Genomic DNA, 114,383 nt, shown 5'->3' on the forward strand with positions numbered 1-114,383 from the left:
GCGCGTTTTTCGGGTGAATTGCCGCGAAGCGGCAAGAGGGGGCTTTTTGCAAGTGAAAAAGCCCCCTTGCACCAATAAAATGCCGAACAGGTTCTTAGGCACCGGGGGAAAGGTAGCGGTCCTCTGCAACCGTCCCGTCGATCATCCGGACCAGATGCTGTGCGGTGTGGGCGATCCGGTCATCGTGCGTGATCAGGATGATCGTCCGCCCGTCGGCGTGCAGCGCCCGCAGGATTCCCATGACTTCTGCGCCCGAAGCAGAATCGAGGTTCCCGGTGGGCTCATCGGCAAGCAGGATGGGTGGACGTGCGGCGATGGCGCGGGCAATCGCGACCCGCTGCTGTTGGCCACCCGAAAGCTGGCCGGGCCGATGCCTGATGCGGTGGCCGATGCCGACCTGTTCCAATGCAGAACGGGCAAGCTCCCGCCTTTGCCGCGCAGGTATGCCGCGGTAGATCAGAGGAAGCTCGACATTTTCCAGCGCATTCAGGCTGGGGATCAGGTTAAAGCCCTGAAAGATAAAGCCAATCCGGCGGTTGCGAATCCGGGCGAGGGCGGTTTCCGGGATATGGGAGACGTCCTCACCGTCCAGCAGGTATTCCCCGCTGTCGGGAAGGTCGAGGCAGCCGAGCATATTCATCAGGGTGGACTTCCCAGAGCCGGACTGCCCAACGATAGCGACAAATTCGCCCGCTTCAACCCGGAGGGAAACACCCCCGAGCGCGTGGACCTCTTCGGCCCCGGTGCGGTAGACTTTAGACAGGTTACGAATATCGACCAAAGGCATAAACATCCCTCCAGGAATAGTTTGCGCAGAAAAAGCGGGAGGATGCATGGGGCCGGGAAGGGCATATAAAAAAGCAACATCGGCGCCGATTCCACGCAGGATAGGCACCGATGTTTTTGGAAAAAGGCCAGGATTTCAATCAAGATACCCGGCAAAATTTTAAAGGTCAGGGGGGCAGGATTCGCTGACAAGGATGACATAGCCGTAAGGGGCGAGCAGATTGCCATCAAGGCCGCCGAACAGGACTCGTGCAGAACGCTCGAACTCTCCCGGCAGAGGGATTGCAACCGGGCGATGGGTGCGGTTCACCGCAACATAGAACGAGCAGTCCTCGCAGTCCCGGACAAAGGAAACAGCATCCTGCGTGAACGAAACGGCCCGGTAACCGCCGGACGAAAGCGCCGGATATTCGGTCCGGATTTTCCCCAGCGTGCGGAAGGTTTCGATCAGCTCCTTGTCCTCCCGCCCCCAAGGATAACAGGTGCGGTTGAACGGATCTTTATAACCATAAAGCCCTGCCTCATCCCCGTAATAGAGGCAGGGGATTCCCGGCAGCATATACTGGATGATCGAAGCGAGCCGGAATAGTTTTTTGCCAAGGTCGTACTGCCACTCGTTCAGCGTGTTGTTGTGCCCCTGCCAGATGCGGTCGTTGCGTCCGATCGGTTCCCCGCCGAGCACAGTGATCGCCCGTTCGACGTCATGGGTCGAAAGCGAGGTCATTAACACATCAAGTACCGGCTTGGGGTAGTGCTCAAGGATACTCAGGATCGTATGATGGAGGTGGTTGCTGTCGCCGTTGCGGATATAATTGAGGATTGCGTCCCGGAACGGGTAGTTCATGACCGAGTCGAGCTGATGGCCGAGCAGATACCGCCGGCGCACGCCGTACGCCGACTTGTTGCTTGCATCCTCCCAGACTTCCCCGATGACAGCGGCCTCCGGGTCAAATCCCTTGATGCTGGCGCAGATTTTATCCAGGAATTCGTCCGGCAGCTCATCCGCAACATCCAGGCGGTAGCCGGAAATCCCCAGATTCAGCCATCTGCGAAGGACGCCATTTTCCCCGCAGATAAACTCGCTGTAGGAGGGGTCCCGCTCGTTTAGGTTGGGCAGCGTTTCAAATCCCCACCAGGAGTTGTACTGGGGCCACTGGGTAAACTCATACCAGCTGTGGTAGGGGCTGTTGTAATCGTTGTATGCGCCCCCATCCCCATAGCGGCGGTTGCGGTTGAAATAGATGCTGTCGCTGCCGGTGTGGTTGAACACACCGTCGATGATGACCGCAATTCCCATCTTTTTGGCCTGGGCACAGAGGGCCTGCAGGTCCTCCTCATCCCCTAGGAGCGGGTCGATCTTCTCGAAATCGGCGGTGTTGTACCGATGGTTGGAGTGGGCTTCAAAGATGGGGTTGAGGTAGAGACAGGTCACGCCGAGCGAGCGCAGATAGGGGAGTTTTTCGGCAATTCCCGCGAGGTCGCCGCCAAAATAGTCCGAATTGGTGACCTCTCCATTCTGATTCGGGAGGTATTCGGGCAGTTCGTACCAGTTCTGGTGTATCCAGCGGTCGGAAGGCACATTTTGTTTCTCCTTGGCGGATTTACAGAACCGGTCAGGGAAAATCTGGTACATCACCCCGGATTTCAGGAAATCGGGGGTTTTGAGGTTCCGGTCGTAGACGGTGAGCTGCCACATGTCATCCCCATGTAGGGCAAGTCGGCCAAAACCGTCAGGGTCCCGGACGATCCGCGCCTGCCCATTTATGCCGGAGACTTCAAACCGATAGAAATAGAGCTGCGGATTCGAGGATTTGAAGTCGCAGCGGTAGGTGTTGACCACACCGTCGCTTCCCGAAAAAACCATCGGGACCCGCTCGGGGCAATCCCACTGGTCGGCTTTGAACATCAGCAGGCAGGGAGCATCCAGCTGGGAGGAGATGGGCAGAAAAACGCGGAAGGTGACGATCTCGTCAGTTGGGACCGCGCCAAACGGGGTTTTACATCTGGGGTCGCGGCTGTCAAACATGGATGGAAGCAAATTATCAGCTCCTTTTTAGAGAAAGAGCGCCCACCCGTAAGGGAGGGCGTGGGGAAACCGGCGGCAGGCCAACCCTGCCGCCGGATATTTTTACAGATGCCAGATTTCACGCATATAGTCCTGAATCGCGCGGTCGGCACAGAAGAACCCGGAGTTCGCAATGTTATAAAGCGACATCCGCTGCCACGCCTGCGTGTCGGTATAGATGGCGGAGGCGCGCTCCTGAATGTTGCGGTAGGAATCAAAGTCGGCCAAAACCATGTAGGGGTCATCGTACCGCAGGGAGTTTGCGATATTGGGGAACTGCTGCCCGTTAAATCCGCTCATGAGCATGTCGATCGCCCGGCGGATGTCATAGTTATTCTGATAGTAGATATTCGGGCTGTAGCCATTCTGTTTCATACGGGCGGCTTCGGACGTGGTCAGGCCGAAGATCAGGATATTGTCCTTGCCCACGCAGTCGCCGATTTCGACGTTTGCGCCGTCATAGGTGCCGATGGTGATTGCGCCGTTGAGCATTAGCTTCATATTGCCGGTACCACTCGCCTCGGTGCCTGCCAGCGAGATCTGTTCCGAAATTTCGGATGCAGGCATCAGCAGCTCCGAGATGGTGACACAATAGTTCTCGAGGAATACGATCCGCAGCTTGTCGCGCACCGCCGCATCCGCCTCGATGACATCGCGCAGGGTACAGATGAATTTGATGATCTGTTTGGCCAGGAAGTAGCCCGGGGCGGCCTTCGCACCAAAGATGTAGGTTTTGGGCACAAAGTCGGCGTTCGGATGGTCCTTCAGCCAGAGGTACTGATGGAGGATATGCAGCGCATTGAGGTGCTGGCGTTTATATTCATGCAGCCGCTTGACCTGTACATCAAAGATCGAATCGGTGTTCAGAGCGATCCCGGTGGTATCCAGCACATGTTTGGCCAGCCGCTGTTTGTTTTCGAGCTTGATGGCGGCGAGCTTCTCGAGCACCGATTTATCGGAGGCATACCGTTCGAACTCCTTGAGCTGGGACATATCCCGCAGCCAGCCTTTGCCGATCGTCTCATAGAGCAGGTTGGTCAGGCCGGGGTTGGATTGGTAGAGCCACCGGCGGGAGGAGATGCCGTTGGTAACGTTCTTGAATTTGTAAGGGGTGAGCTGATAGTAATCCTGGAACACACTGTCCTTGATGATCTGCGAATGCAGCTTGGATACGCCGTTGACGCTGTGGGACGCGATCACCGAAAGGTTGGCCATCCGCACCTGGAAATCGTAAACAATACGCATCCGGTCGATGTCATACTGATCGTAGGATTTCTGGCGCAGGTCCTCGCAGAACCGGCGGTCGATCTCACAGACAATCTGGTAGATTCTGGGCAGCAGGTTGCGGAAGATGTCCTCGTTCCACTTCTCAAGCGCCTCGGGCATGACCGTGTGGTTGGTATAGGCAAAGGTGCGGGTAACAACATCCCACGCCTCGTCCCAGCTGAACCCGCAGTCGTCGAGCAGCACCCGCATCAGCTCGGGGACTGCAAGCGCGGGATGGGTGTCGTTGATCTGGATGGCGTTCTTTGCGCCAAGGTTGTCAAGGGTGCCATAGAGGGTGATGTGCCGGCGGATGATATCTGAAATCGAGGCCGCAACCAGGAAATACTGCTGTTTCAGGCGCAGCATCTTGCCTTCCATGTGGTTGTCGTTCGGGTAGAGCACCTTGGAGATCGCCTCAGCCGCGGAAGCCGCACCCATCGCGTTGATATAGTCGCCCCGGTTGAACGACTCCATGTCGAACCCCGGGCTTTGGGCCTTCCAAAGACGCAGAATCGCCACGCCCTCGCCCTGGAAGCCGGGGACGTACATATCATACGGAACCGCGTAGATCGTCTGGTAATCCACATGGTTGATCGTGTGGTGGCCGTCCTGCCAGCCCTCCTCGATCCGGCCCCCGAAATGTACCGGGACCGTACGGTCGGGTTTGCTGGTCAGCCAGACCGAACCGCCCGGCAGCCAATAGTCCGGGGTTTCGGTCTGCCAGCCGTCGATGATCCGCTGCTTGAAGATGCCGAATTCGTAGAGGAGCGAATACCCCATTGCCGAGAGGTTCTCGGTGGCCATCGAGTCGAGGTAGCAGGCTGCAAGCCGCCCCAGGCCGCCGTTGCCAAGGCCGGCGTCCGGCTCCAGCTCGAAGATCTGCGCGATGTCCACGTCGAGCTGCTTGAGCGCTTCGGACATTTCATCCTGAATGCCGAGGTTGTAAAGGCTGTTTTTGAGCGAACGTCCCATCAGGAACTCCATGCTCATATAATAGACCTTCTTGGTGGCGACAGAGTTGGCGTGCGCGTTAAATACCTTATACCGTTCGGTGAGAATCCGACGGATCACCCGGCAGACCGCTTCATAGTAGGCGTCATCAGAAGCGAGCTCCGGTTCAATGAGCATTTCATTCTTGATCGTGTCAAGAATCAGCTTTTTCAGAGTGGAAGCGCTGTACTGGTCTTTCGTTTCCATTTTGGTAGCCTCCTGTCAGTTCGAGGATTTCGTTTGCATAAAATCAGACAATAGCTATATTATACTGCAAAAACGCAGATCTTGCAAGTATAGATCTGGTAAAAAACGGGCGTTTTTCTCTGATTTACAGGTTGTTTTCGGAAGGACAAGCCCCAAAGAAAGATGAAAATTTTAAGAAGCCCTCTTTTTTCACACAGAAAAATGTATTATAATGGGGGAAAAGGGGGAGGACGCAACTTCCCAGTGCGGACAGGGCCTGTTATCATCGTCATCAGGTATGTAGTGCGTGCGGACGGATTTGGCCTGCCACTAAAAAACAACCGATTGTTTTTCAGTGTTTTGGTTTTAGAGATAACAAAGGGGTTGGCGGATTTTTCGCAGAACGATGGAAGGCTGCGAAGAGAAATACCGGGATACCGGATGGGCTCCGGGCAGTTCGCCGCCGCGCCAGAAGCCGCCTTGTGCAGAAAAGGCGGTGGTTCCGGCTTTTCAGGCAGCCCCTTCTGCAAAAAGAGCAATGGAGGAGCAAACAGGATGAATGGGATCAACAGCGTAAGAATCACCGTCAACGGGGTGAACTATACGATCAATACCGTAGAGCCGGAGGAGTATGTACAAAAGCTGGCGGATGAGCTGAACGGGGCGGTTAGCGAGATACGCGATAAAAACAGCACGATCTCGTTCAACGACATCATGGTGCTCTGCGCGATCAACTATATCGACGCCTACAAACGCAGCGAGGAAAACGCCGACCGGATGCGCACGCAGATTTCGGAGTATCTCGAAGATGCGGCCAAGGCGCGGATCGAGCTGGACGAAGTCAGGCGGGAAAATGCCCACCTGCGCCGCCAGCTCAGCGGCAAGGAAACCAAAGGCCAGATCAAGGACCCAAAAGCATGAGCCGGATCGAGATACTTGCCCCGGCCGGGAGTCCGGAGAGCCTGCGCGCGGCGGCGGCCTGCGGTGCGGACGCGGTCTATCTCGGGATTGATGTGCTCAACGCCCGCCGCAATGCGGCAAATTTTACGCGGGAGAACCTTGCGGAAACGGTCCAATACTGCCATATCCGGGGTCTGAAGGTCTATCTGACGCTGAATATCATCCTGTTGGAGCAGGAGCTCCCCATGCTGGTGGAGGTCGCCCGCGCCGCCTGCGAGGCGGGCGTGGATGCGGCGATCGTACAAGACCTGGGCGCTGCCGCTCTGCTGCGGCGCTGCTGTCCCGGCCTGCGGCTGAATGCGTCCACCCAGATGGCGGTCCACAACCCCGAGGGTGCCCGCCGGTTGGAACAGCTCGGCTTCTCGCGGGTGGTGCTCGCCCGCGAGTGCTCCAGACAGGAGATCGAACAGATTGTCCGCGCAACCTCTCTCGAGGTCGAGGTGTTTGTTCACGGGGCGCTCTGTATGTGCGTTTCGGGGCAGTGCTACCTTTCCTCGGTGCTGGGGCAGCGCAGCGGCAACCGCGGGCTTTGCGCCCAGCCCTGCCGACTCGGGTTTGAGACCCGCGCGAGCAGCCACGCGCTTTCGCTCAAGGATATGAGCCTGATCGAGCGGATCGGCGAGCTGGAAGCGCTGGGGGTGCGTTCGGTCAAGATCGAGGGGCGGATGAAGCGTCCGGAGTATGTCGCGGCGGCGGTCACCGCCTGCCGGGATGCGCTCGAAGGGCGTCCGATTGATCTTGAGGGATTGCAGTCGGTATTTTCCAGAAGCGGATTTACAGATGGTTATTATACGGGCGTCCGGAGCCTCGATATGTTTGGTATCCGGGGCAAGGAGGATGTAACCGCAGCGGCCGGGGTGCTTGGGCGGCTCGAGACCCTCTACACCGATCCCCGCAGGCAGGTGCAGAAGGTCGGGATTGGGCTGGATTTTTCCATGCAGGCGGGGGAGCCGTCGGTCCTGTCGGTGGCCGACTGCGATGGGAACACAGTCCGTGTCGAGGGGGAATCCCCGCAGGCCGCTCTCAACAAGCCGACCAGCCCCGAACGTGCGGAGGCCAGCCTATCCAAAACGGGCGGAACCCCCTACCGGGTAGAGCGGGTCAGCTGCGCGATCGGGCCGGGGCTGATGCTGCCCGCCGCAGCCATCAATGCGCTCCGCCGGGAGGCGCTCTCCCGGCTGGATGGGCTGCGCGGCAGGGCGCGGACGGTCCCGTTCGACCCGTCGGGCATCGAGCTGCCCGCGGCTCCGGAGGCTGCGGTACCGTCCATCCCCGCTTTGCGCGTCCGGCTCAACCGGAAAGAGCAGCTTTCGGAACCGCTCTGGCGGGAGGCCGGGCTGGTCACCCTGCCGGTCCCTGAGCTGGTGGCGCTGTTTCGGGCGGGTCAGGTGCCGGAACCACTGGTGGACAGGCTCTGCGCCGGGCTGCCTCATATCCTTTTTGAAGGGCAGGACACGCTCCGCAGTCAGCTTGCCGAGCTGCGGGAATACGGGGTGCGTCATGCCGGGGCGGGCAATCTGGGGAGCCTGGAGATTGCATCCGGATGCGGGTTTGTCCTGCATGGGGAGGCGTTCTTCAACGCTGCCAATTCGGAGACGGTCGCCGCGCTCGCCCGGATGGGGCTTGCCGATCTGGAGCTTTCGTTCGAGTTGAGCCTTGACGCAGCCAGACGGCTGCGTCATCCGCTCCCGCTCGGGCTTACCGCTTATGGAAGGCTGCCGCTGATGACCGTCCGGAACTGTCCGGTACGGGTTTCTGCCGGATGCAGGCGGTGCGGGGAAGGTGAAAATTTCGTCACCGACCGCAAGGGAAACCGTCTGTATGCGTCCTGCGACTACGGGATGACCGAGCTTTATAATCCGGTGCCGCTTTACATGGGCGACCGGCTGGACGAGCTGAGCGGGCTGGGGTTTTACACCCTGCGGTTCACGACCGAGGACGCGGTGGAATGCCAGCGGGTGCTCGACGGGTACCGCACCGGGGACGCTTATCCCGGGAAGTTTACCCGGGGGCTGCTCTACAAGACCATTTTATAGGGGACACACACAAACGACTTGAACAGGATTGAAGGAGACAGAAAAGAACTATGCACTATCCAGGGAATCTCAAACTGATACGCCTGCGCCCCTCGTCGCGGCTCCCATCGCCTGCGACAGAGGGCAGCGCGGGTTATGACCTCTACGCTGATCTGGACGCGCCCGAAGTGATCCTTCCCGGGCAGACGGTGACCATCCCCACCGGGCTTTCGATGCAGATTGCGCCCGGGTTCGCAGGGTTTATATTTGCCCGGAGCGGGCTGGGGGTGCGGCATGGGATCGTGCCGGCCAACTGTGTCGGGGTAATCGACAGCGACTATCGCGGCGAGGTATTGGTCGCGCTTTATAACCACGCGGAACAGCCGTTTACCGTCCAGCCGGGGGATCGGATGGCACAGCTTGTGCTGCTGCCGGTTGCGCTCCCGCAGATTGAAGAATGCCGCACGCTGGAGGAGAGCGTCCGCGGCAGCGGCGGGTTTGGATCAACAGGAAGATGAGCAGAGGGGGCGGTTTGTGATGAGAAAGATGCTGTTGTTTGGGTTTTATCTTGTGGCAGCCGTAGTGGTAGGCGCGCTGCTGGCTGCGGCTGCAACACAGGTCCCGGCGCTGGCTTGGCTTGCGTTCGGCAAAAGCATCGGGCTTTCGGTTGAAAACCCGATGGTGATCGACCTTTCGGTCATCAAGGTTGCGTTTGGATTGGAAGTCGGGATTACGGTGGCGCATCTGCTTTGCCTGATTGCTGCCTTTTTCGGCTATAGATATACGGTCAAGGCGATGGGGTGGATGCAGCATGAAGACAATGAGCGATAAACGGATCATACTTGCGTCCAAGTCCCCCCGCCGCAAAGAGCTGATGGGCCTGTTGTTTCCCCAGTTTGAGGTACAGGCGTCGGATGTGGACGAAACACTCCCGGAAGGGGTATCGCTGGGGCGGGCGGTCGAGCTGCTTGCCCTGCGCAAAGGGCAGGCGGTTGCCGGGGCCGAGCCGGACGCACTGGTAATCGCGGCGGACACCCTTGTGACACTGGGTTCAGTGGTTTTGGGAAAGCCAACCGGAAGGGAGGATGCGGCAAGAATGCTCCGGCTTCTTTCGGGGCGGGTGCATCAGGTCTATACCGGGGTCGCACTGCTTGAAGGAGAGCGGACAAACCGGTTTCACTGTGTCACCGATGTGGAATTTTCCCCGCTCACCGAGGAGGAAATCCGCTGGTACCTCTCAACCGGAGAACCGTTCGACAAGGCGGGGGCCTATGGCATCCAGGGGTATGGCGCGCGGTTTATCCGGGGGGTCCGGGAGGACTTTTTCAACGTAATGGGGCTTCCGGTCAATGAATTATACCGCCAGATTATGCAATTTACCAAATAAAAATGGTCGAAACTTCGGGAATATTAACATTTCACCGGTTGTTCTATCGCGCGGGAAAAGGTATAATATCTGCATGGCAGATCAGGTCGGATTGGGTCCGATCGGTGACAGACGGTACAGTCCGAGAACAAGCGGGGCTGTGTTTTGAGAGATAGCCAATGCGCTTTTCAGGAGGCGCAGGACGCAGGGCGTCCGCTGGCTGGGAAATCCGGAGCAGGGGCGGAGGATCAAAGCGATCCTTCCCGACTGGGCTTGATTATAAGAATTTAAAGGGGATAGGAGCGATGTTTGGTTTGTTTACAAAGGATATTGGAATTGATCTGGGTACAGCGAATACATTGGTTTTCCGCAAGGGAAAGGGGATTATTATGCGGGAGCCGTCGGTCGTGGCGGTCGACACCCGTACAGATACCGTCCGCTATGTTGGTCAGGAGGCCAAAGAGGTCATCGGACGTACCCCCGGCAGCATTGTTGCAGTGCGTCCGCTCAAGGATGGCGTAATCGCTGACTTTGATATCACCGCTTCCATGCTCCAGATTTTCATTAAGCGGGTGTTCAACAACTCGATTTTTGCCCGTCCGCGGGTGATTATCTGCATCCCCTCCGGGGTCACCGAGGTTGAACGCAGGGCGGTGCGTGAAGCGGCGTTTAAGGCGGGTGCAAAGCATGTCTGGATCATCGAGGAACCGATGGCTGCGGCGATCGGGGCCGGCCTTCCGGTTGCCGAGGCGAGCGGGAGCATGGTTGTCGATATCGGCGGCGGCACCAGCGAGGTTGCGGTGATCTCGCTGGGCGGCATTGTTGCGGCCCGTTCGGTTCGCATCGGCGGCGATGCGCTCGACTCCGCGATCATCCAGTATGTCAAGCGCAAGTACAACCTGCTGATCGGTGAGCGTACAGCCGAGGACATCAAGGTGCAGATCGGTTCGGCGTTCCCGTTTGAAGGGGAAGCGAGCATGAATATCAAGGGGCGCGACCTGGGGGATGGGCTGCCCAAAAACATCATGATCACCTCGGAAGAGATCCGGGAGGCGCTTGCAGACCCGCTCGCACTCGTGATGGAGGCGATCCGGATCACCCTTGAGCGCACCCCGCCCGAGCTTTCGGCAGATATCATCGACCATGGCATTACCCTGACCGGCGGCGGCGCGCTTCTGCGCGGCCTGGACAAGCTGATCGAAAAGGAAACCGGGATGCCGGTCTATATCGGGGAAGACCCGCTTGACTGCGTGGCCAAGGGCACCGGCAAGGTGCTTGAAAGCATCGAACAGCTCCACGAGCTGCTTTCGGAGGGCACCCCGAATTATTAAGCGCCGGTTTCGCAGCCTGGAAAAGGGAGCCGTGGGTGCGCCTATGCTTTTGAAGCCCTGACGCCCCAAATACCTGTTGTTTTTTGGATTCTCATCCGGCCCGCGGGCCGCAGTGTTTCGAGGCCAGCCGCCGCAGGAGGCCCCTGTCCTGGGGCCGCGGTATCCGCTGCTCCTCATGGGAGCGTATGTTGTTTTGGATTCCGGACCAAAACAACGCCTATCGGCTTCCTGGATCCTTCTTCAGATCGAAGCGCTTTTTCAGGTGGATTGCCGCCCGACGAGCGGCAGGAGGGGGCTTTTTACGAGAAAAGAGGCGATATGCAGCAGGCCCTGAGCCTGCGGTGCAGGAAAGGCCGGAGAAAGGTTCGTCGTTTTGGAAGATTTCTTTAAAAGTATCAGATTTAAAATATTATTGGGTGTGCTGATCCTGCTGGTATTTTTTATGCTGCGGGCCGCATGGACTGGCGGTGTCGCGCCGATCCTCCCGCAGGCAGCGGGTGTGGTTGTCACGCCTTTGCAGAGGGTGTCCTCCTCGCTCTCCAGGCTTGCGGGGGACTATTTCGTGCGCTATATTGAGGCGTGGCAGACCGCCGAGGAGAATGAGCGGCTGCAAATCGAGGTCAATGAGCTGCGCCAGCAGCTGGTTGAACTCGAAAACTACCGCGAGGAAAACGAAAACCTGAAAGGGTTTCTGGAGATCAAGGAGCGCAACCCCGATTTCGAATTTGAGCCTGCGTCGGTCACTGCCCGCGACCCCAACGACCGGTTTTACTCATTCACGATCGACAAAGGCACGCTGGACGGGGTTTCCCCGAATGATACCGTCCTGACCTCCGCCGGGCTGGTCGGGCGGGTCAAGGAGGTTGGGTTAAACTGGGCCAAGGTGCTGACCATCCTCGACCCGTCGGTCAATGTTGGCGCTTACGACAACCGCACCCGCGACACCGGCATCGTAACCGGGGCGGTTGACCTCGCAGGGCTTGGGAGATGCAAGCTCGCCTATCTCCAGCGGGAGAGCGGCGCGAATGCAGGGGATCTTGTCGTCACAAGCGGGGGAAGCATCTTCCCACAGGACATCGTGATTGGCAGGATCGCCGAGATCGCCTATGAAAAGGGGGAAATTTCCCTCTTTGCGGTCATCGAACCGGCGGCAGATATCCGCTCGCTCACCAGCGTTATGGTAATCAAATCATTCGCCGGGCAGGAGGTCCCCGCTGATGACGAATAAAAAACCGATCTTCGCTGCAAAATACTTTTCGTATATTATATTTATAATCCTCCTTTTTGTATTGCAAACAACCCCCGGATTTTTGACAGTCCTAGAGATAAAACCCAATTTTGTCATCCCAGCGGCGGTCTGCATCGCTATGCGCGAAGGGGAGTTTCTGGGCGGGCTTTACGGGGCCTTCGTCGGGATACTCTGTGACCTCGGCGGATTCAATCTTTTCGGTTTGAACGCTATCCTTCTGCTGATTGCAGGGGTGGCGTGCGGCCTTCTCACGATCTATCTGCTCCAGCCGGGTCTGCTTAATTTTCTGTTGCTGCTTGCCGCAGTGCTGCTCGCCCGCGGCCTGCTCGACTATCTGCTCAATTTCCTGATGTGGGGATATGAAAACGTCTGGATGGTGCTGGCCTACAGGATTTTGCCCGGTATCGCCTATTCGCTGGTTATGGCACCGCTGGTCTACCTGCTTTATGAGAGGCTCTACCGCTTTTTCCAGCAGAAGCTCGAAAGCTAGCGATTGTTTTTAGGAACGATCAGGCGGTTTTATGTTTCCATCCCAAGCCTGTTTCAAATCAAACGTTTCGTCCACCTTTTCAAAGGTGGTGGGGTCGAGGGGCAAAGCCCCCGCCGCCGGAAGAAAGGAAGTTGTCCATGCATCTGAAAGCGCGCACTGTCCGCCTTGCCATCCTTGGTGCGGCAGTTGTCCTGGTTTTGCTGCTCTATTCCCTGCGGCTGATGCAGGTGCAGGTGGTTGAAGGGGAGATGTATGCCCAGATGATCGACGAGGGATGGTCCTCCACCCAGACGATCAAGGCAGCGCGCGGGGAGATCATCGACCGGAACGGCCGTCCGCTGGCCATGAACACGATCGGGCGGGATGTGGTGATCGACCGCGCGTTCCTCGTCCCGGGCAGCACCAATGAGGTGGTGCTCAAGCTGATCCGGATCATGGAGGAAGCGGATGAAGGATGGATCGACAACCTGCCGCTGACCCGGCAGCCGCCGTTCCGCTTTTATGAGGGGGAAAGTTACGCACCCGCCATCTCGACCCTCAAACGTTCGCTGGGGCTGAACGAAAACGCTACCCCGGATGACGTAGTTTACTGGCTGAAAGACCGGTACGACCTGGAGGCGCATGGGAGCGAGGACAACCCTATCCCCTATACCGACGAGGAGTTCCGTAAAATTGCGGGGGTACGGTATGAGATGGAGCGGACCAACTTCAACTATAACAATCCGTACACCTTTGCCACCAATATCAAGATCGAGACGGTCCCCAAGATCAAGGAACGCAGCTTCGACATCCCTGGTGTCGATGTCAAGGAGAGCACAATCCGCCAGTATGTCAGCGGCGACGTGGCGCCGCATATTATCGGTCAGATTGGTAAAATCTATAAGGAGCAGTGGGACGAGGCGATCAAGGACGGGGCCGAGCTGGTCAATGGCGTGACCTATGCTGAAATCGGCGGGCGTAAATATGCGATGAACGATGTAATCGGCAACTCGGGCGCGGAGCAGGCGTTTGAATACTACCTCAAGGGGGAGGATGGCGAACGTCAGGTGCTGCTCAACGCACAAAACCAGGTGGTCGATGTGGTGGACACCAAGGAGGCAGTGCCGGGCAATACGGTAGTGCTGACGATCGACTCCCAGCTCCAGAAGGTGGCACAGGATTCCCTTGAGCGAAAGATTCTTTCGATGCAGGCGGACCTGATAACCTATCCCGAGGGAGAGGGCCACGAGGCAGACGCGGGTGCGGTTGCGGTGATCGACGTCAAAACCGGCGAACCGCTTGTGCTGGCGAGCTACCCGTCCTATAACCTGCAAAACTTCCAGAAGGACTATACCATGCTCGCGCAGTCCAAGCCTCCCCGCCTGCTCAACCGCGCGCTCGATGGGCAGTACACCCCTGGTTCGATTTTCAAACCCGTGGTCGCGCTTGCGGGACTGAATGAGGAGGTTATCACCTCGTCCAGCGAGGTTTACTGCGGGCAGATATACACCCGTTTCCGCGATTACCAGCCCCGCTGCCTGGACCTGCATGGCCATATCAATGTGATTGACGCGCTGCGCTGGTCCTGCAACATTTTTTTCTATGATACCGGCTGGGAACTGGGGATTGAGAAGATTGTCGAATATGCCAACCGGCTTGGCCTCGGACTACCAACTGGAATAGAACTTCAGGAATATACAGGACGTATATCCTCTCCGGAATTGAAAGCCCGGATTCATCAGCTGGGTGACCGGGACTGGCAGCCGGGTGACGTGCTTCAGACCTCGATCGGGCAGATGGACACCCTGCTTTCCCCCCTACAGCTCGCCAACTACGCGGCGACTTTGGCCAACAACGGCAAACGGATGGAGGTTTCGATTTTGAAGTCGGTGCGGTCGTACACTTTTGACAAGGTGGTCTATGAGCACGAGCCAAAAGTGGTCGAGACGATCGAAGCGGACGAGGCGTTCGACACCATCCGGGATGGGATGATCGCGGCTTCCCGGATCGGTACCGCGCGCAGCATCTTCGGGGAGGGGCTCTATGAACTCACTGTTGCCTCCAAGACCGGTACGCCCGAGACCGCTGCCTATCCAAACTCGACCTTCATCGCTTACGCGCCCGCCGAGGACCCGGAGATCGCAGTCTGTGTGATTATCGAGAAGGGCTGGCATGGTTACACCGGTGCGCCGGTCGCAAAAGATATTTTCGATGCTTATTTTTCGACAAAAGGCCGTTCGTCGGATGAGGTGAACTATGTGCGGCTGCTGCCGTAAAACACCGGTTGAGAGGAATTACAGTAGGAAGGAGGGAGCCGGATGGCAGAGGTGATCCTGATTACGTCCGGAAAGGGCGGGGTCGGCAAATCGGTGGTCTGCGGCTGCCTGGGTGCGGCGTTGGCTTCGCTCGAGAAGCAGGTGCTGCTGCTCGAGGCGTCCCGACGGTCGCTTGATGTGCTGTTTGGGGTACCGGATCAGGTGGTGTTTGACCTCTCGGATGCGGCGGGAGGCCGGTGCAGCCTGGATGACGCGCTGCTGCAACTGGGGGAGACCGGCCGGCTGCAGCTGATTTGTGCACCGGTTGGGGGCGCGGAGCCGCTTGGGCCTGCGCTTTGCGGTGAGCTGATCGACGCGCTGGACGCGCATTTTGATTTTGTACTGGTGGATATCGACGGGACCCGTCCCCAGGAGCTTTCTGCCTATGCGGAACCGGCTGACCGCGCGGTGATCGTCTCGACCCCGGATCAGGTCAGCGTCCGGGATGGGCGGGTCGTTTCCGACCTGCTTTACCGGTGTGGCCTGGAGGACATCCGGCTCTGTGTCAACCAGCTTACGGCGGACTTTGTCCGGCAGAGGCCGGTACCCGACCTCGATTGGATGATCGACCAGGTCTGCGCCCAGCTGATCGCGGTGGTGCCGTATGACAAAACACTGGCGCAGATAGCAATAACCCCTACTTTTTTGTCTAATACCTCTAAAAATGTGTTTTATAATTTTGCACAGAGAATCCTCGGCAACTATATTGATTTGTTGATTCAGTAGGTGCTATAATAAATTTGACACTACAGTAAGGTTGGCGTTTTAGTCAATTTTACCGTTTTGCACTGTACCAAAACCGGAAGAGGAGGTAATTCGCAAATGAACATTGCCCTGATCGCACATGATTCAAAAAAAGAACTGATGGTACAGTTCTGCATCGCTTATTGCGGCGTGTTCAGCAGGCACAGCATCTGCGCGACCGGTACCACTGGAAAGCTGGTCGGAGATGCAACAGGTCTGGAGGTGTTCCGGTTCCTCTCAGGCCGGCAGGGTGGGGACCAGCAGATCGCGTCCCGCATCTCCTGCAATGAAATCGACCTGCTGCTCTATTTTCGTGATCCGATCCGCTCCAACCCAGGAGAACCGGACGAAGCCGGACTGCTCAGACTCTGCGACGTACACAACATCCCTGTCGCAACCAACATCGCAACCGCTGAAGCACTGATCCATGCGCTCGAGCGCGGAGACCTCGATTGGCGCAACATCGTCAATCCCAGCAAGCGGTATTAGGGCTATCGGCAAGCAAGGCCCTGCCGGCAAAAATTCCAGACAGAAAAAGGCGTTCAAACAGGAAGAGTACCCGAGGGGGGGCGGACAGAGAGTGCGCGCATGGCTGAGACGCGCATACGCCGGATATCCCCGGGGAAGGACACCCGTCCAGCCCGCCGCAGAACGGCGCGTATCCCTGCGTTAAAGGGTCCGAAAGGGCTGTACCGGACCGGTATGGCCAAACAAGGGTGGCACCACGTGGAAACTCCTCGTCCCTGTATACGGCATCCGCTGTATCCTGAGACGGGGGTTTTTATATGGAACATGATTTTTCAGGATAACGCATACCGCTCGACCTCCGCGCCAAGAGCCGCATTCAGCGGTTGTTCTCCGAAACGCTTCGCTTGGCTCACAGTGCGGCGAGCGGCCAAAGGCCCTGCCTTTGGAAACCGCGATTTTTTGAAAAAAATCGAGTAAAACTTTTGGCTTTTTGATTTTTCAGTCCATAAGGAGGATTTTGACAAATGGCAATCATCACAAATGCGCCGCGTGGGACACAGGATGTCCTGCCGTCGCAGAGCTACAAATGGCAGTATATCGAACAGATGGCGCTGGACATTGCGCGTCTCCACGGGTTCCGGGAAATCCGGTTCCCGGTCTTCGAGCATACCGAGCTGTTCAACCGGTCGGTGGGGGATACCACCGATGTGGTACAGAAGGAGATGTATACCTTCGAGGACAAGGGAGGACGGTCGATTACCCTGCGCCCCGAAGGGACGGCGGGCGCGATGCGCGCGATCCTGCAAAACGGCCTGCTCAACGATGCGCTCCCGCTCAAGGCGAGCTATCTTATCAGCTGCTTCCGCTACGAGAAGCCGCAGGCGGGCCGGCTGCGGGAGTTCCATCAGTTTGGCGTCGAGATGGCGGGGGCGGGCTCCTACGCCGCAGATGCGCAGGTGATCGCGCTGGCCAAGGCAATTTTTGACGCGCTGGGGATCGAAGGGCTTGCACTCGAGCTGAACTCGATCGGCTGCCCGACCTGCCGCGCCGAGTACCACAAAGCGCTGCGGGAATACTTCGCCGCGCACAAGGACCAGCTCTGTGATACCTGCAAGGGGCGTCTGGAGAAAAACCCGATGCGGATTCTGGACTGCAAAAACCCCGCCTGCGCCGAGATTGCAAAGGGTGCGCCGGTGGTCCTCGACTACATCTGCGATGACTGCCGCGCCCATTTCGAGGGATTGAAAGGCAACCTTGATGCCATGGGCATCGCCTACACCGTCAACCCGACGATCGTACGCGGGCTGGACTACTACACCCGCACCGTTTTTGAGTTTGTCACAACCGGGATCGGCGCACAGGGAACCGTCTGCGGCGGTGGCCGGTACGACGGGCTGATCGAACTGCTGGGCGGACAGCCGACCCCGTCGGTCGGGTTCGCAATGGGCCTGGAACGGCTGCTCCTGGTCATGGAACAGCAGGGCTGCGGCTTTGCGCCCGAGCAGAAATGCACCATGTATATCGGCAGCATCGGGGACGCCGCACAGCAGAAAGCCGCCGGTTTGACTGCGGCCCTCCGGGAAGAGGGATTCTATGTCGAGTGCGACGCGGTGGGACGGTCGGTGAAAGCCCAGATGAAGTATGCGGACAAGCTCGGCGCGAAGTTTAGCTGCATCCTTGGGGACAACGAGATCGAGGCCGGAAAGGTACGGATCAAGCGGATGGATAAAGGTGAGATTACCGAAGTCGCCCTCGATCAGGAAGCGCTGGTGCAATACATCTACCATAACACAATTGATGAAATAGTAGAATACGAATAGGAAATAAAGTAAGGAGATATACAAAATGGATACAATGCAAGGGCTGAAACGGACCAAATACTGCGGAGAATTTACAGTAGATGACATCGGCAAACAGGCGGTAGCCTGCGGATGGGTACAGAAGGTGCATGACAAGGGGATGCTGGTTTTCATCGACCTGCGCGACCGCACTGGCATCCTACAGCTGGCGTTCGACGACCAGACCGATCCGGAGCTGCGCGCCAAGGCACAGACCCCGCGTGCGGAATTTGTGCTGATGGCAAAAGGCACCATCCGGCGGCGGGAGTCGGTCAACAAAAAGATCCCCACCGGCGAAATTGAACTTTATGTCGAGGACCTGCGGATTCTCGGCCGGAGCGCGACCCCGCCGTTTGAGATCACCGAGACCACCAGGGTCAATGAGGAACTGCGGCTGAAATACCGGTACCTCGACCTGCGGCGCGGCGAGATGCAGCGCACGATGCAGATGCGGCATAAGATTGTCAAACTGGCGCGCGACTACTACGATGAGAATGGGTTCCTCGAGATCGAAACCCCAATTCTGATTAAATCCACCCCCGAGGGCGCGCGGGACTACCTTGTCCCTTCCCGGGTACAGCCCGGCTCGTTCTATGCGCTCCCGCAGTCCCCGCAGCAGTATAAACAGCTTCTCATGCTTTCGGGCTACGACCGGTATATGCAGGTTGCGCGGTGCTTCCGCGACGAGGACCTGCGCGCCGACCGTCAGCCGGAATTTACCCAGATCGACCTGGAGATGTCGTTTGTGGATGAGGACGACGTGATGACGGTCAACGAAGGGTTCATGAAGCGGGTATTCCAGGAGGCGCTTGGGGTGGAGGTGCAGACCCCCTTCCAGCGGATGCCGTATCAGGAGGCGATGGACCGGTTCGGTTCGGATAAGCCGGACACCCGGTTCGGGCTGGAGCTGGTGGACCTCTCCGATCTGCTGCAAAACTGCGGGTTTAAGGTGTTCGCGGGCGCGCTCGGGACAGGAAGCGTCCGCGCGATCAACGTCAAGGGCGGTGCGGACAAACTCACCCGCAAGGAGATCGACAAGCTGGTGGAGTTTGTCAAAACCTACCGCGCCAAAGGGCTGGCCTACACCCGCTTGACCGCCGAGTCGGAGACCTCCTCCTACGAAAAATTCCTGAGTGAGGAGGAAAAACAGGCGATCCGGGCGCGGCTGGACGCACAGACGGGTGATGTGCTGCTGATTGTCGCCGATCCGGACAACCAGACGGTCTATGACAGCCTGGGCGCACTGCGGTGTGAGATTGCGGAGCGGCTGGGCCTGATCCCCAAAGGGGTGTTCCACTTCCTCTGGGTGACCGACTTCCCGCTCTTTGAGTACAGCGAGGAAGAGGGCCGTTATGCCGCGAAACACCATCCGTTCACCCATCCTGCGTTCGCCGACCTCGACAAGCTCGAGAGTGATCCCGGCGCCTGCAAGGCGCGGGCCTATGACATGGTGCTGAACGGCTGTGAAGTGGGCGGCGGCTCGATCCGGATCAATGACCCGGATTTGCAGGCGCGGATGTTCCGCGCGCTGGGCCTGGACGACGCGACGGTACAGGAACGGTTCGGCTTCCTGATTGAGGCGTTCCAGTACGGCGCACCGCCACACGGCGGCATGGCATACGGGCTGGACCGGCTGGTCATGCTGATGCTCGAAAAAGAGTCGATCCGCGACGTGATCGCCTTCCCGAAGGTCCAGAACGCCAGCGAACTGATGACCATGTGCCCGACGCCGGTTGACCAGAAGAGCCTGGACGAGCTTTCGATCTGTGTGGTTAAAAAGGACAAATAAGGAGAATCCATGAAGCAGACAAGAGTATTTGCCAAGGCCACTGTGACCGCGAAGGCCGAACGGAGCATCGAAAATGGCCATCCGTGGGTCTATGACACCGAGGTCGTCTCGGCGGAGAACGGCGTTGAAAATGGCGGGCTGGTCGATGTCGTCAGCATAAAAGGGAAATATCTGGGCACCGGGTTTCTCAGTGAGCGGTCCAAAATCCGCATCCGGCTGGTTTCCCGCAACGCAAACGACCGGTTTGACCGGGCGTTCTGGGAACGCCGCCTGCGCCATGCGTGGGAGTACCGTAAAACGGTCATGGGCGGCGACCTTGGATGCTGCCGCCTTATCTTCGGCGAAGCGGATTTTTTCCCCGGCCTGACTGTTGACCGGTTCTCGGATGTGCTGGTCACCCAGACCCTTTCGCTCGGGATCGAGCGGCTCAAAGAAACCCTCTTCCCGCTCCTGCTTGAGATTTTGCGGGAGGACGGGCAGCGTATCCGCGGCATCTACGAGCGCAATGACGTTGCGATCCGCGAGCTGGAGGGGCTGGAACAGGGTAAGGGCTGGTTTCAGGCTCCGGACGGGTTTTCCACTGCCCGCACCGAGATTGTGGAAAACGGGGTCTCCTATGCGGTGGATTTTGAGAACGGGCAGAAAACCGGTTTTTTTCTCGATCAGAAGTATAACCGGCAGGCGGTCGCCCGGATTGCAAACGGCAAACGGGTGCTCGACTGTTTTACCCACACCGGTTCGTTTGCGCTCAATGCAGCGCAGGGTGGGGCCGCGTTTGTCCGGGCGGTTGATATTTCAGAAAGTGCGGTCGCGCTTGCGGAGGAGAACGCCCGGACAAACGGATTGGAGGGTCGGATGTCGTTCACGGCTGCGAATGTGTTCGACCTGCTGCCTGCGCTCGCGTCCGATTCCGGGGAACGGTATGATTTCATCATCCTCGACCCGCCTGCATTCACCAAGTCCCGCAGGACGGTGGACGGCGCGTCCCGCGGTTACAAGGAGATCAACCTGCGCGCTATGAAGCTGCTCCCGCGCGGGGGCTATCTCGCAACCTGCTCCTGCTCCCACTTTATGACCGAGGAGCTGTTTCTGAAGATGCTCGGATCGGCAGCGCGGGATGCCTGTGTCAGCCTGCGGCAGATCGAGGCGCGCCAGCAGTCGCCCGACCACCCGATCCTGTGGAATGTCCCGGAAACGAATTACCTGAAATTTTATCTGTTCCAGGTGGTGTGAATCTGCCCCGCTCTATCAAAAACCAAAAGTTTCGTCCTCCTTTTCAAAGGCAGCGGGGACGAGGGGCAGGGCCTCCGCCGCTGTGGTTTCAAAAATGTGATTTTTATCCGGAGTATTCCGGCGTATTTGAGAGAAAAAGCGGGAAAATCGAAGCAGATGATTTCTAAATTAAATTTTTGCCCAAAAGGGGTTGACAGGCAGGTTTTGGCGGGGTATAATACGAAAGTCGTCTAATGGATTTTAGATAGTATTGAATGATTTTGGAGGAAACGGTATGTCTACTACAATGCCTAAAGTAGCTGAAATTACCCGTAAGTGGTATATTCTCGATGCTGCTGACAAGCCGCTGGGACGTACGGCAGCCACTGCCGCAATGATCCTGCGCGGAAAACATAAACCCGAGTTTGCACCTCACTGTGACTGCGGCGACCATGTGGTCATCGTCAATGTCGAGAAGGCGGTGCTCACCGGCAAAAAGCTCGATCAGAAAAAATACTACCACCACAGTGGTTGGGTCGGCGGCCTGAAAGAGGTCAAGTACAGCACCCTGATGAAGGAGAAGCCCGAAAAAGCAATGCTCCTCGCAGTCAAAGGGATGCTGCCCGATACCGTGATCGGACGCAAAGCGCTCACCAGATGCCGGGTCTTCCAGGGCGCCGAGCACAAACATGCCGCGCAGCAGCCGCAGGCATGGGAACTGTAAGGAAAGGGGTATTTTAAATGTACGAGTCCAAGCCTTATTTCTATGGCACCGGCAGAAGAAAACAGTCGGTTTCCCGCGTGCGCCTGTATCCCGGTACCGGTGCAATTACCATCAACGGTCGTGACATCGACGATTATTTCGGTCTCGAGACCCTGAAATTGATCGTCCGCCAGCCCCTCAATCTCACCGATACAATCGGCAAGTTTGATGTTGTCTGTACCGTTGCAGGCGGCGGTGTTTCGGGTCAGGCGGGTGCAATCCGCCATGGCATCTCCCGCGCCCTGCTCCAGAACGGCGAAGAGATGCGTCCTATCCTCAAAAAAGCCGGTTTCCTCACCCGCGATCCTCGTATGAAAGAGCGTAAGAAATACGGCCTCAAAGCCGCACGTCGTGCGCCTCAGTTCTCCAAACGCTGATTTTACAAACCCCCGAAGCTTGGCGTTTCGGGGGTTTTTCAACAGCACCTCATTTTTGCATCAAATCTGTGCCGGAAAGTATATTTTGGCAGCCGCACGACGTGCGGCTTTGTGGTGCCATGGCACCACAAAGAGCCCTGTCTGACTTTCATGGGTCAGCTCCGCCGCCCCAGCCTGACTTATATATTTGGATGAAAGCGGGTTGGTGTCTGGCGGTTGATTCATAGAGGAACCAGGTTACATAAGCCGACGGCATAGAGAAAAAGCGAGTAAAGCGATAGACGAAAAAACAGCTCTTTTGACCCTATTTTGAGAAGGGGGCAGATAGATGTACCATATCGTGATCGGGGATGATGATCCCCTGTTTTTAGAAGAAGTAGAACGACTTGTTTCTGCCTGCATGGACAGCGAAAGGCTGGAGTGTGGGAAGGACTATACAATCGACTGTTATTCAAGCGCTTCATCCATGATGAAAGCGCTTGGTGAGGACAAAGAGCGCTGTCAGCTCTGCCTGTTGGATGTGGAGTTCGGCAAGGACAATGGCTTGCAGCTGGCGGCGGCCCTGCGGGAGCAGACAGAAGAATTCAGCCTGATCTATATCACCAGCCACCGGGACTATGTGTTTCAGAGCTTTGACACCCGTCCGCTTCACTACCTTCTCAAACCTGTGGACAGGGGTAAGCTGGAATCGCTCATCCGGGACGACTACCGACGCCGGTATCTAGGCGAGAAACTCTATCTCAAGGCCGGCGGCAAACATATGGCGGTTGCCTACCAAGATATCTATGCGGTGGAAGCAGCCCAGCATCGCGTTTTCCTCCATCTGCGGGAACGTACGGTGGAATGGGGCGGTTCTCTCTCGGCGCTGGCCCCAGAACTGCCGGTCCGGTATTTTTGCCGATGCCATAACAGCTATTTTGTAAATTTCAGCCATATGACCGAGATGGTGCGTTATGAGGCGCGGCTGGAAAACGGGGAGATCATCCCTGTAAGCAAACGGCTTTACAAGTCCGCTATAGAACAGTTCATTGCATTTCTCAAAAACTAACCGCCTTCTTTCCAGTCGGGAAGAAGGCGGTTTTCTATAGCTGTTTTGGCATCAGCAGGGCGGTTCGGGCGACAAAAACACCGTCCCCCGCCTCAGCCTGTAGTTCACTCTGGTAACGGCGGGCGATATTCTCCATGATTTTCAGGCCGTAACCATGTCCCGCACCCTTGTGAGAGCGGAAGCGCCCGCCCTCCTTATCCGGCTCCGGGATATGTGCAAAGGTGTTTTGTCCTTCGATGAACAGATAGCTTCCCCGGATATGCATGGTGATTTCCACCCATTTCGGCTGTCCCGGTGGGATAAGAGAGGCAGCGTCGAGGGCGTTGTCCAGAAGATTCATCAGAAAGGCAGACAAATCCTCGTCGGGAAAGGGCAGTGAGTCAGGCAGATCAATATGGAGACGCAGTTCCACTTCCGCAGACCTGGCCCGTTCGATTCCCCGGGTCAGGATGGCATTGATAATAGGATGGTTGGATATCTTCAAGGGAACAATCTCCCCGGTCTGCCGGGTGAGGCGCGACAGATACTCGTCCAGCCTTTTATAATCCCCTCTCTGGCTCAGTGTTTGCAGGATGCCCAGATTGCCCAAAATATCATGGCGGGCTTGTGCCAGCGCCGAGCTGCTTTCCTGTAGGATGCGCAGGTTTTCCCAGGCGAGCCGGTTTCGTGTTTCAAGCAGCTCCAGCTCCCCTTGGGCCTGGGCTTCCGTCATCTGCCGCCAGAGGGAACGCAGGACTGTTAGATAGGTCAAGGGCATGAGGATCAGCACCAGAACAATGCGGATGAGCCCTTCAGGACCGGGCATGGGCCGCCCCACCGGCACCGAGGTGACCATAATCAAAAGATAATAGGTTGCACCAATGACGGCAAAAAGCCACCATCCTTGGGTCAGCCTGCGCTGAAGCTGGAGATAGGGCTGGCGCAGATACCGCCAAAACAGAAGCTCCACCATAGGGAAGGCGATCAGCCGGGTGATCAGCATCACCAGATAGGTGTCACCCGCCATTCGGTCAAGAAAATTTGTGATCTGCAGAATCCAGAAGCATAAAGTGTCGGACAGGCAGAACAGAAAGAAAAAACGGCCATCCCGGTATTTGGAGAGCCAAAAAAACAGCAGCAGGGTCGGGATGGTACAGGTGAAAAAGGCAGCACGCATGATGATGCCCGATCCCTGCCAGAACATGGTCATCACATTGACTACCAGCAAAACACCCGCTCCGGCGAACCCCGCGGTCAACGTCACCGGCCAGGGAAAGCTCGGCTCGAACAGAAGGAGAAAGAACACGATGATATGAAACATGGACCAGAGAAAGGAAATATCCCGCAGCACCGTCATGGTACATACCTTCTTCCCACTTTTAGAATCGAAACACGGATAAAGAATCATGCTGATTCTTTTCAAGCCCGCAGCACCCTCTGCGGTAGGCTGCTGTGAGCAGCATTGGTATCAAGCATAGCCTGCCGTTAAAAACAAGTGCCTGTGGTTCCTTCCATAGTTTACTGGAAAAAGAGATGGGCTGTCAAGCCGGAGGAATTTCCATTTGGTCGGCTTTTTCGCCCAGTTAGGAAAATCCTCTTGTTCGTCGACTTTTTTTTCGGTAGAGTAAAAATGCGGGATGTCAGGATGAGTGGGAAGGGGGCATGTGTGGAACTATGCAGGCAGAAAATTACCCGCAGCAACGGTCCAACCGTTCCCCTCGGGCGGTAAAACACTCCAGAACTGCGCCGCTCCCATCCTGACAGGATGGGACATCAAAAAGGAGGGAGAATGTGAAAAGGGAAAGGAAGTGGATCACGACAGTGGAACTGGTCATTGTGCTCCTGGCAACGGTCGCTGTCTTCGTGTGGGGAAAACGGGCCACCATGACAGAACGGGGCTACGCAGCCTGCGGCGGAGAATATTCGCTTCTTCTGCTCCCAGTCCTCTATTACATCTGGAAGCAGGTCCTGATTGACTGGATCACGGAGCTTCGGTATTTGTGGAGGGACAAAAAGGTATGAGAGGACCTTATACGGGCGGATCAAAGAGCGATACAGATCCGAAGGAAACAGGCGTGAGACGCACTCTGATAGGGCAGCTGGAAAAGGCCGCTGTCCGAAAGCAATGAATTCATGGGTGATGGAAATGGAAGAAAAGAAAACAGAAAAAGCATGGGTCATATCGGATGAACTATGGGAGGAAATCAGGGCGTATATCCCGGAAAGGCAGCGGGACCCGAACAAACAGTACAGGAATGCGCCCGGGCAGGGCCGTCCCGGGCTGCCGGCAAGGCAGGTGCTGGAGGGGATATTCTATGTGCTGCGGACCGGCTGCCGGTGGAAAGCGGTCCCGCGGGAGTATGGGTGCGGCAGCAGCATCCACCGGTATTTCCAGGAGTGGCTGGGAGCGGGCTTTTTTGATCAGATCTGGAAATTAGATGTGGAAAAATACGATGAGTTGGAAGGGATCAGCTGGGAATGGAAAAGTGTCGGCGGAAGCTCGGTCAGGGTGCCGGTGAGGCAGGAGCTGGTGGGGCAGATGCTCATCGGCCACAGGAAAGAGGAACGGCAGGGCCAGGGGCTATAGACGATATTCCCCTGTTTGCAGCCGTTGAGAGACCAGCAATCCCCCGCCCCGGAAAAGAGGGCAGGAAAGGAAAACACCCCCTGGTCTGTTAAAAACCAGTCGATTTGGACCGCAGGTGCACCTCCGAAGTATACGATGCATACCTGTTGGTACAGCCTTTGCAGATCGCTGCTCCTTCAGCGCTGCTTTTAACAGAAGAACACCCCGGGAAACGCGCTCCCAGGGGTGTTTTTTCATTTGTGTAAGCCGCCGCAAAAGTTAGCGAAAGAAAGCCAGACCGACTATACAGAATCGCTCAGAACCGGTTTTACGGGTTCGCCTGCCCCTGTTTGGCAGGCACTGGTTTCGGACGCAGCACCCGGATCGCCTGATGGCAGTTGCGCACCTCGACCGACCGCAGGCTCCCGCCGTACTCGCCGTCGAGCGTCCAGGGGACCTCTTCCTCCGCTTCGCAGAGCAGGTGCGATGTGCGCAGGCTTACCAGATACTCCGAGTCCAGTTCCTGCTGGAGGATCGCCCGGATCAGTGACCGGGTCTGGGTCAGGTCCTCGGGGCTGCGCACCAGCAGCACCTCAAGCAGCCCGTCATTCATCGAGATGGCGAAGTCCTCATGCAGACGGAATCCTCCAACCGAAATTGCGTTGCTCACCATCCCAAAGAGGAAGTCCCCTTCGACCTGCCCGCCGTCGTGGGTGATGGACATCCGATAGGTCTTGATCGTTGGAAGCCGCCGGATTCCCTCAAGGATATAAGCTGCGCGGCCCAGCCTGCACTTGGATTCCTGCGGGGTCTGGTAGGACACATCGGTAAACGCCCCGAACGCGGCGATATAGCTGAAATACCGGTCGCCAAAGCGCCCCACATCACAGGGGAAAGGGATCCCCTCGACGATCGCCTGCGACGCTTCCCGGATGTTTTTGGAAAGCCCCAGGCTGTACGCAAAGTCGTTGACCGTCCCCGCCGGGATGTATCCCAGCAGCGGCCGCGGATCACATTGCATCAGGCCCGACACCGTTTCGTTCAATGTCCCGTCCCCGCCGCAGCAGACCACCAGTTCAAATTCATTTGCCCGCGCTTCCAGCAGCTCCGGGATCTCCAATGGCCGCTGGGTCGTACGAACGGTCGGTTCCCATCCCGCTTTCACAAACAGGTCGATCGCTTCTAGGGCCCGGGTCTTGATCTCCGCGCGCCCCGCGTGCGGGTTGATTAAAAAAAGCAGTTTTCTCATTGAAATCCCTTCTCCTTTCAGGCAGATATTGTTTTTAAAACGGGCCTTTTCCCAAAACGAAAGTTTTACTCAATTTTTTCCAAAAAATCGCGGTTTCCAAAGGCAGTGAGGCAACGGAAGTTTGGGTTCCAGCCCAAACTTCCGGGGCGCAAGCGCCCTTCTTCGGGAGTCTTCTCGGGCTTTCAGCCCGGACTGCGAGCCGCAGCGAGCGTTTCGAGGCCAACCGCCGCAGGCGGCTCTTAGGCCGAGATCGCGCAAAGCGCGACGCCCCCTCAGTTTGCCTTACGGGCGAGGGGTCGGCGACCCCTCCCCGTAGGCCCCTCCCTTCCGGGCTGGGCGCCGCTTTTTTCCAAAATTAAAGTTTTACTCGATTTTTTCCAAAAAATCGCGGTTTCCAAAGGCAGTGAGGCAACGGAAGTTTGGGTTCCAGCCCAAACTTCCGGGGCGCAAGCGCCCTTCTTCGGGGGTCTTCTCGGGCTTTCAGCCCGAAGCGCGCAAAGCGCGACGCCCCCTCAGTTTGCCTTACGGGCGAGGGGTCGGCGACCCCTCCCCGTAGGCCCCTCCCTTCCGGGCTGGGCGCCGCTTTTTTCCAAAATTAAAGTTTTACTCGATTTTTTCCAAAAAATCGCGGTTTCCAAAGGCAGTGAGGCAACGGAAGTTTGGGTTCCAGCCCAAACTTCCGGGACGCAAGCGCCCTTCTTCGGGGGTCTTCTCGGACCTACGGTCCGAAGCGCGGCATCCGCCGCGACGCCCCCTCAGTTTGCCTTGCGGGCGAGGGGTCAGCGACCCCTCCCCGTAGGCCCCTCCCTTCCGGGCTGGGCGCCGCTTTTTTCCAAAATTAAAGTTTTACTCGATTTTTTCCAAAAAATCGCGGTTTCCAAAGGCAGAGCCTTTGGTCGCTCATCGCAATGAGCGAAATACTTTATCCTGCGAAGCGGCAAGAGGGGGCTTTTTGTAAGAGAAAAAGCCCCCTTGCATAAACAAAATACCGAACAGGTTCTCACATATGCAGGCGTTTTTGCAGCTCGGCCTGGGTTTTGCGTCCGGCGAACGAGAAGAGCGCGGTGAACGAGAGGACGCTGGCCACGATACAGATGACCGAAGGATAGCTGACCTTGGCCCAGCCGAAGAGGATGAAGGCGAGCGGGATAATCCCGAACAGGCCATCCAGAATCATATAGACGAGGAAATCCTCGCTTTTCATATGCAGGATCCTGGCAAGCAGGAGAAGACAGAGCATGGCGATGACGCAGAACCCGGGGATGGCATAGGTGACCGACCAGCCGCGCCAACGGGTGAGGAAATCCCAGAGCAGGGAGATCATCGAGAGCCAGAACACCTGCCACAGGATATTTTTGGGCAGATTATGGCGGCGGCGAACCGCGCTTGAAACGCTGACCCACATACATCCGATGCCTGCGAGGACGAGTACCGACCACCATCTGTGGGGGGTGAAGAGGAAGTTGCAGGCCACGCAGATCACGCCGGCGGCAATCGAGAGGAAGATGAAAATACGGATCACCAGATGGTGCTGCCGGTAGACGGTAGGCACCACCGGGAACACCTCGGCCTGCGGGTCACCGCCGGGCGGAAGCTGCCCCTGACAGAGCGGGCATCGCCGCCGGTCACCCGGAACCTCCACCCGGCATTTGTCACAATATGGCATGGTTACTCCTCCTCCGGCTGGTTGGAATGGATGGTCAGCCCGACCCCGAGGTCCCCGAGCGACCGGAAAAACCGCTTATACAGATCAGCACTCACCAGAGGCGAGGTACAGCTCACCATCATCCGGTCCCCGAACGAGCAGGCACAGACCTGCAGCCGGTTGGTGCTGTTAAACACATCGAACAGTCGGATATACTGATGCAGTTCGGCAGGCATCTCCACCCGGCCAAGGTTGGAGAGTGCGCCTGTCACCCCGCGTTTGGACACCCGGTCCGCGATCCGCAGGCTCAAGTCCTTGAAGGCCAGCGGCACCAGCCGGGTCAGCATATTGTGTTCAAGCGCCGAGAGCTGCTGCATCCGTCCGGCCAGACGTTCCGGTGTCAGTTCGGCAGACATCTCGGAGGTCAGGACCTTCAGCACCTCTTCGAAATCCGCATCCGGGCGGTCGAACCGGTAACTCAGGTTCACAATCCCGAAAAAATTCCGCGCCGATTCGGACGAAAAATATTTGCGCAGATTGACCGGGATGGTCAGCACGACCGGTCTGCGCCGCTCCCGGACGGTCATCTCTTCATTGACCGCGCAGAACAGCAGTCCCGCGAGCAGTCCGGTGACCGTTACCCCGCGCGCCCGCGCGCAACCGACCACCTCTTTGGCCGAACATTCCGCCTCGAGCACCCGCAGCCGGTATTCGGGCAGGCGTGCGCCGGTCAGATGATGGGCGCGCACCGGTCTGGGCGGAACCGCCGGCCCGGCAGACGCCGCGTGGTCGCCGTAGTACCGCCGGAAGCTGTCGTCCGAAGCCTGCCCGGTCGATGCGTCGTAATCAAAAGGGGGAAGCCCGTCTGGGAATGCTTGCCGATGCCGGATGGTCAGGTAATGGTAGACAAGCATCCGCAAAAACTGCAAGGCGCCGGTTCCATCGGTAAGCGCGTGGTAAACCTCAAATCCGATCCGCCGCCGGTAGTAGAACACCCGGAACAGCAGCCCCCGCCGGGCGGGATCGTAGAGCGGCGCACAGGGGGGCAGATGCTCCTCCTCGACCTGTGCCTGAAGGCTGGAGCTGTCCAGATAGTACCAGAACAGCCCGCGCCGCAGCACCGAGCGCAGATGCGGGAACGATTCAAGGGTCAGATCCAGTGCGGCTTGCAGCGCCTCCGGTTCGACCTGCTCGTACAGCTCGCAGGAAAACCGGAACACTTTGGGGTCGGAGCGGCTGCTGGTGGGCGGGAAAATCTTCGCCGCATTGTCAAGGCGGCTCCACCCGGTGGCTTTCCGTCCGCTCATACCCGTTCCTCCCGCTCCCGCAGAAATGCATTGATCCATTCATAGATGCGCCCCACCTGCGCAAACTGCGGCGGCAGCGCCAGAAAACCATGCAGGGCGTCCGGCATCCGGCGGCAGACCACGTCGCCCCCTGCCTCCGCCAGGCGTGCCGCATATTCCTCCCCCTCGTCCCGCAGGGGGTCATACTGCGCGGTAACCACCAGCGTTTCGGGCAGGCCGGTGAAATCCTCGGCCAGCAGCGGCGCAAAGTATGGGTTTTGCAGGTCGGCTGCGCTGCCGCGGTAAAGCTCCATATAGTCACAGATCCGCCGGGAAGTCAGCAGGTAATCGGTGCCGTTCTCGGTCACCGACCGGAAGGGGGAAGCGGGGGTATGGTCGTTCCAGGTGGCCGGGTAAATCAGGATCTGCCGGGCAGGGAGGAATTCCCCGCGGTCCCGCGCCATCAGGGACACAGCCGCCGCGAGATTGCCGCCCGCGCTGTCACCGATCAGTGTAATCCGCCGGGCGCTCACCCCGAACAGGCTCGCGTCCAGACAGACCTCCCTCGCAACCGCGTAACAGTCCTCGAGCCCTTGTGGGAACCGGTGCTCGGGTGCGAGGCGGTAGTCAACCGAGACCACCAGATGCCCGGTCGCCTCTGCCATCTGGCAGCAGATTTTGTTATAACTGTCGATGTTGCCGGTCACCCAGCCGCCGCCATGGAAGAAAAGCAGGATTCGGTCGTCAGCCCCGTTTCCCGATGCGAACAGCCGTACCGGCACTTCATGATCCCCGCATTGGACGGTGTGGTCCCATGTCTCGTAGGCTGCACCGATTTTTTTGCCCACCGCGGTGTCAATCTGCCGCTTGAGCGGGTAACTTTTTCGAATATCAATATCTGGATAGGACAGCGCTTTGAGCGCCGCCCGCATGGCTTTGCTGATTGCGATGGAAATCCTCTCCTGTCTCTGGTAAAAACGGTCGATATGATGTATAATAGATGTGACCTGTATAGGATGTGATATTGGACGCATGGTACTGCCTGTCTTTGCGCGCCGCGGCGGATGCTGCGCTTCGCGCGGGGATCGTGCAGAGTGCGGTGCCAGAGAGAGGATATGCCCCCTCTGGCGGAACTCCTTTTCCAGGTGCTTTGTCTTTTTTCTCAAAGCTGCGTGCCTCGGATATTGAGGGCAAAACAGGGCGCAAGCCAACCTTGCCGCTTTTTGTCTCTCTTTTTGCGATGCCAAAAGAGAGACGCCTGTGCGGATATGGGCGTTTCGTACCGCTTGGAGTACATCTTATAAACGGATGATACCACAATCGCAAAACGATGTGGCATCATTGGCCATCGGGACGGGAGCAGTCTCTGGCTGCGCATCGTCCTGATCATAGCTATTATACCATAGAGTGATGGGAAATAAATGAACTTGAAGTTAAACCGCAAAAAATCCGCAAAAATTCTGCACTGCTTACATATAAATTCAGATGAAACAACGTTTCTCTGTCCGGATGGTGTGGGAGAAACGATGTATATACGGGAGGTATCATGCCATGCAACAAAAAGGAAAGCCCGCGTCCCCGGGTAAGGGGTACAGGCATCTGCTCCCGCTTTTACTGGCGGGAATGCTGTCTCTGCCACCGCTGGCTGTATATGCGGTGGAAGGGGAGGCAGGCTATTGGGAGCGGATTGCCCATGTGATCGCCGCGATGGACAATGGAGGCGGGAACGAGGTGCTCACCCAGATTGAGCCGGGGGAAGGGATTCCGGCGGAAATTCTGCGGGTCCTCCAGAGCCGGGATGTCACACTTGTCGTCCTCTGTGACGGGAAACGCCTTCGGATCAACGGGCAGCAGATGTATCCGGTTTCGGACAGCCAGGACTCCTATTCCTGGGACGACCTTTCCGCCATCTATGCAACTCCTCCTGGACCGGGTGAAGCCTCGTCCGAGCCCCCGCTCGAGCCATCCGAGATGGAGTCCAGCCCGGATGCGTCGGAGTCCGCTTCCGCCGAAGCAATCCTCTCCCATGAGCTGCCCCCGCGCGAGGGCCAGACCCCCATTCTCATTGCGGCGGAACCGTCTGAACAGGACAGTACTTCCGACACGGCCTCCGAACCTTCTGGGCAGGAGGAATATCTCCCGGTTTCGGCCCGCACCGAGGTCCATCGCCCGGTTTATCCGTTGTTGATCGCTGGCGGGGTGATCCTGGTTGCGGCGGCGGGCGGCGGCGCTGCGATCTACTTCGGCATCCTGCGTGACCGGCTTCGCAAAAAACAGGACGAATCCTCGGAAGAATCCGGGGAAGACGGAGCGGACGAGGAGGACGGAAAAGACAAGAAGGATCAAGAGACGAAAGATGGGGAGGACAAGGGCGAAAAGGCCGCCCCTTCGAGCGAACCGGCGCTGAAGCCGGCAGCAGAGGAAGCGACCGTCGGAAAATCGTAACCAACTGTTTTGTCCCCCTTCTTTTCAACGATGACAGTTTCCGCTCTGGGGCGCTGTTTGATGCCGGCTGGATAGATGGACAGCCGCCGTATTGCTGCCGGTTGCGGAGGAGCGGCTTTTGACAGGCCCCCCCTTGCAAAGGATACGGGCCAGAGGCTTTGTCTCGGGATCGGAGGCGTACTGTTTACATAAAAAGGAGGTGGCGGAACTGGAAAAGACCGCACTGGTGTTGGCGGGCGGCGGGAGCCGTGGCGCATATGAAATCGGGGTGTGGCGGGCACTCACCGAACTGGACGAGCGGTTCCAGATGGTTACCGGAAGCTCGGTTGGCGCGATCAACGGGGCGGTCGTGGCACAGGGGGAGTTCGAGCTTGCGGAACGGATGTGGAAGGAGCTGGAAACCTCCCGGGTTTTTGACCTGCCGCTTGATGAAACGCTGCCGCAAAAGCAAAAGCGGCGTGCAGCTATGCGGCTGTTCGGGCTGGCTGCGGTGCGGGAGGGTGGCGCAGGTACCGGTGCGCTGGCGGGCCTGCTGGCGCAGTATCTGGACGAAGAGAAGGTCCGGCAGTCCCCGATCGACTTCGGGGTGATCGCAGTCGAGCTTGGAAGCATGAAACCGGTCTACCGCTGGAAGGATGAGATTCCGTCCGGCAGGCTCGCGGACTATCTGATCGCATCTTCTTCCCTTTTTCCGGCAATACGCCCGCACGAGATTGACGGGAAAAAATATATCGACGGTGGGTTCGGGGATAATATGCCGGTGCGTATGGCGGCAGAGCGGGGGGCCCGACGGATTATCGCGGTCAATATGGATGCGCCGGGCATCCTGCACGATGACCTTCCCGATGATTGCGAATTGCGGATCATCCGCCCCTATTGGGATTTGGGGGCGCTGCTGGTCTTTGACCCGCATTCGGCGCGGCAGAACCTGCGGCTGGGCTATCTGGACACAATGCGTTCCTACGGGGTGTTCGACGGACATGCCTATACATTTGTCAAAGGGACCATTTCGGACGAGATGCAGCGATACTACGGGCAGTTTTATGCCCGCATGGACCTGCTGGGGTTTCGCAATGTGCGGCGTAGGTTCCTACAGTCGGCGGCCTATGCGGCGGTGACCCGGCAGGTTTACCGGCGCAGCTCCCGTAAGACCCCGGTGCGGGCATTCGCCCTCGACGGGATCGAGTCTGCCGCCGAGCTGCTCGGCCTCAATCCATGCGTCCTCTATTCCGCCGACAGGCTGCATGAACGGCTTTCCGAAGCAGTGCAGGCGGTCGAGCTGCCTGCGTCCCTGTCCGGGGAAGGGGGGGCCGTCCCATTGGGGCTTTCCGCGCTCGCTGATGCACTCCGGCTGGCAGGCCGCCCCTGCCGACTGCGGTTTCTCGCCCGCACCATCCGGTCTGCGCTCGACCGCGCCGAGCCGGTCAGCCTGCTGCCGGTTGCCGCGCTCCTTCCCGGGGAGTTTTCGGCTGCGCTCTACCTGGCTTTTTCCCGCATCCTGTAGAACGTGTCAAGGGGTATGCCTGGCTGGCGGCAGGCATACCCCTCTTTTTTACACATGTCCCCAATGAGCAGGCGGAATCGTTTTGAAGAAAAAATTGCCGGAAAAGCGCCAATAACACTTTTCCGGCAAAGGGAAGAAGTTCAACAGGGATCGATCGCGAGACAGGTGAGAAAGCCATATGCTTGAAGTCCGAATGTACAGCAGTAGCCGTCGATGTGGTCAACCAGCCAGACAAAGGTTCCGAATGAAAATGGACGGCTGTAGGCGAGCGGTTTTGGAAGCAGGCGCACCGGCCCGACAAAGTTGGCGACAAGCCCCAGATAACAGTAGGCGGTGGCCAACAGGATCACCAGCAGGGCGACCCGCAGAACGGCTGGGCACGCCGGCAGCTGCAATCCGCAAAAGAGCCGGGCAAACAGGAGCAGAGCAAGCGTCCCGCAGACAACGGAAAACGGGAAAAAATAGAATTTGAAATATTCCTTCCATACAACCTGTTCCGTTGGGAGCGGGTCTAACCTCAGGTAAGCGAGGAAAAAGAAAACAGGGATACCCATAAAAAGAAGGAACAGGCAAAACCTGACCTGCGACCAAAGCGGTTTCATTTTCATAGCCCCCTCTCTTCCGAGCCGGATGCCGCTTTTTCCCAGAACTAAAGTTTTACTCAATTTTTTTCAAAAAATTGCAGTTTCCAAAGGCAGAGCCTTTGGCCGCGCTCCGCAGAGCGCGGAACGCTTTGTCCTGTGAAGCGCATTTTTGGGGTGAATTGCCGCGAAGCGGCAAGAGGGGGCTTTTTGCAAGAGAAAAAGCCCCCTTGACCGGATCAGTCCGCGGACAGCTGGTTGATGATGTGCAGCAGGGAGCGGGTATCGTCAATCCAGCGGGTAAACCGCTCCTCCGCATCCAGCGATGAGCTGCCGGTTTGCTTCATCCAGTCGAGGCTGTATTTGCCGAACGCAATTCGCTCCGCGAGATACCCGGCGATGTCCTCAGGTTTCCATTGTGAAAGTTTTGATACAGGGGATTCTTCGTCAATATATACGTTAAAATACCACGGCGGACTCCCTAGAAGAGGGACTGAAACCGCACTTACTGTTGCATGTTCCGGAATCGTTCCTATATCGACGAGATCGGCAAGGAGCGCGTCGAACTCTTCTCGCGAAAGGTTATTCAAATCGTATTTGTCCCGCAGAAAGATTTTTTGCGCTTCGGTCAGCTCATTTTTTTCCGAGACGGCTGTCCTTGAGGAAGCGCGAAGCTGCGCATAGAGCGTCTGTGGTGCTGGGGACGGAAGATCAGATGCAACAGCAGAACCACTGGACACAGCGGTTTCCGAGGGAGATGCACTGGCGGCAGAGCGCAGCATCGCGGCAGGAAAACCCAAAGAATCCACCTGCCTGCTGCGGCTTTTAAGGTTTGTGGTTGTTTGCTGGCGGGCAATGGACGAAAGACTGGCAGGGACCAAGAAAAAGACCTCCTTCTTTAATCTACACGAACAAGGCTTTCCCAGATCGGTGAAAAAGCCTCGTTCGTATCCAATAGCAATATCTATATTTATTGAGATAGATGTTGTTTTAGCGTTTATTTGTAGATGGTTCCCCAAACAACTTTATCCCGCCCGGTGCCGTCGCTGAAGTAGATCTGCCAGGGAAGAGAACGGGAAAAATCAGAGGTAACAAAAGAGAAGGTTGCAGAAGAAGAGTTTGTAGGGACGGCGGTTGTTCCGACAGTGGAACCGTTCACTTTGAGCGTTGCAAGGTTTGCCCCCTGCGGATTCACGAGAATCTCCACCAACCAACCATCCGCGTTGTGTTTGGAGAAAACGGCCTTGGTTTCGCTGTCAATAGTCACATTGCATAATTGGTCATGCTCGGGATAAGCAAGACTAAATGCGCCCGGATAAGGGGTATTTTGTCTTTTATCCGCAGCATACACCTTGACCTGCTTGATGGCACACCGCCCCGGATAGCGCGGTTCGATCTGGCTGTCGGAAGCGTCCTCGCTGGCAGACACCACATTCGGCTCAACCGCCATTGCGGGGAGAGCGAAAACAAAAATCATGCTCATGACCAAAATGAAACGGAACATTTTTTTCAGGTTTTTCATTTTTTACACTCCTTCATTCTGTCAAATAGTGATAGATATTGCTATTTTAAAACGCTATAAAAATTGCTTTGAAAACACCTCTTTCTGCAACTCTGTTTTTATAATAATATATAATATATAATATCCCGATATGGCCGGAATGTCAACATCTTTATCTTGCTTTTTGCGCAATATTTTTGTCAGATATTTTTAAAAATATCCATAATGTTTTATTGACGGTGTAGTGTCAATATGCCGCAAAGTGTGCTATACTGGAAGCCGGCGAAAGGAGGTTTCGGGATGGCAAGACCGATGCTGCGGCGGGAGAATCCGCATCCCGAACAGATGCAGGCGTTCCGGATCTCCTGCGCGGACTGTTACGGCTACTGCTGTACTGCGCTCTGCTTCTTCAAGACTGACGGTTTCCCGATGGACAAGCCTGCGGAGACTCCCTGCCGCAATCTGGAGCCGGACTTCCGGTGCAGGGTGCATGACCAGCTTTCCGGCAGGGGATGGAAAGGCTGCCGCGCATATGACTGTCTGGGAGCGGGACAGGCTGCGGCGCGGCTCTACAGGAAGGACTGGCGAGAGGCCCCCGGGACAGCTTCTGAACAGTTTACGGTTTTTCTGACCCTCTGCCGCCTGCGTCAGATCGGCTGGCATCTGGTCGAGGCGCTTCAACTGCTCCCAGCCAAGCCGCTTTGGGCGGCGCTGGAGGCGCAGTTGGCGGAGAATCAGCGGCTGGCGGGACAGCCTGCCGGGGCGCTCATTGGGTTGGACCTGTCCGCTCACCAGGCGCGGGTGAATCCGCTGTTAAAACAGGCCGCCGCACTGACCATGCAGGCCGCAGGGGGCGGAAAACGGTGTGCCGACGGGATCGGGAAGCGGTTCAGGGGGGAGCTGAGTGGAATGGACTTCAGCCTTGCGCTGTTGATCGCTGCCAATTTTAGCGGGTGCACCTTTTACGGGAGCAATCTGCTCGGGGCAGACCTGCGGGAGGCTGACTTTTCGGATTCTGACCTGCGGGGAGCCTTTTTCCTGACACAGGGCCAGCTCAATGCCGCGAAAGGGAACCGGAATACACGGCTTCCAGAGGGGCTTTCCCACCCGTCCCACTGGGATTGACAGTGAACAGGGGTTGGGAATGGGTGCTTTTTCTCTTGCAAAAAGCACCCTCTTGCCGCCCTTCGGCGGCAATTCACCCGAAAAATGCGCTTCACAGGAGAAAGCGTTCCACGCTCATCTCGCGCTAAGAGCCCGCCTTCGGCGGGTTGCGCTCGAAACGCTTCGCTGCGGCTCGCAGTGCGGAGCGCGTCGGGGGCTCTGCCCCTCGGCCCCGCCGCCTTTAAAAAGGCGGGCGAAACTTTTTGTTTAGAGAATGGAGGAAAAGGGATGAAGCTGTTATTTTTATCCTATCCAAAATGCACGACCTGCCAGAAAGCCAAGCGCTGGCTGGACGAAAATGGGATTTCCTATGAGGAACGCCACATCAAGGAGCAGAATCCGTCGGCTGAGGAACTGCGGGACTGGCATCGGCAGAGCGGACTGCCGCTCAAACGGTTTTTCAATACGAGCGGCCTGCTCTACAAGGAACAGGGACTGAAGGAAAAGCTTCCTCTTATGGATGAGGCGGAGCAGTATGCCCTGCTTGCCACCAACGGGATGTTGGTCAAGCGCCCGCTGGTGGTCGGGGACGGGCTGGTGCTGGTGGGGTTCAAGCCTGCTGAATGGGAGCGGCTGAAAGGGTGAATTGTTGGGTTTATATCCTGCGGTGCGCTGATGGAACCCTCTACACCGGATGGACCTCCGATCTGCAAAAGCGCCTTCGGATGCATAACAGCGGTACGGCTTCCAAGTATACCAGGTCACGCCTGCCCGCAGAGATGGTTTACAGCGAGCCTTGCACAGAGCGCTCGGAGGCGCTCAGGCGGGAAGCGGCGATCAAACGGCTGTCCCGTACGGAAAAGCTCGCACTGATCCGCGGCGCTTTCCGGGGATAAGCGCGCTACTTTCGGTTTTGCTCCCCCCAGATACATAACTGGTCCAGAACCGACATTAGCGATTTCCCCCGATTGGTGAGGGAGTATTCCACCTTGGGCGGGATTTGCGGATACTCTTTGCGCTGAATCAGGTCGTCCGCTTCCAGTTCCTTGAGGTTCATGCTGAGCGTCTTGTCCGAGATGGTTTTCAGATAGCGGCGCAGCTCATTGAAACGCACCGGCTCAAATTCCATCAGGCAATAGAGAATGACCATCTTGTGCTTGCCGCTGATCAGTGACAGCGTATAACTGAATCCGGTATCCTCGAAGTTAGCGTTTGCAATATAGTTTTTAATCATACCAGTTACACTTTCTTTTAAGACAGTACTTGATTTTTTTCGTGCTTGCGTTACAATGATAGCACAGTCGAAAAATACTGTCAATTCGATTGGGAAAGGGGTATTGGTTTATGGGCAGAAACATACTTGTGCTGAATGGCAGTCCCCGCATGAATGGCAATACGGCTGCTCTGGTAGAGCAGTTTACAAAGGGGGCCGAGCAGGCCGGGCACAGGGTTGTCCGTTATGATCTTCAGAGGATGCAGATTCATCCTTGTCTTGGCTGTTGCCAGGGAGGGAAGGACCCGCAGAGCCCATGCGTGCAGAAGGATGACATGCTGAAAATCTATCCTGACTACAGGGAGGCCGATCTGGTGGTACTGGCAAGTCCGCTTTACTACTGGACGGTCAGCGGTCAGCTCAAATGCGCGTTTGACCGGCTGTTCGCAGTCGCCGAGTGCAACGCGGATTACGAGAATCCCAAAAAGGAAAGCGTTCTGCTGATGGCTGCGGAGGGCAGCGGGTTTGAAGAGTCACTGTACTGGTATGATCGCCTGATGGACCATCTCGGCTGGACCGACCGGGGAAAGGTCCTCTGCGGCGGGGTATTCCAGGCAGGGGACATCAGGGGGAATTCCAAGCTGGAGGATGCTTATCAGCTAGGACTCCGTATTTAGAAGCAAACGTTTTACCCGGTTTTTTGCTCCTGCTTAAGAGCCGGCGTTTCACACGACGCGCGGGCAGGATGCGCCTTGCGGATCAGGGGGCAGCGCCTCCTCTCCGCAGGCCCCTCCCCGGTAAGCTGGGAAGGCTGTTCTTTTTTCATTTGCGTATCCACTGTTAAATCTTGTTTTGAGGAATGGAGCTGGAGATTGTGACAATGACACAGATGATCCTGCTGGTCTGCCCGATGATCTTTCTGGCAAGCTTTATCGACAGCATTGCGGGCGGCGGCGGTCTGATTAGTCTGCCGGTCTATATGATGACCGGACTGCCGATTCATACCGCATTTGGCTGCAACAAGTTTTCCGCCAGTATGGGCAGCATCATTTCGGCAGTCCGCTACCAGAAAAGCGGCAAGATCAAGTGGAAATCGGCGACGGTTTCAGCGGTTTTTTCGCTCTGCGGCGCTTCTATCGGCGCACAGATCAATCTGCGGCTCGACCCGCTCTTCCTGAAAAAACTGGTTCTGGTGATCCTGCCGATTGCGGCAGTGGTGGTGCTGTTCGGCAACCATCACCGGCAGAATATGCGTCTGCTGGAAGGGCGCCGGCTCTACCTGGGCTGCGGGATGGCCGGCCTGCTGATCGGCCTCTATGACGGGGTCATCGGCCCCGGGACCGGGACCTTTATGATCCTCGCATACACCTCGTTCATTGGATATGACTATGTAACTGCGAGCGGCAATGCCAAGGTTGCAAACCTTGCTTCCAATCTGGCGAGCCTGATTGTTTATCTGCTGCATGGGAATGTGCTGTTCCTGTTGGCGGTCCCTGCCGGAATCTGCGGTATTCTGGGCGGCTGGATCGGAAGCAGCCTCGCGATCAGCAAAGGGACCAAATTCATTAAGGTGATCGTGGTGCTGGTGCTGATCGGGGTATTTGGCAAGCTGATCTGGGATGTTGTTTCGGCTGCGGGGGTGGTTTAAATGAACATTCAAATTTTTGGGAAGGGCAAATGCTTCGATACCAAAAAGGCGGAGCGATGGTTCAAGGAGCGGCGGATCCCCTACCAAAAGATCGACCTTGGGCGGATCGGGATGAGCAAGGGGGAACTGGAGTCGGTCAAGCGGTCGGTCGGCGGGTTGAAGCCGCTGATTGATCCAGCGTCCAAGGATTACGACCGTTCCTTCGTGGCATATCTTGCTTCGGAAGAGAACATCGCGGACAAGCTGCTGGAATATCCGGGACTGCTCAAAACGCCGGTCGTCCGCAACGGCAAACAGGCGACGGTGGGTTACTGTCCCGAAGTCTGGGAGAGTTGGAAATAAGAACCTGTATTCATAATCAGGGGATACCGAATGGGCGAGGGATTTTGTTGCCCTGCAAGGCGAAAAAACGCAGACAATACTTTGTGTATTGCAAGGTTTTTCAGCGCGGCAGGCCGGCAAAAGCTCCTGATCAGACGGTGTCGAATGGTTATGCATACGGGTTCTAACAATGCGAGGTGGCAGAGATGACTGAGAAATGGTATTACACCGACCCGTATCTGCGGCGGTTCACCGCGACGGTGACCGGATGTGAACCGGCCGGCACCGGCTGGCGGATCACTCTGGATCGTACAGCATTCTATCCCGAGGGCGGTGGCCAGCCGGGGGACAGCGGGCAGATCGGCGGGGTACGGGTGAGCGACACCCACGAAAAGGGCGGCGAGGTGTTCCATACGGCCGCCGGCCCGCTCGAGCCGGGCAGGAAGGTGGAGGCGGAGATCGACTGGGACCGCCGGTTCTCGCTGATGCAGAACCATAGCGGGGAGCATATCGTGTCCGGGATCATCCACCGGCTGTTCGGGCTGGATAATGTGGGGTTTCATATGGGGAGTGATGCGGTGACGATCGACCTGAGCGGGGAACTGGATGCGGAGCAGCTTGCACAGGTCGAACGGGAAGCGAACCATGCGGTCTGGGCGGATCGTGAAATCCAGATTGCATATCCCGACCCCGAAGCGCTGGCGCGGCTCGACTACCGCAGCAAAAAGGAACTGACCGGTGCGGTGCGGATCGTAACCGTCCCGGGAAGCGATGTCTGCGCCTGCTGCGGCACCCATGTCCGGCGCACAGGGGAGATCGGTGCGATCAAGCTGCTGACCTCCCAGCGCAGCAAGGGGGGCGTGCGGGTGTGGATGCTCTGCGGAGCGCGGGCGCTCGCCGACTATGCCGCGAAAAATACCGATCTCTATGCAATCTCCGGGCTGCTCTCGGCAAAGATTCACGAGACAGTCCCGGCGGTCGAACGGCTGCTCGCTGAAAACGCCCATCTGGAACAACGGGCGGCACAGTTGGAAAAACAGTTATTCGCCATGAAAGCAGAGCGGTTTGCAGAGGGAACCGACCGGGCGGTCGTGTTCGAGGAGGGGCTGGATCATGCGGCGCTGCGGCGGTACTGTCAGGCGCTCTGCGCGCGCGCAGGGCTTGCGGCGGCTTTCTCCCCGGATGGGCAGGGCGGCTGGCGGTATGTGCTGGGCAGCACCAAACGGGACCCGCGCCCGCTCGGGAAGGCATTGAATCAGGCGTTTTCCGGGCGCGGGGGCGGGAACCGGGAGCTGGTGCAGGGGACCATTTTGGGCGGACAGCCCGAGATTGCCGCGTTCTGTGAGACGCTGGGATAAGGGCCGGCCCGTAGGGGGTTCTATGCAAAGGGGAAGCGTCCCCTGCCAGGGATAGGGCACAGGGTCCGGGGGCAAACGCTGAAAAACTGTATACACAACCCCCGTAGGATCGTTTGTGCATACAGTTTTTCATCAGCGTTATTCTACGGTGATGACCGAGACCGGGCATCCCTGCGCCGCACTGGACGCTTCATTTTCCATCTGGGGCGGGACCGGGCTGGCGTGGACCTCGGCGAGTCCGTCGTCCGCCATGCGAAAAACATCCGGGCAGGTTTCTGCGCAAAGTCCGCAGGAGATGCACCCGCTGCGGTCGATACTGGCTTCCATAAGTTGATTCCTCCAAAAACAAGATTTGCCATCGGCAGCTTTAGTATGGGCTGCCAGATGGGATTCTATACCGAAAGGGGTATCCGGATGAAATTGCAGCAGTCCCGTCTTCCCGAGCTGTTTGAGGAGGGCGGATCGTTTGCCGTTGAAGCACAGGCCAGTCTTGACAGTGAAGACAGGCTGGAAAACCGGCGGTTCACAGGGGACTTCCCCGGGACAGATGCGCGCGGCCTGGATCTGCGCGGCTGCCTGTTCGACGGGATGCGTCTTGCGGGCGGCAGGTTGGAAAAGGGGTTTTTCATGGATGTGGCCTTTCGCAGGTGCGACCTTTCAAACCTCGACCTTTCCGGCGGGACGTTCCGCAGGGTAACGTTCGAGGACTGCAAGATGGTCGGCGCCCTGCTGCCCGAAAGCTCGCTGACCGATGTCCGGTTTGCCGGCTGCGCCGCCCGCTATATCAACTGTTACGAGGCAGCGGTGCACCGGGTCCAGTTCATCGGATGCGACCTCACCGGAGCGGTCCTGCAGTCGGTCAGCGTTCGGGAGCTGGCCTTCTCCGAAAGCCGTTTGACCGGCGCGGAGCTATTCGGGACTCCGCTCGCCGGGGTCGATTTTACCACCAGTGAGATTGATGGAATTGTCGTCGCTCCCCAGAATCTGCGCGGCGCGGTTGTCACTGCTCCACAGGCCTGCGAACTGGCCCGGCTGCTGGGGGTTATTATCCGATAGCATCATCACAGCTTTGAGCGCCGCAAGCTGCGGGAGCTTCCCGAGAATCTCGCAGAGCAGGTCGGAAAGCGCGCGGAGCTGTGCGGCCTCTTGGGCGGCGGCCTCCCCCAGCCCGCGCTCGAGCGCATCTGCAGAGTGTTCGAGCAGGGGAAGCATCTGCAGCAAGGAGCGGTCGAGCCGGTTGAGCAGCGTCATCGGCTTTTCCCCCCTCTCTGGATCTTTTCCATATAGTCGGCAAGAATCCCGATGAAGATTTCGGGGGTGGGCTTCTGTTCGTAGCAGAGGCCGGAGATCGCTTTAATCCGGTTCTTCCCGTCGTGTTCCCAGCACACCGCGATCACCTTACGCAGGTTTTTCTGGACGCAGACGGTGCTGGTTCCGTGTCGCCGCGCAATCTCCGGATAGAGCAGCTTGGTCACCCGCAGAAGGCGGTCCTCATCCTCCATTGCAAGCTCGACCGCGGTGACCAGAAGGGGGTAGCCGTCGTAGGCTTTGGAGATGTGAAGGATGCGAAGCAGCTCTTTCAGGCTGTAAATGGGTTGCAAAGGCGTTTCCGTCATTGTAATACCTCCATGAGAACCAAGTTTCACTTACAGGTTATTACAAGTTTCGACAAATTTCGGATTAAAAGACCTTTTACGACCTTTTTGAAGATGAGAAAAATTATTAAAAAAACTATATATTTTGTATAAATACTGAATAAAAAAGAAAAAAAGAGACCCTTTGACAACCTTGCAGCGTCATAGGGTCTTTGTTGTATGGTTGTGTTTTCAGGTTTTTACAGGGTTCAGCCGTTCGCCCAACCCGGCCTGTACCAGTGCTTTCCGGCAGGCAGGTGCGATCAGAACCGATGCGGCCACAGCCAATACTGCATTGATCCCGGAGGTGACCATTTTGACCGAACAGGCGGCGACCGCGGCGTCGAACGCGCTGCCCTCGAGCACCAGCTCGGTGACCGCCTTAATCAGATAGAAAGAGGTCGAAAAACCCGAGCCTGCGATGGCAGCAACGAGATTGAGCCGGTTATCCTCGCCGGAATGCTCCCCCCAATGGGCAATCAGGCCGCAGAGAAACGCCATCAGGAAGAACCGTATGAAAGTCCACGGGGCGTCATAGACAAAGACCGGGTTGGTGAGGTCGTAGAGTGCGGAACCGATCCCTGCGGCAAGCCCTCCGCGAAGTCCGCCGAACAGTAAACCTGCGAGCAGACAGAAGATGTTCCCAATCTTAAACATTGTCGGGCCTGCCGGGGTTGGTATCTGGATTTTCAGGAATGCAGTGGTTACAAAAACCATTGCCCCCATCAGCCCAACCACGACAACATCATAGGTGGAAAATTTTGATTTGTGTTCCATAAAGCACCCTCCCTGTTCAATTTTTTAATATCAGTATACTGGATTTCAGATGCCGCAGCAAACCGGATGATGCAGCAGGAAAAGAGGGTTCGGATTGTTATAAAATCATAATTTATTGGCGCTTGTTGGCCTGGGATTTATAAAAAATAACGGTTCCGGAGAGGGGCAAACAAAAAGAAAAAGAATCAGCCGTAAAACTGCTGCATTTTACGGCTGAAAAGAAAGGCTATATTGTGCAGAAGGTAGAAAGATCAATCTTCTCCATAGGTCTCGATCAGTTGTTTGAGCTGTTCGATCAGCTTTTGGTTTTTCTCCCGCTCGGCCTCATAGAGCGCTTTGTAATCGTGGCCGTCCGCCGGCGGTTCCAGATGGTTATAGCCGCCCTCCCGGATCAGTTTGGGGTAATCCCGATAGGCAACATTGAGGTCGATCAGCCCGGTGACCCCGGGGATCGTTCCCGAGCCGCTGTACTGCCAGATACCCGCTTCTCCGGAGTAGGTGAGCTTGCTCGCGTACTGTGCAACCCAATGGTCGTATTCGGCCAATTCTTTGTCGTATACCTTGGTTTCAAACCAGTCCTTCGAAGCGTACATCATCGGGTAGTAACCGGCTTTGCGGATCTCCTGAAGGAACGCGATGCAGATATTGGTGCGCTCCCGGCGGGAGAGTGCGAGAATCTGCGGCTCATACTCCTGATCGAATGAAACCGGAAAGGTCAGCCGGTAAGGCTTGATTGCGTCGAGGCAGGTACGCGCTTCGATCCGCGCCTGATCGGTATTCAGCGCGTGGGAATACCAGTAGACACCGGTATCCAGTCCAGCGGCCTGCGCCTGTACGAGCTGGGGTACGAACGATTTGCTGATATATCCCTCGAATCCCCAGGTCCGCTGTATGCCATAGCCCACCCGGATCATTGCAAAGGTGCGCCCGCTCTGGCTAACCGCCGGAAAATCCACGATCCCGGTTCCGTTTTGATTGTTGGAGCTTGTGTCAATCCCCTGATACATGTGTCTCCATCTCCTCCATACGATCTCCCTCCATTCTACGGCATGGACCGGAAAAAGGTGCGGGAAAACCGGGCTTGCTTTTGGTGCGGAGAGGTGGTATGCTGAAACCCAGAGAGGGGAGATTTTGATGGCAACCGTCCGATATGACGGAGCGGACCTCTACTATGCATCCTGCGGGCAGGGGGAACCGCTTCTGCTCCTGCATGGGAATGGGGAGGACAGCAGTTACTTCTGCGGACAGATACCCAGTCTGAAAAAGCACTACCGGGTTATTGTGATGGATACCCGCGGGCATGGCAGGTCGGGCCGCGGAGAGGGGCAGCTCAATTTTACCCGGTTCGCCCGGGATGCGGCGGCAGTTCTGGATGCCCTCGGGCTGTCCTCCGCGCATGTCCTCGGCTATTCGGACGGCGGCAACACAGCGATCCGTCTCGCACTTGATGCCCCGGAGAGGGTGCGTTCGCTGATCCTCAACGGGGCGAACCTCGATCCGTCCGGGATCAAATGGACGGTACAGACCCCGATCGTGCTCGGCTACGGGCTTTGCAGGCTGATCGGCCTGTGTGACGCCGGCGCACGCGAAAAAGCCGGTATCCTCGGCCTGATGGTGCACCATCCGCACGTGAGACCGTCCGAACTATCGGCAATCCGTGTCCCCACGCTGGTGATCGCCGGGGAACATGATGCGGTGCGGCAGCGCCACACCGAACAGATTGCCGGGTCGATTCCCCATGCAAGGCTGCGGATTATCCCCGGCGGCTCCCATGCGGTCGCAGCCCAAAAGCCCGCCGCATTTAACCGGGAACTGTTGCAGTTTTTGCAGAGCCTGTGAGAACCTGTTCAGATTCCTTTCAGGATTGCGGCAAACAGAGGCGGATTGTTGGGGCGGTTGATAAAGTCGTGCAGCAGGACGGTACAGGATTTGCTGTCCAGGGTGGGCAGATAGCCGAGCAGGGCGTCCCGCTCTTCGAATCCGCTGTCCCTGCCGTAGTAGATGCAAAGGCTCATCACCCCGTCGGGGGTCAGCAGCCGCAAGCCCGCTTCAATCGCGGGGATGCTCGTTTCCGCATGGGTGAAGATGCTGTGATCCCCGGCGGGGAGCCACCCAAAGTTGAAGGTGATACACCGCACAGTGCCCGGCTGCGCGTACCGCTCCATATTCACATGGCTGTCGAGGTGGACCTGCGCAATCCGGTCGAGGCCGCGTTTCCGGAGCAGGGCATTGGTGCTGTCGACCGCCTCCTGCTGGATATCGAACGCGAGCACCCTGCCGGTTTCACCGGTCAGCCCGGCGAGATAGGCGGTGTCATAGCCGCGTCCGGCGGTTGCGTCGATGCAAAGGTCGCCGGGACGGACATGCTCGGCAAGGAATCGGTGGGAGAGTGAAAGGGCGTTAAAACGGTCGGTCATATGAAAACTCCTCACAGTTGTTTTGAAAGATACGGGATAGGCATTTATATTGCGGAGGGAAAGCCATGCGTTTTTACGATCAGGTCTATCAGATGGTGCGGCAGATTCCCAAAGGCAGGGTCGCTTCTTATGGGCAGATTGCGCTTTTATGCGGCAACCCGAAGGCGTCTCGTGCGGTTGGGTGGGCGCTGCATCTCAATCCCGAGCCGGGGGTGATCCCCTGCCATCGGGTGGTCAACGCTGCGGGGCGTCTTGCGCCGGGGTTCGCATTCGGCGGGCAGGACGAGCAGCGCAGGCTGTTGGAATCTGAGGGGGTTGCTGTCAGCCCGGAAGGGTTCGTAGAAATGAAGCGGTATGCGTGGTATGGGCCGGAAGCGGGCGGGTAATTCCCGGCACCCCCAAAATGCGCTTCACAGGAGAAAGCGCCCCGCGCTCATCTCGCGCTAAGAGCCCGCCTTCGGCGGGTTGCGCTCGAAACGCTTCGCTGCGGCTCGCAGTGCGGAGCGCGTCGGGGGCGCCGCCCCTCGACCCCGCCACCTTTGAAAAGGTGGACGAAACTTTTGGTTTGATCATGCATCTTTATTGTAGCTGTGATAGCCTGAAAACGCAACCGGAGGCGCAGAAAATATTTTTAGAAATTGAACGAACAGGAGGTCAAAGATGGAACCGATTTTTTACACTGTGAAGCAGATCAACGGGGATTATGCGGTGCTGCTCTCGGACAGCGGCGTGGAGAATACCGTGGCAATGGCGTTGCTCCCGCCCGAAACCGACGAAGGGATGCGGCTGCTGTGGGAAAATTTCACCTATAGCGTCACAGGATAGGGCCAAAAATATAGCGAATCTACGAAAAGTCCGGGAGAGACCGGGCTTTTCCTTGCATTTTCAGTGGATTGTGATAAAATGGAGTAAATATGTCTACATTGGGAGGCGCAGCGATGTCGGAAACGATCCTATCCTTACAGAACATTCATAAAACATTTGGTACGGCCGAGGCCCTCTCCGGCGTGAGCCTTGAGGTGGAACGCGGGGAATTTCTGACCCTGCTCGGCCCGTCCGGATGCGGCAAGACCACCACGCTGCGGATCATCGCGGGGCTGGAAGCCCCGGACAGCGGGCAGGTACTGCTCCAGGGACAGGATGTCACCGGCTGGGAGCCCAACCGCCGCAATGTCAATACCGTGTTCCAGAGCTACGCACTTTTTCCACATATGAACGTGGCCAGGAACATCGGCTATGGGCTGCGGCTGAAAAAGATCCCCAAACCGGAGATCGCCCGCCGGGTGGAGGAGATGCTCGCGCTGGTGCAGCTTCCGGGCTATGGCGGGCGTCTGCCCAACCAGCTTTCGGGCGGGCAGCGGCAGCGGGTGGCGATCGCGCGGGCGATTGTCAACGATCCGGCGGTGCTCCTGCTCGACGAGCCGCTCGGGGCGCTCGACCTACAGCTCAGGCGGCAGATGCAGACCGAATTGAAGGCGCTCCAGAAGGATCTCGGGATCACCTTTATCTATATCACCCACGACCAGGAGGAGGCGCTCAACATGAGCGACCGGATCGGGATTATGAATGCAGGGAAAATCCTCCAGCTCGGCACGCCGGACGATGTTTATGAGCGTCCGCAGACCCGGTTTGCAGCCGAGTTCATCGGGCAGAGCAACATTCTGCACGCATCGGTAGAACAGGTATGTGCAGACGGGACGATGTTGCTGTCGTTTGCGGGCGGGACGGTCAAAGCAGCCGGGACCGGCCGTCCAGGCGAACGGCTGGTGCTTTCGGTGCGCACCGAACGGGTGCGGTTCGGCGCGGAAAGCCAATATGGGTTTGCCCTGCCCGGGACAGTAAAAGCCCACAGTTATACAGGCGGTATGCTCCGCACCACCCTGCTCCTTCCAGACGGGCAGGAGCTGACTGTCAACGGGATGGGCGGCGGACACAGCCGCGCCGATGTGGGGGAGCCGGTGCAGGTCTACTGGAACCCGGCCTGCGCAATCGTGGTGGAACGGGAGGGAACGCCATGAACAAAAGACAGAACCGTTTCCCAGCTGCCGCAGTCCCGTTCCTGCTCTGGACGGTGGTATTTGTTGCGATCCCGCTGATCTATATCCTCTGCATGAGCTTCCTCAAGCGCGCACAGACCTGGGGTGTGGTCGCCGAATTTTCGTTTGACAGTTATGCCCGGATGGTTACCCCGACCTACCTCAAGGTCTACGCCCAAAGCATGTGGCTTGCGGTGCTTACCACCCTGTTCACCCTGCTGATCGGCTATCCGTTTTCCTACTTTGTTTCGCGGCTGTCGGAGCGGCGGCGTTCGCTTGTGCTGCTTCTGGTGGTGGTGCCGTTCTGGACCAACTCGCTTGTCCGGATCTACGGCTGGATGATCCTGCTGCGCAGTCAGGGAGTCATCAACACGCTGCTCATCGCGCTCGGCGTGATCGAAACCCCGCTCAAGCTGCTCTATAATTTCGGTGCAGTGCTCGTGGGGATGATCTATGCGCTGCTCCCGTTTATGATCCTTTCGACCTACAGCGCGATTGAAAAGCTCGATCCATCACTGGTGGAAGCGGCGCGTGACCTCGGTGCAGGCCGGTGGCGGGCGTTCTGGACGGTCACTGTGCCCATGACCCGCGCGGGCATCATGGCGGGATGTGTGCTGGTGTTTATCCCCTCGGTGGGGCTGTTCTTTATCTCCGACCTGCTCGGCGGCGCAAAAACCATGCTGCTCGGCAATCTCATTAAAAATGAGCTGCTCACCGCCCGTGACTGGCCGATGGGCGCCGCCCTTTCGGTGGTGATGATGGCTATGACCCTGCTGGTAATCGGCATCTATCAGAAGTGCTCGGGCGAACGCGGACTGGAGGGGATCCTGTGAAAAAACGCACCTTTCTTCCGGAATGCTATATTCTGTTTGTTCTGCTGCTGCTCTATCTGCCGATCGCAGTGGTGGTGGTCTATTCGTTCAATGACACCAAGCTGTTCCATTGGGCGGGCTTCACCTTCGATTGGTACAGCCGGCTGATGCGAAACCGCAGCATTATCGACGCCTTCTTCAACAGTCTGAAGCTGGCGGCTTTGAGCAGCCTTTCGGCCGCAGTGCTCGGAACGGTCGGGGCGGTTGGGGTCTCGCGGCGGCATTTCCGGGGGCGCGCTTCCCTCGAAAATCTCTCGCTCATCCCGATCATGGTCCCGGAAATCATCCTGGGGATGGCCTATCTCGCATTTTTCTCGTTTCTGCGCCTGCCGATGGGGATGCTCACCCTCACCCTTGCGCACACAACGTTCTGCGTCCCGTACATTTTTGTCAATGTCAAGGCCCGGCTGACCGGTCTGGACCCGTCGATCACCGAGGCTGCGCGTGATCTCGGTGCGGGCGGGTTCCGGGTATTCTTTGACATCACCCTCCCGCTGATTTTACCGTCGGTGCTCTCCGGCACCCTGCTCGCGTTTGCCATGAGCATGGACGACGTTATCATCAGCTTTTTTACGACCGGCGTTCAGACCAATACGCTGCCGCTCCAGGTTTACTCGATGCTGAAAACCGGCGTGACGCCCGAGGTCAACGCGCTTTGCACCGTCATGCTCGGGGTGGTGTTCCTGTTGGTCGCGGTCGGACGGCTGGCGGCATCTGTCCGCCGCAGGTTCAGGGGCGCTGCCCCCGAACCCCCGCATCTGGCTTAAGAACCCGTCTGGCATCTAAGAACCCGTATTCACAACCATTCGACACCGTCTGAGCGGGTCTTTTGCCGGCCTGCCGCGTTGAAAAATCTTGCAATACACAAAGGATTGTCTGCGTTTTTTCGCCTTGCAGGGCAGCAAAATCCCTCGCCCATCCGGCATCCTCTGATTATGAATACAGGTTCTAAAGCTTTACTCAATTTTTCTCGAAAAATTGCAGGGTCGAGGGGCAGAGCCCCCGCCGCCGTGTGCACACGGCGGAACGCTTTATCCTGAGAAGCGTATTTTTTTGGTTCTTTTTTTACAAGAGAAAAAAAGAACATTTTCCATATACCAATCCAACCAAACAAAGTAAAAAAGGAGAGAGCTATGAAACAGATCAAGCGCATTTTTACAGCCCTGCTGGCGGCGTGCACGCTGGCAGCGGCATCGGGTTGCAACGGGGATTCCGCTTCTTCCAGCCAGATCATCGGCGGTGCGGACGGTCCGACCAGCATCGTCCTCACCAATGATCCCAGGCCCGCAGAGGGAGGAGAGGAAAAGGTCCTCAATATCTTCACCTGGGCGACCTACTTCCCGGACGACATCCTCGCGGAATTCACCGAGCAGACCGGCATCAAAATCAATTACAGCAATTTCTCCAGCAATGAGGAGATGCTTATGAAACTCGAGGCAGGCGGTGAATATGACCTTGTCCTTGCCAGCGACTACATCATCGACATCGCCCGCGGAGAGAATCTGCTCGCCCAGCTGGACCAGTCCAAAATCCCCAACTTCGGCAACATCAACCCTGCCTTCCAGGGCAAGTTCTATGACCCGGAAAACCAGTATACCGTCCCATATGCAGCCGGGATTCCGCTGCTGATCTATAATCCCGATATGGTCGATTTCGAGGTCAAGGGCTTTGAGGACCTCTGGAACCCCGCCTTTGCAGATTCGATCGTGGTGATGGACGATGCCCGGAATGTTATCGGCCTGACCCTCAAAACCCTTGGAAAAAGCCTGAACGAAACCGACCCCGCCGTACTCGATCAGGCAAAGGAGAAGCTGTTCTCCCTGAAACCCAATATCCGCGCCCTTGATTACGATTCCCCCTATAACCTCATGCTTTCGGGTGAAACGGCGATCGGTTATATGTTTACCTCCCAGATCATTACCGCCCTCAACGAGAATCCCAACCTCAAGGTGGTATTCCCCGAGGAGGGGCTTGGCTTCGGGATTGATTCCTGCTTTATCCCTGCGCAGGCTCCCCACCCGGATAATGCACACCAGTTCCTTGACTTTATCCTCGATGGCCAGCGTTCCGCGCATATCACCGACCAGATCTATTACATCAGCTGCAATTCCGCTGCGAGCGAGTACCTGGAAAATCAGGCGCTTGTGATCCCCGATGAGGCGATCGAAGGCGCAGAGTTCATGCAGGATGTAGGCAGTGCAACCCAGACCTATAACGACATCTGGGCTGAATTTAAACTCCAATAAACCAGTTTGAATCCGCGTGGAAAAACAGCCGGACGGTTTTACCGTCCGGCTGTTTGCTGTTGTCCGCCTTTTTTCATCCTTCCAGGGCTTCAGCGGTTTCCGCCCTTTTCGACCAGTTCGTTTTGTTCGTTGAATTCCAGCTCTATCACCGTCGAACGGGTATAGCGGATGATGGTATCCAGCCGCTTGCGCTCGTCCGGCGCGTAGAACACATAGGAGACGCCCTCTTTTTTTGCGCGGCCGGTACGCCCGATTCGGTGGGTATAATACTCGTTCTCAAGCGGGATTTCGTAGTTGACCACTGCGTCCACATCGGTGACGTCGATCCCGCGCGCCGCTACATCGGTTGCAACCAGGATGTCGATCCCTTCCCCACGGAATGCAGCCATAATCTTGTTCCGTTCGCTCTGCCGCATATCCCCGTTGAGGCAGTCGGCGTTAAAGCCGCGTTCCCGCAGAAGGCCCGCAAGGCTGGTGGTGCTGTATTTGGTGTTGCAGAAGATCATGACTTTACGGTAGTCGTGAATCTGCAAAATATAGACCAGATCTGCCAGCTTTTGGCGTCCGGTACTTTCAAGCATATACTGGGTAATCTTCGGTTCGCTCTCCTTCACCGGCTCGACTGTCAGTTCGACCGTATCCCGCTGGTAGAGCCAGCCGATGTCCATGACCTCCCGGGAGATCGTTGCCGAAAACATTACCATCTGCTTGTCCTTCGGCAGACGGTCAAGAATCTTGCAGACATCCTTATAGAAGCCCATGTCGAGCATCTCGTCCGCCTCGTCGAGTACAGCAATCCGGGTTTTAGAAAGATTGATCGTTCTGCGGTTGAGGTGGTCAAGCATCCGGCCCGGGGTCGCGACTACGATCTGCGCACCGCGCTTGAGCGCTTTGATCTGCCGGTCGATCGGCTGTCCGCCATAGACCGCCACGACCTTGATCTCCGGCCGGAAAAAGGCGAGCTGCCGCAGCTCTTCGGTGATCTGGGTGCAAAGCTCCCGGGTCGGGCAGAGGATGACCGCCTGCACCTGGTTTGCCTGCGTGTCGATCTTCTCGATGATCGGCACGCCAAATGCGCAGGTCTTGCCGGTCCCGGTGGGCGCCTTGGCAATGATCTCGTGTCCCTCCATCATCACCGGGATCGCTTTTTCCTGTATCTCGGTCATCTCGGTAAATCCCATCCGGTCAATCGCTTTCTGAATCTCTTCTGAAAGATTCAGTTCGCTGTAATTTGCCATTTTTGTTCCCCTCCATCTCGTTAATGTCTATTATACCACACCCCCATTCCCACGTAAAGACAAGGTTGCCGGAATCTGACGGGAAAAAGCATTTTCAGTAGAAGCCACGATTTTTTGTCTGTTTTTTTGCGCAATCAAAAGCCCGTCTCCTTTGTAAGTGAAAAAGCATCCTACAAAATCTATAGAACAGGCTTCCCCTATATTCAACCAAACCCAAAAGAAAAAAGGCCAATACTGTGCCATAGCTGCACAGCATCAGTCTTTTTTCAGTCCTATAAGTAACCATTATTATTTCAATCCACAGGGCGTTGGTCCACGATTCCCTGACAAGATTAGTTTATCGAATCTGGCTCCAAAAGTCAATCCCATGTATGTATCATACAAATTATTTTAATAATGGTTATTTATAATATATATTGATTCAGCTCTATAAATACTATATAATGTTGGATATAGAAGTTTCTTTGGAATTTTTGTTTGCGGGAGGTTGATACGGTATGTTCGACTTTAAGGACTTGATGAGCTTTGGATTATTTCTTCTGGCGCTGCTTACTTATATATCCCAAAGCAGTTGAAAAGCCCCCTGCTGATCGCAGGGGGCTTAGAGTATGCTTTAAATGAAGCGTCCAGGGTTGATCTTGATGCCAGGGCCCATGGTGGTAGCGACCACGCAGGATTTGACATACTGGCCCTTTGCCGCAGCGGGTTTCGCCTTGACGATCGCGCCGAGCAGGGTGTCGAAGTTCTGCTGGAGCTTCTCCACGCCGAACGAGACCTTACCGATCGGGCAGTGGATGATGTTGGTTTTGTCGAGACGGTACTCGATCTTACCGGCTTTCGCCTCCTGAACCGCCTTGGCGACATCCGGGGTGACGGTGCCCGCTTTCGGGTTCGGCATCAGGCCGCGGGGACCGAGAATTTTACCGAGACGTCCCACAACGCCCATCATATCCGGGGATGCGATCACAACGTCGAACTCCATGAAGCCTTCCTTCTGGATCCGCTCCATCAGGTCCTCCGCGCCGACGATCTCCGCGCCCGCGTCGAGCGCTGCCTGTGCTTTGTCGGCCTTCGCAAAGACCGCTACCCGCACCTTTTTGCCGGTGCCGTTGGGCAGAACGACCGCGCCGCGGACCTGCTGGTCAGCATGACGGGAGTCTACGCCCAGGCGGACATGGACTTCGACCGTCTCGTCGAATTTGGCCTTGCCGGTTTTGGTGCACAGATCAAGCGCTTCGGCGGTGTCGTACAGCTTCAGATGCTCAACAAGCTTTGCGCTTTCGGAATATTTCTTACCGTGTTTCATCTAAATATTTCCTCCTTAGAGTGGTCATTAACGGAATTTTCCTCCCACCCGGGCACTTTAGTCCGCGACTTCAATACCCATGCTGCGGCAGGTACCGGCAATCATGCTGATCGCGGAGTCGATATTGGCCGCGTTCAGGTCGGGCATCTTGGTCTCAGCGATCTTCTGAAGCTGCTCTCTGGTGATCTTGCCCACCTTGGTCTTGTTGGGCACGCCGGAGCCGCTGTTGAGGTTGAGTGCCTTTTTAATCAAAACAGCCGCAGGGGGCGTTTTGGTGATAAAGCTGAAGGAACGGTCGGCATACACAGTGATGACAACCGGGATGATGAGGCCGGCGTCGTTTTTCGTACGCTCGTTGAATTCCTTGGTGAATGCCATGATGTTGACGCCATGCTGACCCAGCGCAGGGCCGACCGGCGGAGCAGGCGTTGCCTTGCCTGCCGGGATCTGTAGTTTGATAAAGCCAACTACCTTTTGAGCCATTGAAAAGCACCTCCAAAATTAGTGGTTCATTCCGGGCGGCGGAACCCGCCGGCCCTCCCACAAGCCGGCTCACGCCGGCCCATATCGCCGGATTTACACCGGCACCCTCTGAAAAGATTTAGTCCAGGGATTCAATCTGGTCAAGCTCCAGCTCGACAGGCACATCCTTGCCCATCATCGAGACGGTTACCCGCACCACCGAGTTCTGAAGGTCGATCTCATCGACCACGCCGATGAAGCCTTCGAGGTAACCGTCCGCCACCCGGACCGAATCGCCGACCGAGAAGTTGACCTCGACGTTGCGGACCTCGACGCCCAGCCGCGCGACCTCTTCTTCGGTCAGCGGGACCGGCTTGCTGCCCGGCCCGACAAAGCCGGTGACGCCGCGGATGTTGCGCACGATATACCAGCTCTCGTCGGTCATAATCATCTTGACCAGCACATAACCGGGGAAAATTTTGCGCTCCACATCGCGCTTTTTGTTGTCCTTGATTTCCGTGACCGTTTCAGTGGGAACCTTTACCTCGCCGATCAGGTCGTGGAACTTGCGGTTTTCAACCGCTTTTTCGATGTTAGTGGCCACCTTATTCTCGTAGCCGGAATAGGTATGCACCACATACCATCTCATCGAATCTGACATGCGCGTACCTCCCACCAGTTCAGATCGGAATTTCGGGACGCCGTCACAGTAGGCTGAGGAAGAATTTAATCAGATAGGAAGTGATGATGTCCAGACCGCCGATAAACACCGCCGAAACCGCCATCACGCCCAGCACGATGCCGGTATTGTTCATGGCGTGCTTTTTGTCCGGCCAGACGATCTTTTTCAGCTCGCCCTTCACGTCCTTGAAAAATTTCTTGCTCTTCGCGATGAATCCGGGTTTTTTCTGCACCGCATTATCTGCCATGATAAGACCCGCCTTTCATCCTTACTTGGTTTCCTTGTGCAGCGTGTGCTTCCGGCAGAACTTGCAGTATTTGTTCATCTCAAGCCTGTCCGGATCGTTTTTCTTGTTTTTCATCTTGTTGTAGTTGCGCTGCTTGCACTCGGTGCAAGCCAGGGTAATTTTCACTCGCATGTTTCGGCACCTCCTGATTTTACCGGAATTTTTTGCCTCCCTCGTAAAGGAAACACTGTGGTTTTGGACATAAAAAAATAACCCTTTTAGAGGTATCCTTATTGTATCACAAACCAGAATGGCTCGTCAAGCAGCAGTTTATGCAGAGTTGTATCAAAAATCCATCCGGTTTTTGGGTAATTTTGCGCATAACCGCCGGATATGGTACCGCTTTTTGCAAAAAGGGCTTGACTTGGAGCGGGCTTAAAGTGTTATGGTATAATCAGGACACAGCGTACTAGTGGTTCCACAGGCTTTGAGAGCCGCCGAAAGGCGGCTCTCAGCGCGGAGCAAAGGCTGGTGAAACGTTTGGAACCTGCTGGGCATCTTTGGAAGAGGGCTTTTTTGCAAGTGAAAAAGACTTCTGGCTTTAATCCAATGAATTCAAGGGGGCAGCACTCTATGACAATCGCTGAAGTGAGCAAAAAATATAGCATCACTGCGGATACACTGCGGTACTATGAGCGGATCGGACTGATCCCGCCGGTGCCACGCAACGGGAGGGGCATCCGGGACTATGATGAAAGGGCTTGTGCCTGGGTAGAATTCATCAAATGTATGAGAGGCGCGGGCTTGCAGATCGACGCGCTGATAGAGTATGTGTCCCTCTTCCAACTGGGGGACGCTTCAACAGCCGCCCGCAAGCAAATCCTGATGGACCAGCGGCAGCAGCTCGCTGAACGGATCACGACGATGCAGGCGGTGCTTGACCGCCTGGACTACAAAATTTCGATCTACGGGGAAACCGGCTTTGAAGGTGAAGCCGAACTTCGCTGATGATATAGATAAGGGGGCCGCCCTGGGAGGGCGGCTCTCTTTTAATGTGGGCAAATTCCCGCTGCGGCGCAGGAATACCTGTCCCGCCGGGAGCATATGGATAATGCAGCCTGCCGCGATTGCCAGCGGTGCAGAAATGTGGTATAGTCTAGGAAATCAAAATACCCCGAACTGTTTTCTGATGAAGGAGCCTTTTATGAAACATTCCCATCTTTTGAAACCACTTTCCACTCTGCTTGCGGTTCTGTTTTGTCTGCAGCTGTCCTCCTGTACGCCGGCAAAAACGACGGCCGAAGCATTTGACGATTTTGTGGAGGAGCTGCCCACGCAGGTCATAGGCGCAAACAATCTTTCACTGAATGTCCTGTTTGAGAACCCGCAGGACTACGGTTTTCCGACGGCTCTTTACGAGCTGCCCTATTCGGATGAGCAGGATTATCAGGATTCGATCGAATGGGCGGACGCGCTGTTGGAGGTGCTCGGGCAGTTTCCCTATGAAGAGCTGGACAGCCGGCAGCAGCTCACCTATGATGTCATCAAGGATTATTTTACAAGAAATAAAAAATTACAAGAATATTACTATTTGGATAATAAATATCTGGGGAGTTTCCTGGGCTATCAGGCAAACCTGCCGATCCTGCTCGAGAATTTCACTTTTAACCGGAAAAGTGATCTGGACAGCTATTTCAACATCCTCGAAACAGCAGAGGAGACTTTCCTCAAATATGCGGAACTGGAGAAGGTGCGGCTGGAAAACGGGTATGGGATGAGTCAAAAGATGTTGGATCTGGTGATCGCCCAGTGTGAGACTTTTGCCGCAGATGGGGAACCGTTCCTGATCGAGTCGGTCAACAGGCGGATCGACCAGGCGGATTTTCTCTCGGACAAAAAGAAAGCGCAGGCAAAGCAAAAGAACGAAACCCTCCTGAAAAACGACCTGCTCAATGCCTACCGCTCGCTGGGGGACGCGCTTTCGAAGCTGAAAGGCACCGAAGAGATGGCTGGTCTGGCACATTTTGAGGGAGGGAAGGAATATTATGAGGCGCTGGTACAGGCGGCCGTTGGCACTGACCTGACCATTCGGGAGATCAAAGCGCTGCTCTCGGAAGAGATGGACCGCGCGATGCTTCAATATTCCGACATCATTGACGCCAACCCGACGTTCGACTATCTGCTCGCTGAACCATATTACGGCGGCTTTTCCTCCGCGGAGGAGGTCGTGGACTATCTTGCCGAAGCGGTCGCCGCAGATTTTCCGCCGCTTGAGCAGCTCAACTATGAGGTCCGCCAGGTGCCCGACTCGATGAAGGAGAATTTCTCTCCGGCGGCCTATGTCGTGGACACGATCGACAGCCCGCTCTCCTCCCCCCAGATGATCTACCTGAACGGGGCGTTTGACCAGTCGCTCTTCCCCACCCTCATGCATGAGGGATATCCCGGGCATATGTACCAGGGCATCTACTATAAAAGCCTACAGGCGCCGACCATCCGATATATACTTGACTATAGCGGATATTCGGAGGGATGGGCGACCTACGTGGAGGAGTTCGCCCCCTACTATGCCCTGGATCAGAACCCTGCCAATGAGATCATGGCAGGTTCCGGCCGGGTCTCAATGATCTACACCTGCCTTTTTGACATCGGGGTCCACTATGACGGCTGGGACTTTGCGGAATTCTGCAACCGGTTCCAGATCGTTTACGGCGAACAGGACCCGGAACTGCTTGAACAGAACTATCTGTTGTTCCTCGAGTCGCCCGGAAACTATCTTAACTATGATCTGGGGGCGCTCCTGTTCTCCCGCCTGCGGGAACGGGCGGAGGAACAGCTGGGAGAAGCCTTTTCCCCGATAGAATTCCACAAGGTGATCCTCGACACCGGAGCCGCCAGCTTCCCGATCCTTGAGAAGCAGATAGACCGGTATGTGGAGGGAACCCGCGCTTCTGCATCCGCACAGCAGCTTCCGCAGGCGGCGTGATGCAGCCGGGATGGCCAGAGCCAGGAGGGGGGCTTTTTCTCCTGTAAAAAGCCCCCTGCAAAACCCTGCCCAGATTCCCGGCAGGGATAGCAAAATATCCTGATGCTGGCAACTTTTTTTGGCGCGTTTATAAAAAAGATTCTTTTTTGCCTTTTCACCAATCTGACAGGGGTAAAATTGTGCTTATATCCAAAATTAGGGGGATTCTCTAAAAAGAGGTTGACAAATGGGCTTTTTTGCAATATGCTTAGTAACAGAAAGACGTGCTCGTGCACGATGGTTTTGCTTCAGTCGGTTTGACGAAAAAAGGATTTGTTTTTTTAAAATTTTTTTGTGCTCGTGCACGCGTCCGGAGTGGTATCCCACCGCCGGAAGGCGGTCAAAATATGAACCATGTAAAACAGGAGTGAAGGAAATGAAAAAGATTTTAGCAAGTATCCTCGCATCCGCCATGATGCTCTCACTGGCGGCCTGCGGCGGCAGCGCTCCGGCAGAAAGCTCGAGTGCAGCTCCGGCGGCTCCGGCAGCCCCCGCAGCTTCGTCCGAGGCCCCTGCGGGCGGTGATGCAGCACCGGCAGGCGGCGGCAAGGTCGGCGTTTCGATGCCGACCCAGAGCCTCCAGCGCTGGAACCAGGACGGTTCCAACATGAAAGCCGAGCTGGAAGCGGCCGGCTATGAGGTCGACCTCCAGTACGCGGGCGACAACGACATCCCGACCCAGGTTTCCCAGCTCGAGAACATGATCTCGAATGGCTGTGAGGCGCTGGTTGTAGCGGCGATCGACGGTTCTTCGCTGACCGAGGTTCTCAAAGGCGCCAAGGATGCGGGCATCCCGGTCATCTCGTACGACCGCCTCATCATGAACAGCGATGCGATCTCCTACTACGCGACCTTCGATAACTACAAGGTCGGCACCTTCCAGGGCAACTTTATCAAGGATGCGCTGGATCTGGACAACGCGGAAGGCCCGTTCAACATCGAGCTGGTCACCGGCTCCCCGGACGATAACAACGTCAACTTCTTCTTCGGCGGCGCGATGGACGTGCTGAAGCCGTACATGGACAGCGGCAAGCTGGTGGTCCTTTCCGGTCAGACCGAGAAAGCCCAGTGCGCAACCCCGAACTGGTCTGCTGAAGAGTCCCAGAAGCGGATGGAAAACCTCATCACCTCGAACGGCTACGGCCCCGAGGGCACCAAGCTCGACGCAGTCCTCTGCTCGAACGACTCGACCTCCTACGGCGTACAGAACGCGCTGACCGCTGCGGGCTACACCGCAGAGAACATGCCGGTCATCACTGGTCAGGACTGCGACAAGCCGAACGTCAAGAATATCGTCGCCGGCCTGCAGGATATGTCGGTCTTTAAGGATACCCGTACGCTGGCCTCCCAGGTCGTCAAGATGGTGGATGCGGTTATGCAGGGCACCGAGCCGGAGATCAACGACACCGAGACCTATGATAACGGCACCGGTATCATCCCCTCCTACCTCTGCGATCCTGTGATCTGCACTGTCGATAACTACAAAGAACTGCTCATCGACAGCGGTTACTACACCGAGGCGGACGTGGCGTAAATTCTGAAATAGGGCTGACCGTCCCCAAACAAAAACGGACGGTTTGCGGGCGGATAGAGCGGAAGTTCTGTCCGCCCGTTTTGAAACTTGTTTGGCATCTTTAGCAGGGGGCTTTTTCTCTTGCAAAAGCCCCCTCTTGCCGTTTCACGGCAATTCACCCGAAAAATGCGCTTCTCAGGCGGGCGCGCCGCGCGCCCAAGCAGGAATTCCGCCGTGTACGCGCGGCAGCGGGGGCCCTGCCCCTCGGCCCCGCCGCCTTTGAAAAGGCGGGCGAAACTTTTGGTTTTAAGGGAAAGTTAAAAAATTTTTTGAGGAACGCTTTTGATACCAGACAGGGTTCTATCTTGAACCGGATTGAAGGAGGGATTCCATTTGGCAAACACCTTACTCGAAATGAAGAATATCGTGAAGCTCTTCCCCGGTGTACGCGCGCTCGACAACGTCAATTTACAGGTGGAAGAAGGCGAGATCCATGCGCTGGTCGGCGAGAACGGCGCGGGGAAATCCACGCTGATGAACGTCCTGAGCGGCATCTATCCCTATGGCAGCTACGAGGGGGAGATCGTCTACCAGGGGCAGCGGTGCGAGTTCCACAAGATCAAGGACAGCGAGAGCCGCGGCATTGTCATCATCCACCAGGAGCTGGCGCTGGTTCCCTATCTGACGATCGGCGAGAACATGTTCCTCGGCAACGAGCGGGGGAAAAAGGCGCGGATCGACTGGGACGAAACCTACAACAAGGCGGATGAGCTGCTGCGGATGGTGGGGCTGAACGAATCATCGCGCACGCTGATTAAGGACATCGGCGTGGGCAAACAGCAGCTGGTTGAGATCGCAAAGGCGCTCGCCAAGAACGTCAAGCTGCTGATCCTCGACGAGCCTACCGCGTCGCTCAACGAGACCGATTCCCAGAAGCTGCTTGATCTGATGCTGGAGTTCAAGTCGCAGGGTATGACCTGTATCATCATCTCCCACAAGCTGAACGAGGTTTCGTATGTGGCGGACAAGATCACGGTGATCCGCGACGGCTCCACGATTGAAACACTCGTCAAAGGGGTGGACGATTTCAGCGAGGAACGGATCATCAAAGGGATGGTTGGCCGCGAGCTGACCGACCGGTTCCCCAGGCGCGAACCGAAAATTGGGGATGTCAGCATGGAAGTGCGCGACTGGACAGTATTCCATCCGCTCTATGAGGGGCGCAAGGTCTGCGACGGGGTCAATATCAACGTCCGGCGGGGCGAGGTGGTCGGGATCAGCGGCCTGATGGGCGCGGGACGCACCGAGCTTGCCATGAGCATCTTTGGGAAAAGCTACGGCGCGGATATCTCGGGCGCCCTGCTGATGGACGGCGCCGAGGTACACCTGAACAGCGTACAGGACGCGATCAACCACAAGCTGGCCTATGTCACCGAGGACCGTAAGGGCAACGGGCTGATCCTGAGCACCCCGATCCGTGAGAACACCACGCTCGCCAAGATGGACAAAATCAGCCGCAACAAGGTGCTTGACAAAGACCTCGAAATCCAGGTAGCCAACGAGTACCGCGAGAAATTACATACCAAGTGTGCGAGCATCGAGCAGCCGGTGGGCAACCTCTCGGGCGGCAACCAGCAGAAGGTGCTGCTCGCAAAGTGGATGTTTGCGGACCCGGAAGTGCTGATCCTCGATGAGCCGACCCGCGGCATCGACGTCGGCGCGAAATACGAGATCTACTGCATCATCAACCAGCTGGTCGCGGAAGGGAAATCGGTCGTGATGATCTCTTCCGAGCTTCCGGAGGTCCTGGGCATGTGCGACCGGATTTATGTTATGAATGAAGGCCGGATCGTCGGCGAACTCTCCCGTGAAGAGGCAAGCCAGGAGTCCATTATGTCCTGCATCCTACAATCAAGCAAAGGAGCGGAAGTCAAATGACAAAAACAAAAGAGATTCTCAAGAAGAATACCATGCTCATCGCGCTTGTGGTAATCATGCTGCTGTTCCAGGTACTGATTTCCGCAGCAGGCAAAGGCTCGCTGTTTGCGCCCGCCAACGTCACCAACCTCATCCTCCAGAACAGCTATGTCGTGATTCTCGCGGTTGGTATGCTGCTCTGCATCCTGACCGGCGGCAACATCGACCTGTCGGTCGGCTCGGTGGTCGCGCTGGTCGGCGCGATTGCGGGCGTCATGATCGTCAACCACAAGATGAACGTCTATCTCACAATCATCACCTGCCTGCTCATGGGCATCCTGATCGGCGCGTGGCAGGGATTCTGGATCGCCTATGTGCGGATCCCGGCGTTTATCGTTACCCTCGCGGGCATGATGCTCTGGCGCGGGCTTGCGCTGATCGTCCTCGACGGCCTGACCATCTCCCCATTCCCGGATGAATATCTGCGTTATTTCAGCAGTTTCCTCCCCGGCTCCGGAGCCGAAAAGAGCCTGATCTTTGGTGTGACCGTCGCGGTTGGCGCGGTCCTCTGTGCGGTGTATGTGGTCCAGCAGCTCGCCGAACGAAACAAAAAAGCCCGCAAAAACTACGAGCTGGCACCTGCCGGTATGCTCTGGGGACGCCTGGTCCTGATCTGCGCGGTCGCGATGGCGCTTTCGTTCCTGCTCGGCAAGAACAAGGGTATTCCGGTCGTGCTTATCCTGCTCGGGGTGATCGTCCTGGTCTACAGCTACTACACCCAGAACACCGTCCCCGGTCGTTACCTCTACGCGATGGGCGGCAACGAGAAGGCTGCGAAGCTCTCGGGCATCAACACCAACCGCACCCTGTTCTTCGCCTATACCAACATGGGCTTCCTCTCCGCAGTTGCGGCGCTCGTCTGCATCGCGCGGTTCAACTCGGCAGCCCCTTCGGCGGGCACCAACTACGAGCTGGATGCGATCGGCGCCTGCTATATCGGCGGTGCGTCCGCGTACGGCGGCACCGGCACCATCGGCGGTGCGGTCATCGGCGCAATCTTTATGGGCGTCCTGAACAACGGTATGTCGATCCTCGGCATCGACTCCAACTGGCAGAGGGCGGTCAAAGGTCTGGTCCTGCTGGCGGCGGTCGTCTTTGACGTTCTCTCCAAAAAGCGTTCGACCAAAGCATAAGGGGGGAACGGCCATATGAACTATCTGATTGGTATTGATCTGGGTACCTCGGGTACCAAAACCGTCCTGTTCGATCAGGATGGGAATGTTGCCGGTTCGGCAACGGTGGAATATCCGCTCTACCAGCCCCAGAACGGCTGGGCGGAGCAGGACCCCGCTGACTGGTGGAATGCGGCGGCGGCCACCATCCGCCGGGTGATGGATGAGAGCGGCGTCGCGCCTGAAGCGGTCAAGGGAGTCGGCCTTTCGGGACAGATGCATGGGCTGGTCATGCTCGACGAGGCGGGTGAGCCGCTGCGCAAAAGCATCATCTGGTGTGACGGGCGCACCTCCCGCGAGTGTGCGGAGATCACCGAGCGGGTCGGCAGGCAGCGGCTGATCGAAATCACCGCCAACCCCGCGCTCACCGGGTTCACCGCAGGGAAAATCCTGTGGGTGCGCCGCAACGAGCCGGAGCTGTATGAGAAATGCCGCCATATCCTGCTTCCGAAAGATTACATTCGGTATAAACTAACTGGTATATTCGCAACCGAGGTTTCGGATGCATCAGGGATGAACCTGCTTGACGTCCCCAACCGCTGCTGGTCGGACGAGATTCTCGATAAACTCGGGATCGACAAATCCCTGCTTGCGAAGATGTACGAGTCCTGCGAGGTCACCGGGCAGGTTACAGCTGAGGCCGCGGCGATCACCGGTCTTTCGGCGGGTACCCCGGTCGTGGGCGGCGCGGGCGACAACGCCGCTGCGGCGGTCGGCACCGGTGTTGTGGAAACCGGCAAGGCGTTCACCACGATCGGTACTTCAGGCGTCGTATTCGCGCATTCGGATAACGTCACAATTGACCCGGAGGGCCGGGTACATACCTTCTGTGCCGCAGTGCCGGGCGCATGGACGGTCATGAGCTGCACCCTTGCGGCAGGGCTGTCGCTTAAATGGCTGCGGGACAACTTTTTCACCGAGGAGATGCAGACTGCGGCGGGCATGGGGGTGGACCCCTACTATCTGATGGATCAACAGGCCGGACGGATCCCGGTCGGAGCCAACCGTCTGCTTTTCCTGCCCTATCTGATGGGCGAACGGTCACCGTTGCTCGATGAGAACAGCCGCGGTGTATTTTTCGGGCTGTCAGCGATCCACACCAAGTATGACCTTCTGCGCGCAGTGATGGAGGGTGTCACCTATTCCCAGCGGCAGTGTCTCGACGTCCTGCGCGGGATGGGCGTCGTCTCGACCGAGATGCTCGCCTGTGGCGGCGGCGGAAGCAGCCCGCTCTGGCGGCAGATGCTCGCCGATGTCTACGGCTGCCCGGTCAAGACGGTTGTTTCCAAGGAGGGTCCGGCGCTCGGTGCGGCGATCCTCGCCGGCGTGGGCGCGGGCTTGTACCCCAGTGTGCAGGATGCCTGCCATGCCATGATCCGCACCAACCCCGCCCAGCAGCCCGATCCGGAAGCCTCTGCCCGGTATGAGCCGTTCTACCAGCTTTACCGGTCGCTTTACCCCGCCCTGCGGGAGAGCTTCCACACGCTTGCTGCCCTCTAAAAGCCAAAAGTTTTGTCCATCTTTTCAAAGGCAGAGGGATTGCCAGGCGCATGTTGCTTTGGATTCCAGGCCAAAACAACGCCCGTCGCTTCTCGGGCTTTCAGCCCGGACTGCGAGCCTCAGCGAGCGTCTCGAGGCCAACCGCCGCAGGCGGCTCTTGGGCCGGGATCGCGCTTCACGCGATGCTCGGGCAGGATGCGCCTTGCAGGATAGGGGTCAGCGACCCCTCCCCGCAGGCCCCATCCCGGCAAGCTGGGAGCGGCTTCCTTTTACCCAATCTAGGGGCTGTTTGAAAAATCGAAATAGCCGTCTTTTTCTACAAAAAGCGGCAGCTGCCGCGTCAAAAATGCGCGGAATACAGCAAGTATTCCTGTGCTTTTTTCCTTGCAACCGCTCGCTTTTTACGAACCATCCGTCTATTTCTCTATTTTCAAACAAGCCCTAAAGTTTTAGTCAATTTTTTTCAAAAAATTGCGGGGTCGGGGGCAGAGCCCCCCGCCGCTATCACGAAGGAGGGAACCATCCGATGAAATCCGTATTTGACAAGGAGTTTGCTGTCTATGGCAAGGTGATCGAGGGCTACGACTTTGCGCCCCTGCTCAGGCTGGTTCGTGAGACGAGCGAAAAACCGGCTGATCATACGATTTATGTCCCGAGCGACCCGACGATCGAGGCGCTGCCGGTCTCCCAGCAGGTCGCGGAAAGGGTGTTCGGCGGGATGCCGGTGCAGGTTGGCTACTGCAATGGGCACAACCAGCAACTGAACTGTCTGGAATACCACCGCAACAGCGAACTGAATATCCCGGATGATGACATGGTTTTTCTGGTTGCATCGCTCCAGAAGGTGCAGGACGGCAGGCTGGATACCAGTGAAGTCGAGGCATTTTCCGCCCCGGCGGGAACCGCGGTTCTGCTCTATGAAACCACCCTGCACTATGCGCCGGTAACTATGCCGGGCAAGGAGGGCTTCCGGGTGGCGGTCGTACTGCCGCGCGGCACCAATACTGATATGCCCGCCATCCAGCCGGAAACGCTGGAAGACCGGTTCCTGCGCGCCCGCAATAAATGGCTGATCGCACATCCGGATTCAAACGAAGCGAAGGACGGCGCATTTGTCGGCCTGAGCGGGGAAAATATCACCATCAAGTAAGGAGAGAAGACCCATGAAAAATATCCCTGAAGTCAAGCTTGGTATCATCGCAGTCTCGCGTGACTGCTTCATCGTTTCGCTGTCCGAGCGCCGCCGCAAGGCGATCGTGGACGCCTATACCGCAAAGGGCGGCAGCATCTATGAATGTAAAATTGCGGTGGAAAACGAAAAAGACATGCTGAAAGCGGTCGAGGATGTCAAAGCTGCGGGCTGCAACGCGCTGTTCGTCTATCTGGGCAACTTCGGCCCCGAGACCCCTGAAACCCTGATCGCGAAACAGTTCGGCGGCCCGGTGATGTATGCTGCGGCTGCTGAGGAAACCGGCAAAGACCTCATCAACGGGCGCGGCGACGCCTACTGCGGCGTGCTCAACTGCTCCTACAATCTCGGCCTGCGCAAGCTGAAAGCGGTGATCCCCGAGTACCCGGTCGGCACTGCCGAGGAAATCTGCGGGATGATTACCGATTTCCTGCCGGTTGCACGCACCCTGATTGGGTTGAGCTCGCTCAAGGTCATCACCTTTGGGCCGCGTCCGCAGGATTTCTTTGCCTGCAATGCGCCGATCAAAGCGCTCTATGACCTCGGCATCGAAATTCAGGAAAACTCTGAGCTGGACCTGCTGGTTGCCTACAAAGCGCATAAGGGCGATTCCCGGATTGAAGAGGTGGCCGCGGATATGGCGGCTGAACTAGGCGTACAGGGCAACCAGTATCCCGACCTGCTGCCCCGCATGGCGCAGTTTGAGCTGACCCTGCTCGACTGGGCGGAGGCCAACAAGGGCGCGCGGGACTATGTCGTCTTCGCGGACAAATGCTGGCCCGCGTTCCCGAAGGAGTTCGGCTTTGAGCCGTGTTATGTCAACAGCCGGCTGGCTTCGCGCGGCATCCCGGTTGCCTGTGAGGTGGACATCTATGGTGCGGTCAGCGAGTATATCGGCGCCTGCATCACAGGGGAGCCGGTCACCCTGCTCGATATCAACAACTCGGTTCCGGCTGACCTGTTCAAAGAGGATATCGAGGGCAAATATCCGTACACCCTGCGTGACACCTTCATGGGCTTCCACTGCGGGAACACCCCGTTCTGCCGCCTGAAAGCAGGCGCGGTCAAATACCAGCTGATCCAAAACCGTCTGCTCGAGAACGGCGGCGATCCGGACTTCACCCGCGGCACCCTCGAGGGCGACATCGCGGCAGGCGGCATCACCTTCTTCCGGCTGCACTCGAACGCGGACACTTCGCTTCAGGCGTACATTGCACAGGGCGAGGTTCTGCCGGTGGCGACCCGTTCGTTCGGCGGCATCGGCATCTTCGCGATCCCCGAGATGGGCCGGTTCTACCGCCATGTGCTGATCTCCAAGCGGTATCCGCACCACGGCGCGGTGGCATTTGGGCACGTTGGCAAGGCGCTTTATACCATCTTTGACTATCTCGGTGTGCCGGATATCGCGTTTAATCAGCCGAAAGGGATGCTTTATCGCGACGAAAACCCATTCGCATAAGGCATATTGGCACAAATCTCTGGTAATCCTGTCGAAAAAGGTGTAGAATAGGATTGGGCGGAGCGGCTTTCTGCCGCTCCGCCCATTGTTTCAGGGTGAAAATGGGGAGAGGTGAAGTCCAATGCCGGCCACAATCAAACAGATCGCAGCGGCTGCGGGGGTGTCCCGCGGGACGGTTGACCGGGTGCTGCACAACCGGTCCGGGGTCAAACCCGAAATCGCGGTTCATGTGCGCCAGATCGCCAAAGACCTGGGATATGAGCCAAACCGCGCAGGCAAAATCCTCGCAGCGCGCAAACAGCCGCTCAAGATCGGCTGTTTCCTGCCCGGCATTGGAAATGCCTTTTATGAAGATGTCGTTGCAGGCTTCCGGCAGGCGGAGGCGGAATATGCGGACTTTGGCGTAACTGTCGAGCTGTCGCGGGTTGCGGGGTACGATGTGCAGACCCATATCCAGGCGATCCAAGGCCTGGTGGACGCGGGCTGTCAGGCGCTTTGTGTCTCCACAGTCGATACCCACGAGATCCGCAGCTTTCTCAACCGGCTGATCGAATCCGGGATACCGGTTATCACGGTCAACACTGACCTGACCGGCACCAAACGGCTCTGCTATGTCGGGTCGGATTACCTGCGCGGGGGCAGTGTTGCCGCCGGGCTGCTTACGATGATGAACCCATCCCGGCTTAACCTGCTGATCGTGACCGGCTCCCTCAAGATCAAGGGCCACAACGAGCGGATCCGCGGTTTTTCCCGTACGCTCCGGGAGAAAAAGGTCCCCTACAAGCTGGTGGATGTCTTTGAATCGCTGGACAACGATGAGTACGCCTATCAGCCTACGATGAAGGTGCTGTGTGACCATCCGGACATCAACTGCATCTATATTGTTGCGGCCGGCGGGGCGGGGGTCTGCCGGGCAGTCACCGAACTGGGGCGGCAGAACCGGATTTATGTGCTTTCGTATGACGAGATTGAAACCACCCGGCAGCTTGTCCGGGACGGGGTGATTGACTTTACAATCGGCCAGGAACCGGTGGAACAGGGACGATGCTCCATCCAGCTGATGTTCGATTACTACATGAGCGGGAAACGGGTGGTCCCACAGGACCATATTACCGATACGGTCATTAAGATCAAGGAAAACATTGACTGACCAAAGGAAAAGCGCAGGGATACAACCCTATCCCTGCGCTTTTTTCAGACATTGTTTATGATTCAGAGACATCAGCCGGCCGGTTTCCTGTATGCAGCAGTGCGCGGATTCTAAGCCGGAACAGGATGATGCAGGTCACCGCAGCGATCGTATCCGCAACCGGCTCCGCGATGATAACGCCCCAGACCGGGGATGGCAGCAGCTTGGGCAGGAAGAGGATCAGCGGGATCAGCAGGATCAGCTTGCGCAGCGCGGCAATGAAGATCGAGACTTTCGCCTGCCCCAGCGCGACAAACGCCTGCTGAAACGCGATCTGGAACCCAAAGATCAGGATACCGAGGAAAAATACACGCATGGTCTGGGCGGTCAGGCCGATCAACTCCGGGCTGCTGGTGAACATCCGAACCGGGATGGTGGGGAAAAAGACGGTGAGCGTCCAGACTACCCCGGAGAACAGGACACAGAAAAAGGTGCTGTATCGGATCGCCGAGCGGACGCGGTCATGGTCACCCGAGCCGTAGTTGTAACCAATGATCGGCTGCGCGCCCTGCGCGACCCCCATAGCCGGCATCAGCGCAAACTGCATCACGCTGTTGAGGATGACCATTGCGCCCACATAGAGGTCTCCGCCATAGTAGGCGAGGGAGGAATTGAAGGCCACCTGTACAAGGCTTGTGGTGCTCTGCATGATAAACGGGGACATCCCCAGCCCCAGGACATTGCACGCAATCTTCCACTCAAATTTCATGTTTTTGACCCGCAGGCGCAGGTTGGAGCGGCCCAAGAAAAAGAACGACAGCACCCAGACAGCCGAGACGGTCTGAGAAATGACAGTGGCCCATGCGGCGCCGCGCACCCCCAGGCCGAACCCGAAGATCAGGATTGGGTCGAGGAGGATGTTGAGGGCAGCGCCGATGCAGACGGTGAACATCGCCGTTTTGGCGAACCCCTGCGCCGAGACAAACTGGTTCATCCCCAGCGCAAGCTGTACACTGATCGTGCCGGTCAGATAGATCTGGAGATAGCTCGAGGCGTAGGGCATGGTATCCGGGCTTGCGCCGAAAAGCGGAAGCAGATAGTTCTGGGCAGGCAGCAGCAGGACTGTCAGGACCAGTGCACAGCCGATCAGCATCGAGAAGCAGAACCCCAGTATCCGCTCCGCGCCCTCCCGGTCGCCTTCGCCCAGCTTGATTGACGAAAGCGGTGCACCGCCAAAACCGATCAGGGCGGAAAACGCGGAAACCATCATGATGATCGGGAAGGTGATCCCCACGCCGGTGAGCGCCAATGTGCCGTCCCCGGGCATCTGCCCAATGTACATCCGGTCCACAATGTTGTAAAGTGCGTTGATGATCTGTGCGGCGATCGCAGGCGCCGCAAGCGAAACGATCAGTTTGGGCATCCTTTCATGGGAGAAACGATAGTCCATGTTCTGGTTCATTCTGTTTCCTCTTTTCCAACGGATGTGATTTTTTTAATGTCAGATAATTTGCCGCGATTGGGAGCTGGGCTGGTATTGCGGGCCATCGGGGCAGGAGCAGGCTTTGCCTGCGCATCGTCCTGGCCATCAAACGTGGTATATCAGCTATTATACCACGTTTGATGGCAAATCGCAAAGTGGTTTCCCCATGCCCCCACTTTAAAAAATCATAGAAGGGGCGAACCGGTGCATAAATATAGGGCAGGGGTGGTGCATATGGTATTCGATGCAGGATACTACGGTCCGGTTGAGGTTGACCAGGTTGTTGACCTCGGGGACAGGGAACGCGGGATCCTCCATCCGGATGGGGTCTATAGCAAGAGGATTTATACACGCTGGAAGAAAAACGGGGCCTGCTCCCAGAGCACCCTGCTGCCGCCGGAAGACCTGTCTCCCGAAGCGCGGGAGCGTGTCCGGCAGGATGTGATCCGCATTGGGGAAGAGCTGCTGAAGAAAAAGGAAAGGGTAAGCTTACCGGATCGTCAGAAAACCTTTTGATTGGATCAAAAAAGCAGGCCGCGAACTTTTTCGCGGCCTGCTTTTTAAAGTTTTTCAATGACATCTGCGGCGCTGTCCATCCAGTCCCCCTCGAACAGCTCGATCACCCCTTGATCCGCCGACCGGGAAAGTGCGGGGTCAACCGGCAGCTTGGCGAGCACCGGAAGCTGATAGGAGGCGGCGATCTCGTCGATATGGCTTTCACCGAACAGCGCAATCCGTTTGCCGCAGTCCGGGCAGGAGACATAGCTCATATTTTCGACCAGACCAAGGATGGGGATCTGCATCATGTTCGCCATCTTGACCGCTTTTTCCACGATCATCGAAACCAGCTCCTGCGGGGATGCAACCACGACAATCCCATCCACAGGGAGGGTTTGGAAGACAGTGAGCGGTACGTCCCCGGTTCCGGGAGGCATGTCTACAAACAGGTAGTCGACATCCTGCCAGATCACATCGGTCCAGAACTGCTTGATCACCCCTGCGATCACTGGGCCGCGCCAGACGACCGGGTCGCTCTCGTTTTCGAGCAGCAGGTTTACCGAGATCATGTCAATGCCGGTTTTGGTTCTGGCCGGCAGGATGCCCTCTTCGGTGCCCATTGCCTTCTCATGGATGCCGAACACCTGCGGGATCGAAGGCCCGGTGACGTCCGCATCCAGAATACCGACCTTGTGGCCGCGGCGGCGCATCAAAACCGAAAGCATCGAGGTGACCATGGATTTGCCGACGCCGCCCTTGCCGCTCACCACCCCAATGACTTTGCCAATCCGGCTTTGTGGGTGGGGAGGCTCCCGAAAGTCCTCAGGGGCGCTTTTGCGCTCGGAGCAGTCCTGCCCGCAGGTTTCGCAGTTATGGGTACATTCGCTCATTCTACATTGCATCTCCTTATTATTTGCTTGGTGGAATCCCATTGCTTTCAGTATATTGTGTCCGGAGGGAATTGTCAAATGCAGCCAAAAACCCCGGGCGGGATACCAGGTATCCCGCCCGGGGTTTTTGGAAGAGTAAAAAGAAGAGGAGGAGATATGATCTATAAAAAGCCTGTGCAGGCGTTATCGTTTGTCTGTCCCGCCCGCCGGACCGGTGTTCCGCCCATCCGGCAGGCTAACAGTTGTTGTTTATTTTATCTGGTGGTGAGAGATGGTGTCTGCATTCAGTTGGTCATCCGCATTGCCCCTTCCCGTTTGGCATGGCTATATTATAAAAGGCAAATATGAAATCCGTTTGAAGAGAATTTAACATTTAGTATGAAAAAATCTTTCTAAATTATTTCGAAAGGAAGGGCTTTGTCGAATTTGCCTATATCAGCAGATGTTTTTTCGTTAGATTGATGAGGCTGCCTCCACAAAAAAGAACAGAAAAAAAGCAAAAGAAATTGTTGACAAACAGCTGAACGAGTGGTATAACTCTATGGTAACACGAGAGAAGAGCGAAAAAGACGATGTTTTCGCTCTTCTCCTCTTCTTGTCCAGGAAACAACAGCCTTTTGGTCAGAGGCTTAGAACCTGTATTCATAATCAGACGGTGTTGAATGGTTGTGAATACGGGTTCTTAGAGAGTGAAAGGCGGCTATGGGCGCTCGATACAGAAGTTAGGAGGTTTTTTGATTTGGAATCCTATCGTTACATTTTCGATGTCGCGATTATCCTGCTGGCGACAAAATCGTTTGCGATCCTGACCAAGCGGGTTGATATGCCGCAGGTCGTGGGCGCGCTCATCGCAGGACTGGTTTTGGGGCCGAGCATCTTGGGACTGCTCTCCCCCACAGAGTTTCTGTCCCAGATCTCGGAACTGGGGGTTATCGTGCTGATGTTCGGTGCGGGGCTTCAAACCGACATGAAGGAGCTGACCCGGTCGGGCGGTTCTTCCTTCCTGATCGCCCTATGCGGCGTTCTTGTCCCGTTGGCAGGCGGTTTTTTGACTGCCGCGGCCTTTAACAGCGGTCACGAGGTATTCTGGGAAAACATGTTTGTAGGCACCATCCTCACTGCAACCTCGGTTTCGATCAGCGTTGAGACCCTCAAGGAGATGGGCAAGCTCTCCACCCGGTCAGGCAACGCGATCCTTGGAGCCGCACTGATCGACGACATCCTCGGACTGATTCTGCTCACCTTTATTACCAGTGCTTCCGACCAGTCGGTCAAGCTGGGGCTGGTGATGCTCAAGGTTGTGCTGTTCTTTGCCGTGACTGCGGTGCTTGGAAAGTTCCTCCACACCCTGATCCAGAAATGGATGGACTCGGCCTCCTGGAACAGGAAACGGTTCGCGATCATCTCGCTGGCGTTCTGCTTCTTCTATGCCTACATCGCAGAAGAGGTGTTCGGCGTGGCGGACATCATCGGCGCCTTCTTCATCGGGCTGATGATCTCGAACACCACCCGCGCCACCTACGTCAACTCCAAATGCGAGACCCTTTCGTATATGTTCCTCTCCCCTGTCTTTTTCGCGAGCGTGGGCCTGAAAGTATCGCTCGACTCGATGACCCTGCCCACCGCGCTGCTGACCGTTGTTATCGTGCTGGTAGCGGTATTCAGCAAGATCATCGGATGTGGGCTGAGTGCAAAAATCTGTGGTTATACCAAAGAGGAAGCGCTCCGCATCGGTGTGGGCATGGTCTCCCGTGGTGAGGTGGCCCTGATCGTGGCAAACAAGGGAATCGCTAGCGGGATGATGAATCCAGTTTTTCTGGTGCCAGTGGTGCTTATGGTGGTGGTGACAACGGTCATTACGCCGATCATGCTCCGGGCGGTCTATCCCAAACGCAAGCCCGAAGAGGAAGCAAAAGAACTGGTCCACAGCGACCTGGTCGAGGGTTATCAGGAAATCCGGGATTTCGACCTCGCTTCCCAGACCATCCTCGATATGCACAACGTCCTGCAGGGCAAACGTCCGGACGGCCGTTCCAAATAATCCGTAAAAGCGGCTCTGTGCGGGGATTCCGGCTTTTCATTCTGGAAAAACCGTGTTATACTATAACATTAAGAGCCTGTTCCGCGTCGCCGATCCTGCCGCTCTCCGGATGCCAAAAAGCGGAATCCCTGCTTGCAATTACATAGTCCGCCGCTGGAAGCAGGTATTTGCGTTCAGCGTTTTGGCTGTTCATCAGGGATCAGAGGGTGCTTTTTCCAGGAAAAAGCACCCTTCTTCAGGACGGGAATCTGGCACAGCCTTAGACAGTAGCAGGGGACAGATTGCTCTTGAGGAAACACGGAGGGAGAAACAACAAGATGTTTGCACGTTATCTAAACGACCTGAAAAAGGAGTTCCGGGGGTACAACCTTTCGACACTGCTCAAAGACCTGCTTGCGGGCCTGACGGTGGCAGCGGTGGCCCTGCCGCTCGCGCTGGCGTTTGGCGTCTCAAGCGGTGCGGATGCCGCCTCCGGGCTGATCACGGCGATCGTTGCGGGGGTCTGCATCAGCCTGTTGGGGGGCGCATTCTATCAGATTTCCGGGCCAACCGGCGCAATGGCTGCGATCCTGATGTCGGTTGTGGCAAACTACCAGATGCAGGGGGTGTTCCTCGCCACACTGATGGCGGGCATCCTGCTGCTGCTTGCGGGGCTCCTGCGGCTGGGGCGCCTGACCACCTTTATTCCCGCGCCGGTCATCACCGGATTCACGTCGGGGATCGCGGTCATCATTGCGCTGGGGCAGGTGGACAACTTTTTCGGCGTGACTTCGCAGGGGGACTCGGCGGTCGCGAAGCTGCTGAGCTACCGGACACTTGGATTTTCCCCCAACTGGACCGCAGTGGGCATCGGGCTTTTCGTGGTGGTGTTTATGCTGGTTTTCCCGAAAAAATGGAACAGCATGGTGCCGGCCTCGCTGATCGGCATCGTCCTTGCCACAGCCTTTGCGATCCTGCTGGGGCTTGACGTTCCGTCTGTGGGCGAGATTCCCAAAACCCTCTTTCCGGAGAACCGGCTCAGCCTCTCGTCGATCTCGCTTGAGCGGATCAACGGCCTGCTCGGCCCGGCGATCAGCATCGCCCTGCTGGGGATGATCGAAAGCCTGCTCTGCGGTGCGTCGGCAGGAAGGATGACCGGCGTACGGCTGAACAGCAACCAGGAACTGATCGCGCAGGGGATCGGGAATATGCTCGTCCCATTTTTCGGCGGCATCCCGGCGACCGCCGCAATCGCCCGGACCAGTGTAGCGATCAAATCGGGTGCGAAAACCCGTCTGACCAGCATCTTCCATGCGGTCGGGCTGCTGCTCGCAATGTTTGCGCTCGGCCCGGTCATGTCCCGGATTCCGCTTTCCGCGCTGGCTGGCGTCCTGATGGTGACCGCATGGCGGATGAACGAATGGCATGCGATCCGGTATATCTTCTCCCACCGGTTCAAGGGCGCGATGCTCCAGTTTTTTGTGACGATGGTCGCAACCGTTCTGCTCGATCTCACAATGGCGATTGTAATCGGGATTGCGGCAGGGCTGCTCGTGTTTATCAGCCGGAGCTGTTCGCTTGAGGTGGCGGTGGAAGACGTGGACCTCACCCGGCTCGGCCTGGACAGCGGGGACGGACGCGGAAACAACTGGGCGGTTGTCTATATCACCGGCCCGATGTTCTTCATGACTGCGGATGTGATCGAGCAGAAACTCGAGGAGCTTGCAGAGAAAGAACTGATTATTTTTTCGATGCGTGGGGTGCCCTCGGCGGATATCACCACCACCCAGATGCTGATTGACTATTATCGGGAAGCGACCGGCAAAGGCAAGCGGGTGCTCTTTTCGTCGCTCCAGCCGACGGTACGCCGGAATTTTGAGCGGGCGGGCCTGGTCGAGATCGCCGGAGAGGACGCATTTTATTTCAGCGTCGACCGGGTGCTCAAGACCATGCTTTGAATCCCTGCCCAACGGAGCCGGCCTTTTGGCGTATATGCGAACATGAAATAGTGTTAAAGGGAGCTTTTTCGGCTGAAAAAGCTCCCTTTTCTGTGCGGTTTTATGGTTCTGGCCGGAATCCAAGCGGTTCCAGAAACCGGGACGGGGCATTTTTATACTGGTTCAGCCCGTATCGCGCGCAGGAGAGGAACAGTTTCTGTTTCGCGCGGGTGACCGAGACATAGAATACCCGCTTTTCCTCCTCCAGCACCCCATTTTTGACCGCCTGAAAGCTGGGAAACACACCGTCCTGAAGGATCGGCAGGAACACATAGTCAAACTCGCAGCCCTTCGCCTGATGTGCGGTAATCACCGAGACCTTGTTGGCCTTTTTGCTGAGTTTCTCCAGCTCGCTCGCGGAAAGTGCGGTCAGCTCGAGCAGTTCGGAGAGCTGCTGGGCGGCTGGCTGGGCAGGATCGCAAAGCTCGTCCGCGAAGTCCTGGAACAGCACCAGATTGGCGAACTTTTCCGGCTGCTGCTCATACCGCTTTTCGAAGCCGAACGCATCGAGCAGGGCGGAGATCAGAGGGGACGCCCCCTGCTGTGCAATGGGGCGCAGCAGGTCAAGCTGATGGGCGAGCGGCTCAAATCTGGAAAGATACCGCAGATAAAATCCCTGCCGCGCGAGGGTCTGCGGGCGCAGGTGGGACCCGACCAGCGCGACCAATACGTCCGCTGTGGCGAGGATGTCGTCCATCGCGTCGTGGGACGGGGTGTGCGCCGTATGCAGCGCAGCGGAGACGGTCCCCAGCTTGTGGTTATCCAGGTCTTTCAGGAACCGGCGGCTGAGATCGAGGGTATCGTAAAATGGATGGTCAAACGGACGCTGTATGCCCTGCCGAAGCAGGTTCCGGGCTGTGATCGCCATGTCAAACCCGACATTATGCCCGACGATCACGCATCCCTCGGCAAAATCCAGAAATGCATGGAGCACATCGGCAGGCGGCTCCCCATGTGCGGCGAGCCAGGCGTCCGAAAAGCCGTGTACCTTCTCCGAATCGCCAACCGGCTTTCCCGCGCGCAGGAACCGTTCAAACCGCTCGGCAACCGAACCGTCCGGGGCGAGCCGGATTCCCGCCATCTGGATGATCTCATCCTGAAAGACGTCGGTTCCGGTCGACTCCACGTCGAACACCACCACCCGTCCGGCTTCGAGCGCCTGTAGGAGCGGCGCAAAAAAATCCTGGTGCAGGTGGGTGCGCGGGTCGGTGAAATCGGTCAGGGCGACGCCCAGCCCATCCCGGTATCCGGAAACGATCCCTTCGACGGTCGCAGGCCCGATCCCGTGGACCAGCCGCATTGCCACCCGCTTGAGGCTTTCCGCATCCTGGGGATTGGCAAACAGGCTGATGCAGGCGAGCAGGTCTTTGACTTCGGCGGTCTTGAACAGCCGGAACTCGTCGGCGAGCATAAACCGGATCGGTTTTTCCGCGTGCAGGCGGCTGGTTTTCAGCAGATTGCAGACATCTGCGCACGCCTTGTTCGAGCGGGTGATGATCGCGACGCGGGAATAATCGTCCACCGGGAGCTGCGCAATCTCCCGGTAAACCCAGTCGACCTCCTCGGGGATCGTGTCAAACTGGCGGAACACCAGGTCGGTACATGCGGGGGACTGCGGTTCAAACCCGTCCGGATGCCCGCGTCCCATTGCGCGCGCAAGAAAATTCTGCGCGGCGGAAAGGAGCTGGCCGCTACTCCGGTAGTTGTGGGTAAACGTGATCTCGACCGGATGGCAGTCAGCGCGGAACCGGGCGAGCAGGCGCTCCGGGTCCGAGCCGCGCCATTGGTAGATGGTCTGGTTGAAATCACCGCAGAAGAGGATATTCGCCCGTCCGAACAGCCGGGAGAGCAGCCCGTATTCCGCAAGGCTGACATCCTGCACCTCGTCGACATGGATGTACCGGTATCGGTCCCGCCAGAGGGCTGCGGTTTCCGGATCGGCGAGCAGAGCGTCCGCACGAAGCAGCAGGTCGGAAAAATCGAGCAGGTTGCTCGCGGTCAGCTTGCGGTTGTACAGCCGCACGATCGACCCGCCATACCGGGCGAGGAACCGCTGGAATTTGGGGTCGGGCTGCCGGCGGGGGTCCACACAGATCTGTTCGACTGCCTCGGGGCGGTGGGAAAACAGCCATGCCGCAGCGTCGACGGAGCTGAGTGACGGGTCGGCGAGCTGGCAGTCCTTGACCAGCCCGATGAACCGCTGCAAAATCTGCACCGGATGGTCTGCAATCTGCCGCCCGACCACTTCGAATACCACTTCGCGGATCGCTTCCTGACAGTCCGCCTGGTCGCAGATTGCGAAATCCCGCCCGATGTCGGTGAGGCGCTGGGGCATACTGCGCAGCAGCCACGCACAAAAACTGTGGATCGTCCGTACGGTGACCTCTTCCGCCGGTTCCCCGGCAATCTGGGCGATCCGCTCGGTCATCTCCTTGCAGGCGCGGTTGGTGAAGGTCAGGCAGAGGATTTCCGCCGGTTCGGCCGCCCCCGAGACCAGCAGGTTTGCGACCCGATGTGCCAGGGTATTGGTCTTGCCGGTACCGGCCCCCGCCAGAAGCAGGAGGTGGTCAGACAGGTTTTCCACAGCGAGCTGCTGTTGTTTGTTGAGGGCGATGGTGGTTAGCATGGCGGAACCTCCTTGGCTTTTGAGAGAAACGGGCAGGGCCGTTTTTTATTTGATCTTGGCTGGTCAGTTTCGGGGCAGATTGGAAAGGTAGCGAAAACTGCCGTCCTCCATGGTCTTGACAGTGAGGGTGTAGAAGCCATCCTCCCACGGGACCCCAGAGTAATATTCGTAGCCTTCATAGTCGATCACGAGCCGATCCCCCTCCTGCATCCAGCTGGTAACGCGGAGGCAGAGCGGCCCGCCGCCCCGGCCACCCTCATAAAAGATTGTATTGGTCTCGGGGTCGTAGGCATCGGCATATTTCGGCTCGCTGATCACCATGTCGGCTGTGACGCCCTCGAAATAGCGGGAAAGCGTCTTTACCATAGCGTCTACTGGCCAGTTGCTGCCGAAACGGTCCCATGGCGTATCGTCATTTTCATAGTTATAAAGATCCTCAAAAAGCCAGATCCAGCTGGCCAGTTCTTCAGGAGATGCCCAAACACGGTTCCCCAGTGCGGTATAATAAATAGGAACAAGATAGGTGTCATACATCTTCTGGCGTTCTTCTGCATTGTTGTAAAGAGCGCGGTTGTTGACCACCTGGGTTCCGGAAGCTTCACTGCTGGATTCCACCTCATAAACCAGGAACCCGTATTCATTGAAAGAGATAGAAGTAACCTTGGAACAGCCGCTTTCCGTGAGCGCGTCCCAGTTGTTTTCATAAGCGCCGCTATAAGTGATGGCGCTTTCTGTGGAAATAAAGTGGGCAAGGTAGCAGTCTGGCTCGCCGTTGTGGTCCAACCGGAACGTGTAGATATAAAGGCCGCAATCCATTCCCTCGTCCACGGATTCCATAAAATCCCGCACAGGCTGGGGATCGGTGAGCACTTCGTCCTGATAGATAATCACCGAGGGCTGCCCCAACGCCCTCTGGTACAGCGCCGAGGAGGTGAGGCGCTCGTCTGCCAGCTGCGGATAGACGATCTTCGTGGGATTCCTGGCAGAGGCTTGAGAGGAGGAATCCCCGTCATTAGGGATAGATTCCGATGCTTCCAGAGCAGACCTGGAATCCCCTGCGCTTTCAGGAGAAATAGAGGACATTCCCCTTGATGAAGCGTTCAAACCGCTCGTCCTGCTAATGCAGGCGGTTAGCATAAAAATCAGGAGGAAAGCAAGAAACAGAGCTGGAATTCGGCACGACATGGAGTCTCCTCTTTTCTAAAACTTTTTTTGCATTTAAGAACCCGTATTCACAACCATTTGACACCGTCTGAGCGGGTCTTTTGCCGGCCTGCCGCGTTGAAAAATCTTGCAATACACAAAGGATTGTCTGCGTTTTTTCGCCTTGCAGGGCAGCAAAATCCCTCGCCCATCCGGCATCCTCTGATTATGAATACAGGTTCTAAGTTTTACGCGATTTTTTGCTCCGGCCTAGGAGCTGGCGCTTCGCGCCGGTTGACCTATGTACGCCGCTGCGGCGGCAGTCAAAAAATTGCGGGGTCGAGGGGCAGTGAGACAGCGTGAGTTTGGTTCCAGACCAAACTGACAGGCGCAAGGCGCCCTCCTCGGGGCTTTTCGGGCTCTCAGCCTCCGGTAAGCTGGGCGGATTTCTTCTCTTCACAATTTAAAGTTTTACTCAATTTTTTTTAAAAAATTGCGGGGTCGAGGGGCAGCGCCCCCGCCGCCGCGCGTACGCGGCGGAATACCCCATCCTGGGAAGCACATTTTGAGGGTGAATTGGCTCTGATTTGCAGCCGAAGCAAAGAGGGGGCTTTTCACTTGCAAAAAGCCCCCTCTTCTGAATACCCGCTTTTGAGAAGCAATATCAGCGTTCTTCACGGAAATAGTTGTTGCCCAGATTTGCAGGGATGTTGACCCCTCTTGATGCGTGCACCGAGCTGAGGATCAGCACGAGCGCGGTAATCAGGAACGGGAGCATGTCATAAAACGCGACCGGCAGGTCGACGATACTCTTGGGCATGTAATATTTCAGGATGCGCAGCGCGCCGAATACGAACGACCCGAGAATCGCCATCTGCGGCTTCCAGGCGGCAAAGATGACGAGCGCGACCGAAATCCAGCCCAGCCCGCCGACATTGTCGCTGATCCAGACGCCGCCATTGATAATCATGGAACAGTAAGCGCCGCCGATTCCGCAGATGCCGCCGCCGAGCACAATATTGATGTACTTCCACCGGCTGACCTCGATGCCTGCCGCATCCGCCGCCGCGGGATTTTCGCCGATTGCCTGCACGTTCAGGCCGGTTTTGGTGCGGAAGAGGTAGAAGCCCATCAGGAGCGCGACCGCTACCCCGAGATAAACGAACGGGGTATAGGAGAAGAGCAGTTCCCCGACCACCGGCAGGTCGCTCAGGACGGGGATATGGATACTGCGCATACTCGCGGTGATCCGCTCGGGCAGCTTGAGGGTGCCGTTTGGGGAGCGTTCGAGCATATAAACGCCGATGAAGTTGGAAAGCCCGATCCCGAAGATGGTGAGGGTCAGACCGGTGACGTTCTGGTTTGCCATCAGCGTGACGGTCAGGAACGCATAGATCAAGGCAGAGAGCGCAGCGGCGACGAATGCAGCCACCAATGCAAGCAGGAAACTGTCGGTAAAATAGCCAACCATAAAGCCCGCACAGGCGCCGATCGACATCATCCCCTCGACGCCGAGATTGAGGTGCCCCACCTTTTCGCTGATGATCTCGCCCACCGTACCAAAGAGCAGCGGGGTGCCCGCGCCGACAGCGGCGACTAGGAATTTGATGAACAGGTCCATTATGCAGCGCCTCCTTTCTTGCGGACGACAAATCCATAGCGGATGAAAAATTCGCAGCCGAGCACAAAGAACAGGATGACCGCCTGGAGGACGTCCGCACAGTCGGTCGAAAGCCCGAAGCTGGACTGCACAACGCTGCTTCCCTTCTCGAGCACCGAGAAGAGGAACGAGACGATCACGATGGTGACCGGATTGAGCCGGGAGAGCCATGCAACGATGATCGCGGTGAACCCCACGCCGCCGGCAACCGCGTTGGTCAGGGTGATGTCCGAGCCGGTCGCCTGCACCATGCCGGCGATCCCGCAGACCGCGCCCGAGAGGAACATGGTGCGCAGCACGATCTTTTTGACATCCATGCCCGCATAGCGCGCGGTGTCGCTGCTTTCGCCCACTACGCTGATCTCATAGCCGTGTTTGGTGCTGCGCAGGTAGAAGAGTACCAGCGCGGCCAGCGCCAGCGCGACCACCCAGCCAATCTGTACGCCCAACAGCTTATCCAGCGCGGCGTTCTTGTCAAACCGGGCGATCTTTGGGAACCCCTGCGAGCCGGGGTCTTTCCACGGGCCGTCCCGCAGGAAGTTGACCACATGCAGGGCAATGTAGTTGAGCATCAGGGTGAAGAGGGTTTCGTTGGTGCCCCATTTCACCCGGAACAGGGCGGGGATCAGGCCCCACAGCCCGCCGCCGACAATTCCGGCAAGAAACATGACTGTGACCAGCAGGACGTGGTTCCACGAACTGTGGTAGAGCGCGAAATAGGAAGCGCAGATTGCACCGGCGATAATCTGCCCCTCTGCGCCGATGTTCCAGAATTTCATCTTGAAGGCGAGGGTGACCCCAAGCGAGGAGATCAGCAGCGGGATCATGACCTTGACCGTCGCCTGTATCGCCATCTTGCTGCGGAACGCGCCCGAAAGGATGGTCCCGTAGATTTCAAACGGGTTGTACCCGATCAGCAGGATGAACACACCGCCCGCAACCAGCGCGAAAACGAGCGCCTCCGCGCGCAGCAGCATGATCTGGCGGGTGGGCTTTTCCGCCCGCTTGACCACCCGCAGCAGCGGTTCCTTGCTCATATATCCGGTTTGCGTGCTCATGAAGCCACCTCCTGAGAGTCAGCGCCTGTCATCAGCAGGCCGATCTGTTCCTTGGTTGCGGTGCGCGCATCCACCACGCCGGTAATCCGCCCGTGGCAGAGCACGAGAATCCGGTCGCTCAGTTCGAGCAGCACGTCGAGGTCCTCCCCGACAAACACCACCGCGACCCCGCGTTTTTTCTGCTCATTGAGCAGGTCGTAAACCACATAGGACGAGTTGATGTCCAGCCCGCGCACCGGGTAGGCGGTGACCAGCACACTCGGATTGGACTCGATCTCCCGGCCGAGCAGCACCTTCTGGACATTGCCGCCCGACATCAGCCGCACCGGGGTATCCACGCCGGGGGTGACGATCTCGAGCTTTTGCACCAGCGATTCGGCGAGCGCGCGGGCGGGTTTGCGGTCGATGCAGACCCCTTTTGAGGTACGGTAGGATTTGAGCAGCATGTTATCAACCATCCCCATCGAGGCGACCAGCCCCATGCCGAGCCGGTCCTCCGGGACAAACCCCATATGGATACCGAGGTCGATGATCTGGGCCGGGGTCTTGCCGACGATATTTTCCCCGTTGAACAGGATCTGACCGCTCTGCACCGGCACCAACCCTGCGATTGCCTCACACAGCTCCTTCTGCCCGCTTCCGGCAACACCGGCGACCCCAAGGATTTCCCCGGTGCGCACCTCGGCGGAAATCCCGCCCAGCGCGGGCGCGCCGTCCGGCTTGTTGACAAAGAGCGATTCGATCCGCATGACGGTCGAGACGTTTTCCGGCTCGGGACGGTTGATCCGCAGGCTGACCGGCCGGCCGACCATCAGTTCGGTGAGCTTTCTCTGGTCCGATTCGGCGGTGACCACCGTGTCGATGCTCCGCCCTTTCCAGAGGATGGTGACCCGGTCGCTCAGTTCGAGCACCTCCTGCAATTTATGGGTAATGATGATGATGGCGCATCCCTGCTCCCGCATCCGGCGCAGGATCGTGAACAGTTTTTCGGTCTCCTGCGGAGTGAGCACAGCGGTCGGCTCGTCGAGAATCAAAATCCGGGCGCTGCGGTAGAGCACCTTGAGGATTTCCACCGTCTGCTTCTCACTTACCGACATATCGTAAATTTTCTTGTCCGGGTCGATCTCCAGCCCGACCGACTGGCAGATCCCAAGCACCCGCTCCCGCAGGGCTTTCGGACTCAGGCGCTTTTCCTGTGAACCGAGGACAATGTTATCCATCGCGGAAAAAACGTCTACCAGCTTGAAGTGCTGGTGGATCATCCCGATGCCCAGCCGCATCGCGTCGAGCGGGGAGTTGATCGTGACCTCCTGCCCGCCGATCGAGATCGACCCCGAATCGGGGTGGTAGATGCCCGAGAGCATGTTCATCAGGGTGGTTTTGCCCGAGCCGTTCTCCCCGAGCAGGGCGAGGATCTCGCCGTACCGGACGTCCAGGTCGATCTGGTCGTTTGCGACAACGCTTCCAAACCGTTTGGTGATCTTCCGGCATTCGATTGCATATTCCGTAGTTGCGGCCATAATACCTCCCAAAACTTTTGTCTCTATCTGTTTTGCTTTCCTGTGTCCTCCACACCGGGCAACCCGTGTGTCTTGCCCAGTGTGCGGGGCACCTGTCCCGGGGGGGGGACAGCAGCCGAGACGCCCCCTCCTGCCGCTTCGTGGGATCAAAGATTCCGCCCCCTGCGGGGCGCGGCAAAAGGCTCCGCCTTTTCAAAGGCGGGCGAAACTTTTGGTTCTGTCCTTTTGAAAAAAGGATAGGGGTTTTGAAGCTGGTCTTTCTGAAAAAGGGCGGCCTGCCGAACGAGGCCGCCCTTTTCATAGATTCTTATTTTACGGTAACGTTTTTGAAATACCAGTTGATGCCGCCGGTGATGGTGGCGTCGTCCAGTTTCTCGCCCTCAGCGCAGACCACGTTGCCCTGGTTGTCCTCGATCGGGCCGGTGAACACATCCCACTCGCCGCTCATGATCTTCTGCTGAACAGCGTCAATCGCCTCCGCGGTGCCCTCTTCACAGAGGTCGGAGAGCGGGGAATATGCGACCAGCCCGTCAGCCATACCGCCGAAATAGTTCTGGCCGTTCCACTCGCCCGCGATCACCCGCTGGACAGCTGCGGTGTAGTAAGCCGACCAATCCCAAACAGTCGAGGTCAGGACCGCTTTCGGCGCATCCTTGGACATATCCGAGTTGTAGCCAACGCCCCAGACACCCTTCTCCTCCGCGGCAAGCTGGGGATTGGGGGTGTCGCAGTGCTGGCCGATTACGTCGCAGCCCTCGGCGATCAGCGCTTCCGCAGCCTGTTTTTCACCCTCGGGGTCAAACCAGCTGCCGGTGACCTTGACATAGACCTCTGCGTCCGGGTTGACCGAGTAGACGCCCATTGCGAACGCGTCACAGCCGCCGGTGACCTCCGAGTTCTCGCTGTTCTGCGCGGCAACGTAACCGATCTTGTTGGTCTTGGTCTTGAGGCCGGCGGCGATACCGGTCAGGTAACGTGCCTGGTAGATCCGGCCAAAATAGTTATTGAAGTTTGCGCCGTTGCTCTTATAGCCGGTGCCGTGAGAGAGGATGACCTCCGGGTACTCCTCCGCGATCGCCTCGCAGGTGTCCATATAGCCCCAGCTGGTCGCAAAGATGACCTGGCAGCCTTCCTCGATGCACTCGAGGATCGCGGTTTCGATCGCGCTGGCATCCTGGTCGTTGACATTGTTCTTGCGGATGATCTGCTCCGGTTTGAGGCCGATGTTTTCCTGCATCCCGACGATCCCCTGATCGTGGGTGTAGGTGTAGCCCGAGCCCTCCGCCGGGTCGGTGATGTGGATTACGCCAACCTTGAGGTCCTCAACCGCGATCGCCGGGAGCGGATCGCTGCTTGCGCCGAACCACGCGGAACCCTCCGAGCGCTCGGGAGTTGCGGACGCTACCTCGGACGGGGCAGGCGTGGACTCCGCACTCTGAGACTGGGCGGGCGCCTCCGAACTGGCGGGAGCTGAGCTGGCAGGTGCCGAGCTGGCCGGAGCGCTCGAGCTGCCGCCGCAGCCCGACGCAAATGCCAGCATCGAAACTGCCAGCAGGGACGCCAAAATCCGTTTCATCTGATTCATTTCGTTTTTTCCTCCTGTTTTCAGTCAATCTTCCTAAAACTCTGGAACCTGTATTCATAATCAGGGGATGCCGGATGGGCGAGGGATTTTGCTGCCCTGCGAGGCGAAAAAACGCAGACAATACTTTGTGTATTGCAAGGTTTTTCAACGCGGCAGGCCGGCAAAAGACCCGCTCAGACGGTGTCAAATGGTTGTGAATACGGGTTCTCTATTGCAACCGGCCGAATTGCCGGGTACAACCATTCGAAGCGGCTGTCTTAGCCGCCGGACCGGATGTTTCGTCCGCTGTTTCAGTGGAAAAACAACTCGCCGGTCTGATCGTCCATCCGGTCGATGATGGCAAGCGATTCCACCCGCACGCCGCTCCCGCGGATCAGCCTGCCGCCGTCCTGGAACCCCTTCTCGATCACAATCCCCGCGCCCACCAGTTCGGCGCCCGAATCCTCCACCAGCTTGCACAGCCCCTGGAGCGCGCTGCCCTTGGCGAGGAAATCGTCGATAATCAGCACCCGGTCCTGCGGGCCAAGGAACTTTTTCGAGACAAGGATGTCATACACACGGCCGTGTGTGAAGCTCTCGACCCGGGAGGTGAACACCTCTCCATCAATGTTCTTGCTCTGGCTCTTCTTTGCAAAAACGACCGGCACATCGAAATACTGCGCTGCAATGCAGGCGATCCCAATGCCGGACGCTTCGATGGTCAGTATTTTGTTGACGCCGCAGCCGGCAAACCGGCGCTTGAATTCCTTTCCGATCTCGGCAAACAGGCGGACGTCCATCTGATGGTTCAGAAAGCTGTCCACCTTGAGGACATTGCCCGCCTTCACAAGCCCGTCTTTGCGGATCCGCTGTTTTAAAAGCTCCATGCCAACCCTCCAAAAGAAAATGGGAAGCTATTCGTTTGAGTGACGCAAAACAACAGCTTCCTACAACTACCGACGTTTTTTTACAAATGGGATACTTCCAGTTTATCGTATCTTCACAATTTGTTCAACAGGTCAAATTGCAAGAAATAAACAGTAAAATTACCCTTGGTTTTATCAATAACGCATATGAAGCCGCCATCTTCCCCCATTTCCCATCGGAAACCAGCGGATTTGCCGGGTAAAAAGGGGATTCTGCCACTTGCCAACCAGCTGTGCGGCGTGTAAAATAAAGGCTGAAATATTCGCAATAGAATAAGGTGTTCAAAACGAAACGGAGGAGAGCTGTATGAACGATCAGATCAGGCAGATTGCCGGACGTATCCGGGAACTGCGGGAGATTCTGGAGGTGGATGCGGAGGAGCTTGCCGGAAGGGTGAACGTTTCTCCGGAGGTCTACCAGAGCTATGAAAACGCGGAAGCAGACATCCCGATCGGGGTGATCTACGGGGTGGCGGAGGCGCTGGGGGTAGACCCGACCGTCCTGCTGACCGGCGATGCGCCGCGGATGAGCGATTACACGATCGTCCGGGGCGGCAAAGGGGTATCGGTCGAGCGGTACGACGGCTATAAATTCAGCTCGCTTGCGTTCAATTATATCGGGCGGATGTTCGATCCGATGATCGTCGACCTTGAGCCGATGGAAAAAGGTCCCGAGCTGGTGGTACACGGCGGGCAGGAGTTCAACTATGTGATCGAGGGGACGGTCCAGCTTGTGATCGGTGGACGGGAATTCCTGCTCCAAGCGGGGGACAGCGCATTTTTCAATCCAATGACCCCGCATGGACAGCGCGCGGTCGGCGGGCCGGTGCGGTTCCTCACGATCATCAACGAATAGGGGGTGGCGGCAATGGTGGAAAAATTTCTTCCCCGGATGGAGTTCGACTCCTATGAAGATTTCAAGGCAAACTACCGGCTGAATATCCCGGAGGGGTTCAACTTCGCCTATGATGTGATCGACGGTTGGGCGGAGCAGGATCCGGATAAACCTGCGCTCGTCTGGGTGGACGGCGGACACCACGAAAAGCGGCTTTCGTTTGGCGACCTCTCCCGGCTCTCCAGCCAAGCGGCCTGCTTTTACCAGTCGCTCGGCATCCAAAAGGGCGATTTCGTGATGTTGGTGCTCAAGCAGCGGGTCGAAGCCTGGGTCTGTATGCTTGCGCTGCACAGGCTCGGCGCGGTCGTGATCCCGGCGACCTACCAGCTCATGCCCCACGACATCGAATACCGCTGCAACAAGGCGGGCATCCGGATGATTACCTGTGTCGACGAGCCCGAGCTGCTTTACAACATCCAGCAGGTGCGCTCCCAGTGCCCGACGCTGGCGCATGTCGCGGTGGTCGGCGGGGAGATCCCGGACGGGTTCCTCGATTTCCGGCGGGAGGCCGCAAAGTTCGGGTTCTCATTCCCGCGCCCGGCCGGTGAACAGGCCACCCGCAACGATGACCTGATGCTCGGCTATTTCACCTCGGGCACCACCGGGATGCCCAAACTGATCGTCCACAACTTTACCTACCCGCTCGGGCATATCACCACCGCACATTATTGGCATCAGGTGCAGGATGGCGGCCTGCATTTTGTGCAGGCGGACTCCGGCTGGGCCAAGTTCGGCTGGGGGAAAATCTATGGGCAGTGGATCTGCGGGGCGGTGATCGTGGCCTATGATGTGGAAGGGCGGTTCGACCCGCACCATCTGCTCACCACCCTTGAGCGGCTGCGCCCGGCCACCTTCTGCGCACCGCCCACCGTTTACCGGTTCCTTATCAAGGAGGACCTGTCTAAATACGACCTCTCCTCCCTCAAGCGGTGCACCATCGCGGGCGAGCCGCTCAACCCCGAGGTGTTTAACCAGTTCAAAAAGGCCACCGGCCTGGAACTGGCCGAAGGGTTTGGACAGTCGGAAACCACCGTCATCATCGCGAATTTCCCATGGTTCCCGCCCAAGCCCGGTTCCACCGGCAAGTTCTCCCCGCTCTACGACCTCGACATCGTAGACGAGGACGGGAATCCCTGTGAAGACGGTATCGTGGGTACCATCGTGGTCAAAAATCTCGACAAATACCGTCCGGCAGGCCTGTTGGTCGAATACCGCGGCGACCCGGACGCCAATGCCGCCGCATTTTACAACAATATGTATTCGACCGGCGACACCGCCTGGCGCGACAGCGAAGGCTATATCTGGTTTGTGGGCCGCAACGACGACGTGATCAAATGCTCCGGCTACCGGATCGGGCCGTTCGAGGTCGAGAGCGCACTGCTGACCCACCCGTCTGTGCTCGAATGCGCGGTCACCGCTGCGCCCGATCCGGTGCGCGGACAGGTGGTCAAGGCAACGGTTGTGCTGGCGCGGGGGTACCAGGCGTCCGATGCGCTCAAAAAGGAGCTGCAAAACCATGTCAAGAAGGAGACTGCACCATATAAATATCCGCGGATCGTCGAGTTTGTGGACGAGCTGCCCAAAACCCTTTCGGGAAAGATCAAGCGGAAGCAGATCCGTCTGGAGGATCAGAAAAGCTGAAATGCCTGGAAATTGACGCGGATTTTTCCGGATAAACCCTTGCATTAGATGCAAACCTGTGGTAAAATGGCTAATAGTAAGAATAGACAATGACGTGAAAGAGTGGGGAACGCCTCACTCTTTCGTTTATGTATGGGGGGATTGGGTTGGCCCAGCCGAAAGGAAAAAAACAGAACACCGCAGCAGTCTGCGAGGCGCTCGCCGCACCGGTGGCGGAACAGATGGGAATCTATTTCTGGGATGTGGTGTTTGAGAAGGAGGGCGCGGGATGGTATCTGCGCTACTACATCGACAAGGACCCCGATGGGATCGACCTCGATACCTGCGAGGCGTTTTCCCGCGCGGTCAGCGATCTGCTCGACGCCGCCGACCCGATCGAACAGAGCTACTGCCTGGAGGTCGGGTCGCCCGGAGTGGAGCGCAAGCTGTCCAAGAGCTGGCACTTTAAAAAGTATATGGGATGTGATGTGCTGGTCCGCCTGATCCGGCCGGTGGACGGGGTCCGTGAGTTCGTGGGCGAGCTGATCGGCTATGACGGTCTGAGCGGGATCATTACGATCGAGCTTGATGAGGACATGGAGATGGATTTCATGCTGGACGAGACCGCGTTTGTACGGCTTTACGACCAGGCGCTTTGAAAGCCTGTCCTGTTTTTCATGCAGAAAGGCTGCAAAAGGCAACAAAAAGTTTCGTCCACCTTTTTAAAGGTGGCGGATTCCAAAGGCAGAGCCTTTGGCCGCGCTTTGCAGAGCGCGGAACACCTTATCCTGAGAAGCGCCTTTTGGGGTGAATTGCCGCCTGCTGGGCGGCAAGAGGGGCTTTTGCAAGAAAAAAGCCCCTCGGCAAATCTAAAGATAAGCAAAACCGATTTTTAATGTGTGAGAATGATTGGGAGGGGTCTGGAAAATGGCTGGAAGAACCAAGTCCAAGGAGAAGGAAAAGGACAACACCGCTGAATTTTTTGAGGCGCTCGCGCTGCTCGAGCAGGAGAAAGGAATCCCTGCGGCGCTGCTCGCCGAGAAGATCGCGACCGCGATCGGCAACGCGATCCGCCGCGACATGGGCGCCTCAGACGACAGCGTCGTCGAGATTGATCCGGTCACCCGGCGGTTCTATGTGGCGATGCGCAAGGAGGTCGTGGACGACATCTTCGACCCGGCGCAGGAAATCCTGCCGGAAGAAGCGGTCAAATACAACAGCGCGGCGGTGATCGGCGATATCGTGGAGGTGCCGCTCGATACCCGCCAGTTCGGGCGGATCGCGGCGCAGACCGCCAAACATGTCATCCGGCAGGGGATACGCGAGGTCGAGCGCGGGCAGCTGTTCGCCGAGTATTCCTCCCGTCAGCACGATATTGTGACCGCCACGGTCATCAAGACCGATCCGAAAAAGGGCAACGTCACCCTTGAGATCGGAAAGAGCGAGGCGGTGCTCCCCAAAAGCGAGCAGGTGCCCGACGAGGTTTTCCCCGACAATGCCCGCATCAAGGTCTATGTAGTGGATGTGGTCAACGGTGAGAAAGGCCCGCGCATCATGATCTCCCGCACCCATCCCGGTCTGGTCAAGCGGCTGTTCGAGATGGAGGTCCCCGAAATCTTTGATGGCACCATTGAAGTGAAGTCGATCTCCCGCGAGGCCGGCTCCCGCACCAAGATTGCGGTCTGGAGCAACGACGAAAACGTCGACCCGGTCGGCGCCTGCATCGGCCCGAAGGGCCAGCGTGTTTCGGCGATCGTCGAGGAGCTGGGCGGCGAAAAGATTGATGTTGTGAAATATTCCAATGATCCCGCCGAGTTTATCGCGGCAGCGCTTTCGCCCGCCGATGTGCTCTCGGTCGAGGTCGACCCGGACGGCGCCAAGTCCTGCAAGGTTACAGTGCCGGACAACCAGCTCTCCCTTGCAATCGGCAACAAGGGGCAGAACGCCCGTCTTGCCGCCAAGCTGACCGGCTGGAAGATCGACATTAAACCCGAATCCGGGTTCTACGGCGAATAAGGGGCGGGGTTATGGTACAGAAGAAGATACCGGTGCGGATGTGCGCGGGATGCGCGGAGCACAGGCCCAAGAAAGAGCTGGTGCGGGTGGTCCGCACCCCGGAAGGTGAGATCCTGCTCGACCTGACCGGCAGGAAATCAGGCCGCGGCGCGTATGTATGCCCCAGCGCCGACTGCCTGAAAAAAGCGCGCAAGGCACGCCGGTTCGAGCGGGCGTTCGGCTGCCAGATTCCCGAGGAGGTCTACGACCGTCTTGAGCAGGAGATGGAGGCTGGGAAGGATGGCTGACCGGCTGATGGGGGCGGTTTCGCTCTGCCGCAAGGCGGGCAGGCTCCGGATGGGTATGGACCTGGTCTGTGAAGAGGTGCAGAAGGGCGGCGTCCGGCTGGTGCTGGTCGCGGATGGGGTTTCCGGGCGTTCGGAACAGAAGGTCCGGGAGGTCTGCGAAGCCGGGAAGGTCCCTGTGCACAGGCTCCCCTGCACCATGGAGGAGCTTTCCCGGGTTACTGGAAAAAAATACGGGATTCTCGCGGTCTGCGATGAGGGGTTTGCCGGGATGATCGGCGGGCTGCTCGGCAGCGAGGCGTAGACCCGATGGATATAGAGGAAACGTGCGTTCCGATTCCGCGGCAGTGAGCCGGTGGTTTGGCGGGACGCCGGCAAACCATCGAACGTGAGGAGGAATTGGATATATGATAGAAAAATACAGGGTGCATGAGGTCGCGAAGGACCTCGGGGTACAGAGCAAGGAGGTCCTTGACCTGCTTGCCGCCAACTTTGAGGGCGAGCGCAAGAGCATGACCGCGCTCGACGAAAAGGAGCTTTCGCTGGTGCTCCACCACTACACCAGTCAGAATCAGGTTGAAAACTTTGACGAATATTTTGCCGCGGGGGAAGCCAAAAAGCAGGCTGCAAAACAGCAGGCGAAGGAGGCGCGCGCCGCCGCGCAGCAGCCAAAACCGCAGCCGCAGCAGGCGAAGGAACAACAGCCGGCGCAGCCGCAGCAGGCTTCCCAGCCAAGAGCCCAGCAGCGGCAGGACAACCGGCAGGCAGGCCAGCAGAACCGCGGGAACCAGCAGCGGCAGGGCCAGCAGCAGGGTGGACAGCGCCAGCAGGGCGGGCAGCAGAACCGTGGGAACCAGCAGCGGCAGGATAACCGGCAGGGCGGGCAGCAGCAGAACCGCGGGAACCAGCAGCGGCAGGGCCAGCAGCAGGGTGGACAGCGCCAGCAGGGCGGGCAGCAGAACCGTGGGAACCAGCAGCGGCAGGATAACCGGCAGGGCGGGCAGCAGCAGAACCAGCAGGCGCCGCAGCAGCAGAAGCCGCGCCAGCGTCCGCAGGGCGGCATGACGGTTGATACCCGGGCAGGCTCGACCCAGGTTGAGATGGAGAAGTACAACGAGAAGTACGACAACCTCGCCCAGAGCAAGCTGGGCAACCGCGACACCGCGGCCCAGAAGCAGAAGCTGACCCAGCGCAGCGCACAGCGGCGGGCAGGCAAACCGGTGATGTCCCGCAAGGAGAAGGAGGACGCGAAGATGCGCCGCCTCGAGCTTGAGCGGCAGCGCCGGAAAAACCTCTCGATCACCATTCCGGAGGAGATCACAGTCGGGGAGCTCGCGGCGCGGCTGCATGTCACCTCGGCGGAGATCATCAAACGTCTGATGGGGCTGGGCGTAATGGCGACAGTCAACGAGACCCTCGATTTCGACACCGCTTCGATGGTCTCGATCGAGATCGGCGCGAAGGTCGAGAAGGAGGTCGTTGTCACGATCGAGGACCGGCTGTTCGAGGTCGAGGAGGACGACGACGACAAGATGGTCGAGCGCCCGCCGATCGTGGTGGTCATGGGCCATGTCGACCACGGCAAGACCTCCCTGCTCGACGCGATCCGGAATGCCAATGTCACTGCCGGTGAGGCGGGCGGCATCACCCAGCACATCGGCGCGTACCAGGTCCTGGTCAACGACCGCCCGGTTACCTTCCTCGATACCCCCGGCCATGCGGCGTTTACCTCCATGCGCGCCCGCGGTGCACAGGTCACCGATATTGCGGTAATCGTGGTCGCGGCGGATGATGGCATCATGCCTCAGACGGTCGAGGCGATCAACCATGCGAAGGCCGCAGGGGTCTCGATCATCGTGGCGGTCAACAAGATGGATAAACCCCACGCCAACCCCGACAAGGTCATGCAGGAGCTGACCGAGTACGAGCTGGTACCCGAGGAGTGGGGCGGCGACGTGCCCTGCATCAAGGTTTCGGCCAAAACCAGCGAGGGCATCCCCGACCTGCTCGAGATGATCCAGCTGGTCGCCGACACAAGCGAACTCAAGGCCAACCCCGACAAGATGGCAAAGGGGACTGTAATCGAGGCAAAGCTGGACAAAGGCCGCGGCCCGGTTGCGACCATCCTCGTCCAGAGCGGGACCCTGCACACCGGCGACGTGGTCATCGCGGGGACTGCGATTGGACGGGTGCGCGTCATGATGAACGACCGCGGCGAAAAGGTCGCCGAGGCCACCCCGTCGATGCCGGTCGAGATCACCGGCTTGGGGGATGTGCCCGAGGCGGGCGATGTGTTCAATGCGGTTGAGGACGAACGGCTCGCCAAAGAGCTGGTCGACCAGCGCAAGTTCGAGAACAAGCAGCAGCAGTTCAGCTCGTATGAGAAGGTCACCCTCGACAACCTCTTCAGCCATATCTCACAGGGCGACATGAAGGAACTGCCGATCATCGTCAAGGCCGACGTACAGGGTTCGGTCGAGGCGGTCAAACAGTCGCTCGAGAAGCTCTCGAACGACGAGGTACGGGTCAAGGTGATCCACGGTGCGGTCGGCGCCGTCTCGGAGAGCGACGTCATGCTCGCCGATGCTTCCAATGCGATCATCGTCGGGTTCAATGTCCGGCCCGACCCGATGGCCAAGGACAACGCCGAGCGGGACGGCGTGGAGCTGCGCCTCTACCGGATCATCTACGATGCGATCAACGATGTTGAGACCGCTATGAAGGGGATGCTCGCCCCCAAAACCCGCGAGGTCGAGCTGGGCCGCGCCGAAATCCGGCAGGTCTACAAGATCACCAATGTCGGTACGGTCGCGGGGTGCTATGTGCTTGAGGGCAAGATCACCCGCAATGCTGAAATCCGTGTGGTGCGTGACGGCATCATCATCGCTGATGACCACCTCTCCAGCCTCAAACGGTTTAAGGACGATGTGAAAGAGGTCGCGAAAGGGTACGAGTGCGGCATGGGCCTAAATAAATTCAACGACCTCAAGGAAGGCGACATCTTCGAAGCGTATGAGATCGAGGAATACCGTGAATAATAACGCATGACGAAAGATTTGGCCAAAAGATTTGGCTAAACCAAAAGTTTCGTCCACCTTTGCTCCGGCCTAAGAGCCGACGCTTCGCGCCGGTTGGCCTATGCACGCCGCTGCGGCGGGCAGTCAAAGGTGGCGGGGTCGAGGGGCAACGGGGCAGCGGAAGTCTGGTTCCAGACCAGCCTTCCAGGCGCAAAGCGCCTTCCTCGGGGCTTCTCGGGCCATAAGGCCCGAAGCGCGGCATACGCCGCGACGCCCCTGCGGGCTGCCTTACGGGGAGGAGTCGGTGACCCCTCCCCGTAGGCCCCACCCCGGCAAGCTGGGAGAAGTTCTCTTTTCTCACATAATCAAAAGTTTCGTCCACCTTTGCTCCGGCCTAAGAGCCGATGCTTCGTGCCGGTTGGCCTATGCACGCCGCTGCGGCGGGCAGTCAAAGGTGGCGGGGTCGAGGGGCAACGGGGCAGCGGAAGTCTGGTTCCAGACCAGCCTTCCAGGCGCAAAGCGCCTTCCTCGGGGCTTCTCGGGCCATAAGGCCCGAAGCGCGGCATACGCCGCGACGCCCCTGCGGGCTGCCTTACGGGGAGGAGTCGGTGACCCCTCCCCGTAGGCCCCACCCCGGCAAGCTGGGAGAAGTTCTCTTTTCTCACATAATCAAAAGTTTCGTCCACCTTTGCTCCGGCCTAAGAGCCGACGCTTCGTGCCGGTTGGCCTATGCACGCCGCTGCGGCGGGCAGTCAAAGGTGGCGGGGTCGAGGGGCAGAGCCCCCGCCGCCGCGCGCACGCGGCGGAATACGTTCTCCTGAGAAGCGATTTTTCAGGGTGAATTGGCTCTGACCGCGAGCCGGAGCCAAGAGGGGGCTTTTTGCAAGAAAAAAGCCCCCTTTTTTTCAAAGGATATGGAGCGTAAAAATACCCGAAACGGAGGGGAATCTATGGGCTCTTACAGAGCTTCCAGAACGGAAGAGGATATGAAACGGGAGCTGAGCGACATCATGCGCTCGCTCAAAGACCCGCGGGTTAGCGGCCTGCTGTCGATCGTGAAGATGGAGCTTTCGAGGGATATGTCCCACTGCAAGGTCTATATCAGCGCGATGGAGGGGTTTGAGGCCGCGAAGAACGCGGTCAGGGGGCTGGACAGCGCGTCCGGCTTCATCAAGCGGGAACTGAACGCGCGGATGAAGCTGCGCAAACTGCCCGAATTCAAGTTCATTGCGGACGATTCGATCGCACACAGCGCGGGCATCAGCCGGATGCTGGAAGATTTGAAACAGGCGGTGGATGCGGATGGCGAAGGGTAAGCAGGCCACGGTGGACGATGCCGCCGCCCTGCTCCGGCGGGCGGAAAGCGTCCTGATCCTCTGCCACCAGAAGCCGGACGGGGATACGCTGGGCAGCGGGCTGGCCCTGCGGCTGGCGCTGTGCGCGCTTGGCAAACAGGTGCGGATTGCTTGTCCGGATGGTTTTCCCGAACGGTACGCGTTCCTCTACCCGGAGGGGTTCGCGCCCGAAAAACAACCGGAATTTGACCCTGAATTGGTCGTAGCGGTCGATGTGGCCGACCCGAAGCTGCTCGGGGCGGTTGGCGTGCAGTGGGAGGGAAAGATCGGGCTTTGCATCGACCACCACCCGTCCAATACCCGGTACGCCGAATGGCTCCTGCTCGATCCGGATGCCGCGTCCACCACACAGATCATGGCGAAGGTCCTCCCTCAAATGGGAGTCCCGCTCACCCGGGAGATCGCACTGCCCCTCTATACCGGCCTTGCGACCGATACCGGCTGTTTCCGCTATTCCAATGTCACCCCGGCGGCGCTCCGGCTGGGCGCTGACCTGATCGAAACCGGCATCGACAGTTTCATGGTCAACAAGCGGATGTTTGAAACCAAATCGCGCGGGCGGGTCGAACTGGAACAGCTCGTATTGGGGACGCTCGAATATCACTACGGCGGGCAGTTCGCAATTGCTGTGATTGCCAGCGCGGATGCGGAGCGCACCGGCGTCCCGGAAGCGGATATGGATGGCATCCCTGCACTGCCCCGGCAGATCGAAGGGGTGGAGATCGCCGCCACCCTCAAGCAGAAAGGCCCGGAGCAGTTCCGGGTGTCGATGCGAGGAAGTGCGCGTTTTAACGTGTCGGAAATCTGTGGAAGATTGGGCGGCGGCGGGCATCCGCGCGCGGCGGGATGCACCCTCAACGGGACGCTTGCCGCGGTAAAATCGCGGCTGGTCGAAGTGGTTGCGCCAGATTTTGAAAGATTGGGAAACGGGTGATCACTTGGAAGAGTTAAACGGAATTTTATGCATCGACAAGCCGCAGGGCTTCACCTCGTTTGATGTGGTGGCAAAGCTGCGGGGGATCGCCAAGACGCGCCGGATCGGCCATGCGGGCACGCTCGACCCGATGGCAACCGGCGTGCTTCCGCTGTTTCTGGGCCGCGCAACCAAGGCGTGTGATCTTCTGCCTGATCAGGACAAGCGGTATACTGCCGTCTTTCGGCTGGGGCTGGAAACCGATACCCTCGATATCACCGGGACGGTGGTGTCGGAACATCCGGTGGAGGTGTCCGAAGCGCAGGTGCGGGAGGCCGCTTCCCGGTTCACCGGGGAGATTTTGCAGGTCCCGCCGATGTACTCGGCGCTCAAGGTCGGCGGCAAAAAGCTCTGTGATCTTGCGCGGCAGGGGGTAGAGGTCGAGCGGGAGGCACGCCCGGTCCGTATCCACCGTCTGGATTTTCTTGGATATGACCCTGCCGCCCAAACCTATACCATCGACGTATCCTGCTCCAAAGGCACCTACATACGCACCCTGGTTGCGGACATCGGCAGGGTGCTGGGCTGCGGGGCAGTGCTGACCGCGCTGCGCCGTACCGAGGCGGCAGGATATGACCTCGGCGGCTGTGTGACACTCGAGGAGGTTCAGGGCTGTGCGGACGCGGGAAGGCTTCCCGACCTGCTGCGCCCGGTTTCCAGTGCGTTCGGCAGGCTTGCGCAGGTGCGGCTTGCCAAGGCACAGGACCGGCTGTTCCGGAACGGTGTGCGGCTGGATACGGCGCGGCTCGCTTTTTTTGAGAACGGTACACGTCTGGGCCGGGTGCCCGAAGGCAACCTGTCGGTCTATTCGAGCGAGGGGATTTTTCTGGGGATTGCCCGGGCGGCCGGCGGAGAGTTGCGGCTGGTCAAACTTTTTGTGCTGGAGGTGTAATGAGGATGCAGATTTACCATTCGGTCGCGGACTGCCAGCCCTGCGGCCGCGGAGCGGTCGCGCTCGGTTTTTTTGACGGCCTGCACATCGGACATGCCGCGGTGGTATCCCGCACGCTCTCCTACCAGCAGGAGGGGCTGTGCCCCTGCGTGTTCACCTTCACGATGGACGGTGGACACCCCGCTGCCAAATCCACCGCAAACGCGCTGACCACCGAACGCCAGAAGGAGCAGCTTCTCGAGAACTGGGGGGTCAGGCTGGTGCTCTGCCCCGATTTTTCCGAGTTCCATGCCATGGAACCGGAATCCTTTGTGGACGAGATTCTCGTCCGGCGGCTCAACGCGAATGCGGCCTGCTGCGGGGAGGATTTCCGGTTCGGGAAAAAGGCGGCCGGGGATGTTGGGCAGCTGGCTGCACTCTGTCAGGCCCGGGGAATCCGGCTGGATGTGGTCCCGCCCGTCACATTTGAGGGGGAACGGGTCAGCTCGACCCGTATCCGCAGCCTGCTCGGTGAGGGTCGGGTCGCGGACGCCAACCGGATGCTCGGCCGGGCGTTCGGCTATGATTTCACAGTGGTGCGCGGGAAACAGCTCGGACGCAAGCTGGATTCCCCGACCATCAACCAGCGCCTTCCGGATGGGTTTGTCCCGCTCCGGCATGGGGTCTATGCTTCGGTATCCTTCGCGGGCGGTGCATGGCACCCCTCGGTGACCAATATTGGCCTGCGTCCGACGGTTGAGGACACGACCGCAGTCAACTCGGAAACCTACATCTGTGGCTTTTCCGGCGATCTCTACGGTGCCCGGGTGGAAGTGCGGCTGCTTGCGTTCCTGCGCCCGGAACAGCGGTTCCCGTCTGTGGAGGCTCTGCGCGCGCGTATCCATGCCGACGCGGAAGCCTCTGTCCCGATCGCAGAGGAATATCTGGCTGGCATTGCGGGAAAAACAGCCGGACGGTAAAGCACCCCGCCGATTTTTTGTTTGGATGAGCCTGAAAAATTTCAAATTTACTCTTTACTTTTTCCGAGTTTTGTGTTATCCTAAGACAGGACTTGGGAGTATAGCTCAGCTGGTTAGAGTGCCTGCATCACACGCAGGAAGTCGCGGGTTCGAGTCCCTCTATTCCCACCAGATCAAAAAGCACCGGTTAAACAACCGGTGCTTTTTCATATCCACAGAACAGGGCGGTCAGCGCACTTCGCAGATCATCGACTCCCCATAGGAGGTCGTGACCCGGTAGAACCCGCGCAGCTCCTGATCGAGCAGCGGGTCCCCGGTATCGACCAGCAGAGGCTGCCCCCGGAGTTGGAACAGTTTTTCGCGGGTTGCGGCGATCAGGATGTTTTCCCGGCCAAGCTCCCGGATCACCTCCGGGGTGATCTGCTGGTTGCCGCGTCCGAAAAGGAACCCCTGACCGCCGGTGACCGTAACAATCAGCCGGGTCTTTTTTTCGCGGACCGCCTCGAGCATCTGCCGCCCATAGAGGTCATTGGCGAGCAGCTTTCCGTCGAGGACCAGGTCGACGCCGATCAGGGTATTTTTCAGGCCGAGCAGGCGCATGACCCCGCGCGTGGTGGTGCCTGCGCCGATCAGATACTGCACCCCCGGTTCCATCTTGCTGACCAGTTCATGGGCGATTGAGTCGATCGACGCAGCTTCGGAGAGTGGGGTACCTGCCTTGCGGTTCTGGGTATAACCGCGCTCCAGCGGGATTTTCAGGTATCCATAGAGCCGGGTGTCGATCACCTCGCGGCGGTAAAGGTCCTCGTCGATGTCCAGAACTTCCGCCTCCTGTACCGCGGTTACACCGCCCTCCAGCCAGCGTCGGGCCAGCCTTCCGGCATCCGAGGGGGTGCGGGCGTAGACCGGGGAGTGGATTTTTACCCCCGCCGGGATGCCCAACACGGTCAGTCCGGTGCCCACCGCGGTATAGATGTCCCGGGCGGTACCGTCCCCGCCCGCAAAGAGGAGCAGGTCTATCCCGATCTCAGCCATCTGCCGCGCAAGATGCAGCGTATCCGCGCTGGTGGTGTCCTCTGCGGACTCCACCCCCGGAAGAAGGACACAGGAAAATCCCATCTCCTGCGCAAGTGCACCGCCCATCCCGCAGGGGCAGGTATAGACGGTGATCTGATCCCGCAGGCCAAGCAGCGCGGTGAGCGCGATGCGGGCGCGTTGGTTCGCCATCGGTACCGCGCCGCGCCGACGGGCTTCCGCCACCATCTGATCGGTTCCCTTCAGTCCCACGGCGCCGCCCATCCCGGCAATCGGATTGATCATCAGGCCCAGTTTTTTCGGTTCCATGTCTGCCTCCAAGTATAAGAATCAGATGATAAGCCCTTTCGGGAACACATTTTTAGGGAGGAAATTGGCTTTGACTTCCAGTTTAAACCAAAAGGGGGCTTTCCGTCAGTGAAAAAGCCCCCTGCAAAAGAGATAAAGCAGATTCTGAAAGCCCATTCTGTGATCTGGGATTTCAGGACAGTCTTTGAAACAGCTTTTCCTGCAAGCCGCCCCGCTCAAGCAGCCGGACAAGAAGCACGCCGAGTACAGCACACGGAATAACCTGCCCTGCCGCGACACTGACCGCGTTGATCAGAAAAATCCCCAGACGGAACCCGTCCGAATAGAAGAAGGTCAGTTCCAGGCCGATCACCAGCCCGTTGACCAAGATTGGCGGCAGGGAGGAGGCGATCGGAAGCCCCTTGACCCGCACCCCGCGGAGCTGGTAGGACATCACAGCGGCGATCAGGGTTGCGAGGGTGCCGAATACGACATCGGGCAGCAGAGTGGTCCCCATCGCAACGCCGGCCAGATTGGTGAGCAGACAGCCGAGTGTTACCCCCGGGATCGCCACCGGCGAGAGCACCGCGAGAAGTCCCAGCGCTTCGGAAAAGCGGATCTGCACAACGCCATAACTAAGCATCGGCAGGGAGAGGCTGACCGCAGCATAGAAAGCAGCGATCATCGCGCAGACAGCAAGTTTGTGCACATTGGTCTGTTTCATATTCAGTTTTCTCCTTTTGTAGGTATTGCAAAGCATACCCTAGTTTGATTTAAGGTCAGGAATTTTCGACTGACCGCCGCAGTTTGCGGCAACCATTATTTTAGAACAAATCCGCGAAAAATGCAAGTATGGATTGTCCTTTCTGCAAAAGTGTTGTATAATACCGGAAAGAACGGGAATCCTTCCGGCAGCGGTCGGACCCGCGGACAGTTTGGAGGAAAGTTTCATGGCATATTTACAGGGCTGTTACCCGCTGGTTGGGAAGGAGCAGCTTGCCGCAGGCGTTTACAGCTATACAGTCAGCTGCCCGGAGATCGCTTCGCAGGCAAAGCCCGGGCAGTTTGTGCATATCCGGGTGGACGGGTTTTCCCTGCGCCGCCCGATCTCAATCTGCGGAATTGATGCGGAAAATGGCCTGTTGAGGATGGTATTTGAGGTGCGCGGCAGGGGAACCGAGGCGCTTTCACTGGTCGAGCAGGGGCAGAAGATCGACCTGCTCGGGCCGCTTGGCAATGGGTTTACCCCGCCGTCTGGCCAGCCGGTCATACTGGTCGGCGGCGGGATCGGCGTGCCGCCCCTGCTTGAACTGGCGGCGCGGGCGGGCAGCCGCGCAACCGCAATCCTCGGGTTCCGCACCGCCTCGGCCGTGATTCTGGCGGATGCATTCCGCGCGCATGGCTGCGACCTGCGGATCGCCACCGACGACGGTTCGGAAGGTTACCACGGTTTCGTGACAGGACTGCTGGAAGAACGCCTCGCCCAAGGGGTTCCTGGTATGGTCTGCGCCTGTGGGCCGATGGCGATGCTCAAAGGGGTGGTCGGGATCGCGGAGGCGTACGGCATCCCCACCCAGGTCTCGCTCGAGGAGCGGATGGGCTGCGGGGTGGGCGCGTGCCTCGTCTGCGCCTGCAAAACCGTCCGGGATGGACGGGAGGTCTTTGCCCATGTCTGTAAGGATGGGCCGGTATTCGACGGAAAAGAGGTGGTGTTTGAATGAGCTGCCTAAAGGTCAACCTTGCCGGGGTTACACTGAAAAACCCGGTCATCACTGCTTCGGGCTGCTGCGGCTACGGACGGGAATACGACAAACTTTATCCGATCGAGCGGCTGGGGGGCATCTCGGTCAAAGGCACCACCCTACAGGAACGGCAGGGCAACCCGCCCTGCCGGATCGCGGAAACCCCGTCCGGGATGCTCAATTCGGTCGGGCTGCAAAACCCGGGAGTGGAGGCGTTCCTGCAAAATGAGCTGCCCCATCTGAAGAGCCGGGATGTTGTGGTCATTGCGAATGTTGCGGGGAGTACGGTGGAGGAATACTGCGCAATCGCGGAACGGCTGGACAGCAGCGGGATCGACCTGCTTGAGGTCAACATCTCCTGCCCAAATGTCAAGGAGGGCGGTGCGGCATTCGGGACCTCCTGCACCTCCGCGGCGGAGGTGGTCGCCCAGATGCGCCGCCGCACCTCCAAGCCGATGATGGTTAAGCTCTCCCCGAATGTGACCGATATTGTGTCGATCGCCCGCGCGGTTGAGGATGCAGGCGCGGATGCGGTCTCGCTCATCAACACCCTGCTCGGAATGCGCATCGATCTGAAAACCCGGCGTCCGGTGCTGCACAACAATGTCGGCGGGCTGTCCGGCCCGGCGGTGTTCCCGGTCGCGGTGCGGATGGTCTGGCAGGTCGCCAGCGCGGTGAAAATCCCGGTGGTCGGGATGGGCGGGATCTCCTGCTGGCAGGATGCCATTGAAATGATGCTGGCGGGTGCGCGCGCGGTCCAGATCGGCGCGGCGCTCTTCACCGATCCTTATACACCGGTCAGGGTGATCGAAGGCATGGACGCCTGGCTGGAGGAAAACGGGGTTTCGGATGTCAATGAAATTGTAGGGGCGGTCCGTCCTTGGTGACGGCTCCAGCGCCTTGAACAGGGGGTTCTTATGAAGATTCTGGCAGTTGATTTTGGAGATGCGCGCACCGGGCTTGCCTGCTGTGACCGCACCGAGTTCCTTGCCTCCCCGATCGGGGTCATTCAGGAACGGAAATTTGAAAATGTGGTGCAGCAGGTCGCGTATGCGGCGGTCGAATATGAGGCCGGGGAAATCGTGGTTGGGCATCCGCTCAATATGAATGGTTCGGCAGGCCCGCGCGCCAAACTCTGTGAAGCATTCGCGGAGGCGCTTTCCGAGAAGGTATCGGTTCCGGTGCGGCTGTGGGACGAGCGCGGCACGACCGTTTCGGCGATCGGCTACCTCAACGAGACCGATACCCGCGGAAAAAAGCGCAAAGAGGTAGTCGATGCGGTGGCGGCGACCATCATACTCGAAAGCTATCTCAACTACCGCAGAAACCACCCGGAAACCGCCGGCGGTGGCGCTGCCCCTTGACCCCGCCATCCTTGAAAAGGTGGACGAAACTTTTGGTTTCAGGTTTGTGGAAACAGGTTTTTTATTGTAAAACGGCCCGCGCTGTGGTATGATATGCCAAGAGGAACACAGGGGCTTGGAAGTCTTTGGCGTACGCACCTCTGGTCAGCCCTTATGAACTGGTTTTATCAGCGGTTACATAGAAAAAGAAGCAATGACGGGATCACCGCCATCGCTCCTAATTCCATAATCGTGATAACCATACACAAAGACTAGCACCACCAAGTCCCTGTGTCCGCTTCTATTGTAGCAAATCGGTTGAAAACTGTCAAGATAAAGGAGTCCTGTATGATGGATTACAACGCATTGGCGGAACTGCTGTTTCCGCAGATCCAGACCACGCCCGCCGAGATTGAGGCGAAATACCCGCCGCGCAATCTGCCCGAGGGGGCGAAGGTCACCCGTATGGCGCCCAGTCCGACCGGCTTTATGCATCTGGGCAATCTGTTCAGCGCAATCGTGGACGAGCGTCTGGCCCACCAGAGCGGCGGCGTACTCTGCCTGCGGATCGAGGACACCGACCTGAAACGCTCGGTCGAGGGCGGCGTCCAGACGATCGTGCGGGTGTTCCACGAGTACGAGCTGGGGTTCGACGAGGGCGCGACCGCAGACGGGGAAACCGGTGCTTACGGCCCCTACTACCAGCGGCAGCGCGCGGAGATTTACCAGACGTTCGCCAAGTGGCTGGTACAGCAGGGCAAAGCCTATCCCTGTTTCTGCTCGGAGGAGGAGCTGAATGCGATCCGCGAGAAGCAGACCGCCCTCAAAGAGAATATCGGTTACTATGGGAAATATGCGGTCTATCGGGACGCCTCGTTCGAGCAGATCAAGGAGAAGATCGACGCGGGCGAGCGGTTTGTCCTGCGGTTCCGCAGCGAGGGGAACCCCGAAAACCGGAGGAAGGTCAACGACCTCGTCAAAGGGACAGTCGAGTTTCCCGAAAACGAACAGGACCTGGTGCTGCTGAAATCGGACGGCATCCCGACCTACCATTTTGCGCACGTGGTGGACGACCATCTGATGCAGACGACGCACGTGGTGCGCGGCGAGGAGTGGCTGGCCACACTGCCGTTCCATGTGCAGCTGTTCCAGGCGATGGGCTGGAAGCTGCCGAAATATGTGCACACCTCCCAGCTGATGAAGATGGATGGCGGGTCCAAGCGCAAGCTGTCCAAGCGGAAAGACCCGGAACTGGCGCTCGATTTCTACAAGCAGACCGGGTACTGCGTGCCGGCGGTGAAAGAATATATCATGACGCTGCTCAACTCCAACTTCGAGGACTGGCGTCTCGCGAACCCGACCGCTGACCTCAACGAGTTCAAGTTTACCACCCAGAAGATGAGCGCGTCCGGCTCGCTGTTTGATATCGACAAGCTGAATGACGTTTCCAAGAATGTGATCTCGCGGATGAGCGTGGAACAGGTTTACAGCCATCTGACCGGCTGGGCAGAGCAGTTCGACCCGGATTTCCACAAGCTGCTGACCCGCGATCCGGCATATACCAGGTCGATCCTGGCGATCGGGCGGGGCGGCAAAAAGCCGCGTAAGGACCTGGCCACCTGGTCGGATGCGAAGCCGTATATGGACTTTTTCTTTGACGAACTGTTCCAGCCGGATGACTGCTATCCGGAGCATGTGACCGAGGAGGACCGGAGGACCATCCTGACGCGGTACCTCGATCTGTACGACCCGGCGGACGACAATACACAGTGGTTTGAGCGGATCAAGGCGCTGGCTGACGAGGTCGGCTATGCCTCCAACATGAAGGACTATAAAAAGAACCCGGAAGCATTCCGCGGAAATGTGGGGGATGTGAGCATGGTGATCCGGGTTGCGGTCACCGGGCGTCAGAATTCGCCGGATATGTATGAGGTGATGGGGATCCTCGGCAAAGAGAAGGTTGCCGAGCGTCTGAAAAAGGCCCTCGCTTAGCGGGGGCGCTGCCCCTGGCCCCGCTGCCTTTTGAAGAAGGCGGGCGAAAACTTTTGTTTTTAGGAGTGTAACAGTATGGCTGAATATAACGCGAATTTTATCACCGAGATTATTGATCAGGACATTGCCAACGGGTTCGCCGACCGTATCCATACCCGGTTTCCGCCCGAACCCAACGGCTATCTCCATATCGGGAGTGCGAAGGCGATCTTCATCAACTATTCCACCGCGAAAAAATACGGCGGGCTTTTCAACCTCCGCTACGATGACACCAACCCGGTGAAAGAGGACACCGAGTATGTCGAGTCGATCGAGGAGGACCTGCGCTGGCTCGGTGCCATCCCGGATGGCGGCATCTTCTATGGCTCCGATTATTTCGACCAGTGCTATGAATATGCCATCAAGCTGATTCAGGATGGGAAAGCCTATGTTTGCGATCTCACCGCGGATGAGATGCGCGAGTATCGCGGCACCCTTACCCAGCCCGGCAAAGAATCCCCCTACCGCAACCGCTCGATTGAGGAGAATCTCGACCTGTTTCAGCGGATGAAAAACGGAGAGTTCCCCGACGGCAGCAAGACCCTCCGCGCCAAGATCGACATGGCTTCCCCAAACATCAATATGCGCGACCCCGCCATCTACCGGATTGTCCGCGCACACCATCACCGCCAGGGAGACAAATGGTGTATCTACCCATTGTATGATTACGCCCATCCAATACAGGATGCAATCGAGGGGATCACCCATTCCCTCTGTTCGATCGAGTTTGAGAACCACCGCCCGCTCTACGACTGGGTGGTCAACAACATCGACTTCGAGAAGAAGCCCAAACAGCGCGAGTTCGCCCGCCTGAACATCACCAATACAGTTATGTCCAAGCGGTATCTGCGCGAGTTGGTCGAGACCGGCCGTGTCGATGGCTGGGATGATCCCCGTATGCCGACCCTCTGCGGCCTGCGCCGCCGCGGATATACCCCTTCCTCGATTCTTGAGTTTGTCAGCCGCGCGGGCGTCGCCAAGGCAAACAGCCTGGTGGATATCAAGCTGCTGGAATACTGCATCCGTGAGGAGCTGAACGCCAGCGCCCCCCGCCGTATGGCAGTCACAGAGCCGCTCAAGGTCACCATCATCAACTATCCGGCGGATGAAACCGAGTATTTCGAGGTCTCCAACAACCCGGTCGATCCTGAAGCGGGTACCCGCCAGGTCGCATTCACCCGCGAGCTGTTCATCGAGAAATCCGATTTTGCCGAGGTTCCGCCGCCCAAGTTCCAGCGGCTCAAACCGGGCGGGGAGGTCCGTTTGATGGGCGCTTACCTGGTGAAATGCGAAGAGGTCGTGAAAGATGCAGAAGGCAATGTCGTCGAACTGCGCTGCACTGCCGACCTTGAAACCCGCAACGGGAGCCCCGCAGATGGACGCAAGGTGCGTGGAACCATCCACTGGGTCAGTGCGGCACACGCCGTAGACGCGGACATCATGCTGTACGAGAACCTGTTCTCGCTCGTCGATGTCAACGCGGTGCCCGAGGGGACCAACTACCTCGACTATCTGAATCCGAACTCCCTCACCGCGCTCAAACACTGCAAGCTCGAAGCCTCCCTCGCCGATGCTAAAACCGGCGACCGGTTCCAGTTTGTCCGGATGGGCTATTTCTGCAAGGACAGCCGGCATGAAAATACCTTTAACCGGGTTGTCACGCTCAAGGATAGCTTTAAATTGCCTGGTTGATGAAAAGTTTTGCCTGTCTTTGCCTTAGTAATCGGGTAAATTGGCTCTGACCGCCGGTCAGAGCCAACAGGGCTTTTGACAGCTGTATAGAAAAACAAGGACGTCCTTGTTTTATGTTTCTGTTTACAGAAACATAAAACAAGGACGTCCTTGTTTTATGTTTCTGTTTACAGAAACATAAAAAGCTTGAAAGGGGAGCAACATGAGAACAGAGCTGTTCCAGAAGATCATCTGCTACTGCATCAGCGCCATTTTATGTATATTTTATGCCGGTGTATTATGTTTGAGTGTATGTGCGGATACAGAAAAAGAATATAGGATGTATTATATAGATAAAACGCTGCAGCGGTGGGTTGGTGTAGGAGGGCTTCGCTATACACTGGGAGAACCTGTAGATTTTTTTTCGGAATCGGAGAATCCAACCCAAAGGTATGGGGTTGGCTGGAGCGGGGCTGAAAAAGATGCGACATGGACAACCGGAACCACCGCAGCTTTATATTTTTCCGGGATACCCAATACAGAGGATTTGGTTTTCGAGGTGGAGGTTCTGGCTCTGAGGCCGGAGGCGTACGCGAGGGTGATCGCGAATGAGACATCCATTGGGGAGATCAACGGGATTGGAATTCATCATTTTTTGATCAAAAAGGGATTGATTCCGGATTCCGGAGATTTAACGATAGAGCTTGATATACGCAATCCGTCTCCGACAGAAAAGGATTCAAGAAATATGGGATTGAAAGTCAGACAGATACATCTGGACAAAAGGGGGCAGGAAGGGAACGAATGAAGTTTGAAGCGAAAGAAAGGGATACATACCGCCTGTGCATGACAATCGGGGTTATGCTGGTCATATCCCGGGTTATAATGTGGCTGGTTTATCTGTTATGGAGCCATATGTCAGGAGATCAGGGTAGCTTTGCACATGCTTTTTTCAGGTGGGATGCAGGATGGTACAAATCCATTATAGAGTCAGGCTATTCTGACTTTAACGGAATCAAGCTGGAAGGGCAAAATGGAGCGGCAAACTGGGCGTTTTTCCCATTGATGCCGGCGTATATGGTGTTTCTGAGAAAGGTGCTACCGTCCATGGGGCTTGAGATACTGGGCTTTTTGGCCAATACAGCAATATTCGGAATCGCTCTTTTTGCAGGAAGCAGATATATCCTGCTGACAAGGCCGCAAAATGGAGGGAAAGCTGCTTTCTGTTGGCTGTTTATCATGTGTTTTGGTCCGTATAGCTTTTACTACTCCTCTTTGTATACAGAGTCAATCTATCTTTTATGTTTATGCCTGTGTTTTTATTTTCTGGAACAGGAACAGTATATCAAGCTGGGGGTCTGCGGCATCTTTTTGAGCGCTTCACGTAATACAGGGGTGCTGTTTGTTTTTGCGATATTGACCCATTCGCTGCATCGTTTTTTCAAGGACAGAATGGGAGAACTGAACCCCAAGCTGCTCTGGGAATATGTCAAAAAAACCCTCAATGACCATAAGTTGATTTTGGGGACCTGCATGTGCCCGCTGGGATTATTCCTCTATATGCTCCATCTGTATTTTCTTGTGGGGGATCCGATGGCATTTGCGCATGTGCAGCGGGCTTGGGGAAAGGAGATTACAAATCCCGCTGAGATCGTCCTCCGCACGCTGGGCGCCGCCTCCAGAGGGGCGGTCAATCAGGAGGCTTATTTCCTGCTTTTCATCGTCATTGGCGCCTGCCTGTTGGGCTGGCTGTTCGTCCAAAAGCATTATACGGAGTTTGTCCTGGGGTGCATCTTTCTGGTGGTCCCGCTTTCAACAGGGATTGCATCAATCCCCAGATATATGGTCGGAGGTTTTGTCTTTTATCTGGCGCTGGCGGATGGCTTGAGCGGGCAGAAAAGATATTTTAAAGGTTGCCTTCTGGCAGTGCTGGGTGTGATTGAGCTATGGCTGACCTATGGATGGTTTTCGACATGGGGGTTCCTGACATAAAGCGTAAAGAAACGCCGCACAGCATCCGCTGTGCAGCGTTTCTTCTCAGAATGTCAATTTATTCCTCCGGAACAGGTCCATAGAGGTTTTCCTCGGGATCGCCCGCGCGGACGAACCAGATAATCAGCGGGATTACGCCAATACAGGTCAGGCTGAGGAACGCCCATCCACCGGGTTTGCCGATATCATGCAGGCGGCGGAACATCAGCGCCCACCACGGGACCAGCACCGCGAGGGAATAGGCACTGCTGAGAATCCCAAAGATCCCTGAAATCTGTGTCAGAAACCCGAACAGGAGCCCGACGATCATATTGACGACGAAAGCCATCCAGAACCCGCGGACACCGGTACGCCCATCAAACTTCGCAAAGTTTTTCCAAATGTTGATGTACGGCTGCAAAAACTCCATAAAACACCCTCCTTAAAATGAAGCAAAACAACAGAAATGCTTTGCTTATGTGCATATTATAGCATATGCGTCCAGAAAAGAAAGATGTTTTTTTATCTTTTTTTGCTTTATCCATCACTTTTTGTGACATTAAAGAAAAAGCGAGGTGTTTTTTCGTCAGATTTCTTAAAAATACACAAACAAAAGAGGGGTATTTCTGTTGTTTTCCATCGGTTTTCTCTAAAGATTTCCAAGATTAAGTTCGTCCAGCGTCAGCTCATATGCAGGGAGGCAGTTTTCCAGGAAGAAATCGACCGCTGGCAGGTTCATCTGATGCAGCGCCTCAAGCTGTGCCTGTTTCGCATTCTGAAAATCGTTGTTGCCCATCCGGATTTCTTCGATGCATTTGACGAGTGCGGAGAGCTTGTCCGCCGCCTTGACGACCGCCAGAACCTGCGGGTCCTGCTCGAAAAAATGTGGGTGGTAAGCCTGCTGTAAGTCGGGCGGCAGGGTTGACAACAGCCGCCCCGCAGCGGCCTGCTCGATCTCCTTGTAGCTTTCCTTGATCTGAGGGCTGTAGTATTTGACCGGGGTGGGCATATCCCCGGTTAAAATCTCGCTGCAATCGTGATAGAGCGCACAGAATACAGCCCGTGACGGGTCGACATCCGAGAGCAGTGCAAGCGCATGGGCAATATAAGCGGTATCAAGCGAGTGCTCGCTGAGGTTTTCCTCGCGTGCGTTTCGCATCAGGCCCCACCGCCGGATATATTTCATCCGGGAAAGCATTGCAAAAAAGCTGAACCGTTTCATCGTTTTCCTCCTTTTCCCGATAGGGAATGCGCATTCTGCACAAAAAAATAAAAAAATTTCCGAAGTGTTGCCGCATGGTGTAATAAATTATACCAGAATTTTCACCTAATGAAAAGATGGACTGTTAAATGATGCGGATTGTGGTATACTTTAACCATATGTATCACAATCGAAGAACCTCAAAAGCATCAGGTTCCCTGTTATTTGAAGCACTTTGACTCTATCAACTTCGGAGGTTTATTATGTACGCTCAACCGGCTGCAAAGGACAGAAGCTGCCTCAAGGCATTTTGGATCGCACTGGCGACCGCTGCCGCTATCTTTATTCCCATTATGATCTGGGATAAGGGGTATTTCTTTTTTTACGGGGATTTCAATGTCCAGCAGATCCCCTTTTACAAGCTCGCACACGAGGCGGTCCGGTCGGGCAGCCTCTTCTGGAACTGGTATACCGATCTTGGCGCAAACTTTATCGGGTCCTACAGTTTCTATCTGATCGGCAGCCCGTTCTTCTGGCTGACCCTCCCGTTCCCGAATGAATTTGTGCCGCACCTGATGGCGCCGCTCCTGATCCTCAAGCACGCCTGTGCCGCCGCATCTGGGTGCCTCTACCTCAAACGGTTCGTCAAAAACAGCGAGTCCGCTGTGATCGGTGCGCTGCTCTATGCCTTTTCGGGGTATGCGGTCTATAACATCTTCTTCAACCACTTCCACGAGGCGATCATCTTTTTCCCGCTTCTGCTGGCCGGCCTGGAAGAACTGGTGTCCAACGACCGCAGGGGCGTTTTTGCGCTGGCGGTCGCGGTCAACGCGTTTGTCAATTATTGGTTCTTTATCGGGGAAGTGGTCTTTGTCCTGCTCTATTTTGCGGTCCGTTCGACCTGCCCCGGCTGGCGGATGTCTCTGAAAAAGTTCCTCTGGACCGGCTTCGAGGCGGTGCTTGGGATGCTGCTTGCGATGTGCCTGTTCCTGCCGTCGGTGCTGGCGATTCTGGGCAACCCCCGCACCGGTGCGGGTGAGCTGCTCAACGGCTGGAACCTCTGGCTCTACTGGCACAACCAGCTCTACCCCGCGATCGTGAGCAGCGCTTTTTTCCCGCCCGACCTGCCGAGCCGCCCGAACCTTTTCCCCGACCGCGGGGCAAAATGGGCGTCCCTTTCGGCGTGGCTGCCGTTCTTCAGCATGACTGGTGTAATCGCCTATCTCAAATCCAAGCGGGACTGGCTCTGCCGGATCCTGTTGGTTTCGTTCCTCTTCGCGCTGGTGCCGGTGCTCAACAGCGCGTTCATCCTGTTCAACAACTCGTACTACGCGCGGTGGTATTACATGCCGCTTTTGCTGATGTCGGCTGTGACCGCCCGCGCCTTTGAGGACCGGTCGGTTGACCTGCGGTTCGGGTTCAATGTCACGGTGCTCTATACCGCGCTGGTCACCGCGATTCTTGGCCTGACGCCTACCATCCAGTCGGATGAGACGGTCAAGTTCAGCCTTCCCAAATACCCGGAGCGGTTCGCCGCGACTGCCGCAATCGCCCTGCTCGGGCTGGTGGGGCTTTATCTGGTGTTGCGCCGGTATCGGGCCGACTTTGTCCGGCGCAGCCGGATGCTGGTCCGGGTGCTCTGTCTGGTGATTGTGGTCTATTCGGTCACCTTTATCGGGATGGGCAAATGCCATTCGGATGACACCAACTTCATACGGGATACCGCGCTCGACGGGCGTTACCAGCTCGACCTGCCGGACGATGGGTTTGCCCGGGCGGATATCTACGACGGGATGGATAATCTTGGCATGTACTGGCATCTGCCCAACATTCAGGCGTTCCACTCGATCATCCCGGTTTCGACGATGGATTTTTATCCGACTGTCGGGGTCAAGCGGGATGTTTCCTCCAAGCCGGAGGTGAAGTTCTACGAGCTGCGGCCGCTCCTGTCCGTCCGATGGCTGTTTGTCGCGGAGGACGAGGAGCAGCAGGACCTGATGCCCGGATGGGAACTTTATGACACCCAGCTTGGATACAACATCTACGAAAACGAGAATTTCCTGCCGATGGGCTTCACCTATGACCATTATATCACCCGGTCCGAGCTGGAGGCACTCAACGAGGACGACCGCGCTGCGGTCCTGCTGCGGGCGCTCGTGCTGGAGGAGGACGCGGCGGAGGCCAACGCGGACCTGCTGACCCATATGGAGGAGGACGATTACAAGTATCTTTCCAAGTCCGACTTTTTCGACGATTGCGAGGATCGCCGCGATACAGCGGGGTACTCGTTCGAGATCGATAACCGCGGCTTTACCTCCCGGATCGAGCTGCCGCGGGAGAACCTGGTCTTTTTCTCGGTACCATACGATAAAGGCTGGTCGGCTACCGTCAACGGTCAGCCCGCCGAGGTGGTAAAAGCCTCGATCGGCTTTATGGCGGTGCGTGCCCCTGCGGGCGACAATACCATCCGGTTCACCTACACCACCCCCGGCCTGTTCCCGGGGCTGGCAGTCAGCGCGGCAGGATTGGTTCTGCTCGCGGCCTATCTGCTGGCCTGGCGCAGGTTTGGCGGACAGCCGGAGCCGCCGGAACCTTCCGGCTGGGACCCCGAGCCAGGTCTGGGCTGGGCCGGTTGGGACGACCCGCAGCCGGAGGATATTCCGGACGTTTCGGACGATCTTGATGGTCCGAGCCTGTCCGACCTTTGGGACCTGCCCGCTCCGTATGATCCGCCTGACGAGGAAGGCCCCGCAACAGCACAGGAGGATTTGCATGAATTGTGACATTTTATATCTGGTGGTTCCCTGCTACAACGAGCAGCAGGTCCTGCCCGAAACCGCCCGCCGGCTGGAAGCCAAGCTCGGCGGGATGATCGAGGCAGGAACGGTCTCCCCAAAAAGCCGGGTTCTGTTCGTCGATGACGGCAGCCGGGACACAACCTGGGAGCTGATCTCCCATCTGCACGAAAAAAATCCGCTTTTTTCCGGGCTGAAGCTTTCGCATAACCAGGGGCACCAGAACGCGCTGATTGCCGGTCTGATGCAGGCCAGAGAGCTGTGTGATATGGCAATTTCGCTCGACGCGGACCTACAGGATGATGTGGAAGTGATTGACAGGTTTGTGACAGAATACTATAATGGATGTGACGTGGTTTATGGGGTGCGCTCCTCGCGCGCCAAAGATACGGTATTCAAGCGTACAACAGCGGTCGGTTACTATAAATTTCTGAAGTTTATGGGGGTTGAGATCGTCGAGAACCATGCCGATTACCGGCTGATGAGCCGCCGCGCGCTGGAGGCGCTCGCCCAATACGATGAGGTCAACCTGTTCCTGCGTGGGATCGTCCCGCTGATCGGATTCAAAACCACGGTTGTCCTCTATGAGCGCAGCGAGCGGTTCGCTGGTGAGAGTAAATATCCGCTCAAAAAGATGCTCGCCTTCGCGATTGATGGAATCACTTCGTTTTCGGTCAAGCCGATCCGGCTGATTACCTGGGTCGGGGTGCTGATCTTTGGCATCAGCGGGATTGCGCTGCTCTGGCTGCTGCTGCTCCGGCTGTTTGGATATACCGTCACCGGATGGACCACCCTGATGGGTTCGATCTGGGCGCTTGGAGGCATCCAGCTCCTTTCGTTGGGCGTGATCGGAGAATATATTGGGAAAATTTACAAGGAAACCAAACACCGTCCCCGGTTCATCGTGGACCAGTTCCTCAACCGGCGGGAGTAACCACCGCTTGAATGGGAAAAGCTGAACGGTTTTACAGCTTTCTATCAGCTTTTGATTGCAGGGCGGGACGGAAACAGAGGAGGAAACCATGAAGGTGCAGATAGAGGAAGAGACCATGAAGATGCCGAAGGACAAGCGGTCGATCCTGGTGTCATGGCCTAAGCGGATCTACACATGGGACGAGCTTCCGGCTCCGTTCTGCCCCGCCTTGCAGACATGGCGGAATCTGGGGATGCCGATGGAGAATGTAGCCTACATTCCCCGCCTTTTCCATGAGGAAGGGGAGCCGGAATATTTGTCGGCATGGTGGGGGGCGCAGGCGCTGCTCCAAATCTTCCAGGAGGGGAAAACCAGGGCCGTACTTCTGGAGCCGGGCCGGGTCCGCCGGTGCTGCTACCACGAAAAGCAGCCGCACGCGCTGGTAGAGATCGAGGTGGACGGGTTTGGAACGGTCTCCTTCCCCTACAACAAAACCCGGAAGCAGCTGCGGTCGATTCTCGACATTGTGCTGGGAAACTCGCCGGACGCGGTTTTTCCGACCGGGCATCCGCAAACTCCGGAGCTGCAAAAGCTGCAGGACGACAGCTATTCGATGTATAATCTTTCCAGGCTGTGTTACCGGTTTGGGCGCCGTCTGCTGGATTTTCTCTGGCTGCGCGGCAGGGACCGCAACCTGTTCCGCAGGGTGGACCCGGAATATTGGGTTGGTGCGACCGAACGCGGCTTGACCGCGATCTCCTGTGACCGTAATGGTTCCCGGACGGTTTGGATTGCGTGGTCTAATCTCTCCAGTATTTCACTGGAAGGGGAGGGCCGCGGCCGGTGCGTTCGGATTGTGCCGGCAGCGGGCGCGGCGGTGGAGCTTCCGGTTCTGTCCGGACAGATGCAGGCCGCGGAGGCATTTTTGAAGCGGATCGACGCCCTGGAAGTGCGCAAGCCGCCCACCTAACGAGGAAAACGGAAAAGTTTTGTCCACCTTTGTGCCGGTTGGCCTGCGCATACTGCTGTGCGCGGTGAGACACGTTATCCCGAGAAGCACTTTTTTGGGGGTGGACTGCCGCTTGAAGAGCGGCAAGGGGGGCTTTTTGCAGATGAAAAGCCCCTTTCCCGTATCTATGCTCCGGTCCCTTTTGAAGAAAGCGCCGGATGTTGCCAAGACAGGAGGTCGGCGGATGAGGATGCAGATGGACAAGCGGCCAACGCTGGCTTCCTGGCCCAAGCGGGTCTACGCATGGGAGGAGCTGCCGGAGCCGTTCCATCCCGCGCTGCGGGAATGGAAGGAAAGTGGGATGCCGCCCGGCAATGTGACCTACATCCCCCAGGTTTCCCAGAAAAGCCGGGAGCCGGAGTATGCGGCGGCATGGTGGGGGAAGCAGGTGCTGATTCAGACCGCCCAGAGGGATCAGGTCGACACCATATCCCTGGATGCGGACCGCGTGCACCTGTGCAGCTATCAGGTGCAGCTTTTGCGCTGTTTGG

The 114,383-nt window shown here is 57.4% G+C and carries 108 protein-coding genes and 1 tRNA gene (1 of these 109 running past the window's edge); 72 read left to right on the forward strand and 37 right to left on the reverse strand.

Annotation, left to right across the window (positions count from 1 at the left end; genetic code table 11):
• Positions 1-94: 94 nt before the first annotated feature.
• The 3 genes from D5269_RS03075 to D5269_RS03085 form a co-directional block, all read right to left on the reverse strand.
• On the reverse strand, positions 95-787 hold the full coding sequence (locus D5269_RS03075) for an ATP-binding cassette domain-containing protein (RefSeq protein WP_016317644.1): 693 nt from the start codon (positions 785-787) through the stop codon (positions 95-97).
• Between the two features lie 159 nt (positions 788-946).
• Entirely contained in the window at positions 947-2,824 is a 1,878-nt protein-coding gene (locus D5269_RS03080; protein ID WP_161910930.1) for an alpha-amylase family glycosyl hydrolase, read from the reverse strand.
• A 90-nt stretch (positions 2,825-2,914) separates the two neighbouring features.
• Positions 2,915-5,314, reverse strand: coding sequence for a glycogen/starch/alpha-glucan phosphorylase (locus D5269_RS03085; protein ID WP_016317646.1), 2,400 nt, complete (start codon positions 5,312-5,314; stop codon positions 2,915-2,917).
• 534 nt (positions 5,315-5,848) lie between these two features.
• Between D5269_RS03085 and D5269_RS03090 the strand changes: the two genes are divergently transcribed.
• The 17 genes from D5269_RS03090 to D5269_RS03170 all read left to right on the forward strand — a co-directional run bounded on the left by D5269_RS03090 (position 5,849) and on the right by D5269_RS03170 (position 23,237).
• Positions 5,849-6,214: a cell division protein ZapA gene (locus tag D5269_RS03090; RefSeq protein WP_016317647.1), complete on the forward strand. Its 366-nt coding sequence runs from the start codon at positions 5,849-5,851 to the stop codon at positions 6,212-6,214.
• Positions 6,211-8,289, forward strand: a complete 2,079-nt coding sequence (locus tag D5269_RS03095) for a U32 family peptidase (protein WP_120482649.1) — start codon at positions 6,211-6,213, stop codon at positions 8,287-8,289. Before D5269_RS03090 ends, D5269_RS03095 begins: the two co-directional genes overlap by 4 nt.
• Before the next feature lie 50 nt (positions 8,290-8,339).
• On the forward strand, positions 8,340-8,786 hold the full coding sequence (gene dut, locus D5269_RS03100; RefSeq protein ID WP_016317649.1) for a dUTP diphosphatase: 447 nt from the start codon (positions 8,340-8,342) through the stop codon (positions 8,784-8,786).
• A 19-nt stretch (positions 8,787-8,805) separates the two neighbouring features.
• On the forward strand, positions 8,806-9,099 hold the full coding sequence (locus D5269_RS03105) for a DUF4321 domain-containing protein (protein ID WP_120482646.1): 294 nt from the start codon (positions 8,806-8,808) through the stop codon (positions 9,097-9,099).
• Positions 9,080-9,655, forward strand: coding sequence for a Maf family protein (locus D5269_RS03110; protein ID WP_243126574.1), 576 nt, complete (start codon positions 9,080-9,082; stop codon positions 9,653-9,655). Before D5269_RS03105 ends, D5269_RS03110 begins: the two co-directional genes overlap by 20 nt.
• Positions 9,656-9,948: 293 nt before the next feature.
• Positions 9,949-10,965 (forward strand): rod shape-determining protein, encoded by a 1,017-nt coding sequence (locus tag D5269_RS03115; RefSeq protein ID WP_031220009.1) that lies wholly within the window; start codon positions 9,949-9,951, stop codon positions 10,963-10,965.
• Positions 10,966-11,338: 373 nt separating this feature from the next.
• A complete protein-coding gene (mreC, locus tag D5269_RS03120; RefSeq protein WP_016317653.1) occupies positions 11,339-12,193 on the forward strand; it encodes a rod shape-determining protein MreC in 855 nt (284 codons plus the stop codon).
• Positions 12,183-12,704, forward strand: coding sequence for a rod shape-determining protein MreD (gene mreD, locus D5269_RS03125; protein WP_016317654.1), 522 nt, complete (start codon positions 12,183-12,185; stop codon positions 12,702-12,704). The genes mreC and mreD overlap by 11 nt, the downstream gene beginning before the upstream one ends.
• A gap of 137 nt (positions 12,705-12,841) precedes the next feature.
• On the forward strand, positions 12,842-14,959 hold the full coding sequence (locus D5269_RS03130; RefSeq protein ID WP_120482644.1) for a penicillin-binding transpeptidase domain-containing protein: 2,118 nt from the start codon (positions 12,842-12,844) through the stop codon (positions 14,957-14,959).
• Between the two features lie 42 nt (positions 14,960-15,001).
• Positions 15,002-15,724: a P-loop NTPase gene (locus D5269_RS03135; RefSeq protein ID WP_120482642.1), complete on the forward strand. Its 723-nt coding sequence runs from the start codon at positions 15,002-15,004 to the stop codon at positions 15,722-15,724.
• A 96-nt stretch (positions 15,725-15,820) separates the two neighbouring features.
• Positions 15,821-16,231 (forward strand): methylglyoxal synthase, encoded by a 411-nt coding sequence (gene mgsA, locus D5269_RS03140; protein ID WP_016317657.1) that lies wholly within the window; start codon positions 15,821-15,823, stop codon positions 16,229-16,231.
• A gap of 503 nt (positions 16,232-16,734) precedes the next feature.
• Positions 16,735-18,030 carry a histidine--tRNA ligase gene (gene hisS / locus D5269_RS03145; protein ID WP_120482638.1) on the forward strand — a complete coding sequence of 432 codons (1,296 nt, stop codon included), beginning with the start codon at positions 16,735-16,737 and terminating at the stop codon, positions 18,028-18,030.
• Between the two features lie 25 nt (positions 18,031-18,055).
• On the forward strand, positions 18,056-19,837 hold the full coding sequence (gene aspS, locus D5269_RS03150; RefSeq protein WP_016317659.1) for an aspartate--tRNA ligase: 1,782 nt from the start codon (positions 18,056-18,058) through the stop codon (positions 19,835-19,837).
• A 9-nt stretch (positions 19,838-19,846) separates the two neighbouring features.
• The gene (locus D5269_RS03155) at positions 19,847-21,070 is read left to right on the forward strand and encodes a class I SAM-dependent rRNA methyltransferase (RefSeq protein WP_016317660.1); all 1,224 of its coding nucleotides are present in this window, start codon (positions 19,847-19,849) and stop codon (positions 21,068-21,070) included.
• 274 nt (positions 21,071-21,344) lie between these two features.
• Positions 21,345-21,773 (forward strand): 50S ribosomal protein L13, encoded by a 429-nt coding sequence (gene rplM / locus D5269_RS03160; protein WP_016317661.1) that lies wholly within the window; start codon positions 21,345-21,347, stop codon positions 21,771-21,773.
• A 17-nt stretch (positions 21,774-21,790) separates the two neighbouring features.
• Positions 21,791-22,189: a 30S ribosomal protein S9 gene (rpsI, locus tag D5269_RS03165; protein WP_016317662.1), complete on the forward strand. Its 399-nt coding sequence runs from the start codon at positions 21,791-21,793 to the stop codon at positions 22,187-22,189.
• 328 nt (positions 22,190-22,517) lie between these two features.
• Positions 22,518-23,237 carry a LytTR family DNA-binding domain-containing protein gene (locus D5269_RS03170; protein ID WP_120482636.1) on the forward strand — a complete coding sequence of 240 codons (720 nt, stop codon included), beginning with the start codon at positions 22,518-22,520 and terminating at the stop codon, positions 23,235-23,237.
• Positions 23,238-23,271: 34 nt separating this feature from the next.
• Here the strand turns inward: D5269_RS03170 and D5269_RS03175 are convergent, their stop codons facing one another.
• Positions 23,272-24,639: a GHKL domain-containing protein gene (locus D5269_RS03175; RefSeq protein WP_120482634.1), complete on the reverse strand. Its 1,368-nt coding sequence runs from the start codon at positions 24,637-24,639 to the stop codon at positions 23,272-23,274.
• Between the two features lie 368 nt (positions 24,640-25,007).
• On the opposite strand from D5269_RS03175, the gene D5269_RS03180 reads away from it, so the two are divergent.
• Both D5269_RS03180 and D5269_RS03185 read left to right on the forward strand, forming a co-directional pair.
• On the forward strand, positions 25,008-25,238 hold the full coding sequence (locus D5269_RS03180; protein ID WP_016317463.1) for a hypothetical protein: 231 nt from the start codon (positions 25,008-25,010) through the stop codon (positions 25,236-25,238).
• Between the two features lie 124 nt (positions 25,239-25,362).
• Positions 25,363-25,803 carry a transposase gene (locus tag D5269_RS03185; RefSeq protein ID WP_158604821.1) on the forward strand — a complete coding sequence of 147 codons (441 nt, stop codon included), beginning with the start codon at positions 25,363-25,365 and terminating at the stop codon, positions 25,801-25,803.
• A 307-nt stretch (positions 25,804-26,110) separates the two neighbouring features.
• On the opposite strand, the gene D5269_RS03190 is transcribed toward D5269_RS03185, so the two are convergent.
• The 4 genes from D5269_RS03190 to D5269_RS03205 all read right to left on the reverse strand — a co-directional run bounded on the left by D5269_RS03190 (position 26,111) and on the right by D5269_RS03205 (position 30,894).
• Complete coding sequence (locus tag D5269_RS03190; RefSeq protein ID WP_120482630.1) at positions 26,111-27,031, reverse strand: diacylglycerol kinase family protein; 921 nt, start codon at positions 27,029-27,031, stop codon at positions 26,111-26,113.
• Between the two features lie 1,000 nt (positions 27,032-28,031).
• Positions 28,032-28,697: a DUF6320 domain-containing protein gene (locus D5269_RS03195; protein WP_120482628.1), complete on the reverse strand. Its 666-nt coding sequence runs from the start codon at positions 28,695-28,697 to the stop codon at positions 28,032-28,034.
• Positions 28,698-28,699: 2 nt separating this feature from the next.
• The gene (locus D5269_RS03200) at positions 28,700-29,983 is read right to left on the reverse strand and encodes a hypothetical protein (RefSeq protein ID WP_016317459.1); all 1,284 of its coding nucleotides are present in this window, start codon (positions 29,981-29,983) and stop codon (positions 28,700-28,702) included.
• On the reverse strand, positions 29,980-30,894 hold the full coding sequence (locus D5269_RS03205) for an alpha/beta hydrolase (RefSeq protein WP_120482626.1): 915 nt from the start codon (positions 30,892-30,894) through the stop codon (positions 29,980-29,982). The genes D5269_RS03200 and D5269_RS03205 overlap by 4 nt, the downstream gene beginning before the upstream one ends.
• Before the next feature lie 619 nt (positions 30,895-31,513).
• Here D5269_RS03205 and D5269_RS03210 point away from each other — a divergent pair.
• Positions 31,514-32,407, forward strand: coding sequence for a hypothetical protein (locus D5269_RS03210; protein ID WP_016317457.1), 894 nt, complete (start codon positions 31,514-31,516; stop codon positions 32,405-32,407).
• A gap of 199 nt (positions 32,408-32,606) precedes the next feature.
• Positions 32,607-33,911, forward strand: coding sequence for a patatin-like phospholipase family protein (locus tag D5269_RS03215; RefSeq protein WP_166545129.1), 1,305 nt, complete (start codon positions 32,607-32,609; stop codon positions 33,909-33,911).
• Positions 33,912-34,051: 140 nt separating this feature from the next.
• Here D5269_RS03215 and D5269_RS03220 read toward each other — a convergent pair whose 3' ends face one another.
• From D5269_RS03220 to D5269_RS03230, 3 genes are all read right to left on the reverse strand, one after another.
• The gene (locus tag D5269_RS03220) at positions 34,052-34,513 is read right to left on the reverse strand and encodes a hypothetical protein (protein WP_120482622.1); all 462 of its coding nucleotides are present in this window, start codon (positions 34,511-34,513) and stop codon (positions 34,052-34,054) included.
• A gap of 218 nt (positions 34,514-34,731) precedes the next feature.
• The gene (locus tag D5269_RS03225; RefSeq protein ID WP_120482620.1) at positions 34,732-35,373 is read right to left on the reverse strand and encodes a hypothetical protein; all 642 of its coding nucleotides are present in this window, start codon (positions 35,371-35,373) and stop codon (positions 34,732-34,734) included.
• 116 nt (positions 35,374-35,489) lie between these two features.
• Positions 35,490-36,014, reverse strand: a complete 525-nt coding sequence (locus tag D5269_RS03230; RefSeq protein ID WP_120482618.1) for a hypothetical protein — start codon at positions 36,012-36,014, stop codon at positions 35,490-35,492.
• Positions 36,015-36,293: 279 nt separating this feature from the next.
• Between D5269_RS03230 and D5269_RS03235 the strand changes: the two genes are divergently transcribed.
• The 3 genes from D5269_RS03235 (at position 36,294) to D5269_RS03245 (ending at position 37,993) form a co-directional block, all read left to right on the forward strand.
• Complete coding sequence (locus D5269_RS03235; protein WP_158604820.1) at positions 36,294-37,118, forward strand: pentapeptide repeat-containing protein; 825 nt, start codon at positions 36,294-36,296, stop codon at positions 37,116-37,118.
• Positions 37,119-37,385: 267 nt separating this feature from the next.
• Positions 37,386-37,742: an arsenate reductase family protein gene (locus D5269_RS03240; protein ID WP_016317450.1), complete on the forward strand. Its 357-nt coding sequence runs from the start codon at positions 37,386-37,388 to the stop codon at positions 37,740-37,742.
• Positions 37,739-37,993 (forward strand): GIY-YIG nuclease family protein, encoded by a 255-nt coding sequence (locus D5269_RS03245; RefSeq protein WP_016317449.1) that lies wholly within the window; start codon positions 37,739-37,741, stop codon positions 37,991-37,993. Before D5269_RS03240 ends, D5269_RS03245 begins: the two co-directional genes overlap by 4 nt.
• A 5-nt stretch (positions 37,994-37,998) precedes the next feature.
• On the opposite strand, the gene D5269_RS03250 is transcribed toward D5269_RS03245, so the two are convergent.
• Complete coding sequence (locus D5269_RS03250) at positions 37,999-38,331, reverse strand: helix-turn-helix domain-containing protein (RefSeq protein WP_120482614.1); 333 nt, start codon at positions 38,329-38,331, stop codon at positions 37,999-38,001.
• A gap of 110 nt (positions 38,332-38,441) precedes the next feature.
• Here D5269_RS03250 and D5269_RS03255 point away from each other — a divergent pair, with 110 nt between their 5' ends.
• The 4 genes from D5269_RS03255 (at position 38,442) to D5269_RS03270 (ending at position 41,637) form a co-directional block, all read left to right on the forward strand.
• A complete protein-coding gene (locus D5269_RS03255; protein ID WP_120482611.1) occupies positions 38,442-38,987 on the forward strand; it encodes a flavodoxin family protein in 546 nt (181 codons plus the stop codon).
• A gap of 203 nt (positions 38,988-39,190) precedes the next feature.
• Positions 39,191-39,958 (forward strand): TSUP family transporter, encoded by a 768-nt coding sequence (locus D5269_RS03260; RefSeq protein ID WP_243126572.1) that lies wholly within the window; start codon positions 39,191-39,193, stop codon positions 39,956-39,958.
• Positions 39,959-40,300, forward strand: coding sequence for an ArsC/Spx/MgsR family protein (locus D5269_RS03265; RefSeq protein ID WP_120482609.1), 342 nt, complete (start codon positions 39,959-39,961; stop codon positions 40,298-40,300).
• Positions 40,301-40,485: 185 nt separating this feature from the next.
• Positions 40,486-41,637 (forward strand): alanyl-tRNA editing protein, encoded by a 1,152-nt coding sequence (locus D5269_RS03270; RefSeq protein WP_120482607.1) that lies wholly within the window; start codon positions 40,486-40,488, stop codon positions 41,635-41,637.
• 138 nt (positions 41,638-41,775) lie between these two features.
• On the opposite strand, the gene D5269_RS03275 is transcribed toward D5269_RS03270, so the two are convergent.
• Complete coding sequence (locus tag D5269_RS03275; RefSeq protein ID WP_016317443.1) at positions 41,776-41,964, reverse strand: ferredoxin; 189 nt, start codon at positions 41,962-41,964, stop codon at positions 41,776-41,778.
• Positions 41,965-42,051: 87 nt separating this feature from the next.
• Here D5269_RS03275 and D5269_RS03280 point away from each other — a divergent pair, with 87 nt between their 5' ends.
• Positions 42,052-42,693: a pentapeptide repeat-containing protein gene (locus D5269_RS03280; RefSeq protein WP_158604819.1), complete on the forward strand. Its 642-nt coding sequence runs from the start codon at positions 42,052-42,054 to the stop codon at positions 42,691-42,693.
• A gap of 191 nt (positions 42,694-42,884) precedes the next feature.
• Here the strand turns inward: D5269_RS03280 and D5269_RS03285 are convergent, their stop codons facing one another.
• The 3 genes from D5269_RS03285 to D5269_RS03295 form a co-directional block, all read right to left on the reverse strand.
• Positions 42,885-43,253, reverse strand: coding sequence for a sporulation initiation factor Spo0A C-terminal domain-containing protein (locus D5269_RS03285; protein WP_120482603.1), 369 nt, complete (start codon positions 43,251-43,253; stop codon positions 42,885-42,887).
• A 210-nt stretch (positions 43,254-43,463) separates the two neighbouring features.
• Positions 43,464-44,048, reverse strand: coding sequence for an ECF transporter S component (locus D5269_RS03290; protein WP_120482601.1), 585 nt, complete (start codon positions 44,046-44,048; stop codon positions 43,464-43,466).
• Positions 44,049-44,299: 251 nt separating this feature from the next.
• Positions 44,300-45,055 (reverse strand): glycoside hydrolase family 25 protein, encoded by a 756-nt coding sequence (locus D5269_RS03295; RefSeq protein WP_120482599.1) that lies wholly within the window; start codon positions 45,053-45,055, stop codon positions 44,300-44,302.
• A gap of 127 nt (positions 45,056-45,182) precedes the next feature.
• On the opposite strand from D5269_RS03295, the gene D5269_RS03300 reads away from it, so the two are divergent.
• Entirely contained in the window at positions 45,183-45,887 is a 705-nt protein-coding gene (locus D5269_RS03300) for an alpha/beta hydrolase (RefSeq protein ID WP_016317437.1), read from the forward strand.
• 8 nt (positions 45,888-45,895) lie between these two features.
• Here D5269_RS03300 and D5269_RS03305 read toward each other — a convergent pair whose 3' ends face one another.
• A complete protein-coding gene (locus D5269_RS03305; RefSeq protein ID WP_347707284.1) occupies positions 45,896-46,615 on the reverse strand; it encodes a class I SAM-dependent methyltransferase in 720 nt (239 codons plus the stop codon).
• Here D5269_RS03305 and D5269_RS03310 point away from each other — a divergent pair.
• The 5 genes from D5269_RS03310 to D5269_RS03330 all read left to right on the forward strand — a co-directional run bounded on the left by D5269_RS03310 (position 46,531) and on the right by D5269_RS03330 (position 50,140).
• On the forward strand, positions 46,531-46,851 hold the full coding sequence (locus D5269_RS03310) for an MGMT family protein (RefSeq protein ID WP_016317435.1): 321 nt from the start codon (positions 46,531-46,533) through the stop codon (positions 46,849-46,851). The genes D5269_RS03305 and D5269_RS03310 overlap by 85 nt on opposite strands.
• Positions 46,852-47,125: 274 nt before the next feature.
• Entirely contained in the window at positions 47,126-47,290 is a 165-nt protein-coding gene (locus tag D5269_RS03315; RefSeq protein ID WP_016317434.1) for a hypothetical protein, read from the forward strand.
• Positions 47,291-47,403: 113 nt separating this feature from the next.
• Complete coding sequence (locus D5269_RS03320) at positions 47,404-48,483, forward strand: ABC transporter ATP-binding protein (protein ID WP_120482595.1); 1,080 nt, start codon at positions 47,404-47,406, stop codon at positions 48,481-48,483.
• Complete coding sequence (locus D5269_RS03325; RefSeq protein WP_016317432.1) at positions 48,480-49,334, forward strand: ABC transporter permease; 855 nt, start codon at positions 48,480-48,482, stop codon at positions 49,332-49,334. Before D5269_RS03320 ends, D5269_RS03325 begins: the two co-directional genes overlap by 4 nt.
• On the forward strand, positions 49,331-50,140 hold the full coding sequence (locus D5269_RS03330; RefSeq protein ID WP_120482593.1) for an ABC transporter permease subunit: 810 nt from the start codon (positions 49,331-49,333) through the stop codon (positions 50,138-50,140). The genes D5269_RS03325 and D5269_RS03330 overlap by 4 nt, the downstream gene beginning before the upstream one ends.
• A 29-nt stretch (positions 50,141-50,169) precedes the next feature.
• On the opposite strand, the gene D5269_RS03335 is transcribed toward D5269_RS03330, so the two are convergent.
• The gene (locus D5269_RS03335) at positions 50,170-50,526 is read right to left on the reverse strand and encodes a hypothetical protein (protein WP_147407899.1); all 357 of its coding nucleotides are present in this window, start codon (positions 50,524-50,526) and stop codon (positions 50,170-50,172) included.
• Between D5269_RS03335 and D5269_RS03340 the strand changes: the two genes are divergently transcribed.
• The gene (locus D5269_RS03340) at positions 50,507-51,619 is read left to right on the forward strand and encodes a spermidine/putrescine ABC transporter substrate-binding protein (protein WP_016317430.1); all 1,113 of its coding nucleotides are present in this window, start codon (positions 50,507-50,509) and stop codon (positions 51,617-51,619) included. The two genes, D5269_RS03335 and D5269_RS03340, sit on opposite strands and share 20 nt — an antisense overlap.
• 89 nt (positions 51,620-51,708) lie before the next feature.
• Here D5269_RS03340 and D5269_RS03345 read toward each other — a convergent pair whose 3' ends face one another.
• The 6 genes from D5269_RS03345 to rpmG form a co-directional block, all read right to left on the reverse strand.
• Positions 51,709-52,857, reverse strand: coding sequence for a DEAD/DEAH box helicase (locus tag D5269_RS03345; protein WP_016317429.1), 1,149 nt, complete (start codon positions 52,855-52,857; stop codon positions 51,709-51,711).
• A 613-nt stretch (positions 52,858-53,470) separates the two neighbouring features.
• Positions 53,471-54,163, reverse strand: coding sequence for a 50S ribosomal protein L1 (rplA, locus tag D5269_RS03350; protein ID WP_016317428.1), 693 nt, complete (start codon positions 54,161-54,163; stop codon positions 53,471-53,473).
• Positions 54,164-54,220: 57 nt separating this feature from the next.
• On the reverse strand, positions 54,221-54,646 hold the full coding sequence (gene rplK, locus D5269_RS03355) for a 50S ribosomal protein L11 (protein ID WP_016317427.1): 426 nt from the start codon (positions 54,644-54,646) through the stop codon (positions 54,221-54,223).
• Between the two features lie 118 nt (positions 54,647-54,764).
• Entirely contained in the window at positions 54,765-55,286 is a 522-nt protein-coding gene (nusG, locus tag D5269_RS03360) for a transcription termination/antitermination protein NusG (RefSeq protein WP_016317426.1), read from the reverse strand.
• 43 nt (positions 55,287-55,329) lie between these two features.
• Positions 55,330-55,554 (reverse strand): preprotein translocase subunit SecE, encoded by a 225-nt coding sequence (gene secE / locus D5269_RS03365; RefSeq protein ID WP_016317425.1) that lies wholly within the window; start codon positions 55,552-55,554, stop codon positions 55,330-55,332.
• 21 nt (positions 55,555-55,575) lie between these two features.
• Positions 55,576-55,725: a 50S ribosomal protein L33 gene (rpmG, locus tag D5269_RS03370; protein ID WP_016317424.1), complete on the reverse strand. Its 150-nt coding sequence runs from the start codon at positions 55,723-55,725 to the stop codon at positions 55,576-55,578.
• Between the two features lie 441 nt (positions 55,726-56,166).
• On the opposite strand from rpmG, the gene D5269_RS03375 reads away from it, so the two are divergent.
• The 9 genes from D5269_RS03375 (at position 56,167) to D5269_RS03415 (ending at position 68,518) form a co-directional block, all read left to right on the forward strand.
• Positions 56,167-56,541, forward strand: coding sequence for a MerR family transcriptional regulator (locus tag D5269_RS03375; RefSeq protein WP_120482589.1), 375 nt, complete (start codon positions 56,167-56,169; stop codon positions 56,539-56,541).
• 196 nt (positions 56,542-56,737) lie between these two features.
• Entirely contained in the window at positions 56,738-58,519 is a 1,782-nt protein-coding gene (locus tag D5269_RS03380) for a DUF885 domain-containing protein (protein WP_016317422.1), read from the forward strand.
• A 415-nt stretch (positions 58,520-58,934) separates the two neighbouring features.
• Entirely contained in the window at positions 58,935-60,092 is a 1,158-nt protein-coding gene (gene chvE, locus D5269_RS03385) for a multiple monosaccharide ABC transporter substrate-binding protein (protein WP_016317421.1), read from the forward strand.
• A 372-nt stretch (positions 60,093-60,464) separates the two neighbouring features.
• Positions 60,465-62,009, forward strand: a complete 1,545-nt coding sequence (mmsA, locus tag D5269_RS03390) for a multiple monosaccharide ABC transporter ATP-binding protein (protein WP_016317420.1) — start codon at positions 60,465-60,467, stop codon at positions 62,007-62,009.
• A complete protein-coding gene (gene mmsB, locus D5269_RS03395) occupies positions 62,006-63,181 on the forward strand; it encodes a multiple monosaccharide ABC transporter permease (RefSeq protein WP_120482585.1) in 1,176 nt (391 codons plus the stop codon). Before mmsA ends, mmsB begins: the two co-directional genes overlap by 4 nt.
• Positions 63,182-63,196: 15 nt before the next feature.
• Positions 63,197-64,720, forward strand: a complete 1,524-nt coding sequence (gene xylB, locus D5269_RS03400; RefSeq protein WP_016317418.1) for a xylulokinase — start codon at positions 63,197-63,199, stop codon at positions 64,718-64,720.
• A gap of 526 nt (positions 64,721-65,246) precedes the next feature.
• A complete protein-coding gene (locus D5269_RS03405) occupies positions 65,247-65,870 on the forward strand; it encodes a DUF4867 family protein (protein WP_016317417.1) in 624 nt (207 codons plus the stop codon).
• 13 nt (positions 65,871-65,883) lie between these two features.
• Positions 65,884-67,368 carry a hypothetical protein gene (locus tag D5269_RS03410; protein WP_016317416.1) on the forward strand — a complete coding sequence of 495 codons (1,485 nt, stop codon included), beginning with the start codon at positions 65,884-65,886 and terminating at the stop codon, positions 67,366-67,368.
• 121 nt (positions 67,369-67,489) lie between these two features.
• Entirely contained in the window at positions 67,490-68,518 is a 1,029-nt protein-coding gene (locus tag D5269_RS03415; protein WP_016317415.1) for a LacI family DNA-binding transcriptional regulator, read from the forward strand.
• 55 nt (positions 68,519-68,573) lie between these two features.
• On the opposite strand, the gene D5269_RS03420 is transcribed toward D5269_RS03415, so the two are convergent.
• Complete coding sequence (locus D5269_RS03420; RefSeq protein ID WP_166545130.1) at positions 68,574-69,959, reverse strand: MATE family efflux transporter; 1,386 nt, start codon at positions 69,957-69,959, stop codon at positions 68,574-68,576.
• Between the two features lie 225 nt (positions 69,960-70,184).
• Between D5269_RS03420 and D5269_RS03425 the strand changes: the two genes are divergently transcribed.
• Positions 70,185-70,496 carry a hypothetical protein gene (locus D5269_RS03425; protein WP_120482581.1) on the forward strand — a complete coding sequence of 104 codons (312 nt, stop codon included), beginning with the start codon at positions 70,185-70,187 and terminating at the stop codon, positions 70,494-70,496.
• A 44-nt stretch (positions 70,497-70,540) separates the two neighbouring features.
• On the opposite strand, the gene D5269_RS03430 is transcribed toward D5269_RS03425, so the two are convergent.
• Positions 70,541-71,368, reverse strand: a complete 828-nt coding sequence (locus D5269_RS03430; protein WP_120482579.1) for an Mrp/NBP35 family ATP-binding protein — start codon at positions 71,366-71,368, stop codon at positions 70,541-70,543.
• 739 nt (positions 71,369-72,107) lie between these two features.
• Here D5269_RS03430 and D5269_RS03435 point away from each other — a divergent pair.
• On the forward strand, positions 72,108-73,409 hold the full coding sequence (locus tag D5269_RS03435; protein WP_120482575.1) for a cation:proton antiporter: 1,302 nt from the start codon (positions 72,108-72,110) through the stop codon (positions 73,407-73,409).
• 317 nt (positions 73,410-73,726) lie between these two features.
• Complete coding sequence (locus D5269_RS03440) at positions 73,727-75,346, forward strand: SulP family inorganic anion transporter (RefSeq protein WP_016317409.1); 1,620 nt, start codon at positions 73,727-73,729, stop codon at positions 75,344-75,346.
• 100 nt (positions 75,347-75,446) lie between these two features.
• On the opposite strand, the gene D5269_RS03445 is transcribed toward D5269_RS03440, so the two are convergent.
• From D5269_RS03445 to D5269_RS03475, 7 genes are all read right to left on the reverse strand, one after another.
• A complete protein-coding gene (locus tag D5269_RS03445; protein WP_166545131.1) occupies positions 75,447-78,011 on the reverse strand; it encodes a 3'-5' exonuclease in 2,565 nt (854 codons plus the stop codon).
• Between the two features lie 63 nt (positions 78,012-78,074).
• Positions 78,075-79,094, reverse strand: a complete 1,020-nt coding sequence (locus D5269_RS03450) for a hypothetical protein (protein WP_207709093.1) — start codon at positions 79,092-79,094, stop codon at positions 78,075-78,077.
• A gap of 724 nt (positions 79,095-79,818) precedes the next feature.
• Entirely contained in the window at positions 79,819-80,775 is a 957-nt protein-coding gene (locus D5269_RS03455; RefSeq protein WP_120482569.1) for an ABC transporter permease, read from the reverse strand.
• A complete protein-coding gene (locus D5269_RS03460) occupies positions 80,775-81,872 on the reverse strand; it encodes an ABC transporter permease (protein WP_120482567.1) in 1,098 nt (365 codons plus the stop codon). Before D5269_RS03460 ends, D5269_RS03455 begins: the two co-directional genes overlap by 1 nt.
• Positions 81,869-83,392, reverse strand: coding sequence for an ABC transporter ATP-binding protein (locus D5269_RS03465; RefSeq protein WP_120482565.1), 1,524 nt, complete (start codon positions 83,390-83,392; stop codon positions 81,869-81,871). Before D5269_RS03465 ends, D5269_RS03460 begins: the two co-directional genes overlap by 4 nt.
• A gap of 307 nt (positions 83,393-83,699) precedes the next feature.
• Positions 83,700-84,977, reverse strand: coding sequence for a BMP family ABC transporter substrate-binding protein (locus D5269_RS03470; protein ID WP_016317403.1), 1,278 nt, complete (start codon positions 84,975-84,977; stop codon positions 83,700-83,702).
• Between the two features lie 290 nt (positions 84,978-85,267).
• Complete coding sequence (locus tag D5269_RS03475) at positions 85,268-85,843, reverse strand: xanthine phosphoribosyltransferase (RefSeq protein WP_016317402.1); 576 nt, start codon at positions 85,841-85,843, stop codon at positions 85,268-85,270.
• A 35-nt stretch (positions 85,844-85,878) separates the two neighbouring features.
• On the opposite strand from D5269_RS03475, the gene D5269_RS03480 reads away from it, so the two are divergent.
• From D5269_RS03480 to D5269_RS03540, 13 genes are all read left to right on the forward strand, one after another.
• The gene (locus D5269_RS03480; protein ID WP_022788599.1) at positions 85,879-86,085 is read left to right on the forward strand and encodes a hypothetical protein; all 207 of its coding nucleotides are present in this window, start codon (positions 85,879-85,881) and stop codon (positions 86,083-86,085) included.
• 104 nt (positions 86,086-86,189) lie between these two features.
• Positions 86,190-86,738 carry an XRE family transcriptional regulator gene (locus D5269_RS03485; protein ID WP_120482563.1) on the forward strand — a complete coding sequence of 183 codons (549 nt, stop codon included), beginning with the start codon at positions 86,190-86,192 and terminating at the stop codon, positions 86,736-86,738.
• 12 nt (positions 86,739-86,750) lie between these two features.
• Positions 86,751-88,418 (forward strand): AMP-binding protein, encoded by a 1,668-nt coding sequence (locus tag D5269_RS03490; protein WP_120482561.1) that lies wholly within the window; start codon positions 86,751-86,753, stop codon positions 88,416-88,418.
• 146 nt (positions 88,419-88,564) lie between these two features.
• Entirely contained in the window at positions 88,565-89,056 is a 492-nt protein-coding gene (gene rimP, locus D5269_RS03495; protein WP_120482559.1) for a ribosome maturation factor RimP, read from the forward strand.
• 268 nt (positions 89,057-89,324) lie between these two features.
• The gene (gene nusA, locus D5269_RS03500) at positions 89,325-90,413 is read left to right on the forward strand and encodes a transcription termination factor NusA (protein WP_016317398.1); all 1,089 of its coding nucleotides are present in this window, start codon (positions 89,325-89,327) and stop codon (positions 90,411-90,413) included.
• 11 nt (positions 90,414-90,424) lie between these two features.
• Positions 90,425-90,700: a YlxR family protein gene (locus D5269_RS03505; protein ID WP_016317397.1), complete on the forward strand. Its 276-nt coding sequence runs from the start codon at positions 90,425-90,427 to the stop codon at positions 90,698-90,700.
• Complete coding sequence (locus D5269_RS03510; protein ID WP_120482555.1) at positions 90,693-91,001, forward strand: ribosomal L7Ae/L30e/S12e/Gadd45 family protein; 309 nt, start codon at positions 90,693-90,695, stop codon at positions 90,999-91,001. The genes D5269_RS03505 and D5269_RS03510 overlap by 8 nt, the downstream gene beginning before the upstream one ends.
• A 103-nt stretch (positions 91,002-91,104) precedes the next feature.
• Positions 91,105-93,735, forward strand: a complete 2,631-nt coding sequence (gene infB, locus D5269_RS03515) for a translation initiation factor IF-2 (RefSeq protein ID WP_120482553.1) — start codon at positions 91,105-91,107, stop codon at positions 93,733-93,735.
• Positions 93,736-94,664: 929 nt separating this feature from the next.
• Positions 94,665-95,030 carry a 30S ribosome-binding factor RbfA gene (gene rbfA, locus D5269_RS03520; RefSeq protein WP_120482551.1) on the forward strand — a complete coding sequence of 122 codons (366 nt, stop codon included), beginning with the start codon at positions 94,665-94,667 and terminating at the stop codon, positions 95,028-95,030.
• Positions 95,017-96,003 carry a bifunctional oligoribonuclease/PAP phosphatase NrnA gene (locus tag D5269_RS03525; RefSeq protein WP_158604818.1) on the forward strand — a complete coding sequence of 329 codons (987 nt, stop codon included), beginning with the start codon at positions 95,017-95,019 and terminating at the stop codon, positions 96,001-96,003. Before rbfA ends, D5269_RS03525 begins: the two co-directional genes overlap by 14 nt.
• A gap of 4 nt (positions 96,004-96,007) precedes the next feature.
• A complete protein-coding gene (gene truB / locus D5269_RS03530) occupies positions 96,008-96,934 on the forward strand; it encodes a tRNA pseudouridine(55) synthase TruB (protein WP_120482547.1) in 927 nt (308 codons plus the stop codon).
• 5 nt (positions 96,935-96,939) lie between these two features.
• The gene (ribF, locus tag D5269_RS03535; RefSeq protein WP_166545134.1) at positions 96,940-97,893 is read left to right on the forward strand and encodes a riboflavin biosynthesis protein RibF; all 954 of its coding nucleotides are present in this window, start codon (positions 96,940-96,942) and stop codon (positions 97,891-97,893) included.
• Between the two features lie 94 nt (positions 97,894-97,987).
• Positions 97,988-98,064 (forward strand) — tRNA-Val (locus D5269_RS03540).
• A 57-nt stretch (positions 98,065-98,121) separates the two neighbouring features.
• Here the strand turns inward: D5269_RS03540 and D5269_RS03545 are convergent.
• Positions 98,122-99,237 (reverse strand): ATP-NAD kinase family protein, encoded by a 1,116-nt coding sequence (locus D5269_RS03545; protein WP_120482542.1) that lies wholly within the window; start codon positions 99,235-99,237, stop codon positions 98,122-98,124.
• 172 nt (positions 99,238-99,409) lie between these two features.
• Positions 99,410-99,940 carry a QueT transporter family protein gene (locus D5269_RS03550; protein WP_120482540.1) on the reverse strand — a complete coding sequence of 177 codons (531 nt, stop codon included), beginning with the start codon at positions 99,938-99,940 and terminating at the stop codon, positions 99,410-99,412.
• A 226-nt stretch (positions 99,941-100,166) separates the two neighbouring features.
• On the opposite strand from D5269_RS03550, the gene D5269_RS03555 reads away from it, so the two are divergent.
• The 7 genes from D5269_RS03555 (at position 100,167) to D5269_RS03585 (ending at position 107,995) form a co-directional block, all read left to right on the forward strand.
• Positions 100,167-100,937, forward strand: coding sequence for a dihydroorotate dehydrogenase electron transfer subunit (locus D5269_RS03555; protein WP_120482538.1), 771 nt, complete (start codon positions 100,167-100,169; stop codon positions 100,935-100,937).
• Complete coding sequence (locus D5269_RS03560; protein ID WP_016317386.1) at positions 100,934-101,845, forward strand: dihydroorotate dehydrogenase; 912 nt, start codon at positions 100,934-100,936, stop codon at positions 101,843-101,845. The genes D5269_RS03555 and D5269_RS03560 overlap by 4 nt, the downstream gene beginning before the upstream one ends.
• A 30-nt stretch (positions 101,846-101,875) precedes the next feature.
• Positions 101,876-102,322 (forward strand): Holliday junction resolvase RuvX, encoded by a 447-nt coding sequence (ruvX, locus tag D5269_RS03565; RefSeq protein WP_016317385.1) that lies wholly within the window; start codon positions 101,876-101,878, stop codon positions 102,320-102,322.
• 330 nt (positions 102,323-102,652) lie between these two features.
• Positions 102,653-104,293 (forward strand): glutamate--tRNA ligase, encoded by a 1,641-nt coding sequence (gene gltX, locus D5269_RS03570; protein ID WP_120482536.1) that lies wholly within the window; start codon positions 102,653-102,655, stop codon positions 104,291-104,293.
• Positions 104,294-104,368: 75 nt separating this feature from the next.
• Entirely contained in the window at positions 104,369-106,024 is a 1,656-nt protein-coding gene (locus D5269_RS03575) for a glutamine--tRNA ligase/YqeY domain fusion protein (protein WP_120482534.1), read from the forward strand.
• Positions 106,025-106,226: 202 nt separating this feature from the next.
• Positions 106,227-106,811, forward strand: a complete 585-nt coding sequence (locus D5269_RS03580; protein ID WP_120482532.1) for a hypothetical protein — start codon at positions 106,227-106,229, stop codon at positions 106,809-106,811.
• 563 nt (positions 106,812-107,374) lie between these two features.
• A complete protein-coding gene (locus D5269_RS03585; protein ID WP_207709094.1) occupies positions 107,375-107,995 on the forward strand; it encodes a hypothetical protein in 621 nt (206 codons plus the stop codon).
• Positions 107,996-108,053: 58 nt separating this feature from the next.
• Here D5269_RS03585 and D5269_RS03590 read toward each other — a convergent pair whose 3' ends face one another.
• Together D5269_RS03590 and yfbR are read right to left on the reverse strand one after the other, a co-directional pair.
• Positions 108,054-108,404, reverse strand: coding sequence for a DUF805 domain-containing protein (locus D5269_RS03590; RefSeq protein ID WP_016317380.1), 351 nt, complete (start codon positions 108,402-108,404; stop codon positions 108,054-108,056).
• A 219-nt stretch (positions 108,405-108,623) separates the two neighbouring features.
• Positions 108,624-109,196, reverse strand: a complete 573-nt coding sequence (gene yfbR / locus D5269_RS03595) for a 5'-deoxynucleotidase (protein WP_120482528.1) — start codon at positions 109,194-109,196, stop codon at positions 108,624-108,626.
• A 242-nt stretch (positions 109,197-109,438) separates the two neighbouring features.
• On the opposite strand from yfbR, the gene D5269_RS03600 reads away from it, so the two are divergent.
• The 4 genes from D5269_RS03600 to D5269_RS03615 all read left to right on the forward strand — a co-directional run.
• Complete coding sequence (locus D5269_RS03600) at positions 109,439-111,958, forward strand: YfhO family protein (protein ID WP_120482526.1); 2,520 nt, start codon at positions 109,439-109,441, stop codon at positions 111,956-111,958.
• Complete coding sequence (locus tag D5269_RS03605; RefSeq protein WP_016317377.1) at positions 111,948-112,904, forward strand: glycosyltransferase family 2 protein; 957 nt, start codon at positions 111,948-111,950, stop codon at positions 112,902-112,904. Before D5269_RS03600 ends, D5269_RS03605 begins: the two co-directional genes overlap by 11 nt.
• 88 nt (positions 112,905-112,992) lie before the next feature.
• Positions 112,993-113,853, forward strand: coding sequence for a hypothetical protein (locus tag D5269_RS03610; protein ID WP_120482524.1), 861 nt, complete (start codon positions 112,993-112,995; stop codon positions 113,851-113,853).
• 223 nt (positions 113,854-114,076) lie between these two features.
• Positions 114,077-114,383, forward strand: partial view of a hypothetical protein gene (locus tag D5269_RS03615; protein WP_147407897.1) — the start only. It continues 530 nt past the right edge of the window; the window shows 307 of its 837 coding nt (coding positions 1-307); the start codon lies at positions 114,077-114,079; its stop codon lies off the right edge, out of view.

Origin of the sequence: Anaerotruncus sp. 1XD42-93 (genome assembly GCF_009917605.1) — a bacterium.
Classification (GTDB): Bacteria; Bacillota; Clostridia; order Oscillospirales; family Ruminococcaceae; genus Anaerotruncus.

Bases quoted from the DNA above. Each gene is read 5' to 3' on its own strand.
- D5269_RS03075 (WP_016317644.1), bottom strand. From the start codon at position 787: ATGCCTTTGGTCGATATTCGTAACCTGTCTAAAGTCTACCGCACCGGG.
- D5269_RS03085 (WP_016317646.1), bottom strand. From the start codon at position 5,314: ATGGAAACGAAAGACCAGTACAGCGCTTCCACTCTGAAAAAGCTGATT.
- D5269_RS03090 (WP_016317647.1), top strand. From the start codon at position 5,849: ATGAATGGGATCAACAGCGTAAGAATCACCGTCAACGGGGTGAACTAT.
- D5269_RS03095 (WP_120482649.1), top strand. From the start codon at position 6,211: ATGAGCCGGATCGAGATACTTGCCCCGGCCGGGAGTCCGGAGAGCCTG.
- dut (WP_016317649.1), top strand. From the start codon at position 8,340: ATGCACTATCCAGGGAATCTCAAACTGATACGCCTGCGCCCCTCGTCG.
- D5269_RS03105 (WP_120482646.1), top strand. From the start codon at position 8,806: ATGAGAAAGATGCTGTTGTTTGGGTTTTATCTTGTGGCAGCCGTAGTG.
- D5269_RS03110 (WP_243126574.1), top strand. From the start codon at position 9,080: ATGAAGACAATGAGCGATAAACGGATCATACTTGCGTCCAAGTCCCCC.
- mreD (WP_016317654.1), top strand. From the start codon at position 12,183: ATGACGAATAAAAAACCGATCTTCGCTGCAAAATACTTTTCGTATATT.
- D5269_RS03130 (WP_120482644.1), top strand. From the start codon at position 12,842: ATGCATCTGAAAGCGCGCACTGTCCGCCTTGCCATCCTTGGTGCGGCA.
- D5269_RS03135 (WP_120482642.1), top strand. From the start codon at position 15,002: ATGGCAGAGGTGATCCTGATTACGTCCGGAAAGGGCGGGGTCGGCAAA.
- mgsA (WP_016317657.1), top strand. From the start codon at position 15,821: ATGAACATTGCCCTGATCGCACATGATTCAAAAAAAGAACTGATGGTA.
- hisS (WP_120482638.1), top strand. From the start codon at position 16,735: ATGGCAATCATCACAAATGCGCCGCGTGGGACACAGGATGTCCTGCCG.
- aspS (WP_016317659.1), top strand. From the start codon at position 18,056: ATGGATACAATGCAAGGGCTGAAACGGACCAAATACTGCGGAGAATTT.
- D5269_RS03155 (WP_016317660.1), top strand. From the start codon at position 19,847: ATGAAGCAGACAAGAGTATTTGCCAAGGCCACTGTGACCGCGAAGGCC.
- rplM (WP_016317661.1), top strand. From the start codon at position 21,345: ATGTCTACTACAATGCCTAAAGTAGCTGAAATTACCCGTAAGTGGTAT.
- rpsI (WP_016317662.1), top strand. From the start codon at position 21,791: ATGTACGAGTCCAAGCCTTATTTCTATGGCACCGGCAGAAGAAAACAG.
- D5269_RS03170 (WP_120482636.1), top strand. From the start codon at position 22,518: ATGTACCATATCGTGATCGGGGATGATGATCCCCTGTTTTTAGAAGAA.
- D5269_RS03185 (WP_158604821.1), top strand. From the start codon at position 25,363: ATGGAAGAAAAGAAAACAGAAAAAGCATGGGTCATATCGGATGAACTA.
- D5269_RS03190 (WP_120482630.1), bottom strand. From the start codon at position 27,031: ATGAGAAAACTGCTTTTTTTAATCAACCCGCACGCGGGGCGCGCGGAG.
- D5269_RS03195 (WP_120482628.1), bottom strand. From the start codon at position 28,697: ATGCCATATTGTGACAAATGCCGGGTGGAGGTTCCGGGTGACCGGCGG.
- D5269_RS03200 (WP_016317459.1), bottom strand. From the start codon at position 29,983: ATGAGCGGACGGAAAGCCACCGGGTGGAGCCGCCTTGACAATGCGGCG.
- D5269_RS03205 (WP_120482626.1), bottom strand. From the start codon at position 30,894: ATGCGGGCGGCGCTCAAAGCGCTGTCCTATCCAGATATTGATATTCGA.
- D5269_RS03210 (WP_016317457.1), top strand. From the start codon at position 31,514: ATGCAACAAAAAGGAAAGCCCGCGTCCCCGGGTAAGGGGTACAGGCAT.
- D5269_RS03220 (WP_120482622.1), bottom strand. From the start codon at position 34,513: ATGAAACCGCTTTGGTCGCAGGTCAGGTTTTGCCTGTTCCTTCTTTTT.
- D5269_RS03230 (WP_120482618.1), bottom strand. From the start codon at position 36,014: ATGAAAAACCTGAAAAAAATGTTCCGTTTCATTTTGGTCATGAGCATG.
- D5269_RS03235 (WP_158604820.1), top strand. From the start codon at position 36,294: ATGGCAAGACCGATGCTGCGGCGGGAGAATCCGCATCCCGAACAGATG.
- D5269_RS03240 (WP_016317450.1), top strand. From the start codon at position 37,386: ATGAAGCTGTTATTTTTATCCTATCCAAAATGCACGACCTGCCAGAAA.
- D5269_RS03250 (WP_120482614.1), bottom strand. From the start codon at position 38,331: ATGATTAAAAACTATATTGCAAACGCTAACTTCGAGGATACCGGATTC.
- D5269_RS03255 (WP_120482611.1), top strand. From the start codon at position 38,442: ATGGGCAGAAACATACTTGTGCTGAATGGCAGTCCCCGCATGAATGGC.
- D5269_RS03260 (WP_243126572.1), top strand. From the start codon at position 39,191: ATGACACAGATGATCCTGCTGGTCTGCCCGATGATCTTTCTGGCAAGC.
- D5269_RS03265 (WP_120482609.1), top strand. From the start codon at position 39,959: ATGAACATTCAAATTTTTGGGAAGGGCAAATGCTTCGATACCAAAAAG.
- D5269_RS03270 (WP_120482607.1), top strand. From the start codon at position 40,486: ATGACTGAGAAATGGTATTACACCGACCCGTATCTGCGGCGGTTCACC.
- D5269_RS03275 (WP_016317443.1), bottom strand. From the start codon at position 41,964: ATGGAAGCCAGTATCGACCGCAGCGGGTGCATCTCCTGCGGACTTTGC.
- D5269_RS03280 (WP_158604819.1), top strand. From the start codon at position 42,052: ATGAAATTGCAGCAGTCCCGTCTTCCCGAGCTGTTTGAGGAGGGCGGA.
- D5269_RS03285 (WP_120482603.1), bottom strand. From the start codon at position 43,253: ATGACGGAAACGCCTTTGCAACCCATTTACAGCCTGAAAGAGCTGCTT.
- D5269_RS03290 (WP_120482601.1), bottom strand. From the start codon at position 44,048: ATGGAACACAAATCAAAATTTTCCACCTATGATGTTGTCGTGGTTGGG.
- D5269_RS03295 (WP_120482599.1), bottom strand. From the start codon at position 45,055: ATGTATCAGGGGATTGACACAAGCTCCAACAATCAAAACGGAACCGGG.
- D5269_RS03300 (WP_016317437.1), top strand. From the start codon at position 45,183: ATGGCAACCGTCCGATATGACGGAGCGGACCTCTACTATGCATCCTGC.
- D5269_RS03310 (WP_016317435.1), top strand. From the start codon at position 46,531: ATGCGTTTTTACGATCAGGTCTATCAGATGGTGCGGCAGATTCCCAAA.
- D5269_RS03315 (WP_016317434.1), top strand. From the start codon at position 47,126: ATGGAACCGATTTTTTACACTGTGAAGCAGATCAACGGGGATTATGCG.
- D5269_RS03320 (WP_120482595.1), top strand. From the start codon at position 47,404: ATGTCGGAAACGATCCTATCCTTACAGAACATTCATAAAACATTTGGT.
- D5269_RS03325 (WP_016317432.1), top strand. From the start codon at position 48,480: ATGAACAAAAGACAGAACCGTTTCCCAGCTGCCGCAGTCCCGTTCCTG.
- D5269_RS03340 (WP_016317430.1), top strand. From the start codon at position 50,507: ATGAAACAGATCAAGCGCATTTTTACAGCCCTGCTGGCGGCGTGCACG.
- D5269_RS03335 (WP_147407899.1), bottom strand. From the start codon at position 50,526: ATGCGCTTGATCTGTTTCATAGCTCTCTCCTTTTTTACTTTGTTTGGT.
- D5269_RS03345 (WP_016317429.1), bottom strand. From the start codon at position 52,857: ATGGCAAATTACAGCGAACTGAATCTTTCAGAAGAGATTCAGAAAGCG.
- rplA (WP_016317428.1), bottom strand. From the start codon at position 54,163: ATGAAACACGGTAAGAAATATTCCGAAAGCGCAAAGCTTGTTGAGCAT.
- rplK (WP_016317427.1), bottom strand. From the start codon at position 54,646: ATGGCTCAAAAGGTAGTTGGCTTTATCAAACTACAGATCCCGGCAGGC.
- nusG (WP_016317426.1), bottom strand. From the start codon at position 55,286: ATGTCAGATTCGATGAGATGGTATGTGGTGCATACCTATTCCGGCTAC.
- secE (WP_016317425.1), bottom strand. From the start codon at position 55,554: ATGGCAGATAATGCGGTGCAGAAAAAACCCGGATTCATCGCGAAGAGC.
- rpmG (WP_016317424.1), bottom strand. From the start codon at position 55,725: ATGCGAGTGAAAATTACCCTGGCTTGCACCGAGTGCAAGCAGCGCAAC.
- D5269_RS03375 (WP_120482589.1), top strand. From the start codon at position 56,167: ATGACAATCGCTGAAGTGAGCAAAAAATATAGCATCACTGCGGATACA.
- D5269_RS03380 (WP_016317422.1), top strand. From the start codon at position 56,738: ATGAAACATTCCCATCTTTTGAAACCACTTTCCACTCTGCTTGCGGTT.
- chvE (WP_016317421.1), top strand. From the start codon at position 58,935: ATGAAAAAGATTTTAGCAAGTATCCTCGCATCCGCCATGATGCTCTCA.
- mmsB (WP_120482585.1), top strand. From the start codon at position 62,006: ATGACAAAAACAAAAGAGATTCTCAAGAAGAATACCATGCTCATCGCG.
- xylB (WP_016317418.1), top strand. From the start codon at position 63,197: ATGAACTATCTGATTGGTATTGATCTGGGTACCTCGGGTACCAAAACC.
- D5269_RS03405 (WP_016317417.1), top strand. From the start codon at position 65,247: ATGAAATCCGTATTTGACAAGGAGTTTGCTGTCTATGGCAAGGTGATC.
- D5269_RS03410 (WP_016317416.1), top strand. From the start codon at position 65,884: ATGAAAAATATCCCTGAAGTCAAGCTTGGTATCATCGCAGTCTCGCGT.
- D5269_RS03415 (WP_016317415.1), top strand. From the start codon at position 67,490: ATGCCGGCCACAATCAAACAGATCGCAGCGGCTGCGGGGGTGTCCCGC.
- D5269_RS03420 (WP_166545130.1), bottom strand. From the start codon at position 69,959: ATGAACCAGAACATGGACTATCGTTTCTCCCATGAAAGGATGCCCAAA.
- D5269_RS03430 (WP_120482579.1), bottom strand. From the start codon at position 71,368: ATGAGCGAATGTACCCATAACTGCGAAACCTGCGGGCAGGACTGCTCC.
- D5269_RS03440 (WP_016317409.1), top strand. From the start codon at position 73,727: ATGTTTGCACGTTATCTAAACGACCTGAAAAAGGAGTTCCGGGGGTAC.
- D5269_RS03445 (WP_166545131.1), bottom strand. From the start codon at position 78,011: ATGCTAACCACCATCGCCCTCAACAAACAACAGCAGCTCGCTGTGGAA.
- D5269_RS03450 (WP_207709093.1), bottom strand. From the start codon at position 79,094: ATGTCCTCTATTTCTCCTGAAAGCGCAGGGGATTCCAGGTCTGCTCTG.
- D5269_RS03455 (WP_120482569.1), bottom strand. From the start codon at position 80,775: ATGGACCTGTTCATCAAATTCCTAGTCGCCGCTGTCGGCGCGGGCACC.
- D5269_RS03460 (WP_120482567.1), bottom strand. From the start codon at position 81,872: ATGAGCACGCAAACCGGATATATGAGCAAGGAACCGCTGCTGCGGGTG.
- D5269_RS03465 (WP_120482565.1), bottom strand. From the start codon at position 83,392: ATGGCCGCAACTACGGAATATGCAATCGAATGCCGGAAGATCACCAAA.
- D5269_RS03470 (WP_016317403.1), bottom strand. From the start codon at position 84,977: ATGAATCAGATGAAACGGATTTTGGCGTCCCTGCTGGCAGTTTCGATG.
- D5269_RS03475 (WP_016317402.1), bottom strand. From the start codon at position 85,843: ATGGAGCTTTTAAAACAGCGGATCCGCAAAGACGGGCTTGTGAAGGCG.
- D5269_RS03485 (WP_120482563.1), top strand. From the start codon at position 86,190: ATGAACGATCAGATCAGGCAGATTGCCGGACGTATCCGGGAACTGCGG.
- D5269_RS03490 (WP_120482561.1), top strand. From the start codon at position 86,751: ATGGTGGAAAAATTTCTTCCCCGGATGGAGTTCGACTCCTATGAAGAT.
- nusA (WP_016317398.1), top strand. From the start codon at position 89,325: ATGGCTGGAAGAACCAAGTCCAAGGAGAAGGAAAAGGACAACACCGCT.
- D5269_RS03505 (WP_016317397.1), top strand. From the start codon at position 90,425: ATGGTACAGAAGAAGATACCGGTGCGGATGTGCGCGGGATGCGCGGAG.
- D5269_RS03510 (WP_120482555.1), top strand. From the start codon at position 90,693: ATGGCTGACCGGCTGATGGGGGCGGTTTCGCTCTGCCGCAAGGCGGGC.
- infB (WP_120482553.1), top strand. From the start codon at position 91,105: ATGATAGAAAAATACAGGGTGCATGAGGTCGCGAAGGACCTCGGGGTA.
- rbfA (WP_120482551.1), top strand. From the start codon at position 94,665: ATGGGCTCTTACAGAGCTTCCAGAACGGAAGAGGATATGAAACGGGAG.
- D5269_RS03525 (WP_158604818.1), top strand. From the start codon at position 95,017: ATGGCGAAGGGTAAGCAGGCCACGGTGGACGATGCCGCCGCCCTGCTC.
- ribF (WP_166545134.1), top strand. From the start codon at position 96,940: ATGCAGATTTACCATTCGGTCGCGGACTGCCAGCCCTGCGGCCGCGGA.
- D5269_RS03545 (WP_120482542.1), bottom strand. From the start codon at position 99,237: ATGGAACCGAAAAAACTGGGCCTGATGATCAATCCGATTGCCGGGATG.
- D5269_RS03550 (WP_120482540.1), bottom strand. From the start codon at position 99,940: ATGAAACAGACCAATGTGCACAAACTTGCTGTCTGCGCGATGATCGCT.
- D5269_RS03555 (WP_120482538.1), top strand. From the start codon at position 100,167: ATGGCATATTTACAGGGCTGTTACCCGCTGGTTGGGAAGGAGCAGCTT.
- D5269_RS03560 (WP_016317386.1), top strand. From the start codon at position 100,934: ATGAGCTGCCTAAAGGTCAACCTTGCCGGGGTTACACTGAAAAACCCG.
- ruvX (WP_016317385.1), top strand. From the start codon at position 101,876: ATGAAGATTCTGGCAGTTGATTTTGGAGATGCGCGCACCGGGCTTGCC.
- gltX (WP_120482536.1), top strand. From the start codon at position 102,653: ATGGATTACAACGCATTGGCGGAACTGCTGTTTCCGCAGATCCAGACC.
- D5269_RS03575 (WP_120482534.1), top strand. From the start codon at position 104,369: ATGGCTGAATATAACGCGAATTTTATCACCGAGATTATTGATCAGGAC.
- D5269_RS03580 (WP_120482532.1), top strand. From the start codon at position 106,227: ATGAGAACAGAGCTGTTCCAGAAGATCATCTGCTACTGCATCAGCGCC.
- D5269_RS03590 (WP_016317380.1), bottom strand. From the start codon at position 108,404: ATGGAGTTTTTGCAGCCGTACATCAACATTTGGAAAAACTTTGCGAAG.
- yfbR (WP_120482528.1), bottom strand. From the start codon at position 109,196: ATGAAACGGTTCAGCTTTTTTGCAATGCTTTCCCGGATGAAATATATC.
- D5269_RS03600 (WP_120482526.1), top strand. From the start codon at position 109,439: ATGTACGCTCAACCGGCTGCAAAGGACAGAAGCTGCCTCAAGGCATTT.
- D5269_RS03605 (WP_016317377.1), top strand. From the start codon at position 111,948: ATGAATTGTGACATTTTATATCTGGTGGTTCCCTGCTACAACGAGCAG.
- D5269_RS03610 (WP_120482524.1), top strand. From the start codon at position 112,993: ATGAAGGTGCAGATAGAGGAAGAGACCATGAAGATGCCGAAGGACAAG.